Genomic DNA, 81,413 nt, shown 5'->3' with positions numbered 1-81,413 from the left:
GCCGTCGACGCCGCCGGTCGGGCCGAGCGGCGGCCCGCCGGCCCCGCCGAGGAGCACGACGCCGACCGGGGGCTGCAGGTCCGCGACCTCGGCGTGCGCGTCGACCGCAAGACCCTGGTCGCCGACGTCTCGTTCCGCGCCCGCCCCGGCACGCTGACCGCGGTGATCGGCCCCTCGGGTGCGGGCAAGACCACCCTGGTCAAGCTGCTCAGCGGCATCGTCGGACCGACGAGCGGCACGGTGTGCTTCGACGGTCACTGCGTGCACGGCAACTACCCGACCATGCGGTCCGCGATCGGCCTGGTGCCCCAGGAGGACGTGGTCCACCAGCAGCTCACCGTCGAGCAGGCGTTGACCTTCGCCGCGGAATTGCGCCTGCCGACCACGGCCACCCTCGCGCAGCGGCGCGACGCCGTCGCCCGGGTGCTCGACGAACTCGAACTCACCGAGCACCGCCACCAGCGCGTCGACCGCCTGTCCGGCGGTCAGCGCAAGCGCGCGTCGATCGCGATGGAACTGCTCACCGGTCCGTCGCTGCTCATCCTCGACGAGCCCACGTCCGGCCTGGATCCCGCCCTGGACCGCCACGTCATGGGCCTGCTGCGCAGGTTGGCCGACGCGGGCCGCGTGGTCGTGGTGGTCACCCACTCGCTGTCGAACCTGAGCATGTGCGACCAGGCGGTACTGCTGACGCCGGGGGGCCGGACGGCGTTCGTCGGCTCCCCGGATCGCATCGGACCCACCCTCGGCATCACCGACTGGGCCGACATCTTCGCGTGGGTGACGGCCAATCCCGTGGGCGCCCACCGCGCCTACCGCCAGCGGCACGCGGTGCCCCAGCCCGCCGACCCGGCGCCTGCCCGGACGCCGCCCGCGCCGTCGCGGCGCCGCGCCCGGCGCCGCCAGTTCCACACGCTGGTCCGCCGCCAGTTCCGGCTCATCGCGTCCGACCGGGGGTACGCGGCCTACCTGGTCGCCATGCCGTTCGTGCTGGGAGCCCTCTCCCTGGTGGTACCCGGCGACGTCGGCCTCGGTCGCCCGGACGTCGGCGACACCACGCCCAACGAGCCGAATCAGATCTTGATCCTGCTGAACATCGCCGCGGTGTTCCTCGGCACCGCGCTCACGATCCGAGACCTGGTCGGGGAGCGCATGATCTTCCATCGCGAGCGGGCCGTGTGCCTGTCGGCGTCGGCGTACCTCGCGGCCAAGGCCGCCGTCTACGGCGTCATCGTCTGCGTCCAGATGGCCCTGGTGACCGCCATCGTCGTCGTCGGCAGGGGTGGACCGACCCAAGGCTTCGTGATGCTGGGCCAACCGGTCCTCGAGCTCTACCTCACCCTGGCCGTCACGGCGGTGGCCTCGATGCTGATCGGGTTGGTGCTGTCGTCACTGGCGAAGTCGAACGAGCAGATCCTGCCCATGCTCGTCGTGGCGATCATGGTGTCGATCGTCTTCTCCGGCGGCATGATCCCCATCACGGGCAGGGTCGGCTTCGATCAGCTGTCATGGCTGCTGCCCGCGCGGTGGGGGTTCGCCGCGTCGGCATCGGTCGTCGACCTGAACTCGATCGACGCCCTCGCCCCCGCGGTGGATCTCCTCTGGACCCACTCCGCCTTCTGGTGGGGATTCGACATGGCGAGCCTGCTGGTGGTCGGCGCCGCGGCGATCGTGCTGCTGCGCTGGCTGCTGCGGCTGCGCTGCGGCATCAAGGTGGGACGGCGGTGACCGCGATGACGGCGCTGACCCCGCCGTCGCGCTAGCCGTGCCCGATGCGCAACAGCTCGGCCACGCTGGTCAGTTTCACCCTGGGCCGCCCCGAACCCTCGCCGGTGGTGCGCTCGTGTTCGTCGATGAGCCGCCAGTGCTCGCCGGTGACGACCTTGGGTTGCCGCTCGAGCAGCCATGCGGCGATCTGCTGGTCGTGGTCGGGGCCGAAGTCGGCGGGCTCGGCCGCCGCGAGGTCGGCCACGAGGGTGTCGACGGTGTCCTGCGAGTCCTTCTTGTTGCTGCCGATCACCCCCGACGGGCCGCGCTTGATCCAGCCGACGACGTAGGCGTTGCGCGTGCCGTCGATGCGCCCGCCGGTGTGCGGGATCGTGCCCGAGCGTTCGTCGAACGGCAGCCCCGGCGTGGGCACCCCCCGGTAGCCGACGGCGCGCACCACGAGCTGCGCGGGCAGTTCCTCGCGCGCACCGGTGTCCTTGGCGACGACGCGGCCGCCCTCGGCGACGAGTTCGTTGCGGCCCAGCACGATCGACGACACCCGATCGTCGCCCTTGATCTCGATGGGGGAGGTGTGGAAGCGGAACACGATGCGCCGCTTGGCATTGCGTGAACCGCGTTCGGCGTACCCGCGCAACACCTTGACGTTCTGCCGCACGGTCTTGGTAGCGGCCTCCAGGTCGGCGTCGGTGATGTCGGCGAAGTCGGCGGGGTCCACCACCACGTCGACGTCGGCCATCGCCTCGAGGTCACCGAGTTCGCGCAGTTCCAGCGTGGTGAAGGGCGCCTGCAGCGGCCCGCGCCTGCCGACCACCACCACCTCCTCCACGCCGCGAGTGCGCAGCGAGTCGAGCGCGTGATCGGCGATGTCGGTGGCGGCCAACAGGTCTGGATCGCTGACCAGGATGCGCGCGACGTCCAGCGCCACGTTGCCGTTGCCGATCACGACGGCGCGGCCCGACGACACGTCGGGCATCATCTGCTCGAAGTGCGGATGCGCGTTGTACCAGCCGACGAAGTCGACGGCGGCCACGCTGCCCGGCAACTCCTCGCCGGGAATGCCGAGGGCGCGGTCGGCCTGCGCCCCGATGGCGTAGATCACCGCGTCGTAGCGCTGCGCGAGTTCGTCGGCCTGGACGTGGTTTCCCACCTCGACGTTGCCGAAGAACCGGAAGCGCGGATCCGCCGAGGTCTTCTCGAACTGGGCGCTGATCGACTTGATCTTCGGATGGTCGGGGGCCACCCCCGACCGCACCAGACCCCACGGCGTCGGCAGCATCTCGATCATGTCGACGCGGACGTCGCGCGCGGGCTGCCCGCCGGCTGCGGCGGCGTCGGCGTACTTGAACAACGCGGCCGCCGCGAAGTAACCCGAGGGTCCCGAACCGACGATCGCCACGTGAAGAGGGCGCATATTCCAGCTTTCTCCAAAGCCTTGCCCACGGCCCGCAGCATCGGGTCGAGGGCTTGCCGTATCCCCGTGCCCGGCGGCGCGCAAAGGGGGCTGTCGCGTCGCAGCCGAGCTGGTTACACGGCCGACTCTAACGCGATGGCGGGTGTCGCGGGCGGAACGAGCGAAGCGAATGCCGGAACGGTCCGGGACCGTCCATGACCGTGCGGGACTGTCGGTACGCTGATTCTCCGTGGATCCCGACCGTCAAGCAGACATCGCCGCCCTCGACACCACGCTCACCACCGTGGAGCGGGTGCTCGACGTCGACGGGCTGCGCGGCCGCATCGAGAAGCTCGAGCAGGAGGCCTCCGACCCCAAGCTCTGGGACGATCAGTCGCGCGCCCAGAAGGTGACCAGCGAGCTGTCACACGCGCAGGGCGAGCTGCGCAAGGTCGAGGAGCTGCGCCAGCGCGTCGACGATCTGCCCGTGCTGTTCGAACTCGCCGCCGAAGAGGAGGGTGCCGCCGGTGAGGCGGCCTTCGCCGAGGCCGACGCCGAACGCGAGAAGCTGCGCGAGGACATCGAGCAGATGGAGGTGCGCACGCTGCTGTCGGGCGAGTACGACGAGCGCGAAGCGGTGGTCACCATCCGTTCGGGCGCCGGCGGTGTCGACGCCGCCGACTGGGCCGAGATGCTGATGCGGATGTACATCCGGTGGGCCGAGAAGCACGACTACCCGGTGGAGGTGTTCGACACGTCCTACGCCGAGGAGGCGGGCATCAAGAGCGCGACGTTCGCGGTGCACGCGCCGTTCGCCTACGGCACGCTGTCGGTCGAGCAGGGCACCCACCGGCTGGTGCGCATCAGCCCGTTCGACAACCAGAGCCGGCGCCAGACGTCGTTCGCCGACGTCGAGGTGCTGCCGGTGGTGGAGACCACCGACCACATCGAGATCCCCGAGGGCGACCTGCGCGTCGACGTCTACCGGTCCAGCGGGCCCGGCGGCCAGTCGGTGAACACCACGGACTCGGCCGTCCGGCTCACCCACATCCCGACCGGCATCGTCGTCACCTGCCAGAACGAGAAGTCGCAGCTCCAGAACAAGGTGGCGGCGATGCGCGTGCTGCAGGCCAGGCTGCTGGAACGCAAACGCCAGGAGGAGCGCGCCGAGATGGACGCCCTCAAGGGGGACGGCGGAAGTTCCTGGGGCAACCAGATGCGGTCGTACGTGCTGCAGCCGTACCAGATGGTGAAGGACCTGCGTACCGAGTACGAGACCGGCAACCCGTCCGCCGTCCTCGACGGCGACATCGACGGGCTCATCGAGGCCGGCATCCGCTGGCGCAATAGGAAAGATGACGACGACTAGCCTTCTGGCCTTCGACTGGAGCCAGCGCTGGCACGACTTCTGGCGCGGCGAGATCGGTGAATGGATCATCACGCGCGGCCTGCGGATCGTGCTGCTGATCATCACCGCTCTGCTCATCGCGCGGTTCATCAACTGGGTGGCGCGCAAGGTGACGCGTCGCATCGACGCCGAGTACCAGGCCAGCGATCAACTGGTCCGCAGTGAGAGCGCCAAGCACCGGCAGGCCGTGGCATCGGTGATCTCGTGGGTGTCCATCGTCATCGTGTTCGTCATGGTCGCCGTCGAGATCACCGACGTCATCGACATTCCGGTGGGCTCACTGGTGGCGCCGGCGGCGGTCCTCGGTGCGGCGTTGGGCTTCGGCGCGCAGAAACTCGTCCAGGACCTGCTGGCGGGGTTCTTCATCATCACCGAGCGCCAGTACGGCTTCGGCGACCTCGTGCAGCTGAGCATGATCGGCGCCACCGACCCCGCCGAGGGCACGGTCGAAGAGGTGACGTTGCGGGTCACGAAGCTGCGGACCAGTGAGGGCGAGGTGTTCACGGTCCCCAACGGCAACATCGTCCGGTCACTGAACATGTCGAAGGACTGGGCCCGCGCCGTCGTCGACATCCCGGTGCCCGCGAGCGCCGACCTCAACCGCGTCAACGAGGTGCTCCACGAGGTGGGCCAGCACGCCATGGAGGACAAGCACCTCAGTGCGCTGCTGCTCGACACACCGCAGCTGATGGGCGTGGAGTCGATCGAGCTGGACACCGTGAACCTGCGGATGGTGGCCCGCACCCTGCCGGGCAAGCAGTTCGAGGTGGGTCGGCGGCTGCGGATCCGCATCATCGCCGCGCTCACCACGGCAGGCATCGCCACCAACCACAAGGAGGGGCCGAAGGTCGAGACCATCTCGCATCCGCTCTCCTCGGTGCGCCCCGACCCGACGCCGCAGGGACGGGAGCAGCAGTCGTGAAGAAGTTCACCCTGCGCCGCGAAGGTGACGACCGGGGCTGGCCGAACTACATCTTTTGGGGCCGGATGCGGACGTCGACGTTCGGCCTGATCGTGGCCTTCTGTGTGACGTCGTGGCTGTATCAGACCTACCAGCCGCCGCCGGCGCCGCCGCTGCCGCCCGAGACGGCCGTGGTGCCCCCCGGGTTCGTCCCGGATCCGGAGTACACCTGGGTGCCGCGCACCAACGTCGCCGAGCCGACGCGCACGGCGCGGCCCACCGAGACCACGACCACGACGACCACGACGACACCCACGACCACCGAGCCGTCGACGACGCCGGAGACGCCGACCAGTGCGACGTCGGTGGGACCCGACCAGGTGCCGACGACGGTCGTCGACCCCGACGGGCCGGGTCCGCTGCCGCCGACGACCATCACGGGTACGCCGACCACCACGGCGCCGCCGCTGCTGCCGGGCCTGCCGTTCCCGCTGCCCACGCTGCCGGGCCTTCCCGCACCGACGCCTGCACCGGCGCCTGCGCCGCAGCGGTAGGTCGGCTCGCGCGCCGCACCCGGCTACACTGGCGTGCCGTGATGATCACCCTCGACCACGTGAGCAAGCAGTACAAGTCCTCGGCCCGCCCAGCCCTGGACAACGTGTCGCTCAAGATCGACAAGGGTGAGTTCGTGTTCCTCATCGGTCCTTCGGGATCGGGCAAGTCGACGTTCATGCGCCTGCTGCTGGCCGAGGAACACCCGACCCACGGCGACATCCGGGTGTCGAAGTTCCACGTCAACAAGCTGGCCAACCGGCACATCCCGAGCCTGCGGCAGGTGTTGGGCTGCGTGTTCCAGGACTTCCGCCTGCTCCAGCAGAAGACGGTGTTCGAGAACGTGGCGTTCGCCCTCGAGGTCATCGGCAAGCGGTCCGACGTGATCAACCGCGTCGTCCCCGACGTGCTCGAGATGGTCGGGCTGTCGGGCAAGGCCAACCGGCTCCCCAACGAGCTGTCCGGTGGCGAGCAGCAGCGCGTCGCCATCGCCAGGGCCTTCGTCAACCGGCCACTGGTGCTGCTGGCCGACGAGCCCACGGGCAATTTGGACCCGGAGACGAGCAAGGACATCATGGACCTCCTGGAGCGGATCAACCGCACGGGAACCACGGTCCTGATGGCGACGCACGACCATCACATCGTCGACTCGATGCGCCAGCGGGTGATCGAACTCGAACTCGGACGTCTGATCCGCGACGAACAGCGCGGTGTCTACGGAATGGATCGCTAGGTGCGCTTCGGCTTTCTCATCAACGAGGTCCTCACGGGATTTCGTCGCAACGTCACGATGACGGTCGCCATGATCTTGACGACCGCCATCTCGATCGGCCTGTTCGGCGGTGGTCTGCTGGTCGTGCGGCTCGCCGACAGCTCCAAGGCGATCTACCTGGACCGGGTGGAGAGCCAGGTGTTCCTCACCAACGACGTGTCGGCCAACGACCCGACGTGCGATGCCAATCCGTGCAAGGCGCTGCGCACGCAGATCGAGGAACGCGACGACGTGCGCTCGGTGCGGTTCCTCAACCGCGACCAGGCCTACGACGATGCGATCACGAAGTTCCCGCAGTACAAGGACGTCGCGGGTCGCGATGCCTTCCCGGCGTCGTTCATCGTCAAGCTCGACGACCCGGAGAAGCACGCCGGCTTCGACGAGGCCATGGTGGGCCAGCCCGGCGTCCTCAACGTGCTCAACCAGAAGGATCTGGTGGACCGGTTGTTCGCGGTGCTCGACGGGTTGAGCAACGCGGCGTTCGCGGTGGCGCTGGTGCAGGCGATCGGTGCGATCCTGCTGATCGCCAACATGGTCCAAGTCGCGGCGTACACCCGGCGGACGGAGGTGGGGATCATGCGCCTGGTGGGCGCCAGCCGGTGGTACACGCAGCTGCCGTTCCTGGTCGAGGCGATGCTCGCGGCGTTCATCGGCGTGGTGATCGCCATCCTCGGGCTCGTCACCGTGCGGGCGCTGTTCCTGGAGAACGCGCTCAACCAGTTCTACGACGCGAACCTCATCGCCCGCATCGACTACGCCGACATCCTCTACATCTCGCCGATCCTGCTGTTCGTGGGCGTGGTGATGGCCGGCATCACGGCGTACGCCACGCTGCGGCTGTACGTGCGGCGATAGCCATGTCGAAGAACAAGTCGCCCGCGGCGGCCAAGGCGGACGAGAAGGCGAACAACAAGGTCGTCGCGACCAATCGCAAGGCCCGGCACGACTACGCCATCCTCGAGACCTTCGAGGCCGGCGTCGCGCTGATGGGCACCGAGGTGAAGAGTCTGCGCGACGGCACGGCGTCGCTGGCGGACGCCTTCGCCACCGTCGACGACGGCGAGATCTGGCTGCGCAACCTGCACATCCCGGAGTACTCGCACGGCACGTGGACCAACCACGCGACGCGCCGCAACCGCAAACTGCTGTTGCACCGCAAGCAGATCGACAACCTCACCGGCAAGATCCGCGACGGCAACCTGACGCTGGTCCCGCTGTCGCTGTACTTCACGGGCGGCAAGGTCAAGGTGGAGTTGGCGCTCGCCCGCGGCAAGCAGGCGCACGACAAGCGGCAGGACATCGCCAAGCGCGATGCGACGCGCGAGATCACCCGGGAGCTGGGCCGCCGGGCCAAGGGGATGCGCTGACCGCTGGCGGTCGCTGACGGTGCCGGGGTGCGCGTACCCGCCGGTGGGCGACGCAGGCGTCCGGTGAGCCGACCGTGCACGCAGCGTTACCGTCTACCAGGTAAAGTGCCGCGCCATGGGCCGTCGCCTGGTCGCGAGGGTCGCGACCGTTCCGGGTTCTTACTTACGCCTCGGTCTATTTGCGGTGGTCACGGCCCTCGGCGTCGTGAATGCGTTGGAACTCGTCGGGGATCCCGCCTTCTGGCGATACATGGAGGCCGGGCTTCAGGCCGTCGTCTGCGTGGGAGCCATCGCCTGCGCGGTGGTGTCGGCCTGGCGGCTCTCGGGTCCGCCGCGCACGTGGCGGCTGCTCGCGGCGGCGGCCATCTGCAGTTGGCTGACGGGACAGGCCATCTGGTGGCAGCACGCGGGTGGCGGGATCACCGAGCCCGCCCCGGCGGCGGCGGTCTGGCACTACGCGTTCCTGATCTTCGCGTTGGCGGCGCTGCTGGTGCTGGTGTGGGACGGCTATGGCCGCGCGCAGTCCGAGACCCCGGCGACGTGGAGCCCGCACTCGGTGCTCGTGCTGCTGGTCGACGCCCTCGTCGCGGCGGCGTCGTTCGCGGTGTTGGTGTGGTCGTCGGAGTTGAGTTCCCGCCGGGACGCGGTGGTGCCGGTCCCGGGCGGGCGGCCGGAGTCCCCGGCGTACGCCGCGCTCGGCCTGGTCGTCGTGGTGGTGGCCGCGGCGTTCGGCATCGCCTACGGGGCGGGCCGCCGCCATCGGCTGAGCTTCCTGCTGTTCGCCGGGGGCGTCGTCACGCTGATCACGTCGGATCGGCTCGTCGCCTATCTCAGCGCCATCGGGGTCGACGACGCCCGGGCGTGGGCGCGCATCGGTTTCGTCGTGGCGCCCTTGATGGTGGCGTTCGCCGTGCTGCCGCTGCGGCCCGGGCCGCCGGGGTCGGACTTCCGCAGCGGCCGCATCATGACGTGGTCGCAGCTGCTGCTGCCCTACGTCGGGGCGCTGGGCATCGGCGTGCTGATGTGCTTCCACGTGTGGGCGGGCGAACGCGTCGACTTGGTTCAGACGTTGTTGAGCGTCACGATCGTGGCCCTGCTGGTGCTGCGGCAGATCGCCACCGTCCAGGAGAACCGCGCGCTGCTGGGGCGGGTTCTCGCCGGTCAGCGCCGGCTGGTCTACCAGATCAGCCACGACTCGCTCACCGGGCTGCCGAATCGCATGACGTTCGCCCAGCGACTGGATGCCGCCTTGGACGGCGGCCGCCCGTTCGTGGTGATCTACCTGGACCTCGACGACTTCAAGGACGTCAACGACCAGTACGGTCACGCCGCGGGTGACGGCCTGCTGCAGACGGTGGCGCAGCGGCTGACGGGGTGCGCCCGCGAGACCGACACCGTGGCGCGGATCGGGGGCGACGAGTTCGGCATCCTGGTCGAGGGCGGTCTCGAGGGCGGTCTCGAGGGCGGCTCCGGCGACGGGGTGGAGCCGCCCGAGTCGTACGCCGACCGGTACCGCGCCGCGCTGCGGGCGCCGATCGCCGTGCACGGCCAGACGGTGCGGGTGCACGCCAGCATGGGGCTGGTCACGCTCGACCCCGACGATCCGCCGCTGTCGTCGGACGAACTGCTGCGCCGCGCCGACAACGCGATGTACGCGGGCAAGCGCCAGGGCAAGGATTCGGCGGTGCGGTACCGGCAGTCCGCCGTGGCGGGCATGGACTTCCCGACCGCGCTGCGCCGGGCCCGCGGTGGCGCGCCCGCGGGCTTCCACGTGGTCTACCAGCCCGTGGTCAGACTGCCCGAGGTGGCGCCGGCGGCCGTGGAGGCCCTGGCCAGGTGGACCGCACCCAACGGCACCGTGGTCTCGCCCGAGACGTTCGTGGCCGACGCCGAGGCGGCGGGCCTGGGCGCCGAGTTCGACGAGCTGGTCCTGGACACGGTGTGCGGGGAGATCGTGGCGGCGGGCATCACGTTGCCGTTCCACGTGAACGTGGGTGCCGCGCGCCTCGGCAGCCGGGAGTTCGAGGCGGCGGTCGGGGAGGTGCTCGCGCGGCACGGGGTGCGCCCGGAGCAGCTGGTGCTCGAGATCACCGAGTCGGTTCCCATCGTGGACCTGGCGGCCGGTGCCGCGGCGATCCGCCGACTGCAGGCGACGGGCGTGCGGGTGGCCCTCGACGACTTCGGCGCCGGGTACTCGTCGTTGACCTATCTGCACGCGCTGCCCGTCGACCTGGTCAAGCTCGACCGGTCGCTGACCGTCGGCATTGAACCGCACCGCGATGCCGCGCTGTACCGGTCGGTCATCGGGTTGTGCGAGGACCTGCGCGTCGACGTGATCGTGGAGGGCATCGAGACCACGTCGCAGGCGGCCACCATCTTCGCCGCGGGCGCGCGGCTGGCGCAGGGGTATCGCTTCGGCAGGCCGGCGCCGATGGTGGACGGGATGCGCTCGCCCCGCCCCGGCACCGGGCGCCACCCGGACGGGGAATGAAAACCGGCTGGCGATTGCTGAACCGACCGCTACAATGAGTGGTCCTGCCGATGGTCGGCGGGGATGCGAGGGGCCGAACGGTTTCGACATCGCGCATCGAATCAAGGGAAGCGTGCCGGTGCAGGCAACCGACCACCGTGAGCGTCGTTGCAACCAATTAAGCGCCGATTCCAATCAGCGCGACTACGCCCTCGCTGCCTAAGCGACGGTGTGTCTGTCAGACCGGGAGCGCCCTCGGCCCGGACCCTGGCATCAGCTAGAGGGACCCACCCACGGGTTCGGTCGCGGAACCCGTGGGGACATCAAACAGCGACTGGGATCGTCATCTCGACTCGTTCGCGTGATCGGGAGATCCGAGTAGAGGCATAGCGAACTGCGCACGGAGAAGCCTCGAGGGAATGCCGTTGGACCCGGGTTCGATTCCCGGCGGCTCCACGAGAAACACCAGGGAGAAGCCCCCAGAAATGGGGGCTTCTTTTTTTCGGCGCGAGGGACAAATGACATGGGCTCTGACCTCGATACGCGCTCGCCGCTTTTCTGAAGGAAAGTGGTCCAAATTCTGCGTCTTCGCTGCGGAGTTGCTGATTACACTCCAGCGAATGGGGAGAACTTCAAAACTAATCATGGGGGTTGTGGCGTCGGCCGCAACTGTTGCGGCTTGTTCCAGCCCGGCGGCGCCGCCGGCGCAGACCGTCACGGTCACGCAGCCGACCAGCGCTATCGCGGGTCCTGCTCCGGGTTCGTCGGCCCCCGCAGCGGCCGTGCCGGAGTCGACGTCGTGGACGATGCCGAATTTGATTGGCCGTGATCTGCAGGCTGCCCAAGACGCGGTTCAGTCCGTGACGCAAAATCCGGCGTTCTACAGCACATCGACTGACCTCACTGGTCAGGGCAGGGCGCAGGTAATGGATCGTAATTGGCAGGTCTGCACATCGAACCCGCCTCCCGGCGCCACGTTTTCGTCCGGCACTCCAGTTGAATTCGGTGTCGTACGGATCGAGACGGAGCAGTGCCCGTAGGAGTGAATGAGGCCCCTGGGAGATGGGGGCTACCGTCGTGTCGGGGTGAACCGTCGTGTCGGGGTGGACTCCCGAACTCATGCGAATGACGTCAATCGGCTGCCAGGAACCTGCGCGCGCGTTAGTTTTCGCACGCGGGTGAGCGAGAGGGGTCGACATGGGCGGTGCGGCAGCGGTGGGCCGCGTCGGAGCGTTGGCGGTGGCCCTGGGTGTCGGCATCGGCGCGGGGATGTCACTGGCCACGGGGGTCGCCTACGCGGACCCCAACGACGATTCGCCGTCGTCGTCCGCCTCTTCTGACGGCACCGGGTCCGACGGCACCGGGTCCCCGAAACGGCCAGCGTCGTCGAAGCCCACCAGCAGCGCGACGGGCATCACCGGTCGGGAGCGTGCGGCGAACGCGCGTTCGGCGCCGAAGCCGGTCGGCCGCCTCAAGACTCACACCGCCGACCCGTCCGACGCCGACCCGTCCGATACCGACCCGTCCGACACCGAGCCGTCCGATACCGAGCCGACCACCCCGGCCGCGAACGACTCCGCAGCGCCGCAGACCTCGCCGAGCCGGAGCAAGACCACCGCCGAGACCCGCGCCCAGTCCACCGCATGGCCCGCCACCCCGCCCACCGCACGGCCCACCATCCCGCCCACCGCACGGCCCGCCATCCCACCCACCACGCCGCGGGCAACCGACCCGGAGCCGACCAATCCGGACACGGCCTCGTCGACCGCCGCGGTCACCCCGCCCGAACCCGCACCGGCCGCGACGGGTCCGGCCGCCATCCCCTCCATCCGGACGGCCGCGGTGGGGGAGCGGGCGCCGCGCACCAGCACGCTCGCGGCCGCCGCCGTCACGTCGCCACCCCCGACCCCCAAGACCCTGGTGGGCCTCGTCACCGATTTCGTGGCCGCCGTGCTGCACCCGATCCTCCATCCCGCACCCGGATCACCGCTCCAATTTCCCATCCTGACGGCCGTACTCTCCGCAGTACGCACCGAGTTCGAGCGAATCCTGTTCCCGCGCACGACCGTTGCCGCCGCACGCCCGGTCGCCGCGCTGGTGCCGCCGCCCCAAGACGTCGACCCGACCACCCAGCGCGTGCTGGTGATCGGCATCGACGGCACCAACCTCGGCCGCATCCTCGCCGACGACTACAACCAGAACTTCTTCACGCTGCTGAACACCAGCACCACCGCGGCGGCGAGCATCGTCGGGCACACCACGATCTCCAACCCGTCCTGGTCGACGATCCTCACCGGCGTCTGGGGAGAGCGCACCGGCGTGATCAACAACGTGTTCACACCGTGGACCTACGACCGGTGGCCCACGGTGTTCAACCAGCTCGAGACCATGAACCCCGACATCGAGACCATGACCGTCGCCAACTGGGACGTCATCAACGCGATCGCGGCCGCCGGCTCGAAACCCGTGGACCGCAACGTGTTCGTCCCGCAGGTGGCGGGGGACACCAACTGGCTGGCCACCGACGACGCCGTCGCGCAGTCGACGGTCGCCGCCATCGGCTCCGGTGCGCAGACCCCCAACTTCCTGTTCTCCTACTTCGTCGGCGTCGACGAGAACGGGCACATGTACGGCGGCAGCTCGCAGCAGTACCGGGATGCCATCCGCAACATGGACGACAACCTCGGCGACATCATGGCGGCGGTGCGGACTCGCGAGGAGCAGTTCGACGAGGACTGGACCATCCTGGTGGTCACCGACCACGGTCACCAACCGCAGCAGGGGTTCGGGCACGGCTTTCAATCGCCCGACGAGACCGCGACGTTCGTCATCGCCGACGGGCCGGGCTTCAAGGACGGCTACGTCAACCAGCGCTACCAGATCGTCGACACCACGCCGACCGTGATGCAGCTGTTCGGCGGGACACCCCGCGCGGGATCCGACGGCGTCTCGTTGACCACGCTGGGGGCCGGGGACGTGCTACCCGACGACCTGGTGCAGGCCCTGCGGACGGCGATCGCGCAGAACGGCTACCCCGACATCGGCACGCAGGTGGCATTGGGTGCGCGCACCATCTTCGCCTCCATCCCGTACTACGTGTTCACGTTCGGCAACGACCTGATGGCGGGTCTGCCGACGCTGCTGGCGTTGCCCGCACAGATCGTGTTCGGCGGGCTCTACGCGGCGACCAACGTGCCCGCCCAGCTGGTGGCGTTGCTGACCGGTGTCAGCGGTGCCCGGCTGGTCCCGCTGCTGCCGCCCGACGCGCCCCGCTTTCGGCCAGGTGAACAGCCGTCGAACTCTGATGCGTCGCAGCCGTCCTGCGTTGCGGTGACGGAGTTTTCGGCGTCGTCGTGCAAGGTGGCGAGTGTCGCGTGACCGGATAGGATCTGGCCTCATGCCGGTACGCCCCCGCACCATCACCGAACCCAGTCGCCAGATCGACGTCATCCACGAGACCGACGTGGTGGTGGTCGGGTCCGGTCCGGGCGGCCTGGCCGCCGCGCTGGCCGCCGCGCGGTCGGGGGTGCGCGTGGCGCTGGTGGAGCGGTTCGGGTGCTTCGGCGGCAACATCACCGCCGTCGGCGTCGAGGGCTTCGCCTGGTACCGGCACGAGCAGACCGTCGAGGCGGGTGGGATCGGCTGGGAGTTCGAGCAGCGTGCCAAGGAGATGGGCGCCGCGGTGCCCGAAAGCCAGTCACTGTCTTACGAATTGGATTCCGAGGGCTTCAAGCTCGTCGCCGACGAACTGGTGGAGAAAGCGGGTGTCCACGCGATGCTGCACCGGCAGTTCGTGGCGCCCCTGATGGACGGTGACACGATCATCGGCATCGTCACCGAGTCGAAGGCGGGCCGTGAGGCCATCCTGGCCGACCGGGTCGTCGACGCGACCGGTGACGCCGACGTCGCCACCCGCGCCGGGGCGCCCGTGCACCGCACCCCGGTCGAGGACATGATGGCCGCGTCGGTGATGTTCCACCTCGCCGGCGTCGACAAGGCCGCGTTCCTCAAGGGGGTCGCCGAGGACCCGCAGACCTATCGTGATTGGGCGGCGGGGGAATTCGCGGCGGAGGAGACCGCCGAGAAGGACGCCGACATGTTCTCGCCGTACCTCGGCAAGCCCTTCGCCAAGGCCATCGCCGACGGGTTGCTGCCGGCGCACCTCAACACCATCGGCGGCACCTGGGGCGCCATGCACGACACCGGCGAGCTGACGTACATGAACCTGGTCCACCTGTCGGGGTGCGACGGCACCGATCCCGACAGCCTGACACGCTACGAGATCGAGGGTCGTCGCCAGGCGATGCTGGCGATCGAGGCCTTGCGGCGCTACACCCCCGGGTGCGAGTCGGCGCGGCTGCGCAACTTCGGCATGACGATCGGCATCCGCGACACCCGCAAGATCGACGCCGTCTACAACCTCACCGAAGCCGACGTGCGCGAGCAGGGGCGGTTCGACGACAGCATCGGCATCTACCCGGAGTTCATCGACGGCTACGGCGTGCTGGTCCTGCCGACCACCGGTCGCTACATGCAGATCCCGTACCGCTCGCTGCTGCCGAAGGCGGTGCGCAACCTCGTCGTCGCGGGGCGCGCCACCGGCGGCGACCGCATCGCGCACGCCGCGACGCGCAACATGTCGTGTTGCGCCGTCACCGGCCAGGGGGCCGGCGTCGCGGCTGCGCTGTCGGTGCGCACCGGCCGTGCACTGGACGACGTCGCCGTCGACGCAGTGCAGGCCGAGCTGACCGCTCAGGGTGTCCGGATCAGCTGATCACCTTCGACCAGTTGGCGCCGAGGTACTCGGCCATCGCCTTGCTCTGGGCGTCGGTGGGCACCACCGGCGTGCCCGTGACCTTGGGCAGCGCCGCGAGCGCGTCCTTGTCGACGGTGCCCGCCTGCTCCATGGCGTCGGCGCGCACGGGTCGCGCCAGACCCTTCAGGTAGAGGTTCTGTCCTTCGTCGCTGTAGAGGAACTCCTGCCACAACCGCGCTGCCGCGGGGTGCGGGCCCTCCTTGTTGATCGCCTGGAAGTAGTAGCCACCGACGAGGGCGTTCTGGGGAACGAACACCTTCCACGTCGGGATCTTCTTGGTCTCGGCGGAGTTGAGGTAGTCCCAGTCGATGACGACGGGGGTCTGACCGGACTCGATGGTGGCCGGCGTCGGGTCGACGGGCAGGAAGTTGCCCGCCTGCTTGAGTCGGACGAAGAAGTCGACGCCGGGGGCGATGTCGTCGACGGATCCGCCGTTGGCGATCGACGCCATCAGCACGCCGTTGGCCGCGGCGCTGGCGGTCGTGGGATCGCCGTTGAGGGCCACCTTGCCCTGGAACTCGGGCTTGAGCAGATCGTTGAAGGCGGTGATCTCCGGAACCTTGGCCGAGTCGTAACCGATGGAGCTGTAGCCGCCGTAGTCGTTGACCCAGGTGCCGTTGGGGTCCTTGAACTGGGCCGGGATGCTGTCGAACGTGGCGACCTTGTACGGCGCGAACATGGCGGTGTTGGCCAGCGCGATGGCCTGCCCGAGGTCGAAGACGTCGGGTGCGGTGCTCTTGCCCTTCTGCTGGTTGGCCGCGTTGATCTCGTCCTGACTGTTGGCGTCGGGTTGGGCGGAGTTGACCTTGATGCCGTACTTGTCGGAGAACGTGTCGATGATCGCCTTGTAGTTCGCCCAATCCGGCGGCAACGCAATGACATTGAGTTCGCCCTCGGCCTTGGCGGCCTCGACCAGGCCGTCCATGCCGCCGAAGTCGGCGGCCGAGGTGGCCTCCCTGGCGTTCACACCGGACTGAGTTTGCCCGCCGGAGTCCTTCTTCTCGGGAGGGGCGCACCCGGCCATGCCGAGGATGACGAGAGCCGACGCGGCGACGGCGAGGAGCCTGGAGTTCGTCCGAGAGCTGGTCACTGCCAGACACTATCGCGGCAGGACCGGGTGCGAAACCGAAACGGCCTCGTTGCCGCCGAGAGGAGCCGCCCGCGGGAGGCGCTGCCGGACGCCCCCGTTTGTCGTCTGCGGCGGCGGCGTCGTGGAAGACGTTGTCCGGCAGAGATATTGGCGAAGGTCGGAGACATCGGCGATGCGCATGGGGCGTCACCGTCTGGTCGGCTCGCAGCCCCTGCTCACCATGCTGGTGCCGTCGACGGGGCGACACTACGATGCTGGGGGCCGAGATGCTGGGCCGAGATGCTGGGGCACACGACGAGAGGGCCAGTGGTGACCGACGAATCGCCGACGACGTACCGGATGCCGAGTGAGACGGGCCCGCAGGACAGGGTCTGGATGGCGTTTCCCGTGACCGGCTACTCCCTGGGGGACACCGAGGCCGACGCGCACGAGGCGCGGACGACGTGGGCGGCCGTGGCGCACGCGGTCGCGGAGTTCCAGCCGGTCACCGTCGTGGTGGACCCCCAGGAGCGGGATGCCGCGGCGCGTTACCTGTCGGCGGACGTCGACGTGGTGGAGGCGCCGTTGAACGATGCGTGGATGCGCGACATGGGTCCGACGTTCGTGCATGCGGCGGACGGCTCGGTGGCTGCGGTCGACTGGGTGTTCAACGGCTGGGGTGCCCAGGACTGGGCGAGGTGGGATCACGACGAGAAGATCGGGGCCGCCGTGGCCGGCTTCGCCGGGGTTCCCGTCGTGGCGTCGGCGATGGTCAACGAGGGCGGTGGCATCCAGGTCGACGGTGAGGGCACCGTGCTGGTGACCGAGACCGTGCAACTGGATCCCGGGCGCAATCCGAGCCTGACGCACGCCGACGTGGAGGCCGAGCTGGCCAGGACCATCGGCGCCACGCACGTCATCTGGCTGCCCCGCGGCCTGACGCGCGACTCGCAGCGGTACGGCACGCGCGGGCACGTCGACATCGTCGCCGCCATCACCTCGCCCGGCCGGCTGCTGCTGCATGCGCAGCAGGATGCTGCACACCCGGATCATCAGGTGTGCAAGGAGATCCGTGCCGTGCTGGAGGACAGCCACGACGCGGCCGGGCGCCCGTGGGAGATCGTCGAGATGCCGGCACCGGAGACTCTGCGTGACGACGAGGGTTTCGTCGACTACAGCTACATCAACCACGTGGTGGTCAACGGCGGCGTGATCGCGTGCGGGTTCGGCGAGCGGCGCGATGCGGAGGCCGCCGCGATCCTCGCCGAGCAGTACCCGGGCCGCACGGTCGCGACGGTCGACGCCCGCCCGCTCTTCGGACGCGGCGGCGGCATCCACTGCATCACGCAGAACCAGCCGACCGCACGCTGACGGCCCTACCGAGCCACTAACAGGCCCTACCGCTACGGGCTGGAGCTGATGGTCGAGCGGGGAACCGGTTGCGGCCCGGCCTGATCCTCGGACAGGCCGATGCAGGCGCCGCTGTCGCGACCGGTGCAGGGCACGCCGTCGATCTCGGGGATGTCGGGGTTGGCGGCGTCGGTGGTGAACCCGCCGGGCGAATTCGGCACCAGGAACGGCGTGCAGTTGGTGGTGAACACGTCCATCTCCTCGCCGGAACTGCACTCCGCGAGCGGGGCGGACGCCACGCCGTGGGCGAGTGCGGCGGGTACGCCCAGCGCCGCGAGCGCCAGTGCCCCCGCGGCGACGAGGCGTCGGAACGTGGTCTGCGTGGTCACCATGGTGGCCGAGGTTACTCTGCCGGTCGTGGTTGTCCGAGCTTCGACGCGAACACCGCGGCCTGGGTGCGGCGCTGCATTCCGAGCTTCGCCAGCACGCGGGACACGTAGTTCTTCACGGTCTTCTCGGCCAGGAACATGCGCTCGGCGATCTGCTTGTTGGTGAGGCCTTCGCCGATCAGTCCGAGCAGGACGCGTTCCTGGTCGGTGAGATCGGCGAGGGGGTCGGTGTGCTCGGCGGACTTGCGCAGCGAGGCCATCAGTGCGGCGGTGGCGCGGCTGTCGAGCAGGGAGCGGCCCGCACCGACGTCCTTGATGGCCCTGGCCAACTCCAGGCCGCGGATGTCCTTGACCACGTATCCGCTTGCGCCGGCGAGGATGGCGTCGATCATCGCCTCGTCGGAGGTGAACGACGTCAGCATCAGACACCGCAGGCCGGGCATGCGCGCCAGCAACTCCCGGCACAGCTCGATGCCGTTGCCGTCGGGGAGTCGGACGTCGAGGACGGCGACGTCCGGTGCGGCCTGCGGGATCTGCGCCAGGGCCTCGCCCACGGAGCCCGCCTCACCGACGACCTCGAGGTCGGGGTCGTCGCCGAGCAGGTCGATCAAGCCGCGCCGCACCACTTCGTGGTCGTCCACCAGGAACACCGTGACCTTCGGCACGAGTTTGGGCACGAGTGTGGGCATGAGTCCGGGCATGAGTCATTGTGGCGCGAACACGAGGACATCGGCCAGCGGCCTGCGGGGCGTCGGCGGCGGGACGTCGTCCAACACCGGGGCGAGCCCGATGCGCACCAACACCTGCGGGTGCCGCCTGCCGGTGAGCGTCCTGACGACGTCGCGGCTCGCCTCGATCTCGGTGAGGTGTGACAGCGTCCCGGTGGACAGTCCCGCGGCGGTGGCCTCGAGCAGCACGGCCGACAGCGCCTCGCCACAGGCCAGCAGGGCCTCACGGGTGTCGTCGGCCACCGACAGCACCAGCACGGCGGCGCGGTCCTCGCCGATCTGCGGGCGCCGCTCGCGGTGGCTGATCACCGGGAAGGTGCGGCCGATCGCCACGCGGTCGCTCTCGGCGGCCGACACCAGGGCGCTACGGGGGATGCCGTCGGACACCTCGAACGGCGCGGTCCACCAACTCATCTCGGCGTGGTAGGCCGAGTCGTAGAGGCGCAGCGACTCGGTGAGGGCGGAGGCCTCGACGAGCATGGGTAGGTCGTCGTCGGCCACGGTGTCGACGAGGGCCAGATCGCCCACCGCGCTGCGCAGGGCGGCCTCGAGCGCCGGCCAGTCCGGTGGCGCGGCCAACGGCAGTCGGTCGGTGCGCCTGGCCACGATGGCGTCGGCGAGCCGGAGGTCGACGGGTGCGGCGTCGCCGTGCATCGTCCACCGGACGGTGGCGACGTGCCGCGCGTCGGTCGGGTCCGGGACGTAGTCGACCGTGACCGTCGATCCGCTACTCGCCAGCGCCACGCGCACGTGGTGCAGGGCAGCGCCGCAGCTGATCAACGCCTGGCGTCCGGCATGGTCGGTGGCGACCAGGCGATCGGTGTCGACGAACAGGTGCAGCGCGCCCCCCGAGCAGACCCATCGCCACGGTTGACTGTTGTGGTACGACGGTGCGCGACAGGCGATCTGGACGGCGTCCTCGACCGCGGCCACGGGAATGCCGGTCACGGTCGGCATCAGTGGGCGGCGGTGGTGTTGGGCGCCATCGCGGCCACCAGCGGGGTGTCCACGCCGACGGGGCCCAGCGCGCGGGCGCCGCCGGGCATGCCCAGCGGTACCGTGCGGCCGGGCAGTGGGTCGCGGAAGAACGCGGCGTTGTCGGCGAGGTGTTCTGAGTCCTCGTCGGGCAGGTCGGTCTCGTAGTAGATGGCGTCGACCCGGCACGCGATGCTGCACGCACCGCAGTCGACGCACTCGTCGGGGTTGATGTACATCGAACGGGCGCCCTCGTAGATGCAGTCGGCGGGGCACTCCGCCACGCACCCCTTGTCCATGACGTCGATGCACGCAGAGCCGATCACGTAGGTCATGATCTCAAGGTAAGCGTTACCGACAGTCGCAGACACGGGCCGAAGGCCCCCCGCGGGAGGGACTTTGGTCCTTCGCGGCCGACTGCCGCCGACCCTGGTCGGCCGGGCACTTCCCGAGCATTCTCGCTGCATGAGCGGTTACGGCGAACTGAGTGAGTCCGACAGCTGGGACCGCCTCGCCGGGGGTTCACTCGGCCGGCTCGCCGTCAGCGTCGACGGGCAACCCGACGTGTTCCCGGTGAACTACGCCGTCCAGGACCGCACGATCGTGATCCGCACCGCCGAGGGTACGAAGCTCGCGAGCGTGGTGGTCAACGCCCTGGTGGCATTCGAGGCCGACGACCACGACGTCGCCAGGGGCTGGAGCGTGGTGGTGCAGGGCCGGGCCGAGGTCGTGGAGACCCAGGCGGACATCGCTCGCGCCGAGGCCGCTCACGTGCTGCCCTGGACGTCGACCCCCAAGCTGCGCTACGTCCGCATCGTTCCGACGCGAATCACCGGGCGACTGTTCGGTTTCGGTGCCGACCTCGAATACGCCGACTGAGCGCCGCGCTCAGCGCAGTGGCACCGTCCAGCGCACGCACGTGCCGGTGCCTGCCTCGGTGGCGGTCTCGGTGGCGGTCGCGTTGGTGGTCTCGGTGGCGGTGCCGACGGTGCAGCGGCCGCCGAGCAACTCGGCGCGTCGGGCCATGTTGGCCAGCCCGCTGCGCCGCACGTTGTCGGCGGGGATGCCCACGCCGTCGTCACGCACCTCCAGGACCACGTCGTCGGCGACCGTCGCCGTCACCGTCAGCCGGGTCGCATGCGCGTGGCGCAGCACGTTGCTGACGGCCTCGGTCACGACGGCCTCGGCGTGTTCGGCCACCTGATCGGTGAGCCCGTCGGTCGGCCCGGAGACGCGCACGGTCGTGGCGATGCCGTGATCGGCCACCAGGTCGGTGACCACCCGGGACAACCGGGCGCGGAGGTCCGGCCGGCCGGCCGGCGGCCGCAGGTCGAAGATCGTCGACCTGATGGTCTCGACGATCGACTGGAGATCGTCGAGGGTGCGGCTGAGCCGCTGATCGATCTCCGGCGCCTGCGATCGGGCGATGGTGCCCTGCAGGTCCAGTCCGGCCGCGAACAGCCGCTGGATCACGTGATCGTGCAGGTCGTGCGCGATGCGTTCGCGATCGGCGAGCACGGTGAGCGCGCTCTCCCGGTCACGGGCGGCGGCGAGGTCCAGGGCGAGCGCGGCGTGCTGGCCGAAGTCTGCCGCCAGGTCGAGGAGGTCGGCGCCGAACCGGCTGCCGTCGGCGGCTCGGCTGAGCACGAGGACACCGAGGCTGGCGGTGGGGGTGCGCAGGGGCAGGACGAGCGCCTGGCCGGTGTCGGTCGCGCCACCATCGGCGAAGCCGTCGGTCAGCAGCGGCGCCGTGGACTCCAGGACGTCCCTGGCCGTGGCGTCGTCGTCGAAGAGGAGGTCGATCGGGATTCGGCTGCCCACGCCGTCGCCGGCCGGGGCGCCCGCCTGGGCCGCCAGGACGACGTGCGTCGCGGGTTCACCGTCGGGAAGCAGGACCACCGCCCGGTGCGCGCCCAGCAGATCGCTGGCGCGTTCGGCCACCAGCCGCAGCGGATCGGTCACGGTTCCCGACAGCAGCGCCGTCGTCAGCTCCCTGCCGGCGTCGGCCCAGCGCGCCGAGGTCCGGACCCGTTCGAACAGCTGGGCGTTGTCGATGGCGACCGCCGCCGCCGACGCGAGCGTGCGCGCGGCAACCTCGTCGGCCTCGTCGAAGGTCACCCCCGGGCTGCCGTGGGTGAGGTACAGGCTGCCGAAGACGGTGCCCCGCACGTCGATCGGGACGCCGAGGAACGCGTGCATCGGCGGGTGCTGCGGAGGGAAGCCCGCCGCGGCCGGGTGGTCGGCGAGGTCGGCGAGCCGCAGTGCGGGCACGTGTTCGAGCGGAACGCCCAGGATGCCCTTGCCCACCGGGAGGTGACCGATGCGCGCGGCCGCCTCCGGCGCCACGCCGTGGTGGATGAACGACAGCATCACCCGGTCGACGCCGCGCACGGCCAGGGCGCCGTAGTCGGCCCCGGTCAGCTGGATGGCCGCGGTGACGATGCGGTCCAGCGTGGCGTCGAGGTCGAGATCGGAGCCGATCCCGACGATGACGTCGAGAAACGTCGACGACTCGTCGTCGGGGCGTGCCTGCTCGCGTCCTCCCACGCATCGAGTCTGCCCCGGCGTCGCCGCGTCAGCGCAACGCGGTGGACACCGAACCGTCGGTGCCGAATGCCACCGCCCGCCCGGGACCGTGCAGCGATATCGCCACCGCCCGATGCACCGCCTCGAGCAATGCGCGTAGGACGGCGTCGTCGTCGGTGCCCACCCCGTGTCGGCCCACCCGGTATCGCGTCACGCCGTGACTTCCATGTTCAGCCATGAAGGCCCCTTCCCCCCGTACGGCACAGCGTAACGGGGCGCGTTGCTATCTGCGACCCTTCGCGTACGAGAAGTCTGCGATCGGCAGCATCGGATGAGCTGGAAGCCTCGTTAGCTCCGCTCGACGAGGTTACGCGGAATCTGCGTCAAATTTGCTGCAAGCCACCTGGCCGACGGATGTGCCTCGATGTTCGCCCAGACGCGCGGTCGGGGTGGTGACTGCATCGCCGATTCACCGCCCGTTCGCCTGGATCTGGATACTGTGCGGACGTGAGGTGGGTGGCGGCGGTGACCGCGGTACTGGTGGGTGTGACGGTGGCGAGTCAGGCGGCGACGGCCGTGCCCGAGGCGCAGGCACAGGTGCCACGGGCGCTTCGGTTCGGCGGGCTGGAACGGACGTACGTCCTGCACCTACCACCCGGCCCGCCCACCGGGCTGGTGCTGAACCTGCACGGTGCCGGGATGAACGGGGGGCAGCAGCAGGCGGCCACCGGATACGACGGCGTCGCCGACCGCCTCGGCCTGGCGGTCGCCTACCCCGACGGCATCGACCTCAGCTGGGCCGACGGGCGCGGCGCGTCCACCCCGGACCGCCAAGGCGTCGACGACGTCGGATTCCTGGTGACGTTGGTGGATCAGCTCGCCACCGAATACGGCATCGACCGACGTCGGGTGTTCGCCACGGGGATGTCGGCGGGTGGGTTCATGGTGAACCGGCTGGCGTGTCAGCGGGCCGACGTGTTCTCGGCCGTGGTGCCGGTCGCGGCGACCCTCGGGACGGGTGTGCCGTGCGCGCCGTCGCAACCGGTGTCGGTGCTGCAGGTGCACGGCACCGCCGACCCCGTGGTGCCGTTCGACGGTGGGCCCATGGTCGGGCGGGGTGGGCCCAGCGTCATCGAGGCCGCACCGGCGCTGGCGCAGCGCTGGCGTGATCTCGACGGTTGCCCGCCTCCGACGACGCAGGGCGACGGGCCGGGGGTGACCCGGTTCACGTCGGCGGGCTGCGCAGGCGGCACCGAGGTCTCGTTCGTGCGGGTCGAGGGCGGTGGTCACACGTGGCCCGTGGGGGCGTTCGACCCGACGCCGGTGGGGGCGGAGTTCCTGGCGGCTCACGGCCGGTGAGCGGCAGCCGGTGACCGGCCGGTGAGCAGGAGCCGGTGAGCCGGCGCTAGAGGATGTCGGTGATCTCGTTCTTGAGCGCCTCGGCCTGGGTGCCGAACACCGCCTGCACGCTGTTGCCGACCTCGACGACGCCCGCGGCCCCCAGTGCCTTCAGCCGGGCCTGGTCGACCTTGTCCTTGTCGGCGACCTCCATTCGGAGCCTGGTGATGCACGCGTCGACGGTGACGAGGTTGGCGCGTCCGCCGAAGGCGCTGATCACCTGCTCGGCGCGGCTCTCGACGGCCACGGGCGCGGTGCTCGACCCGGTGGCCGACCCGGTGGCCGACCCCGGGGGCGCCTCGGCGGTCTCGCCCAGGTTGGCCTGCTGCTCCGCCTCGAACTCGGCTTCCGGTTCGCGCCCGGGGGTGCGCATGTTCCACTTCGTGATGGCGAATCGGAACATGACGTAGTAGACCGCGAAGAACACCACGCCCATCACCAGGAGCAGTGGGATGTTCTTCGCCGCGGGCGCCGTGCCGTACAGCAGCAGGTCGATGAGGCCCGCCGAGAACGAGAAGCCGAGATGGATGTCCAGGGCGTACGCGATCGCCAGCGACAACCCGGTGAGCACCGCGTGGACGACGTAGAGCGGGAACGCCACGAACATGAACGCGAACTCGAGCGGCTCGGTGACGCCGGTGAGGAACGCCGTCAACGCCGCTGCCGACAGGATGCCGACCGCCACCTTGCGCTGCCGCTTGTCGGCCACGTGGATCATGGCCAGCGCCGCGGCGGGCAGCCCGAACATCAGGATGGGGTAGAAGCCCGAGGTGAGATGCCCTCCGGTCGGATCGCCCGCGGCGAACCGCGTGAGTTCACCGGTGACGTTCTCGCCGCCGGGGGTCTGGTAGTCGCCGTAGAGGAACCAGATGTAGGAGTTCGGAATGTGATGCAGGCCCAGGGGAATCAGCATGCGGTTGGCGAAGCCGTAGACGAACGCCCCGAATGCGCCCGCCCCGCCGATGAACTCGCCGAGGCCCGTCAGGCCGGCGTCGAAGATCGGATAGAAGTAGCTCATCGCGAACGCCAGGAACAGACACGCCAGCGACACGATGATGGGTACGAACCGTCGTCCGCCGAAGAAGCCGAGGTACGAGGGCAATTGGACGGTGTGGTAGCGGTCGAACAGCCACGCCGTCAGCAGACCCACCACGATGCCGGCGAAGACGCTGTAGTTGATCTGTGCCTGCTCGCCGGACTTGTCGAGTTGTCCGGCGAGCACGATCGGGGACATGGTCTTGAACACGGCCTCGACCACCAGATAGCCGACGACCGCCGACAGCGCGGTGGAGCCGTCGGCCTTGCGCGCGAACCCGATCGCCACGCCGACGGCGAACAGCAGCGGAAGATTGCTGAAAAGCGCGTCCCCGGCAGCGCTCATCGCCTTGAAGAACGGTCCGATCACCGGTGATTCGATGCGTCCCAGCAGGTCGGGCTGGCCGAGCCGGAGCAGGATGCCCGCGGCGGGCAGGACCGCGATGGGCAGCATGAGGCTCTTGCCCAACCGTTGCAGCTGGGCGAATCCCGGGATGCGCAGTCCGGACTTTCGTTGCGTGCCAGACGTTTTGCCGGTGTCGCTCATGACGCGCGCCTCCCTGGGGCGGAATGTGGGGTTGCCGCAGAAGTCCTGGGAAGCTTAGACGAGTGATGGGAACTCGGACCGGACTTCACGCTCGTATGGTGGAGGCACATCGAGAAGGAGGTCCACGGTGACCACGACGACGGTCCTCGCCCCGGTCGGCGGTCGAGCGGTTGCGCTCGGCGACGTTCCCGACCCCGTGTTCAGTCAGGGCATGGTGGGTTACGGCGCCGCCGTGGACCCGCCGCGGGGGGTGGTCGACGCCGTGGCGCCGGTCGCGGGCACGGTGCTCAAGCTGATGCCGCACGCCTTCGTGGTGCTGACCTCCGATGGCGTCGGCGTGCTGGTGCACCTGGGGTTGGACACCGTCGCCCTCGACGGTGCGGGCTTCACCGCGCACGTCGCCCAGGGCGACGCCGTGGCCGCCGGTCAGCGGGTGATCACCTACGACGTGCCTGCCATCGTCGCCCGGGGTCTCAACCCGATCGTTCCCGTCGTGGTGATGGACGAGCGCGAACAGGGCAACGTGGCGCCATCGGAGGCGGTCTTCGAGGGCGCCGAGGTCGATTCGGCGACAACGCTTTTCACGGCGACCAGGTAATGGAGGTCATCGCGCTGGCGGAGGCCGCGCAGCTCGGCGGCATCGCCGCGGATGCCGTCGAAGCGCTGCTGCGGCGCAAGCCGGACGCGGTGCTCGGCCTGGCCACGGGGTCGTCGCCGCTGGCGATCTACGACGAGCTGGTGGCCCGCCACGACGCGGGTGCGCTGTCGTTCGCCTCGGCCCGTGCGTTCACGCTCGACGAGTACGTGGGATTGCCCGCCGATCATCCCGAGCGCTACCGCACCGTCATCGACACGGTGTTCGCCGGCCGCGTCGACTTCGCGCCAGGGGCGGTGTCGGGCCCGGACGGGTCCGCCGACGACATCCCCGCGGCGTGTGCGGCCTACGAGGCCGCGATCCGCGCCGCGGGTGGGGTGGACCTGCAGATCCTCGGCATCGGCACCGACGGCCACATCGCGTTCAACGAGCCGGGGTCGTCGCTGGCGTCGCGGACCCGGATCAAGACGCTGACGCGGCAGACGCGCCTGGACAACGCGCGGTTCTTCGGCGACGACGTGGACGCGGTGCCGACGCACTGTCTCACCCAGGGCCTGGCCACGATCATGGAGGCCATGCACGTGGTGTTGGTCGCGCTGGGGCGGGCGAAGGCGGAGGCGGTCCACCACTTGGTGGAGGGCCCGGTGAGCGCGATGTGGCCGGCGACGGTGCTGCAGCTGCACCCGCACGTCACGGTGCTGCTCGACGACGCGGCCGCCCGGCGGCTGCAGCTCATCGACTACTACCGCGAGACGTACCGTGCCAAGCCGGAATGGCAGGGCATCTGAGTGCTGCTCGGCGCGGACACCGTGGTGACGGGGTCGACCCTGCTGCGGCCGGGGTGGATCGACGTCACGGACGCCACGATCACCGCGGTCGGTGCGGGGCCTCCGCCGCGCACCGCCGATCACGCGCTCGGGGCGGTGACGGTGGTCCCCGGCTTCGTCGACACCCATGCGCACGGTGGTGCGGGCGTCGACTTCTCGGCCGCCACGCTCGACGACGTCGCCGCCGCCGTGGACCTGCACCGTCGGCACGGAACCACCTCGATGGTGGCCTCGCTGGTCACGGCGGCTCCCGACGACCTGCTGCGCCAGGTGCGCCTCTTGGCCGAGGCGACCTCGGCGGGCCTGGTGGACGGCATCCACCTGGAAGGTCCGTGGCTGTCCACCCTGCGGTGCGGCGCACATCAGCCCGGGTTGATGCGGGATCCGGACCCCGCCGAGATCGACCGCGTGCTGGCCGCCGGGGGTGGTGCCGTGCGCATGGTCACCGTCGCCCCCGAACGCGACGGCGCGATCGCGGCCATCCGCCGCTTCGTCGACGCCGGGGTGGTGGTCGCGGTCGGCCACACCGAGGCCACGTACCGACAGACCTGCGCCGCGATCGACGCCGGTGCCACGGTGGGTACGCACCTGTTCAACGCCATGCGGCCCATCGACCGTCGGGAACCCGGGCCGGTGACCGCCCTGCTCGAGGACGATCGCGTCACCGTCGAGGTCATCGCCGACGGCGTGCACCTCGACGCCGCCATCTACCGGTTGGTGAGCAGGGCCGCCGGGGGTGAGCGGGTGTCGCTGGTCACCGACGCCATGGCCGCCACCGGGATGGCCGACGGCAGATATCACCTTGGCCCCCTTGCGGTATCGGTGGCCGACGGCGTCGCCACGGTCTCCGGGACCGACACCATCGCCGGCAGCACCGCGACGATGGACCGGGTGTTCCGCTTCGCCGTCGAGCACGGTGCGGCCACCGGGGATTCGCTGCCGGACCCCCTGGGTGCGGCGGCGCGGCAGGCGTCGATCAACCCGGCCCGGGCGCTGGGGCTGCCCTCGGCCGGTATCGCGGCGGGCGCCCGGGCCGACCTGGTGGTCCTGGGGCCGGCGCTGGAGGTCACGGCGGTGATGCGCCGCGGGGCGTGGGCAAAGCTGGGGCCAACGCAGCACATAGCCGGCCCACAGCAACGGTGAGCATCATGGCGTCGTGTCGACCACGACGCCCGTCCCGCCACCCGCACCGCAGCCGGCTCCGCTTCCGGAGCTGCCTGCCACCAACCTGCCGTTCGCGCACCACGGCACGTCGCTGCTCGCGGGGTGGCTACCGCTGACCATCGAGGTCGTCGCCGTGGTGACGCTCGTCGCCGTCGTCGGCTGGCGCACCAGGCGGTGGCGCGCCGTGTGGATCCCGGCGTCGATCGCCGTGGGCGTCGCGGTGGCGCTCGCGGCGCGCACGTACGTGAACTCCGAGGGGCTGGCGTCGGATCCGGCACCGTTCACGCTGTGGGTGTGGACGGCGCTGTTCGGCGCGGCTGTGGCCGTGGCGGCGTTCGGCTGGCGGGGCGCGCGCTGGTGGCGCCGCGGGCTGTCCGTGGTGGCGGTGCCGTGCGCGCTGCTCGCTGCGGCCGTCTCGCTGAACCAGTGGGTGGGGTACTACCCGACGGTGCAGGCGGCGTGGGGCGCCGTGACGGCGGGCCCGCTGCCGCACCAGGTGGACGCGGCCGCGCTGGCGTCGATGCGTGACACCCATCGGGACACGGGCGCGCTGGTCGAGGTCGACATCCCCAAGGACGCCAGCGGGTTCACCCACCGCAGCGAATACGTCTACCTGCCACCGGCGTGGTTCGCAGGCCCCACTCCGCCGCAACTTCCGGTGGTCATGATGATCGCGGGGGAGTTCAACACGCCGGCGGACTGGATGCGCAGCGGCAACGCGATGCCGATCATCGACGCCTACGCCGCCGCACACGGGGGCAACGCGCCGATCTTCGTGTTCGTCGACGTCGGCGGCAGCTTCAACAACGACACCGAATGCGTGAACGGTCCGCGCGGCAATGCCGCCGACCACCTCACCGAGGACGTGCGCCCCTACGTCGTCTCGCACTACGGCGCGTCGGCCGACCCGGCGCGGTGGGCCGTCGTCGGCTGGTCGATGGGGGGCACGTGCGCCATCGATCTGACCGTCATGCATCCGGACCTGTTCCACACCTTCGAGGACATCGCCGGTGACCACGGGCCGACGGCGGGCACCAGGGAGCAGACCATCGACCGGCTCTACGGCGGTGACGAGTCCCAGTACGACCTCTTCGACCCCCGGGCCGTGATGGCAAGGCACGGGCCCTACGTCGGCGTGGCGGGGTGGTTCGAGGACACCGTGAAGCCGGCCAACGCCGACCAGGTGGCCAAGGGCTTCGGCGGGCACCGCCCGCAGTCGGACAACCCGTCGGGCTTCGGCGGCAACGACGGGGTCAAGGACGACGACGAACTGGGCGCGGCCCAGGATCTGTGCACCGCGGGGCGCGCGGTGGGCATCACGTGCGACGTCCACCAGATCATCAGCTTCCACACCTGGCAGTTCGCGGAGCGGGCCTTCTCGGACGCGCTGCCGTGGCTGGCTCAGCGGGTGGGCACGGCGGGCTCCACGCCAGGTGCCGCGCCCCTCACTGGATCGTAGGAAGCGTTGCGCCCGTGGCGAGTTGGGCATAGTCGCGCATGAGTCGCAACGCGGTCGCTCGGTCGATCGCCGGATCGCGGGCCACGATGCGGTAGCCCAGGTAGTCCTCGAGGGACATCAGCGTCATCGCGACGTCGTGCGGGGGACCGCCGAGCCGGAATGCCTTGGTGCGAGCGCCCTCGTCGAGGATGGCCGCGTACAGCCCGACCTGGCGGTGGTAGATGCCCTGCACGTCGGTGCGCTGGTCGAGTTCGAAGCCGGCGGCCAGGACGGCCCGCCAGATCGCCCGCCATTCGGCATCTTCGGGTCCGGTGGGTAGGCCCGCCGCGATGGTCAGGGCCAGCCGCACGCCGATGTCGTCGGTGCGCTCGGCGATGGCCAGGCGGGCGTCGTAGAAACGATCGTCGGAGCGCAGCGCCAACTGGGCGAGCAGGTCCCGCATGTCCTTGAAGTAGTAGCGCAGGGCGTTCGCCGTGAGCCCCAGCTCGGCAGCCACGTCGGTGATGCGCAGCGTGGCCAGGTCGTGCCGTTCGATGAGGCCGATCGCGGCGTCGAGGATCTCCTCGCGTCGTTCCCGGTGTCGGCTGGGTCTGGCCACGTGCCCCATCCTTCCCTGCCGCCCCACCCGTGCGGCACCGGCCTCGTCGATTTCCTCCGATCACTTGCGGGAAACGGATGTGACGCGCATTATTTTCCGACTAGGAAAAGAACTCGGTCACGGAGGAATGGCATGCGAGCACGCGACCTTGGGGTGGTCATCGGTCGGCACCCGACCGGCCCCGAGAATGCGATCACCGACGTCGCCGGCGTGCGCGTCGGCCACGTCACGCTGCACGCCGACGGGCCGCCCGCCGTGCACACCGGCGTCACCGTCGTGGTGCCGCACGACGACATCTGGTCCGAACCGGTATTCGCGGGCGTTCACCGGCTCAACGGCAGCGGCGAGATGACGGGCCTGGAATGGGTGCGCGAGTCGGGCGAGCTGACCACGGCCATCGGGCTGACCAACACCCACAGTGTCGGAGTGGTCCGCGACGCCCTGGTCGATGCCCAGGTGGCGGCCCGCGGCGAGGGCACCTACTGGTCGCTGCCCGTGGTCGGGGAGACGTACGACGGCCTGTTGAGCGACATCAACGGCCACCACGTGCGCGCCGACCACGTCCGCGAGGCCCTGGCCGGTGCGCGCGGCGGCGCGGTCGCCGAGGGCAACGTCGGTGGTGGGACGGGGATGATCTGCCACGAGTTCAAGGGCGGTATCGGCACCGCGTCGCGCGTGACGGCCTCCGCAGTCGGTGAGTACACCGTCGGCGTCCTGGTGCAGGCCAACCACGGGCGGCGGGAGCGATTGCGCATCAACGGCATTCCGGTGGGGGAGCGCATCGGACCCGATCGCGTGCCGCTACCGGGGACGTCGGCCCGCTACGAGCCGGGCTCGGGATCCATCATCGTGATCGTCGCGACCGATGCGCCACTGCTGCCGCATCAGTGCACCCGGCTGGCGCAGCGGGCGGCGCTCGCGGTGGCCAACGTCGGTGGCACCGGCGAGCAGTACAGCGGTGACCTGATGCTGGCGTTCTCGACCGGCAATCGAGGGATCCCGCCCTACGCGTGGGACGAGGACACGGCCGTCGCACGGCCGGAGGTGGCGCTGCGCATGGTGGTGCCGCAGCTGATGACGCGGCTGTTCGATCTCACCATCGAGGCCACCGAGGAGGCCATCGTCAACGCGATGGTCGCCGCGACCACGCTCACCGGGCGCGGCGGCATGACCGTGCACGCCCTCGATCACGACCTGCTGCGACACGCCGTCGCGGCAACCGGTTTGGCCGAATCACAGGAGGATCGATGACCGCTGACGTCGAAACCGAAGGCGCACAACGCCTGCGAGGGCATCTGGGCAGTGTGGCGGTGGTCTTCATGGTGGTGGCCGCGGCCGCCCCGTTGACGGTCATCGGCGGCAACATGCCGCTGGCGATGGGACTCGGCAACGGTGCCGGCGCGCCGGTGGGGTTCGTGCTCGCGGCGTTGGTGCTGCTGGTGTTCAGCATCGGCTTCGTCACCATGACCCCGCACGTGCCGGAGGCGGGCGCGTTCTTCTCCTACGTCACCGTGGGATTGGGCAAGCGGATGGGCACGGGAGTCGCGGCCGTCGCGCTGATCGCCTACACCGCGATCCAAGTCGGCATCTACGGCTACATCGGGTGGGCCATCGACGACACGGTGCGGTTCTACGGCGGCCCCGAAGTGCCCTGGCCCGTCTACTCGTTCGTGGTGCTGGCCGTCGTCGCGCTGCTGGGGTACCGGCACATCGACCTGTCTGCCAAGGTGCTCGGCGTCGCCCTGGTGCTGGAGATCGGCATCGTGGTGTTGCTGGACCTCGTCATCGTCGCCAAGCCGGGACCGGCGGGTATCACCATGGATTCGTTCCGGCCCGAGGTGTTCACCAACGGCACGCTGGGCATCGCCGTGCTGTTCGCGCTGACGGGTTTCATCGGGTTCGAGGCCACCGCGGTGTTCCGCGACGAGGCGCGCGACCCCGAGCGCACGATCCCGCGGGCGACGTATGCCGCGGTCCTCATCATCGGCGGGTTCTACGCGGTGACGGCGTGGGCGTTCGTGGTCGCCATCGGGCCCGACCAGGTGGCCGAGACCGCGCAGCGCACCCTGGCCGGTGACGCGAACATGCTGCTGGACACCACCGATGCCATGTTGGGCCGGGTCGGCCGCGACATCGTCAACGTGCTGCTGTTGACGAGCTTGTTCGCCTGCGTGCTGTCGTTCCACAACGTCATCGCGCGCTACCAGTTCGTGCTGTCGGGCCGTGATCTGCTGCCCGCCCGGCTGGGCACCGTGCATCCCAAGCACCGCTCACCGGCGTTCTCCTCGGTCGTGCAGACGGTCACGGCCGCGATCATCGTGGCACTACTCGCGGTGTTCGGCGTCGACCCGTTGGTGGGCGTGTTCGGTTCCATGGCCGGTGTGGCGACCGTCGGCATGGTGCTGTTGATGTTCACGACGTCGGTGGCGGTGCTGGTGTTCTTCGCCCGCCACCGTGGCCAGAGTGGTCGGCGGGTGTGGCAGACGCGCGTCGCGCCTGCCGTGGCGTGCGTGGGTCTGCTGGCGGCGCTGTGGCTGGTGCTGTCGAACTTCACGCTGGTCACCGGCGGCAGCGTCGCGTTGAGCACCGCGCTGGCGGCGGTTCCCTTCGTGGGCATGGTGATCGGCGTGGTGGTGGGCAACCGCATGCGCGTGGCGACCCCACCTAGGTGTGATGTCACCTAGTCGTCGGCGCGCGTGCCTGCCTCGGAATCCACGAAGGCGAGCAGCCGCGGGTCGTCGGACGTGAAGCGGTCGACCTCCTCGCCGCCGTCGCAGCGCAACAGCGCGACGGTGACGCCGTGCCGGGTCCGCGCGACCACCTGCCAGGTGGCGCCGGAGTCCTGCCACCGGAGGAGGTCGGCCACGCGGTCGGGCGGTGCGGCATCGGTCATGCGTCCACGATGGCATGGACTGCTGGCATAGGCTGCGGCGGTGGACGTGGCTACGCGAATCGCCGTCGGTGCGGTCTTCGTCTGGTTGGGCATGGTGGTGGCCATCTCGTTCGTCGAGGCGCCGTTGAAGTTTCGCGCGCCGGGCATCACCAGGCAGTTGGGTGTGGGCATCGGACGCTTGGTGTTTCGCGCGCTGAACTTTTGCGAACTGTTGCTGGCCGTCGTGATAGCGGCCGCCCTGTTCACGAGGGACGACTTCGTGTCGTTCGACGTGGCGGTGACGGTGGCGATCGGGACGCTGCTGGTGCAGACCGTGCTGATCCGGCCGTTCCTGGCGCGACGGACCGCCGAGGTCTTGGAAACCGACGAGCGGCGACGATCGCTGGCCCACCACGCCTACATCGGGTGCGAGGTCGTCAAGGTGATCGCCCTCGTCGTGACGGGTGCCCTGTTGCTCGGCTCCTGACGGGTTGCCCACGGGCACAGCGGTGTTCGTCGGGACCGCGATGCCCGGCGCCGTGCGCGCCGGACCCGGCCTGGGCGTGCCCGCCGGCGCGCCCGGGTGCTCCCGGCCACCCGCGGCGTCCTCTGCCCGCCAGGGCGGGGACTCACCCGCCGGTGCGTCCGGGTGCTTCCGGCCACCCGCGGCGTCCTCTGCCCGCCAGGGCGGGGACTCACCTGCCGGTGGGTCCGGGTGCTTCCGGCCACCCGCGGCGTCCTCTGCCCGCCAGGGCCGGGACTCACCAGCCGGTGTGCCCGGGTGCTCCCGCCGTCGCTTCCGGCGCACCGCGCCACGTCCAGGGTGGGGCGCCGCATCGCAACTGGCGGTGCATCGCCTCTGGCGGTGCGCCTATCCGGGGTGCGCGGGCGGTGTCAGACCGCGGTGTCGTGGGGTGGTTCGGGTCCGCCTGGGGTGGTGGGGTCGGGGGTGGCTGTTGGTGTCGGGGGGTCGGGTGCCCAGGGGTCCTCGACCCTGGGCGGGGGCGGGTTCTCCTGCCTCCGTCCCCGCTGGTCGCTGGTGGGTGCCCAGGGGTCGTCGGGTGACCAGTTCGGGCGTGGCCGTGCCGGTTCCGACACCGGGTCTGGTGGGGTGAAGGCGTTCTCGGGTGCCATCCGGATCCGGTCGGGGTGGTGGTAGTGGTTGACCCGGGCCTGCCCGTGATCCAGGTGCGGCGGCGGCAGCCACTCGGTCTGATGATCATCGGTGAGGCGGGTGCGCCACTGCCCCTCGGCGACCAACCGGTTGTCACACCCACACGCCAAACACATGTCATCGACGTTGGTGTGCCCTCCGGCGGCCCAGTCTCGGCGGGCGTGATGAGCCTGGGAGCCATACGCCCCCACGGTGCAGCCGGGTTTGGTGCAGCCGCCGTCGCGGGCGATCAACGCCCACCGCTGCGCGGTGCTCGCCGTACGCCGGGTCCGGTAGCAGTCCATGACTTCGCGCGTCGCGGCGTCGAAGATGGCCAGGCAGCCCGTGGTGTCGCTGCGGGCCGCCATCGCCAACACGTCCGGGATCGGCATCAGCGTCCCGCCGCCGGTGACCGCGATCCCGGCGCGGGCGGCCAGATCGGCCAGTGTGGTCCGCACGATCACCGTGGTCGGCATCCCGGTCAGCGTGCCGAGTTCCTTCTTCCCCAGGGCGGCGCGCAGCACGAACGCCAACGCGTCGTGACGGCGCTGACCGACCGTGCGGGCATCGGCGTCGATCTGGGCCTGCGACGGCGTCCCCGACACACACGGGACCTCCTGCTCGGGATGGCACATGCCCGGGGCGGCGTACTTGGCCAACAACACCTCCAGCAGCGCCGCCGCCTCCGGGGTCAACGTCGCCGACATGGGCACGGTGCGGTCACGCCGCTGGGAACCGATCACCACCTCCCGCCGCCGCATCCGCTCGGGTTCGACGTCGACCGGTTCGGGGCCGTCGGGGTCGATCTCGGCCAACGTCAGCGCGATCTGATCCCGCAACTCCTTGGGACCGTGCCCCACGCCGTGGCGTACCCAGTCCAGTTCGAGGCGTTCGCGCTCCGCCCGGCTCACCCAGCCGGGCACCTCGCGCAGCCCGTCGCGGATCACGGCCACGTGCTCCCCGGTGAGCAACCCGCCGGCTTGGGCGGCCGCCAACGCCGGCAACACCGGCGCCAACGCCTCCCCGGTCACCGAACGCCGCGGCCCCAACACCGCGGCCTCGGCCAGCCGGCGACTCGCCTCCCGCCCCGAGAGCCGCCACCGCACGGTCAACACTTCCCGCCAGCACTTCGCGCCGACCTCTTTGGGGGTGGTGCGGCACTGCAGTTCGGTCAGCACCCGATGCCACTGCGCGGGCAGCGCGCAGCCCAGGGTCTCCAGTTCGTCGCCCAGGGCGAACACCTCGTCGAGGGTCACGGTGTCCAGGTCGCAGTCGGCGAACGCGGCCCGCAACCCCGCCACCGCCACCCGAACCTCACCCAACCCCACGACTCGAACATACATTCGACCACCGACAAGCCCGAGGGCGCTGAAGCGTCGTCATGGAGCACGACGTTGGTCACGGTTCTGCATCAGGTCATCGGAGTGGCCTCGGTGGTGACGATTCGGCGAGGCGACTCGGCACGACGCCGTCGATGGACTCGTCGACCCGTGAGTCCGTCCGGCGATCTCGCAGTGACCCGATGACGCGCTGCGTGCACGACCCACCGATGCGAGCATCGGCAAATCCCTTGCCCGATAACACAACTCATAGCCAGGCCGCGCCGGGACCTAGTCCCCGTGGATCCCCGCCGCCGATCCGATCATGCGCCCCACAGCCATCCTCCCAGTGCAAAGCCCGCGAACGCGCCCGCCAGCCCCACCGCCAGGCTCGCGGCGGCGTAGGTCACCGCCGCGCGCGGCCGCGACCGAAGTTGGAGCATCAGCTCCAAGCCGAACGTCGAGTACGTGGTGAGCGCCCCGCAGAAGCCGACGCCGAGGACCTGGGTGACCACCGGACCGGCAGGCACGCTGGTGACCAGCGCTAGCACGAACGTCCCGGCGACGTTGACCGCGAACGTGCCCCACGGGTAGGCCCGCCCGACGTTGAAGGCGCGATCGGCCAGATAGCGCAGCGGGGCGCCGACGGCGGCGCCGAGCGCCACGAGGAGCAGGGTCGTGGTCACGCCCGTCCGCCCCGCTTCTCCATCGCCCACAGGCCGAGTCCGGCCGCCGCCACCCCGGACGCCACCTGCAGGGCCAGGTAACCGAGTCCGAGCATCGGCCGCCCCGCCGCCATCAGCTCGTGGACCTCGACGACGTGGGTCGAGAACGTGGTGTAGCCGCCCAGCACGCCCGTGCCGAGGAACGGGCGCACCAGGTGATGCGGGGTGAATCGCTCCACCCCGGCCACCAGCACGCCGATCAGGAAGCAGCCGGTGACGTTGATCGTGAAGGTCGCCCAGCCGATCGAGGTGACCGGATGCGGCCAGGCCTGCTCGATCACGGCTCGGGCGACCGCCCCGAGCACGCCGCCGAGCGACACCACGGCCAGGATTCGCAACATCGGGGCCGAGCATATGGGCTCGTCAGCTGAATTCTTCGTGACGCCCTGCATGCGGCGCGCCGGAGGGGAGCAGAATCACCCATCATGGTGGCCAATCCACGTGCCGGGCAGCCGGCGCAACCCGAGGACCTGATCGACGTGGCCCATGTGGTCACGGCCTACTACACCGTGGCGCCCGACCCGGAGGACGTCTCCCAACAGGTGACCTTCGGGACGTCGGGGCATCGTGGCTCCAGCCTCGACGCCGCGTTCAACGAGGCGCACATCCTCGCCACCACCCAGGCGATCGTGGAGTACCGCGCCGAGCAGGGCACCACGGGTCCGCTGTTCATCGGCCGCGACACCCACGCCCTGTCCGAGCCGGCGTGGGCGTCGGCGCTCGAGGTGCTCGCCGCCAACGAGGTGGTGGCGATGGTCGACTCCGCCGACCGGTACACCCCGACGCCTGCCGTCAGCCACGCGATCCTGTCGTTCAACCGCGGACGCGAGGGCGACCTCGCCGACGGCATCGTCGTCACGCCCTCGCACAACCCGCCGCGCGACGGCGGCTTCAAGTACAACCCGCCCAACGGGGGCCCCGCCGACACCGATGCCACCGGCTGGATCGCCAAGCGCGCCAACGAGATCCTGCGTGGCGGTCTGGCGGACGTGAAGCGCATCCCGCTGGCCAGGGCGTTGCGCACCGCCGAACGGCACGATTACCTCGACGCCTACGTCTCCGATCTGCCCAACGTCGTCGACGTGCACGCGATCCGGGCCGAGGGCGTCCGCATCGGCGCCGACCCCCTGGGCGGCGCCAGCGTCGACTACTGGGGGGCCATCGCCGAGCAGCACGGGCTGGACCTGACCGTGGTCAACCCGCTCGTCGACGCCACGTGGCGGTTCATGACGCTCGACACCGACGGCAAGATCCGCATGGACTGCAGTTCGCCGAACGCCATGGCGTCGTTGATCGCCAAGATCGGCGACTACCAGATCGCCACCGGCAACGACGCGGACTCCGACCGGCACGGCATCGTCACGCCGGACGGCGGGCTGATGAACCCGAACCACTTCCTGGCCGTCGCCATCGACTACCTGTACGCCAATCGCCCCGGGTGGCCCGGGTCGACGGCGGTGGGCAAGACCGCGGTCAGCAGCTCGATCATCGACCGCGTCGTCGCCGGACTGGGCCGCACGCTCGTCGAGGTGCCCGTCGGCTTCAAGTGGTTCGTCGACGGTTTGGTGAGCGGCACCATCGGATTCGGCGGCGAGGAGAGCGCGGGCGCGTCCTTCCTGCGCACCGACGGCACGGTGTGGACCACCGACAAGGACGGCATCATCCTGGCGCTGCTGGCCTCGGAGATCCTCGCCAAGACCGGCTCGACCCCGTCGCAGCGGTACGCCGAGCTGGCCGCCACCTACGGCGCGCCGACCTACGCCCGCATCGACGCCCCTGCCGACCGCGAGCAAAAGGCGCGGCTGTCGAAGTTGTCGGCCGAGCAGGTGAGCGCCACCGAGCTGGCAGGCGAGCGCATCACTGCGAAGCTGACCACCGCCCCCGGCAACGGCGCCCCGCTGGGCGGGCTCAAGGTCACCACCGAGAACGCGTGGTTCGCCGCCCGACCGTCCGGCACGGAGGACGTCTACAAGATCTACGCCGAGTCGTTCCTAGGCCCCGAGCACTTGGCGCAGGTGCAGGAAGCGGCGCGCGAGGTGGTGAATACAGTCATAGCGTGAGACCGGGCAAGACGGCGCTGCCGGGCGAAGTGTGGGTCCTGGTACTCGCCAACGCCGTGATCGCATTGGGGTACGGCGTCGTCGCGCCGGTGCTCCCGCAATACGCCCGCAACTTCGGCGTCAGCATCGGCGCCGCCACGTTCGTGATCACGGCGTTCGCGCTGATGCGGCTGCTGGCCGCACCGGCGAGCGGCATGTTGGTGCAGCGCGTGGGGGAGCGGCGCGTCTACGTGTGGGGCCTGCTGATCGTCGCGCTGTCGACGGCGGCGTGCGCGTTCGCCCAGACCTATTGGCAGCTGCTGCTGTTCCGCTCGCTCGGCGGCCTGGGATCGGCGATGTTCACCGTGTCGTCGTTCGGTTTGATGATCCGCATCTCGCCCGAGGACGCGCGGGGTCGCGTCGCGGGCATGTTCACGTCGGCGTTCCTCGTGGGATCGGTGACCGGGCCGGTGCTGGGCAGCGTCACCGCGGGCCTGGGGCTGTCCATGCCGTTCGTGATCTACGGCGCCGCGCTGCTGGTCGCCGTGGCCGTGGTGTTCATCAGCCTGCGGCATTCGTCGCTGGCCACGCCGCACGTCGAGGACGAACCCTCGATCACGCTGCGGGAGGCCCTGCGCAACCGCGCCTACCGGGCGGCGCTGACGTCGAACTTCGCCACCGGCTGGTCGGCGTTCGGGCTGCGCGTCGCGCTGGTACCGCTGTTCGTCGTCGAGGTGCTGCACCGTGGACCCGGGCTGGCGGGTCTGGCCCTGGCGACGTTCGCGGCGGGCAACGTCGCGATGGTGATCCCCAGCGGCTACCTGTCGGATCGCATCGGCCGACGGGTGCTGCTGCTGGCCGGCCTGCCCGTGGCCGCCGTGGCGACGCTGCTGGTGGGGTTCACCGGGTCGCTGCCGGTGTTCCTGGCCGCCGCGTTCGTCACCGGCGCGGCGACGGGCATCTTCGTCGCACCGCAGCAGGCCGCCGTCGCCGACGTGGTGGGCAGCAAGGCGCGCGGCGGCACGGCCGTGGCGACGTTCCAGATGACGAGCGACTTCGGCGCGATCGTCGGCTCGCTGGCGGTCGGTCAGATCGCCGAGCACCTGTCCTACGGCGCCGCGTTCGCGGTCAGTGGCGCCATCCTGCTGATCGCCGCGGTGGCGTGGCTGTTCGCGCCCGAACCTCGGGTGCGGGCCGTCGCGCACACCGATGCCAGGCCGCTGGGGCCCGAAGCCAGTGGGGAAGTGCCGTGACCAGCGATTTTGAACCACGGGTGTACGTGGTGTAACTTCGTGGAGCACGCGGGGCTATGGCGCAGTTGGTAGCGCACCACACTGGCAGTGTGGGGGTCAGGGGTTCGAATCCCCTTAGCTCCACTTGGAAACCGCATGTCAAGGGCGGTTGCGAAAATTACGCAGGATTCGACGTGGCATTGATGGCCGTGGCCAGCATCCACGCCCATTGGACGACCCGGGGAAACACCCACCGCGTGCTGTGGCGCGCCGACGGCCGCCAGCGCTCGCTGATCTTCGAAAATTTGCCCTCGGCGGAGCGGTTCAAGACGCTGCTGGAGGACCATGGTCCTGATGAGGCGCTCCGGGTCATCGACGCCGTCCCGAACAAACGTGCGGCTCGTTTCAGGATCTCATTGGCGCGCTTGAGTTCTCGGTTCTCCTGCTCAACCTTCCGGATCCGCTGGGGCGTCGGCAGTCGACACCCCGGGGAGGTCGTTCGGAGATTCTTCGTCTCGGTGTGAGCTAGTTGTACTGACCACGGAGGTTGGGTACGCGGCTGGCTGGTGGTTGGCCGCCGAGTGCGGTGTGGCCGCGGTGGTGATTGTAGGTGTGTAGCCAGCGCGGGAATTCTTCGCAGCGTTCGGCGTAGCTGCGGTACAGGCGGACGTAAGCCCATTCCTCGGCCAGGGTGCGGTGGAATCTTTCGACTTTGCCATTGGTCTGTGGTCGATACGGCCGGGTCCGGCGGTGCTCGACATCGCCGAGGGCATCGCGGAATGCGCGCGAACGGTAACAGGATCCGTTGTCGGTCAGCACTTTCCGTACCTCGAAGCCGCAGTCCCGAAACCAGGCGCGGGCGCGAAGCCAGAACGCCGCGGCGGTCTCCTTGCGCTCATCGGCGAGCAGCTCGCTATAGGCAAGTCGCGAATGCGCGTCGATGGCGGTGTGCAAGAAGTGATAGCCCCGCAACGGCTGGCAGTACTTGTTGGTCACGCCGGTCTTGTCGGCTTGAGAATTGCGGGTGCCCACCGCACGCCCCAGCATCCGCCACCCGCCGCCGGCGGGAATCTTGCCCAGCTTCTTCACATCGACGTGCACCAGGTCGCCGGGTCGCTCGGAGGTCATTCGTCGGATCACCCGCCCCGTGGGCCGATCGAGCCACCGCAGCCTGGCCAGCCCGTAGCGGGCCAGCACTCGGTGCACCGTCGAGGGGTGAATCCCAAGCAGGAACCCGATCCGCGCGGGTCCCCACCGACGCAGTACCCGCACCTTGATGATGCGCCGCTCAGTACGCGTCGGCGTGCGGTTGGGGCTGTGATGTGGTCGTGAGCTGCGATCGACCATCCCGGCGGGCCCCTGCTCGCGATACCGCAGCACCCAGCGCCGCACCGTGGTCACCGCAACCTGGAACCGTTCGGCGGCGCGCCGATACGACCAACCCTCCTCGACGACACAACGCGCCAGCCGCAACCGACCAGTCTCCGATAGCGGGGCATTACGGTGGGACATGAAGACCTCCGAGGTTGAAGAGCGTTCCTTAGACAGCTCGCACTTCACTCGGAGGTCTTCGTCATGTCACCACGCCACGCCGTACCTAACGTCCGTGGTCAGTACAGCTAGTCCGGCACGGGGGTCACGACGGTTCTGGCGATAGTCGTCACCAAAACACCTTCAACGACATTCGAACACCGAGTGGACGTCGCTGTTTCACTGGGCAAGGGCCGCCGGGTGACCCATCAATACACCCTGCGGGCGGGAGCTGCACCGGTCGTTGGGATTCGAGTGGGAGCCGGTGGACCGGCGCACCGGGATGGCTGAACTCGTCGGGTGGACCGCACGTTGATCACCGCGTGGCCGCCGCGCTCGTCTCGATCACCGGGACTGGGCGGGCACGCCACCTCCCCGCGGCCGTCGGCCCGCCGGCAGCGCTGCTCGCTGCCACGCAGAAGGCCACCCGACCCGCCAAACCCGAAGAACTCCGTGGCGAGCACCGTTGAGGAAGTGGCGGGCCGATGCGCGGGGGATGCGCCTAGATGTCGTGACCCGGCCGCATTCCAGCGGCCGCGCGCACCCGTTCGACCGAGCGGGCTGCCCGATGCCGCTGAGCGGATCGACTGCACTGACCGGCGTCCGGCTCAGTCGGCGGACTGCCGTGTCGCATCTCGAGAGCCGCAACGCAGAGCTGCATCGCGGTCTTGAACTGAAGTCCGCACCGTCATAGTGGGTCGCGGGGATCTTGCGACTGAGCGATTTGGCCAAGTTGGGGTAAGGGAAATGCGTATGCCGTCAGTGAGCGGCGTGCTCCTATCTTTGTTGCCATGGTCGACGAAACTGCGAGACGGTGTGATGGTGGCTGTAGAAGTCCGCGCTGAAGTGAGCGGACGTCCGGATGCGCCTGCCGTGGTGCTGTCCAATTCGCTTGGTTCGTCACTGGCAATGTGGGACCCGCAGATCGTGGAATTGGAGCGGCACTTCCGCGTGATCAGGTATGACATCCGAGGTCACGGTGCCTCGCCCGTGGTTGACGGTCCCTACTCGGTCGACGACCTCGTCGACGACCTCTTCGCGCTGCTGGATCGCCTGCAGGTCGGGCGCGTGCACCTGGTCGGACTGTCGCTGGGCGGAATGACGGCCATGAGGGCCGCTGTGCGCAATCCCGACCGCGTAGACCGCATGGTGTTGCTTTGCACCGCTGCGCATCTGGGCCCTGCCGACGGCTGGATCAGCCGTGCCGCCACTGTGCGGGCCGAGGGGGCCGCTGTGGTCGCGGGCGCGGCCGTAAGACGGTGGTTCACCCCGGGTTACTTGCTCGCAGACACGCGCCGCCGTGAGGCCTGGGAACGCATGGTGGCAGAGACGACGGCGGAGGGCTACGCCGCGTGCTGCGAGGCAATCGCGGCCATGGACCTGCGCGACGAGATATCTGCCATCACCGCACCTACTTTGGTGATCGGCGGCGCGAACGACCCGGCGACTCCTCCTCCAAGACAACAGGAGATCGCGGACGCGATCCAGCACTCGAGGCTGCTCGTCGTCGATGACGCAGCCCACCTGGCCAGCGCCGAGCAGCACGCCGCCGTCACTCCGGCCATCGTGCAGCACCTGCTCGCCGGTTGATCTGTTCCGGCGCCGCCGGGCACCCCTATATGTCTACCGCTGTCGAGCCAAGTACTGTTGCTGCGACCGGACGAGAGGCGGGTGGCCCGCGATGCCAAAGTTGGTCGATCACACCGAGCGCCGACGTGCGATCGTCAGCGCGGCGAGTAGGTTGATCGGCGCCCGTGGCATCGATTCGACCAACATGCGCGACTTGGCTCGTGAAGCCGGCTACACCAACGGTGCGCTCAGCCACTATTTCACCGGCAAGGACGAGATCCTTCGCGCGGCGTTCGAGTACGTCTTCGAGGCCACCAACCAGCGGATTGCCCGATCGATCGGCAGACGCAAGGGGTTGAGCGCGGTCCGCCGCCTCGCACGCGAGATCATGCCGGAGACCGAGCAGACCCGGTTGGAGGCGAGGGTGGCGGTCTCGCTCTGGCAGCGGGCGCTCAACGATCCCTACCTCGCCGCGGCGAACAACGCGCAGCTGGTGGCCTGGCGGGCGGAGATCACCAAGTATTTGACGCAGGCGCGCGACCTCGGCGAGATCGCCGACGTGGACCTCGACGTGCTGGCCAACCTCCTCATGACGACGATGGTCGGGATGCAGGTCACCGGGGTACTGGATCCGGATTCGGCGACGGCCGCGCAGCAGGAGGCGATGATCGAGCAGATCCTCACCGGAGTTCGCGTGCCGGCACCGAACGGAGCCGCGCGAAGTAGGCGGCGCTCCGGAGACTGAGCCAACCCGCTGCCCGAGCCGGTCAACGGTCAGTACCGTCGAGGAGAAAGGAGGCGGACGTGTCCGAACTCGTGCACGATGACTACGAACGGCTCGTCCAAGGCCTCAGGTACTGCGTGCTGGTTCACGACGCCGCGACCAAGGACATCCTCTGGGCCAACAACGCGGCGTCGGAGCTCCTCGAGTTCACCGTCGACGAACTCAAGCCGCTCAAAGCGCCCGATATGAGTGCACAGGAGCAGCGGTATCGGCGGTCCATCGGTCGTGCGTGGCTCCAGGACGCCGCGACCAACGGAATCGCGATCACCGAGTGGGCGTACCGCGCCAAGAGCGGGCGCGTAGTCCTCACCGAGGCCATCGCCGTGCGCGTCGAACTGACTGAGCGCACCGTCGTGATGGTGCAGTTTCGCGATATCGAGCGAGAAACCCACCTGCGCGGCGATTTACAACGAACCGAGGCCCGTCTCGCCGCATTCCTGCGCAACATGGCGGAGGGCATCTTGGTGCTCGACGACACCCATACGATCACCTACGCCAGCGAGGCCGCCGCCACCCATCTGACCTCCACGGTCGACGACCTCCTCGGCGCCCGGTTCACCGATTTCTGCCTGCCCGGTGTCTCACGCCGAGGCGTCGAGTCGGCGCTCGAGAGGACCGGCATCGATGGCGAAGCCGAGAGCCTACGCTACGAGGTCGAGCTGGCAGGCGGCGAACACCGTTGGCACGCGGGCAGTGTCCAGCACATCGAGATCGAGGATGACCTCGAGGGGTCGTTGCTGCTGTTCCATGACGTCACGGCGCACGTTCACACCGAGCAGGAGCATCTGCGCGACGCGGAGTATCTCAATTACCTCGCGCGGTTCAACGCGATGGGTGACATGGCAATGGCGATCGCACACGAACTGGGGCAGCCACTGGCGGCCGCGACCAACTTCATCGCCGCGACACAGCATCGCCTCAGCCAGCCGAACACCGACCGTGACGATCTGTCGTTGGGATTGGTGAACGCACGCAAGCAACTCGACAGAGCCAACCAGATCGTGCGAGCGCTGCGCGACTACGTCACCCAGCTCGAGCATCCGGAGCAACGCGTCGACCTCAACGAGATCGTCGCCGACTGTGCGTATTTCATCGATCTTCGCGCGAAGGAGTCGGGTGTGTCGGTGGTCTACGACTATGCGGAGAACCCGGTCGTCATCGTCTGTGAAAAGGTGCTGACCGGTCAGGTGGTGCTCAATCTGTGTTTCAACGCGATCGACGAGATGGCGAACTGGCCCGACAGCGAACACCCCGTGTGGATCAGTACGCGCCTTGCCGACGGTGCGGGCGCCTTCCGGGTGGCCGATACCGGGAAGGGATTGGCGCACATGCCCGACGCGCGGGTCTTCGACGGGGCGTTCACCGACAAGGCCACCGGGCACGGAATCGGCCTGGCCCTGAGCCACCGGATCATCACGAGGCAGGGCGGCACGATCACCGCCAGCGAGAATTCACCGCGCGGAGCGGTGTTCGAGTTCGCCCTGCCGTTGGTGAAGTAGCCTCAACCCGCCCGGAAGTCGTTGATCAACCCGCGGGCCGCCTTGATGCCCATCTCGATGGCACCGTCGACGACCACGCCGTTCCACCCGCTCGCGTAATCCGCACCCGCGAACCGCAGACGGGTATCGGACTCCTGGAACAGGCTCCAACCGTGGAAGAACTGGCCGGACTTCAACGTAGCCCAGGTCTGCCCCGACCACTTGTCCGCGACCCAGTCGTGTCCGCCGCAGTCGATGACCTTGAGGTCCGGACGCCACACGTCGATCGCCCGTTGCGCTGACTCGACGTCCTCGAGGTCGATGGCCTCGTGATTCGATCCGAAGCCGACGAGGATGGTGGCGTCTTCGTCGTCAAGGAACTTCTCGCTGCGCATCAGCGAGATGGGGTGCCTCCCCGGTGCTCCGGCGATGACCGAGTGATGGCCCTCGACCTTGATCCAAATCTTGAATCCGACCGAGTTGGAACCTTCACGGATGACGTCCTGCTGGCTCTCGGGCAAGGCGGGGGAGAATTCGACGTGGCGCAGGGCGCCGATCGGCACGGTCACGATGACGGCGTCGGCCGCGTCCTCGGTGCCGTCCTCCAGCGTGATCCGGGCACCGTCGGCGTCGTAGGAGACGTGCTTGACCGGCGAGTCGAGCTGCACCGGATTGCGGAGGTCCTCGGACATGGCGGTGTAGAGCCCGCGCATCCCCTTGACGAGCTTGAAGCGCAGCGTCTGCTCGTCCATGAGCGAACTGCGGTGGTCGCTCAGCGACGCCCAGTGCTTCGCCATCAGCGGTGAGGCGCTCGCGGTGGGTCCTTGGTACGCCGCCGACCAGTAGCTGTCGGCGAGATCGATCTGCTCCTGACTGAACTCGCCGTTGCGCAGGCAGTCGAGCACGCTACCGGTGTCCGCCTTGAGGAAGTTCTCCTTCACCTCGGTCGACGTCGCCTCGTCGCGCAGGATCCACATCGGGTCGTGCGGATAGGGGAAGAAGTCTCGCGAGCCCTCGAAGATCCTGTCCTGCAGCGGCGTCAGCGCCACGTCCAGGTCGTGTTCGGTGCCCTCGACGACCGTGTCGCCGCTCACCCAGTACGCCTTCTCGATGTCCGGGCTGGGATAGATCTCCTGGCCGTAACGTGTGATCTCCGTCCACACGAACGGCTGCATCCAGTGCACCCAGGTCGCGCCCATCTCCAGGGCGTGTCCGCCGAGTCGCTCGTGCGTCCAGGCGCGGCCGCCGATGCGGTCACGGGCTTCGTAGACGGTGACGTCGACGCCGGCGGATTCGAGTTCGCGGGCTGCGGTCAAGCCGGCGAAACCGCCGCCGATGACGATCACCTTGCGACGTGGGGAGGCGGGGGAGGCGGTCATGTCGTTCACCTGACGGTCGTGAGTGGGTTGACTTTTGTATCTACGTTCGTAGAACAACCTGTGATGCACACTACAACGCCGATCGCATGTGGGCTAGGTGGGAAACCTTTAGCTGGTTCGGTGTGGAGGCGGCTACAGAACGATGGTGACGGTCTTGGTCTCGGTGAACGCGTGGATGCCCTCGGAGCCCAGTTCTCGGCCGATCCCGCTGGACTTGACTCCGCCCCAGGGCAGCTGCGGCGCCAACGGCGACCAGCCGTTCACGCCGATGGCTCCGGCCTCGATGCGTCCCGCGATCGAGTGCGCACGCCCGACGTCGCGGGTCCAGACCGTGGCCGACAGGCCGTAGGCGTTGTCGTTGGCCAATGCCAGTGCCTCGTCATCGGTGTCGAAGGGGATCACGATGCCGACCGGACCGAAGATCTCTTCGCGGGCCACGCGCATGTCGTTGGTGCCGGCGAACACGGTGGGCTCCACGAAGTACCCGGGGCGATCCGGGGCGAAACCGCCGGTCACCACGGTCGCGCCCTCGTCGGCGCCCACGCCCAGGTACTGCACGACCCGGTCGCGCTGCTTGGCGTTCACCAGCGGTCCCATCGTGGTGTCGGCGTCGAACGGATCTCCGATCACCTGCGCCTCGGCTGCGGCCTTGAGGCCCTCGAGGACGGTGTCGTAGACCTTGCGATGCGCGAGCACGCGGGTTCCCGCGGCACACACCTCACCCTGGTTGAAGAACATTCCCATCGCGCAACCCTGCAGCGCGGCATCGAGATCGGCGTCGTGGAAGACGATCTGGGGCGCCTTCCCGCCCAGTTCGAGGGCGGTCCGCTTGAAGGTCGCAGCCGAGCTGCGCAGGATCGAGCGACCCACTTCGGTGGACCCGGTGAACGAGATCTTCTTCACGCCGGGGTGCGCGACGAGGGCTTCACCCGTGACGGTGCCGAGGCCGGTCACCACATTGACGGTGCCCGCCGGGAAGCCGGCCTCCTCGACGAGTGCGGCCAGGTGCAGGATCGAAAGGGCCGCGTCCTCGGCCGGTTTGATCACCACGGTGTTGCCGCAGGCCAGCGCCGGTGCGAGCTTCCAACCCAGGATCATCAGGGGTGCGTTCCAGGGGACGATGGCACCGACGACGCCGAGGGGCGCGCGCACCGTGTAGGCGTGCGTCGGGATGGGCGCGCCCATGTAGCCGTCATTGGCGATCTGCTCGCCGTTGATCTTGTCGGCCCACCCCGCGTAGTAACGCAGCGTCGCAACGAGGTTGGGGATCATCAACTGGACGCTCATGCCGTAGGGACGGCCCATGTCGAGGGACTCGAGACGACCGAGGATCTCGGCGTCCCGTTCGACGAGGCCTGCGAGCGCGTGTAGCAGCAGGCCCTTGCGGGACGGGGCAAGTGCACCCCATTCTCCGCGGAAGGCCGCGTCGGCAGCCGACACGGCCGCGTCGACGTCGGCGGCGGACGCCGCTGCGAGGTCCGGAAGCGGCTCACCCGTGGCGGGGTTATGGGTCGTGTATCTTTCGGCGGCGGGCGTCCACGCACCTCCGATGTACAACTCGGTGTTGATCTGCGACAGATCGGTCATGGAAACGCTCCCTCGAATGATCCCCGTGGCACCGCCAACGCGAGTGAGGCGGTGTAGCCAACCTATCCACGGGCTCGTCGCGTCTCCACTGGATCTTGCCAACCGTCCCGTACAGATTCCCTTACTCGGAAGCGGGCAACGGCAGCAGGATTCGCACCTAGGTACCCTGTGGCGAGTTCGGTGCGTGGACGAGTGTCGCGCACTCATCGGTGAGGAAATCGCGACCGTTCCTCGACCGGTACTTTCACTGCCGCCGGCTCTGTCCCGTCACGACCGCAGACTGCAACCGGGAATTGCCCAACTCACGGCGGTACCGACATTCCTGTGAGCTCGTGTGACGAGCCGTGACCGGGCGCAGTTCGGCTACCGAGCCGAACATGCGGCACACCGCCGGATTGGCCCACAGCACGTTCTTACTGGCCGCGTCGTGGACGAGGATGCCCGTCGCCGCCTGCTCCACGATGTCCGCGAGATCGCTGCTGGCAGGGAACATGGTCACCACCTCCGACTCGACACGGACACCGTCGACGCCCGGATGACACTTCGGCTATAGGTGAATGCCTTACCCCGCGGGAGGGAACTCCGCATACCCCCGGCGCGTCGCCGCCCATAGTGTCGTTTCCGTCAGTCCAATGATGAACGGAGACAGCCATGCTGATCGAGAGCACAGTCCGCAGGGTGGCGGCGGAACCAGCTGGCCCTGATCGAGTGCGCGCTTTCGACGAGGCGCTGGCGGTCCTGCGCGATCGGCGTGACGAGTTCAACGAACAGCGTTTCGTTCCCGCGGACTTCATCGATCTGCTGAAGAAAGCAGGCATGTACCGGGCCTCCACCCCGGCGGCCTTCGGAGGCGAGCCGCTGCCGCCGTCGACGTTCATGAAGATGGTCGAGCGCATCTCGGCGGTCGATCCGGCTACGGGTTGGGTGGCCAGCTTCGGATCCTCGCTGGTGTACCTTGCCGCGCTACCCGTCGAGTCGCAGCGCGAGATCTTCGCCGCGGGACCTGATGTCGCCTATGCAGGCGGGCTCTTCCCGATGCAGGAGGCGGAGAAGGTCGACGGCGGCTATCGGTGCACCGGCACGTGGCAGTTCGCGAGCGGCTGCCGCGGTGCCGATGTCCTCGGAATCGGCCTGGTCGGCGGCCCGGAGACCAACGGGCGGCCGTTGACTGCCATCGTGTCGCCCGCCGACGTCGAGATCGTCGAGAACTGGAACGTGGCCGGAATGAAGGCGACCGGCTCGCACGCCATCCGGGCCGACGGGCTGTTCGTGCCCGAGGAGATGACCTTCATCCGCGGCGGTGAGCCGCGCGTCGACGAGCCGTTGACCCGCTACCCCTCTCTGCCTTACGCCGCGCAGGTCCTCGCGGTCGTCGCGCTGGGGGCCGCTCGGGGAGCGCTGGACTTCTCCGTCGACGTCGGCTCGGCCAACGCCTCGATCACCGGCGGTGCCGCGAAGGGCAATCGGCCGGCGTACAAGACGACACTCGCCCAAGCCGAGGCCGAGTTGCGTTCCGCGCGTGCCTTCTTCTACGAAGTCACCGACGAGGTGTGGGACAAGGCCGTGCGGGGTGACCGGATCGGCGACCTGGACAAGGCCGCGCTGCGACTGGGCGCGACCCACGCCGCCCACGTCGGGCGCGCCGTCGTCTTGAAGGCCTTCGATCTCGCCGGCACGGGTGCCATTTACGCGACCCACCCGCTGCAGCGCTACCTGCGCGACGCGCTCGTGCCCGCTCAGCACGCAATGCTGCAGACCAACACCTACGAGGCCGCGGGTGCGGTGATGCTCGGCCTCGACGCCGGCATCCCGAGCTTTCCGTGACCTACCGCATCTCAGCCCGGATCACATCACGTGAAGGAGACCGCAAGTGAGCACTGAATCGCTTCGCACGCTGTTCTGTATCGGCAACAACCAAAATTTCTTCGACCTTCCCAAAGCGGACATCGGGCCCGTCTGGGAGGCCATCTCGTCGATGCTGGCGACGCTGAAGAACACGGACGGCGTCGACGTCATCGGCACCTTCGACGACGACTCGCACATGGTGGGGCCGTCCGACAGCTGGCCGTGGACGTGCTACGTGTTGGCCGACGTGCGCGACCAGCCCACCGTCAAGGCGGTCTGCAATCTGTTGCGCACCATCATGATCGGCGAATACGCACTGTGGAAGTACTTCAAGATCGAAGCGCGGATGGGCCGGGAACTCGTTATCCGCGACGACGTCCAGATCCAGGGGAGCTGACACATGACCACCGTAGAGCGCCGAACCGCACCGCGATTCTCGGAGCTGGCGAGCACCGACCGCGTTGCCGGCCAGCTGTACACCGACCCCGCCATCTTCGACGAAGAGATGAAGAAGATCTTCTACCGCACGTGGGTCTGGGTGGCCCACGAGAGCGAGATTCCGGAGTCGGGCTCGTTCAAGACGACCCAGGTCGGTGACCAGGCGGTGATCGTCACGCGCGATCGCAAGGGCAACTTCAACACCCTTCTCAACCGCTGCCGGCACCGCGGCGCGACGGTGTGCGATCAGCGCAAGGGCAAGGCCAACGGCTTCACCTGCCCGTACCACAACTGGTCGTACGCCCTCGACGGACGCTTGCGCGGCATCCCATACCCCGACGGCTACGAAGGCGTGATCGACAAGGCGGACTACCCTCTGCAGACGCTGCGCACGGAGCACTACCTGGGCATGATCTTCGCGACGTTCAACGCCGACGCCGAACCGCTCGAGGACTTCCTCGGCGACGCCAAGGTGTGGATGGAGCGCTTCTTCAAGCAGAGCAACGGTTTTCCGACCAAGGTGCTCGGAGCGCACAAATTCCGGTTCCGGGGCAACTGGAAGATCCAGCTGGAGAACACCACCGACGGTTACCACTTCCCGATGGTGCACAAGTCGTGGATGGCCTCGGTGGACGCCGAAACCGCCAACATGATGTCGTTCATGGACGACCCGGAGGCTGTCACGCACGCACTCGGCAACGGGCACAGCGTCGCGATCATGGCGGCCGCCCACGCCGACCTCGACGTCGACCACGGTGACGAAGAGATCCAGCCGCGGTTCCAGCACCTCGTCGACGAACTCCGCGAAGCGGGGGAGAGCCCGGAGCGGATCCGCCGTTACATGCGATCGATGCACGGGTGCGGCTTCAACCTCAACATGTTCCCCAATGTCGCCATGTCGTCGTCGTTCTTCCGCGTGCTGGTTCCGATCAGCGTCGACGAGACCGAGGTGTGGCACATGGCCCTGGGCATGGAGGGCGGGCCGGAGAACGTCAACCGCGAGCGGTTGCGCATCCACGAGCACTTCCAAGGCCCGTTCGGCTTCGGTAGCCCCGACGACGCCGAGGGCTGGGATCGCGTCCAGATCGGCGCGGGCGGGGATCCGACCATGCCGATCCTGGTCAACCGCGGCGAGAACCGTGAGCGCCTCACCGAAGAGGGCTGGCCCACCTCGCACGTCACCGACGAAACCGGTATGCGCGAGTCCTACGCGATGTGGAAGAAGATGATGACCGATGACTGAGCTGCTGACATTCGCCGATCCGACGGTGCTGCGCGCCATCCAGCTGATCTGGACGGAAGCCACGCTGCTGGACGCGAAGGACTACAAGGCGTGGGAGTCGATGTACACCGACGACGCCCACTACGTCATCCCCATCGACCCGGACACCGAGGACTTCGAGGCGTCGCTCAACATGGTCTACGACGACCGCCGGATGCGCCGCCTGCGGGTAGAACGGCTGCTGCAGGGCTACTCGCCCTCGGCCGTGGCCGCCGCGCGCACGGTGCGCATCGTCTCACGTTTCACCGTCGATCACGTCGGCGACGAAACGGTGACCGTGCGCTCCGCGCAGATCCTCAACGCGTTCAAGCGGGACAGGTTCTCGACGATTGGCGCCGAGTTGACCCACCAGATCGTCCTGGGCTCCGACGGCGACGACAAGATCGCGCTCAAGGTGGTCCGTCTGATCGACAGCGAGGACGCCGTCAGCGCCTCGGGCTTCCTCCTGTGACCGGCGGCGTCGCCGTCGTCACGGGGGCCGCCGGCGGCATGGGGGCCCACATCGCACGACGTCTTCACGGCGACGGGCACCGAGTCCTGGTCACCGACGTCGACGTCGACGCGGCGGGTTCCCTCGCCGGTGAACTCAGCGCGGACGGTTCGACCGCGAAGGCGGTGCGGCTAGACGTGTCCGATCGCGCCGACTTCGAGGCGAGTGTGGCCGAGTGCCAACGGCATTGGGGAACCCCCACCATCCTGGTGAACAACGCGGCCGTCACGAAGGCCGCCGACCTGATGACCCTGCCCGCCGACGAGTTCAACCGGGTGCTCACGACCAACGTCGACAGCGCCTTCTTCGGCTGCCAGGTGATCGGCGCGGCGATGGCGCAGGCGGGCTTCGGCAGGATCGTCAACATGGCGTCCCTGGCGGGACAGAACGGCGGCACCGCCACCGGCGGTCACTATGCGGCCTCCAAGGGCGCGATCCTGACGGTCACCAAGATCTTCGCCCGTGAGTTGGCAGCCAAGGGCGTCACCGTGAACGCCATCGCGCCCGGACCGCACGATCTTCCCGTCGTCCGAGCCACGGTGCCGCCCGCCAAACTGGACGCCGTGATAGCGGGCATTCCCGTGGGCCGCATGGGCAGCGCCTCGTTCGTCGCCGACATGGTCGCGCTGCTCGCGGCCGACGACGCCTATTTCGTCACCGGCGCATGCTGGGACGTCAACGGCGGGCTGTACGTCCGCTGACTGCTCGGACCGACTATCCAGCACCATGATCCGGAAGGGAGTGAGACCGTGGCACTGATCGACGTCATCGTCACCGACATCGTGCAGGAAACGCCGACCGTCAAGTCCTTCGTGCTGTCGCGTGCCGACGGCACCCCGCTGGGCAGCTATCTCCCCGGCGCGCACATCGACGTCGTCGGGCCCACCTCGGTCACCCGGCAGTACTCGCTGTGCAGCCGACCGGACGCCGAGGACTCCTACGTCGTCGCCGTGAAGCGTGAGGAGAATTCCCGCGGCGGGTCCACGGCGCTGCACGAGCTCGCCGTCGGTGACACCCTCAAGATCAGCGAGCCGCGCAACCTGCTCATGATCGCCGACGACGCGGCGCACCACGTCCTGGTGGCCGCGGGCATCGGTATCACCCCGATGCTCAGCATGGGCCGGTACATGGACGTGCACGGGATCAGCTTCGAACTGCACTACTTCGCACGCACCGAGGAGGACGCGGCGTTCCTGCCGCTGCTGCGGGAGCGGTGCCCGGACAAGCTGCACGCCCATGTCGGCCTCGGCCGCGACAGCCAAGAGCAGGTGCTGGGTGCCGCACTCGGCAAGGCCACGGCGGGTACGCACGTCTACGTCTGTGGGCCAGAGGGTTTCATGAGCAAGGTCGTCGATCTCGCGGGTCGCCACGTGTCCGCCGACCACGTGCACTACGAGCACTTTCACGCCACCGAGCAGCCGGGTGCCGACGGAAACGCCGCGTTCGACGTCGAACTGGAGGGCCAGACCTATCACGTACCCGCCGACCGCAGCATCGTCGAGGTGCTCGAGGAGAACGGGTGCGACGTCGACACGTCGTGCCAAGAGGGGATCTGCGGGACGTGCATCATGCAGGTGCTGTCCGGTGAACCCGAGCACCGCGACAACGTGCTGACCGCGGCCGAACGCGCCGGGGGCGAGGTGATGGCGGTGTGCGTCTCGCGCACCCGCGGAGACCGTCTCGTCCTGGACTACTACTGACGCGTCACTGTTCGAGCGGAACCTCGACGCCATAGCGGAGGATGTCGCGGACGAGCGTGCTGATGCTGTCGGCGTCGGTCTTGCTCTTGATGCGAGTCCGATGCACGTCGACGGTCTTGACGCTCATCCCGAGCCGACGGGCGATGTTCTGACTGGGAAGCCCTTCGACGACGAGAGCGAGGATCTCCCGCTCGCGAGGGGTGAGCGAGTCGACCTTGCCCTGCACCGCCCCACGGGCGTCGGACTGGTGGAAGCGCGTTCTCGCCTCCTGCACTCCGGCCTGCACCGCGTCCAGCAGACGCTGCGGCTCGTAGGGTTTCTCGAGGAAGTCCAGTGCACCGGCCTGAAGGGTCGACACCGACATCCGGATGTCGCCGTGCGCGGAGACGAAGATGATCGCGACGTGCGAGGCGAATTCGTTGAGCTTCTCCTGCAGTCGCGTTCCGCTCATGTGCGGCATGCGCACGTCGAGCACGATGCACGCGGGGTGCTTGCCGTCGTACACGGCCAGGAACTCATCGGCGCTGTGACAGATCACCGGTTTGATGCCGATACTCTCCAGCAACCAGTCCACCGATTCGCACAACTCGGGATCGTCGTCCACGACGTACACGACGGTGACGGACTTCGGCTCGTTCATGATTGCACGATTATGACTCGCATCCCAAGGGCCTACCTGCGCCGACCCAGCCGAATCATTCCTCGACGGTGTCGTCCCACGCCGCGTCCGCGGTCCAGTAGTTCGCGCCGACGGCGCTGACGTGGTGTTGCCACGGCGTGGTGCGCAGCAGCCAGGGTTCCTCCCGGCGGATCGACGCGTCGGCGGCCTCGGGCCCGTCGGCTTCTACGGCCCAGTGCACCCAGTTCACCTCGCGTCCCAGCTCGTCGTGAACGAACAGGTCGACGTGGTGCCAGCCGTAGTTGAATGTGTCCTCGTAGCAGGTGAGGAACAGCCGGTGGTGGTTGACCGGGCGCGGCGGGGTCGGGTGCGGTGTGGTCACGAGATCAACTCCCCAGAGGAGAGGCCGAGCGACTGGTCTGATCGCAGTGCGCCTTCCAGGCGTTCACCCAGGTCGAGCATGTCGTACTCGCGGCCGGGCAACCCCACGATCTGCAGGCCGAGGGGGAGACCCGACTCGGTGACCGCTCCTGGGACCACGACGACCGGTAGGCCGAGCAGCTGCCAGGGACGGCTGAGGATCGGCGAACCGGTCGCGGTCAGGCCGGCCGGTGCCGGGCCGAGAGCGGCGGGGCCGATGATGAGGCCGCCGTCGCCCAGTGCGGCGTTGAGTAGGTCGCGCGAACGGTCGCGGCGCGCGAGTGCGGCGTGGACGTCGGCAGAGGAGACCTGGGCACCGCTTTCGAGCAACTGCCGCAACGGGGTGCTGAGCTGATCTGCTGATCGGCGCAGTTCGTCGGCCCGCGTGGCGGCGGCCTCGTAGCCCATCACGGTGGCGTGGTCGATTGCCAGGGTGCGCACGTGATCGTCCCACTGCAGGGGTCGGCTCTCGACGTCGAGGGCGGCGGCGAGTTCGGGGAGCCTGCTCAGCAGGTGATTCATCGACGCTGCCGTGTCATCGAGTGCGCTGCCGTGCCAGACGTGCACGGTCGGTCGTGCGGTTCCCCTTGCGACGGTGTCGGTGGTGCCGGTGAACGCGGAGTAGACGGTGCGCATGTCGGCGACCGAACGTGTGAGCAGGCCGAGGGTGTCCAAGGAGTGGCTGAGGCCCACGATGCCCGCCATGCCGGTGGTGCCGTGCGCGAGGACCATCCCCGCGGCACCGCAGAAGGACGCCGGTCGGGTGAGTGACCCCGCGGTCTGGGTGCCGAGCGCCAACGGTAGGACTCCGGCGCCGACGGCGGCGGCTGATCCGCTCGACGAACCTCCGGGGGTGTGTTGGCCGCCGTGTGGATTGCGGGTCGGGCCCGGAGCGAAGTAACCGAATTCGGTGGTGACGGTCTTGCCCTGGATGACGGCGCCCAGGGACCGGAGCCGCCGTACACATTCGGCGTCGTCGTCGACGGGACCTGCGGGAGTCACCGAAGAGCCGGCCCGCGTGGGCAGTCCCGCGACGTCGATCAGATCCTTGACGCCCACCGAGAGGCCGCGCAGGGGCAGTGCTGCGGCGTTGCCGTCCACTGCGGCCGCCTGCTCGTCGAGGTCCATACTGAACGTCACCCAGGCTCTCAGTTCATCCTCGCGTGCCTCGATCCGACGGCGCGTGCCATGGGCCAGTTCGGTCGCCGACACCCGGCGGGACGACGCATCGGCGAGCTGATCTGCGATGGACTGGTTCCACCGGTGAGTGTGCACCCGTTGACTCCTTCGACTTCGACTCGTCCAGTGTGGCGGTCACGGTCGGGTGAGAACAGTAAAGATTTCCCTGCTACCGGCGTAGGCATCGGCGAAATAGCTTGGCGGAGGCCCAACAACTCCCCATCTATGGAGCAGGAGTCCGCGAATGTCCGAAGCCGCGACGACGAATGTCGATCAGAAGCTCTTCCGCGAGGTGACCGGTCACTATCCGACCGGTGTCGCGGTGGTGACGGGACGCGCCGCCGACGGTGAGCTGCTCGCCCTGGTGGTCGGCACCTTCAGCTCGGTGTCGCTGGACCCGCCCCTGGTCTCGTTCATGCCGATGAAGACATCGAGGACGTTCGACCGCTTACGCGAATGTGAGACGTTGTGCATCAACATCGTTGGCGGTGAGCAGGAGAACGCGGTGATGATCATCGCGCAGCGGTGGGAGAACAAGTTCGACGGCATCGACTGGTTTCCTTCGCCGTCGGGCGACCCAGTGCTCGCCGACTCGGTCGCCTGGATCGACACCCGGCCCTACCGCACCGTGGAGGCCGGTGATCACTGGATCGCACTGTGCGAGGTGACCGACCTGGCCGTGACCAATCCGGTCTCGCCGCTGATCTTCTTCCAGGGCGGCTATGGAAGCTTCGTCTGCACCTCACTGCTGGCGCGGATGGATCACGAAATCCTGCCCGCGATCCACACGGCGCATGCGGCGCGTGCCGACGTCGAGCGTCTGGCGACCGGAATTGGTTGCGAAGCGTCGGTTCTCACGGCCATCAGTCCCGACGAGATGGCCGTGGTCCTGTCGGCAACCGCGCCCGGCCTGAACCGGGAGAACAGCCTGGCGCAGCGGGTTCCGATCGTGCCGCCGATCGGTGACACCTACGTCTTCGATCAGTCCCCCGACGAGCAGGACCGCTGGCTCGCGAAATTGCACGACTGCAGTGAGGAGCAGCGCCTCGTCTTCCTGGATCGGCTGAAGTTCGTGCGAGAGCACGGGTACCTGGCCGCCTTCCTGCCGTCCGACGGTCAGGCGGCGTACGAGGACATGCGGCAGGCCTCACGAACGTTCGAGTCCGGTCGCATGACCCCGGCGCAGGAGCGTCAGCTGCGCGAGTCCATCCGGCAGAGCCGCATCGACTACCGCACGTGTGTGATCGGCGACGAGCAGGTCTACGACGTCGGATCACTCGTGCTGCCCGCGCGGGACCGCAGCGGGAACTACACGCTCACCGTGCGACTGGCCCACCTTCCGCAACGGGCGACGGGCGCCACGATCAAACAGTGGTTGAGAGACGCGCGCGACGTCGTTGCCGCCCTCGAACGAGAGGTGGTGGCGGGGTGACCGACGTCGAGTCCGCGGTGGCGGAACTGACCGCCAGGGTGCGTGTGCTGGAGGCCGAGTCGGCCGTCCGCCGACTCCTGGGCCGGTACATGTTCCTTTGCGATGCACCACTTCCCGCGCCGGGCATGTCAGAGGGGGAGCGCGCCATGGCGATCGGCGCTCTGTTCACCGACGACGGGGTGTGGGAGGGCGTCGGCGGCGCACACGGTGCCCAATTTGGCCGCAAGGTCGGACCGCGGGCCATTGGCGACCACATGGCGACGTTCTTCTCCGAGACGCCGAAGCCGACCTTCAACACGCACTACCTGTGCACGGAGAGCTTGGTTGCCGAGGCGGACGGCGCCGAGGGCACCTGGGTCCAGTTTCAACCGTGGGTCCACGACGACGGTCGCTCGGTGCTGCGTTCCAGCCGGCTGCATGTCACGTTCGCCGCGACCGCCGACGGCTGGCGCATTGCACGGTATCGCACCGAGAACCTCTTCGTCGCCGACCTTCCCGCGAACTGGTGGACCTCGCTCATCGAGGATTCCGCCCTGCTGGACGGCCCGCCACCCGCGGTGTAGCGCCGGTCAGAACTGGGCGCGCACCCGGCCGATGACCTCGTCGCAGAGCAGCGCGATGCCGCGGTCCGGGGTCAGGCCAAACGGGGTGTCGAATTCGACTCTGCGCGCTCCCGCGTCCAGGATCGACGCGGCGTGGCGGGCGACGTCCTCGGGGGTCCCGGCGAAGGCGAACAGACCCAGCAGGTCGTCGGGAATGAGACGCCCCGCCTGCTCGAAATCACCTGCGCTGCAGAGTGTCGCGACGCGGTCCAGGACCTCGGGGTCCACCGAGATCGTGCGGTCGAAACGAGCGATCACGTCGAAGTAGGGTGCCACCGCGGTGCGTGCCGCCGCACGGGCTGCTGTGCGGTCCTCGTCGACCACGGCCACCGCGTTGAGACACACCCCCGGCCGGCCGCCGTCGACCCCGGCCATCTCGGCCAGCACGCGGACCATCGCCGGATTCGCACAGCCGCCGGCCTGGAACTCGTCGGCCAGACGACCGGCGATGCGCGCCAGTCGAGGACTCCACGAGCCGATGAGCAGCGGCACGCGGGATCGATACGGCGCAAAGTGCAGACGCGTATTCGGTTGCATCCGGTAGACCTTGCCGTCGTGCCCACTGAGATCGCCTGCCATCAAGGCGGTGACGATGGCCACTGTGTCCTCGACTGCGGCCAACGCGTTCGACTGATCGAACGAGAGCTGATCCATCCACGCGCCGCGAACCACGCCGTAGAACGCGCGGCCCTGCGACAGGAGATCCAGGTAGGCGATCTGACCGGCGATCTCCACGGGGTGCTGCGTCCACGGCGTGTACGCGGCGACACCGAGGCGCACCGAATGCGTTACGGCCGCCATGGTGTGCAGCACGAGTGCGGGCGGACTGAACATCAGGTCACCGAAGACCGTGATGGCGTCGAATCCGGCGGCTTCGGCGCGCTGGGCGATCGTCCGATAGTCCTGCGGCAGCAGTGATCCGGCGAGCCCGATGCCGATTTCGTGGTCAGGCACCGACGAGCGCCTCGGAGCGATAGCCGGCGCTGCGCAGGATGGGCAGTACCCGCTTGCCGAGTATTTCGACGCCCCCGGCGGCGGTGAGGCCGAAGGGGGAGTCGAACTCGATGCGCGAGGCCCCGGCGTCGTACACCGCCGCGGCGTGTTCGGCGACCTCCTCCGGCGTGCCGGTGAAGGTGAACTTGTCGAGCAGGTCGTCGGGTATCAACCGGCCGGCCTCTTCGTAGCGGTGCGAGCGCAGGAGGACGTCCATGCGGCTGAGCAATTCCGGGTCGACGTCGAGCGTCCGATCGAGGCCGGCGATCACCTGGAAGGGCAATGCGACCTCAGTGCGGGCGCGGGCGCGTGCGGCGTCGCCGTCCTCGTCGACCACGGTGACCGCGGTGAGGACGACGTCGACGGTGCCGCGGGTGCGGCCCGCCGCCTGCTCGCCGGCCGCTACGAATTCCTGCACCAACGGCACCATGGCGGCGTTCGCGCAGCCCCCGACCTGCACCTGATCGGCATGCTGTCCGGCGTATTCGGCGAGTCGCGGGCTCCACGTGCCGACCATCAGCGGGATGGCATGCCGAAGCACGGGATAGAACGGCTTGGTACCTGGGGCAACGCTGTACACCCGGCCTTGGTGGCCCGCCTCGGACCCGGACAGCAATTGGCGGACGATCGTGACCGTGTCGGTCACCGCCGACAGGGATCGACCGGTGTTCAGCTTGAGCTGGTCCAGCCAGGCTCCGCGGACGATGCCCATGAACGCGCGTCCGTGCGAAAGGTGGTCGAGATAAGCCAACTGGCCGGCGATTTCGACGGGGTGCAGCGTCCAGGGGGTGTAGCAGCCCACACCCAGTTGAATCCGATTGGTCGCCTCCGCCATGGACGCGAGCACCATTGCGGGCGGTTGCATCATGAGGTCGCCGAAGACCGTCGCGACGTCGAAGCCAAGGTCCTCCAGGCGGGCGGCCAGCGTCGGATACTCGGCGGGTGACAGGGTCCCGCCGAACCCGACGCCGAACTGGACGGCGCGTCTCACGTGAGGTCCGAGGTCTTCAAGGTGACCGTGCCGGTCCGGGTGATCTTCATCGACAGGCCTTCCTCGGGGTCCGGGCAGCACGCGATCGAGTCCTGTTCGAGCCAGTCGCCGGCGGGCAGTTGGCGCATCTTGGCGGGTAGCAGGGGCAGGACCGACTGAATGGCCCAGTAGCAGAACGGTTGTCCATCGGGCAGGGTGAGCTGGTCGCTGTTGCGCACCTCGAAGAAGTCGCCGACCTTCATCCCGCAGACCGATCGGCCCTTGATCTCGCAGACTTCGACCCGCAGGTTGAACAGTGTCATCTCGTCGTTCACGGTGGGGTTGCCTTTCGTGGTCACAACAGGTGGCTGGACAGGGACGGCTCGCCTTCCAGAGTTGCCGTGTGGGCGTGCAGTTCCGGCAGGCGGTGCTTGCGCACCAGGCCGTGGTAGCACCCCCAGGCGAGGCCCACTGCCAAGAGTGCCAGGGCGGCGAAGATGCCGTAGCGGGACTGATCTTCGGGCAGCGGGTAGAGCGAGCCGATGATGCCGGCGCCGACGGTGACGAGGGCGAGGACGACGGCGATCCAGCCCGCCGGGCCCCACTTGCCGGCGACCAGGAGCTTGCCCGCGGCCAGGATCAGGACCAGGTAGGCGACCATCACGAGCAGGCCACCGAACGTCGCGCCGATCGCGAACCCGACGTAGGGGTCCATTCCCGTCGTGGCAGTGAGGATCACGATGGGGAGGATCAGTAGGACGGTGAGCGCGGAGAAGACGGCGATGCCGACGTGCGGTGTCTTCCACTTGCTGGTGGCGCCGAGGGGCTTGGGCAGCAGGCCGCCGCGTGAGAGGGCGAACATTCCGCGGGTGGACGCCGCCATGAAGCCGATCGCCACGGCGACCATGTCGAGTACCAGGCCCAGCTGAAGCAGCGGCGAGATCCACGATCCGACGTAGAGGCTGCCCAGCGTCGACAGTCCCAGCGGATCGGAGGCCCAGGTGTCGGCCACGTGGTCGAGTCCGAAGCCGATGGTGCCGGCGTACTGGGTCAGGAAGCAGAACCCGGCGACGATGAGAATGGTCAGGATGATGGCGCGCGGCACCGATTTGGAGGGTTCGCGCGCTTCCTCGCCGAGAGAGGCCGACGACTCGACGCCGACGAACAGCAGGGCGCAGAACATGAACGTCGGCAGGAATGCGCCGGCGGTGGGAGCCGACGGATCGAACACCTGGGTGGTGTTGCCCGCAACGCCGCCCTTGGCAATGACGACGATCGCCGTCGCGAGATAGGGCACCACCGACAGGACGAAGATGATCAGCTGCGCACGGACCGACAGCTGCACACCGCGCAGGTTGATCGCCGCGACGACGATCAGGATGCCGAGCGCGATCAGCCAGAACGGCACGTTCACATGGAGATAGGAGCTGCACAGGTCCGAGCCGAGGACACCGGCACCGATCAGCATCGTCGGTCCGCCGAGAATGATGTACGCGAGGTAGTAGAACCCCGCGGTCGAGATGCCGGCGGTGGGTCCGAGTGTCCTGCCGACGTATTCGTACATCACGCCGGCGTGGGTGTAGCGGCGCGCGAACATCACCAGGATCGCGCCGAGCCCGAGAATGCCGACCACCACGATCAGGAGGTACAGCGGTCCGGCGCTGCCGCCCTTGACGGCGACGACGCCGCCCAGGAGCGCCGCCGACGTGATCGGTCCGACTGCCAGCGATTGCGCCAACAGGTCGGTGGTGCCGAGTTCGCCCTGGGTTAGCTCGCCGCGCCGCGGCGAAGTAACGGCGGGAATGGTCTCGCTCATGAGTGTTCCTTCAGGGCTGGCTTGTCTCTACATGTGTGGGCTGAAACGCGGAGCCGTGCGGTGAGTGTGGGCTCTGTCACCCTCGTGGTTCAAGGTGTCAGGTGCTAAAGGTTCCCGTACCGGCGATGGTCTTCACGGCAATGCGCGACGTTTATACGGTGGACAGGCATGGTTCAACGAACGTAGATGCACAAGCTCGGCCGCGCAGCGCGGAGCCGATCTTGTAACAAGCGCGAAATGAGGGCTCAGCGGTGAAGATCACCGACGTCGAGGCGATTCCGTTCGCCATCCCGTACGTGAAGCCGCTCAAGTTCGCGTCCGGCGAGGTTCACGTCGCCAGTCACGTCCTGGTTCGCGTCCGCACCGACGACGGAGTGGTGGGCGCCGCCGAGGCGCCGCCGCGGCCGTTCACCTACGGGGAGACGCAAGCCGGGATCGTCGCGGTGATCAAGGAGATCTTCGCGCCGCAGGTCATCGGATGTGCACTGACCGAGCGCGAGGTGATCGCCGACCGGCTGGCGCGCACCGTGGGCAATCCGACGGCCAAAGCCGCCGTCGACATGGCGATCTGGGATGCGCTCGGACGCACCATCGGCCTTCCGGTCACCGAACTGCTCGGCGCCTTCACCGACCGCCTGCGGGTGTCGCACATGCTGGGTTTCGCCGATCCGGCCGCCATGGTCGCCGAAGCGGAGAAGATGCGCGACACCTACGGCATCCGCACCTTCAAGGTGAAGGTCGGCAGGCGACCGGTCGCACTGGACACCGCGGTCGTGCGCGCGCTTCGGGAACGCTTCGGCAACGAGATCGACCTCTACGTCGACGGCAACCGCGGCTGGACGGCCGCGGAGTCGTTGCGGGCCATGAACGACATGGCCGACCTGAACCTGCTCTTCGCCGAGGAACTCTGTCCCGCCGACGACGTCCTGGGCAGGCGCTGGCTGGTGGAGAAGCTCGACGTGCCGTTCATCGCCGACGAATCCGTGCCCACGGCCGCCGACGTCACCCGCGAGATCCTCGCCGGCGCCGCGACCGCCGTCAGCATCAAGACCGCCAGGACCGGCTTCAGCGGATCTCAGCGCATCAAGCATCTGGCCGAGGGTCTCGGAGTGGAGACCGTGATCGGCAATCAGATCGACGGCCAGCTCGGCACCGCGTGCGCCGTGACGTTCGGCGCCGCGCACGCGTCCACCAGTCGGCACGCGGGTGAACTGTCGAACTTCCTCGACATGTCCGACGACCTGTTGACCGAAAACCTTCGAATCAGCGACGGAGTCCTGCACGTACCCACCGGCCACGGGCTCGGCGTCGAGGTGGACCCCGACAAACTCTCGCGCTACCGCACCGACAACTGAACAGCCTCAATGTCATTCAGCCAACGAAGAAGGATCATCCCGTCATGACCACTACCGAACACGCCAGCGCCGCAGCATCCGGCGCCTCGGCCACCGAACGCTTCCACGCGGACAAGTCCCCCTTCGACGCGGTCAAGGACACGCCTCCCGCGCGCGTCGACATGCTGGCGCGCGAGATTCTCGAGGCCGTGCACGAGACGATCCGCAAACACGAAGTCAGCTACGACGAGTACAACGCGCTCAAGGCGTGGATGATCAACGTCGGGCAGGACGGCGAATGGCCACTGTTCCTCGACGTCTGGGTCGAGCACGTCGTGGAGGACGTCGCGAACGCTCACCGCGTGGGCAACAAGGGCAGCATCGAGGGCCCGTACTACGTGCCCGACGCCCCCGAATGCGGTGCCACGGGCACCATCCCGATGCGCGACGGCGAAGCAGGCACCCCACTGGTGTGGCGCGGGAAGATCACCTCGACGGATGGCTCGCCGCTGGCCGGCAAGGTCGAACTGTGGCACGCCGACGCCGACGGCTTCTACTCGCAGTTCGCACCCGGCCTGCCCGAGTGGAACCTGCGCGGTTCGTTCACCACCGGACCCGACGGTGAATTCGTGATCACGACCATCCGGCCCGCGCCCTACCAGATCCCGACCGACGGATCGTGCGGCAAGCTGATCAGCGCCGCCGGGTGGCACGCCTGGCGTCCTGCGCATCTGCACGTGAAGGTGTCGGCTCCAGGTCACGAACTACTCACTGCGCAGCTCTACTTCCCCGGCGATCCCCACAACGACGACGACATCGCGACCGCGGTGAAGCCCGAGCTCATGCTCGAGCCGACGGCGTTATCCGACGGAACCGACGAGATCGTCTACGGTTTCGTGCTGGATCCGGTGTCCGCCTGATGCTTTACCACGTACGGATGGACGTTCATTTGCCCGTCGATCTCGACCCCCAGGAGCGCGACGACATCGTCGGTCGGGAGAAGGCTTACTCGCAGGAGTTGCAGCGTGCGGGCAAGTGGCCCCACATCTGGCGGGTGGTCGGCGAATACGCGAACTACTCGATCTTCGACGTCGAGTCGAACGACGAGCTGCACCGTATTCTCAGTGGGCTACCGCTGTTCGCGTACATGGACATCGAGGTCACGCCATTGGCCGTGCACCCGTCAGACATCGATCACGCCTGAAGGTTTCGCGACTCACCGGAATGCGACCACGGCCCGGACTCCTGTAGTCCGGGCCGTGGTCGTATCAACACTTGGCTAGTGAACTGCGGTTACCTTTCTGCTTTCCAAGTAGGCGGTGGCCATCGCGCACGCGCGCTCGGTCAGCATCGGACCCAGTGACTTCGCGGTCTCGGTCTCCGGCCGTGAGCCGATCCAGCCGAGATACGTGGTGCCGCGCAGGAAGAGGAACATCGGCAGCAAAGCCACGTGGTCGACGGGCAGGGATCGGACGCTGCGGTATCCCGCGATCAGCGACTCCTCGATCGCGGAATACTGCGGGTCACCGATGTTGAAGTACAGCGCGGTGGCCAGTTCGAACATGTACCACCCATAGCCGGCGTCGTCGAAGTCGATCAGGCGCAGCGCCTTGCCGTCGTGCAGCAGGTTCTCCGGCACGAAGTCGGCGTGGATGAGGCCGTACTTGTCGTCGGCCTTGCCGAATCGTCGCAGGTCCTCGAGGCTGGCCGCGCGGGCTTGCGAGAGCAGCGTGCGAGCGGAGTCGCTCAGGTCGGCGTTGTTCCAGAAACGCCCCCAGAGTGGGTCGGCGCCCACCAGGCCGTCCTCGTCCCATGCGTGGCGGGTGAACCCGTCGCACAGCGGCATCGCTGCGGATACCTGGTGCAGATGGGCGGCGAGTACTCCGGCGTCGAAATACACCCGACGGGCCGTCTCGCCCGTCGCTTCGGTACCCGTTTCCGAAGTGCCCACGGGGGCGCCTTGGAGCCAGCCCAGGATCGACACCCGACGACATTCCGGAACGGCGTCGTGGGTGACGAGGGCGACCAGATCGCCACCGGAGGTCGGTATCACCTTCGGAACCCGAACGACACCGCTGGTCCCGATCTGATGCATCCAGTGCAGCTCGGACCGTAGCGCCGCGTCGGAGTGGTAGCCGTGGCGGTGAACACGCACCGCCACCCGCGTCCCGTCCGGCCGAACAGCCGAAAAGACGGCGTTTTCACGATATTTCACCAGTTCGACGTCGTCGAAGCCACCATCCCATGCAATGGCCGCGGCCTGGACGAGCAGCGTGAGCCGCGCGACCTGTTCGTCATCGGGCAAGGCATAGAAGTCGCCCGTGACGTTCACGATGCGCCCAACGCGTCGTCGAGCACCGACAGCAGGAAGTCGGCGTTCTGAACGTCGAATACCAGGGGCGGTCGCATCTTCAGGACGTTGTCGTGGCGGCCGATTCGACTCAGCAACACGCCGCGGTCGCGCATCATGTTGACCAGCCGCTTGGTGACGTCTGGCGCGGGCGAGCCGTTCTCGTCCACCAGTTCGATTCCGAAGAACAGTCCGCGTCCGCGGACGCCACCGATGACGGGATACTTGTCTTGGAGCCGATGCAAGCCCGAGCGGACGTGCTGACCGACGGTGCGCGCGTTCTCGCGCAGCTGCTGGCGTTCCAGCACGTCCAGCACCGCCATACCAGCTGCTGCCGCAACCGGATTGCCACCGAAGGTGTTGAAATAGGTCGAGGCGGACTGGAAGCTCGACATGAGATCGTTCGACGAGATGGCTCCGGCGAGCGGATACCCGTTACCCATCGGCTTGCCGAGTGTCACGATGTCGGGTGCGACACGGCTGAGCTGGTGACCCCACATCGCGTCGCCGGTTCGTCCGAAGCCGGCCTGCACCTCATCGCAGATGAACAAGCCGCCGGCCGCCCGCACGGTGTCCACCGCGGCGGTGACGTAGCCGTCCACGGGGTCGGGCAGTCCCTCGTTGGCGAAGAAGCTGTCGATCAGGATGGCGGCGACGCCGTAACCTTCGGACTGCAGCGACCGCACGGCGTCTGCCACCTGGGCGGCGTAGCGCGCGGCGAGTTCACGATCGGACTGACCGTGTCGATCGCGCCTCGGATCCGGCACGACGACCGTTCGGGCCCATTGCGGAAATGCCTCTGCCACGGGGAACGCTGTGGTCAATGAGGCCAGGGTGGCGGAGTTGCCGTGGTAGCTGAAGTCGCTGACGATGACGCCGTCGTGGCCTGTGGCGAAACGTGCCATTCGCAGTGCGAGTTCGTTGGCTTCGGTGCCCGAGCACGTGAACATCGCGGTGTCCAGCGGTCCGGCGAACGTGGCGGTGAGCCGCTCCGCGTACTCGACGACTGTTTCGTGCAGGTAGCGGCTGTGCAGGTTGAGAGCGGCCGACTGTCGGGCAATCGCTCCGACGACGTGGGGATGGCAGTGGCCGACGTGCGGCACGTTGTTGTAGGCGTCAAGGTAGCGGCGTCCCGCAGCGTCCTCGACCCACACACCCTCACCCTTCACGAGGTGCACTGGTTCGTCGTAGAAGAGTGGGGTGTTGCGGCCAAGCACGTCGAACCGTCGTTTCAACAGGAACGAGTCATCCTTCATGCGAATGCCTTTCGCCTATGCGGGCAGGTTGGTCTGGTCAGTGACGACGTCTTCTGACGGCTGTGCGTGAATGGCTCTGGCGCGCCGGACATGCACGATGCGGCCCGCGACGATTCCGCCGACGAAGACGAACGCCGCGGCGGCGAGGAAGGTGATCCCGACCGTCCAGGAGCCGCCCATCAGTGTGTCGAAGTTCTCAATGACGAGAACGGTGATCGCGATGAGGCCAAGGCTCCCCAGAATCGGGGCGACGCGCGTGTGCCACCAGCGGTTGTCGACGCTCGACCGGTAGAAATAGGCGATGATGGCGAAGCTGGTCAGCACCATGAGCGCGAGGATCGCGACGATCGCGATGCCCGCCATCCACGTGAACAACTGAAGGATGGGATCGGCGCCGACCAGAGCGAAGATGCCCACCAGCACGACGGCGGACGCTGTTTGAATCAGTGAGCCGACGTGGGGCGATCCGTGCTTGTCGTGCACGGCGGCCAATACTTGAGGGGCGTAGCCGCGCCGAGCCAGCGCGAAAAGATAGCGTGAGATCGCGCTGTGAAAGGCGAGGAGAGTCGCGAACAGGCTGGTCACCAGCATGATGGCCATGACGCTCGCGGCCCACGGCGCCAGGTACTGCGCGGTGGCGTTGAACGTCAGGTTCGCCGTGTCCTCGGCTGCGGCCGCGCTCACCTCATCGCTGCCGAAGGCGATGACGACGGCCCAGCTCCCTACTGCGTAGAGGACGCCGATCACGATGATGGCGGTGTAGGTGGCGACCGGTACGGTCCGCTTGGGGTTCTTAGCCTCCTCGCTGTAGATCGCGGTGGCCTCGAACCCGACGAACGAGCCGATGGCGAACATCATCGCGATGCCCGGTGACCCGGAGAAGAACGTGCCCGGCGTGAAGGAGGCGAAGTCGATGCCGTGTGCGCCGCCCTTCGCGAAGACCGCCACGGAGAGGGCGGCGATGGCGACGACCTCGAGGACCAGCAAGACTCCGAGCACCTTGGCGCCGACGTCGATGTTGCGGTACCCCACTATCCCGACGAGTGCCATCAGCACGAAAGCCCACACCCACCAGGGCAGATCGGGGCCACCATAGCTGACGACCAGTCCCTGGATCGTGTTGGCCGCCAGACCGTAGACACCGGCCTGGATGGTTGCGTAGGCGAAGATCGCCAGACCCGCCGCGCCGACGCCGAGATCGCTGCCAAGCCCCTTGGTCACGTAGGCGTAGAAGGCGCCGGTATCGGTGACGGCGCTACTCATGGCGGCGTAGCCCACGCTGAACACCAGGAGTACCAGTCCGGCGACGAGATAGGCCAGCGGCGCGCCCGCACCGTTGCCCAGCGCGACCATCACGGGTAAGGATCCGGCGATGGTGGTCAAGGGTGACGCTGCCGCCACCACCAGGAACACGATTCCGGCGACGCCGATCGATCCACGTAGTTGACGGTCGCTGACGGACATGTGCTGCCTCCTCTTGCGGCCGTCTCCGGCCCGACGGGCTGTCGGCGGGAGTACGGTCTACCGACGTAGAACCATGGCCGTGACGTACGTTACGGCCGCCCGCCGGCTCCGGCCATAGTCACTTCCTTTAGCGGTCGGGAGCGCCGGAATTCGGCATGGCTGATCATCACGTCCAGTCGAGCTCGTGCCGGCCTTGCGAAGAATGTTCTTCTGGACGAATTTCTCATACGAGGCAGTCACTTTCGCCACGATGCGACCCATGAGGCAGTAGGTGAAGTTCGAGTACGCGAATGGCTTGTTGGGGACGATGAGCTGCCAGCTGGCGCGGCTGATCTCGTCGATGGTCACGTGCTGGATGGCGGCGAGTTCGGCAGGCCGCCTCTGCGGCTCGTCGTCGTGGTAGACGAGGTCGTACAGCGTGTCCTCGAGGCGCAATCGCCCTTGCTCGACGAGCAGAAGTACCGCGGCAGACGTGATGGGCTTGGAGATGCTGGCTATCCGGAAGCGCGTGTCGAGATCGGTCGCAGGCGCTTTCGTGGGAGGCCGGGTCAGCGCGAGCCCGGTGACGTATCGGCCATCGAGTGACAACGCGGACTGGATGGCCAAACCGCCAGAAGGTGGTGCGCCTTCGGTGGGCCAATCCCGGTGTATCGCACCGAGGATGTCGTCGATGCGCTGGTCGTAACTCACGGTGCCCCCATCGAATCCGTCTCTTGACTCTCGAATACCGCATCTCTGGCGCTGCTCAGGGGAGATTGGATCGGGCGCGCCGTCGCGGTGCGCGAACCTGGGTGACCGCACCGCCCTCGATCCACAGCTGGCTCCCAGCCGGGGCCGGACACTCTTGCAGACCGGCCGGCTACGTTGAGGAGAACCCGGCGCGCGACGAAAGGTGTGGGGCCCTGACCCATCTCAGCTATCTCGAGGCCCTGGTGGTGGGTGCCTTGCAAGGGGTCACCGAGTTGTTCCCGGTGTCGAGCCTCGGGCACTCGGTGCTCCTCCCCGCGCTCGTCGGCGGACGGTGGGCCCGCGATCTCGACGTCTCCGCGCCGGAGTCGCCCTACCTGGCCTTCATCGTCGGTCTGCACGTCGCGACCGCGGCGGCGCTGCTGCTGTTCTTCTGGCGCGACTGGGTCGCCATCGTCGGCGGATTCGTCAGCTCGGTGCGCTACCGGCGGGTGCGGACACCCGCCGAACGGCTCGCCTGGCTGATCGTGGTGGCGACGATCCCCGTCTGCGTGGCGGGCCTGGCGCTCGAGCACCTGTTCCGCACGACGCTGGGCAGACCGATCCCGGCGGCCGTCTTCCTCACTGCCAACGGGTTGGTGATGGCTGCCGGTGAGCGCCTCCGCCGCCGTGCGGGCCGCACACAAGGGGCGAGTGCGGGCCGCACGCAGGGGGCGAGTGCGGGCCGCACACAAGGGGCGAGTGCGGGCCGCACACAGGGGGCGAATGCGGACCGCACGCAAGTGGCGAGTGCGGGCGGCACGCCCGAACCGGTGTCCTCGGCGCCCGTAGGCGCCGGGTTGACGGCCTCGGATCAGCGCATCGCCCGGCTCACCATGGCACGCGGCGTCACCATCGGGGCGGCGCAGGTGCTCGCGCTACTTCCCGGCATCAGCCGATCCGGTGTGACGATGGTCGCCGGACTGTTACGCGGCCTGCCTCACGAGGACGCTGCCCGGTTCGCGTTCCTGCTGGCGACCCCGGTCATCCTCGCCGCAGGCGTCCTGAAGGTCCCCGACCTGTTCGGGCCGCTCGGCCAGGGAATCGGCGGCCAGGTCCTTCTCGGCAGCCTGGCGTCGTTCGTCAGCGCCTACCTGGCGGTGCGCTTCCTCACCCGCTATTTCGAGACGCGGACCCTGACCCCGTTCGCGGTCTACTGCGTGGTCGCCGGGCTGGGCAGCCTGGCCTGGCTGACGGTGCGGTGACCGTCGAGCCGATGACCTCGACCGGGTTGATCCGGCTGACGCGAACCGGGTGGCCGTGCGCCGAGCGCGCCGATGTGGCGGCACCCCCCGCTTTTGCCGCTTCGCCGGAATCGGTCGCCCTCAGCGGCACGAAACGCCCCGGCACCGTGCATTTGTCCAGTCGGGGGCGCATCGCTGTGAACATTGGATAAATTCGCTGACATTCCGTGCGTTCGCATGGAGGGCGCCAGGGCCCGATGCTAGGTTTACCGCGCCGTCAAAAGTCGGTGAGTTCGAGCGAAGGCACACCACTGGCCATGACGTTCAGCGATCTCCCGGTCGGCCGGTCGTGGACCGTCCGCGGGGGACCACGGTGACCGACGAGACCGTCACGGGCGTGCCGGCCGATCCCTCGGTCTGTGGCGCGGCCACCATCCTCATCGGCCAGCGCGTCAAGGCCGGCCGGGAGGACGACTACGTCGAGTGGCAGACCCGGCTCGGCGCCGCGGCTGCGCGCTACCCCGGGTTCCGCGGGGTGGACCTGCGCCGCCCCACCGAACCCGGCGGCGACTGGGTGGTGACCTACACGTTCGATTCGGTGGCCAACATGGCGCGTTGGCTCAACAGCGCGACACGGCAGCGGTTCCTGGACCGCGGGGCCGACCTGTTCGACGGCCCCGGCACCCAGCAGGTGGTCGCCCAGGACACCAGGGTCGACGACACACTGGTCACCGTCGTCGTCAGCCATCGCGTGGACCCCGCACGGGTCGACGAGTTCCTGGCATGGCAGGCCGACGTGTGCCGGGCCGAGAGCGGCTTCCCGGGCTTCTGCGGCTCGGAGATCTTCCGGCCCGTCGACGGCGTGCAGGACGACTGGACCATCACCTACAAGTTCGACACCGCCGAGCACCTCGACGCGTGGCTCACCTCCGACGCTCGGCGAGAGCTGCTGGCCGACAACCGATTCTCCGAATTCACGCTGCGCCGCATCGACCACTCGTTCGGCACCTGGTTCGACTACGGCGCTACCGACGCACCCCCGCCGTCGGACTTCAAGACCGCCATTGCGGTGTGGATGGGCCTCTATCCCACGGTGGTGGTGCTGACGCTGCTCACCGCCCCGCTGCACATGCCGCTGTGGTTGGGCATGCTGGTGGGCAACCTGCTGTCGAGCCTGGTGATGAGCTTCGTCACGATGCCCTACTACGGCACCCGGATCCTGCGCTTCTGGCTCGCCCCGGCGAAGGGTGCCAGGCAGCCCGCCACCAACGTCAAGGGCATCGCCCTCGTCCTGGCGATCAACGCACTGTGGGCCGTCGTGTTCTACGTGGTGACGCAACGCATCTGGACGCTGCCGTGACCAGGGGAGTCCTGCGGTGGACCTGAACGCCGTCGCCCAGATCGTGCTGCCGACCAGCCGCGCCGAGATGCCCGCCTGGCAGCCCGGGGACGCCCTCCTGGCCGGCGGCACGTGGCTGTTCTCCGAACCTCAGCAGCACGTGCGGCGGCTGATCGACCTCACCGCGCTCGGCTGGCCCGCCGTCGAGATCTCCGCGCACGGCCTCGATCTCGCAGCCACCTGCACCGTGGAACGCGTCGCCGCCCTGTCTGCCGACCTGCCCGCCGAATGGGCCGCGGCGCCACTGTTCCGACAATGCGCGACAGCGCTTCTCGCATCGTTCAAGGTGTGGAAGACCGCGACCATCGGAGGCAACCTCAGCCTGTCGTTTCCGGCGGGGGCCATGATCTCGCTGACGGCCGCGCTCGATGCGACCGTGACGGTGTGGCGCGACGACGGCACCGACTTCACCGTCGCCGTCGAGGATTTCGTGACCGGCGCGGCGGCCAACGTCATGGCGCCGGGCGATGTGCTGCGCGCGGTGCACCTGCCCGCCGCGGCCCTGCGGGGGAGGACGGCCCTGCGCAAGATCGCCCTGTCGCCACTGGGCCGTTCCGGCGCGGTGCTCGTCGGCCGGCGCGACGCCGCCGCCGACGGCGGTCGCTTCACGCTGGTGCTCACCGGCTCGACCGTCAAGCCGGTCCGGCTGGTCTTCGACGGCGTCCCCGACGCCGCGACCCTCGCCGCGGCCGTCGCCGATGTGCCGCCCGCGACGTGGCACGCCGACGCCCACGGTGCGCCCGACTGGCGGAGGGCCGTCTCCGGCGTCCTGGCGGCCGAGATTCGCGAGGAGCTGGCATGAGGTTTCGGGTCAACGGCGGCGACGTCGAGACGCAGCCCCGCGCGGGGCAATGTCTGCGCACGCTGCTGCGCGAGCACGGACGCTTCGACGTGAAGAAGGGCTGCGACTCCGGCGATTGCGGCGCGTGCTCGGTCCTGCTGGACGGCGAACCCGTGCACTCCTGCCTGATCCCCGCCCACCGCGTCGCCGGTCGTGACGTCACGACGGTGTCCGGGTTGGGCACGCAGGATCGGCCGCACGAGATGCAGCGCCGGTTCGTCGACGCCGCGGCGTTCCAATGCGGCTTCTGCACGGCGGGCATGATCGTCACCGCCGCTGCGCTCGACGCGGAGCAGCGCGCCGACCTCGGGCAGTCCCTGAAGGGCAACCTGTGCCGGTGCTCGGGGTACCGCGGTATCCGCGACGCACTCGCCGGTGTCGTCAACGTCGACCACGCCGCCGCCGACGACGCCGAGAAGGTGTTCGGCCGCAGCCTGCCCGCCCCCGCCGGGCCCCGGATCGTCACGGGCACCGAGAGTTACACCCTCGACGTCACCGTCCCCGGGATGCTGCACCTGGCCGTGCTGCCCAGTCCCCACGCCCACGCGCGCATCGTGGCGATCGACACCGCAGCCGCGGAGGCCATTCCGGGCGTCGTCGCCGTGCTCACCCATCGCGACAGCCCCGCGGTGCGGTTCTCCACCGGCAGGCACCTGCAACGCCTCGACGACCCCGACGACACCGTGATCCTCGACGACGTGATGCGCTTCCGCGGTCAGCGTGTCGCGGCCGTGGTCGCCGAGAGCCGGCAGATCGCCGAGCAGGCGTGCCTGGCCATCGACGTCACCTACGAGCAGCTGCCCGCGGTGTTCGACCCGGAGCTGGCCGACTCCGCCGATGCCCCACTCGTCCACGGCGACAAGGATTCCGGTGCCAGCCGGATCGCGGACCCGTGCCGCAACCTGGTCAGCGAACTGCACGGCGGGGTGGGTGACGTCGAGGCCGCGGCGGCTGCCGCGGAGTCCTCCGGTGGCGCCGTGGTCCGCGGGCGCTGGCGCACCCAGCGCGTGCAGCACGTGCACCTGGAGACGCACGCCAGCATCGGCTGGGTCGACGACGACGGTCGCCTGGTGGTGCGCAGCAGTTCTCAGGTGCCGTTCCTGGTCCGCGACGAACTGGCCCGAATCTTCGAACTGGATCCGTCGGACGTGCGGGTGTTCACCGCGCGCGTCGGCGGTGGGTTCGGCGGCAAGCAGGAGATGCTCACCGAAGACGTCGTGGCGCTGGCCGTGCGCGCCACCGGCCGACCCGTGCAGTACGAGTTCACCCGCAGCGACCAGTTCACCGTCGCCCCGTGCCGGCATCCCTTCCGGGTGGACGTCACCGCGGCGGCGGCGGCCGACGGCACCCTCACCGCGCTGGGCATCGACGTGCTCTCCGACACCGGGGCCTACGGCAACCACGGGCCCGGGGTGATGTTCCACTCGTGCGGCGAATCGATGGCCATCTACCGGTGCGCCAACAAACGCGTGGATGCCCGTGCGGTGTACACCAACAACGTCCCCTCCGGCGCGTTCCGCGGCTACGGCCTCGGACAGGTGGCGTGGGCGATCGAGAGCGCCCTGGACGACCTGGCCGCCTCGCTGGGCATCGACCCCTTCGACTTCCGCAGGCGCAACGTCGTGGTTCCCGGCGATCCGCTGGTGGCCGCCCACGAGGAGGGTGACGACCTCCGCCTCGACGCGAGCTACGGCCTGCAGCAGTGTCTGGACCTGGTCGCCGACGCCCTGGCGCGGGACGGGGCCGGTACCGCCGCGCCCGACGGATCGCACTGGAAGGTCGGCGAGGGCATGGCGATCGCCATGATCGCGACCATCCCGCCGCGCGGTCACGCGTCGACCGCGACGGTTCGGCTGCACCCCGACGCCACGTACGAACTCGGCATCGGCAGCGCCGAGTTCGGCAATGGCACCACCACCGCCTACCAGCAGATCGCCTGCGACATCCTGGCGACGTCACCCGCGCGACTGCGGATGCAGATGTCGGACACCGATCGCGCCGCCTTCGACACCGGTGCCTTCGGATCCACCGGCACCACCGTCACCGGCAACGCGCTGGCGATCGCCGCGCGTCGTCTTCGCGACGAGGTGGTGCGCATCGGCGCCGGCTTGCTGGGCGCGGCCGCCGCCGACTGCGAGCTGGGGCCCGATGGCGTCGCCTGCGGTGCTGCCACGGTGACCTTGGCGGACGTGGTCGCCGCGGGCGGGGGCGCGCTGTGCGCCGAGGCGACGTACGACGGCATGGTGCGGTCGGTGGCGTTCAACGTGCACGCCGCCCGCGTGGCGGTCGACGAGCGCACCGGCGAGGTGCGGATCCTGCGCTCGGTGCACGCCTGCGACGCCGGCCGGGTGATCAACCCCGAACAGCTGCGCGGACAGGTGGAAGGCGGTGTGGCACAAGCCATCGGGACCGCGCTGTACGAGGAGATGCTCACCGACGGGGCGGGCGCCATCACCACCGACGCGCTGCGCAATTACCACGTCCCCCAGATCGCCGACGTCCCGGTGACCGAGGTGTACTTCGCCGACACCGCCGACGCCCTGGGACCTCTCGGTGCCAAGTCCATGAGCGAGGCGCCCTACAACCCGGTGGCACCCGCGCTCGGCAACGCCATCGCCCGCGCCGTCGGAGCGCGGGTGCGCGAGCTGCCCATGACCCCGGTGCGCGTCTGGCGCGAGCTGAACCGGCGCGGCGCGTGACGCCACCCGCAGCCGCACGGCCGCCGCGGGTGGCTGCGGCGTGCGGTGTCCCCATCCGATCCACTCACTCAGGGAGAGACATCCATGACGCAGGTTCATCTCGGTCACGTGTTCCACGTCGCCGGTACCCCGACGGTGACCGAGGCCGCCGCCGCGCTCGTCGCCATCCCCGACGGTGCCCTGGTGATCGGCGAGGACGGCACGATCGCCTACTGCGGCGAACGTGACTCGCTGCCCGAGGAATTCGCGTCCGCCCCGGTGCACGACCACCGGGGCGGCTACCTGCTGCCCGGCTTCGTCGACACCCACGTGCACTTCCCGCAGACCTATGCCGGTGACTCCTACGGCGGCGGGCAGCTGCTGGAATGGTTGACCCAGTGCATCTTCCCGTCGGAATCGCAGTTCGCCGACCCGGATTTCGCGGCGCGGGCCGCCGTCGAGTTCTGCAACCGCCGCATCGCGGCGGGCACCACGGCCGCCATGGTCTTCGGCTCGGCGTTCCCGCACGCGCAGGACGCCCTCTTCGAGCGGACCCGGGAGGCGGGGCTGCGGATCGTCAGCGGGCGGGGCATCCAGACGCGCGGACCCGAGACGGCGCTGCCGCTGATCACCTCCGAGGAGGATGCGATCCGGCTGACCCGCGAGGAGATCGACACGTGGCACGCCGCCGACACCGGCGACGTGAACACCGCCCTGCTGCACGTCGCGATCGTGCCGCGGTTCTCACTGTCGGTGACCACCGAGACGCTGAAGAATCTCGGTGACCTGTACGACGAGGTTCGCGACCGCGGCGTCTACGTGCACAGCCACCTCAACGAGAACGACCGGCCGGGAACCGGGGAGGTCGATTCGACCAAGCAGGACTACCAGGTGGACACCTACCTCGACACCTACGACGGCAAGTTCCTGCCCGGGTCCCGGGTGGGCGGCAAGAGCCTGCTGGGCCGCCGCACCATTCTGGCGCACTGCGTGCACTGCCAGGACGTCGAGCTGGCCCGGATGGCCGAGACCGGCACCTCGATCTCGCACTGCCCCATCTCGCAGCTCTTCCTGGGGTCGGGCACCATGCCGTGGAAGCGCACCGTCGCCTCGGGCGTCAACATCTCCGCGGGCACCGACTTCGGCGGCGGCGACGAATGGCTCATCCCCCGGGTACTGGGCGACGCCTTCAAACAGCACATCACCGAGCCCGGCGAGGACGGCGTGTCGATGCACCCCGCCGAGATGCTGTTCGTCGGCACGCTCGCGGGCGCACGGGCACTCGACATGGAAGAGCGCTTCGGCAACTTCGACACCGGCAAGGAGGCCGACTTCGTGGTGGTCCGGCCGGCCGACGCGCTGGCGGCCCTGCTCGAAAACGCCCACCGCGCCGCCGATCCCGACCTGGCGCGCGATCAGACGTTGTTCGCCCTGTTGATGGGTCTGCGCGAGAGTTCGATCGCCGAGGTCTACGTGCGGGGTCGGCGGCTGCGGTCACTGTAGTCGCGCGGCGTTGCTCCGATCGCCGTCCGGTGTCGAATTCGTTGACGTAACCCCTGGTGAATGACGGTGTGATGCGGTAGGCACCCACCCGCGGTGATGATTGCTGACGTATTGGTGACGTGGGTCGCGGCCGCGTTTGTCGGATTCGTCGTGCCGGGAACAGGAAGGTGCCCGGCGCAGGCACCGCACCAGGGTGTGTCGCGGATTACATCGAGGACGACATTCGGAATCGGCACGGGCGCACGACCTATCACGCACAACGTCCGTGACAACAGGAGGAAAGACATGACGTCCACTTCGGCACCCGCCACCGCAGCCAACGGCGCCAACGGTCCGCTGGCCACCAGCCACGGCACCACCACCATCGCCGACGTCGTGGTCTCGAAGATCGCCGGCCTGGCCGCGCGCGAGGTCTACGGCGTCCATGACCTGGGTGGCAACACGAGTCGCGCCGTCGGCGCGTTGCGGGAGCGCATCCCCGGTGCCTCCACGAACTACTCGCAGGGGGTCTCGGTGGAGGTCGGCGAGAAGCAGTCCGCCGTCGACATCGACATCGTCGCCGAGTACGGCGTCTCGATCTCGGATCTGGCCGCCGGCATCCGGCGCAACGTCATCGGTGCGATCGAGCGCATGACGGGCCTGGAGGTCGTCGAGGTCAACATCACCGTGCACGACGTCCACGTGCCGGCCGACGACGAGCAGTCCGACGGACACTCGGCGCGGGTGCAGTGAGCGAGTTCGCCGCGGGCGGCGACACCGCCGCTCGCGGCGACGCCGACACGGTCGCGGACATCGCCCGTGCCGTGGCCGGTGTCGCCGACGTCCACCCGGGACCCTTCGGCGAGGTGGGCACCCACCTTCCCGGGCGCCGCGTCCCCGGTGTCCGAATCAGCAACGGCCACATCGCCGTTCACCTGGCCGTGACCATGGGCGCCCCGATCGGCACCACCGCGGCCGCGGTCCGTGACGCCATCGTCGCGCGCTTCCCCGGCCGCGCCGTCGACGTCACGGTCGAAGACGTGACCAGAACCGCGTCCCCGCCGTCGCAGCCCGCGCCACCACACACTCACACCACGGCTGCCACGGCGCAGCTCGAATCAGGAGGAATGCCATGACCACCGCTACTGCCGGCATGCTGGCCGGAGTGCTGCTCGGTGTCGCCGCCGCTGCAGGCGGATTCACCGGCTTCCTCGTCGCGCTCGTCCTCGGCGTCATCGGTTACGTCGTCGGCGGGCAGCGCGACGGGGAATGGGACGTCAGCGATTGGGTGCGGAGCAGGACCCGTGGCTGACCAGTCCACCCCGGTGCTCGACGAGCCGGCCATCGGCGTCGCGCTGCCCGACGCGCCGGTGAACGACGGTGAGCGCGGACGGCTGCACGTGCTGGACCGTGCCGTCGAGAGCATCGTCACCGCTGCCGTGCAGTCGGTACCCGACGTCCACCGGCAGGCGAGCACGCTGGGCCAGGTGACGGGTCGCGCCCTGCCCCACGTGGACGTCGAGGTCGCCGGCGATCGTGTGAGCGCCCACGTCGACATCGCCGTGTCGTGGGGAATCCCGTTGGCGCAAAAGATGACTGACGTTCGGCGCAGCGTCGAGGACGCGCTCACCGGCCAGGCCGGCCTGAACCTGGACCGGTTGACGGTCCACGTGGCCAAGATCGTCGTCGCCGAGCGACCCAGGATCCAGTGAGGAGTACCGACATGACGACATCTCGTACCGTGCTCCCGCACGACACGGCGCTGGCCACCGGCGACGTGCGCACCGCACCGGCCCCCTTGGCCGCGTCGGCCGCCAGCAAGCTCGCCGTCGTCGTGGCACTGTTGCTGGCCGCCGCGGGCGTGGTGCTGGTGCGCGACACCGTGATCGCGCTGGGATGGGCGAGCGGGACGGCGCTCACGCCGCCCGTCGCGAACGCCCTGGGGCGTGTGACGCCCCAGCCGTGGTGGCTCGTCGCCGGGGCAGCCGCAGCCGTCGTCGGCATCGCATTGATGATCGCGGCCGTGGCGCCGCGGCGGCGGACCGCCGTGCCATTGGCCGCGGGTGACGGGCTCTACCTGCACCGCGCCGACGTCGCCACGCTGGCCGACACCAGTGCGTCGGCCGTGCCCGGCGTCCTGAACGCCCGGGTCACCGTGAAGCGCTCACGCGTGCTCGTCGACTGCCGGGTGACCGGAGACGACCACGCGGTGGTGCGCACCGCCGTGACCGACGCCGTGACCACCGCCCTGAGTGCACTGGCCGAACCACCGCGCGTGGCCGTGCGGACCCGAGGAGGGGATAGCCGATGACCCGCTTCGCCGTAGGCGTCGATCGCCTCGTCGTGTTCTTGACCGGACTGATCCTGGTCGCCGGTGGTGTGCTGGCGGTCGCCTGGCAGCGTGGGCTGCTGGTCGGCGGCAGGGACGTGACGACGGCCGCACCGCAGTGGGCGGCCAGCTCGTGGTGGTACTGGGCCACCGGCGCGGCCGGTGTGCTCCTGCTGCTGCTCAGCCTCCGATGGCTCGCCGCGCATCACCGCGCCAGGCGGGCGCGCCACCTCTGGCTGGACACCGGCGATGCCACCGCCGGCGCCGGCTCCACGGCCGACGCCGCCGCAGTGGCCGCCGCTGCCGCCGACGTGCTGAGCCAGGACGCGGCCGTCACCAAGGCCCACGGCACCGCCGTCCTCGAACGGGGTCGACCGACCCTGGTGCTCACCGCACACGTGCCCGTCCGACACGGCCTGCAGGCAGGCGTGACGGCCGCGCATCACGTCGCCCGGACCGCGGCGGCCATGCTCGACGGCGCGGTAGCCGTCAGGACCGTCCTGAAGGTGGACGAGAAGGCCCCCACGGTGGTTCGCTGAGCCGGGCCAGCCGGCACCAGACCTCGGCATTCACCCGAATGCCGTTGCGCAACAACGAAGAATGATGAGGAGATGGATCATGGGTATCGTCGACAAGGCCAAGAACGCCGCCGAGGACGCCATCGGCAAGGTCAAGGAAACCGTCGGCGAGGTCACCGGCAACGACGACCTCAAGGCCGAGGGCCAGAAGGACCAGGGCGTCTCGGGCGTCAAGAAGGTGGGCGAGAACATCAAGGACAAGCTGAGCTAGTCCCTACCCACCGTCACATGCGGGCTGTGCCACGAGGAGTGGCACAGCCCGCATGTCGTCGTCCGGTCAGCGCTCGGCAGGCAGTGGCGCCCCCGTGGGCGCCTGCGGCGCTTGGCCGTTGGGCGCCTGCGGCGCGGGCCCACGGCCGGGCGGCGGCGGGGGAGCCTGACCACTGCCAGGAGGTGGCGGCGGGGCCTGACCGTCGCCTGGGGGCGGGGGCACCTGGCCGCCAGGCGGGGGAGGAGGCGGCTGGCCGTCGGCGGGGCCACCCGGACGCGGCCCGAATCCCGGCCCGGGACCCCCGCCGGGACCGGCACCCCACCCGGGACCCGCGCCCCCTCCGGGACCGCCGTCGGGACCGCGACCCGGTCCGCCGTCGGGTCCGCGACCCGGTCCACCGTCGGGTCCGCGACCCGGTCCGCCGTCGGGACCGTGACCCGGACCGTGACCCGGGCCCATTCCCCCTGGGGGCGGCGGCATCCGGACGTCGCCCGGGCCCGCGGGCCAGACGCCCGGACCAGGAGGCGGCGGCGGTCCCGCGGGATTGGGTGCGAGAGCCTGGCCTGCGGCGGTGCTGCCCACCGAGAACGACAGCATCGGGTGGGCGTCGAGTGCCGTCCCACCCACCAGGCCGACCAGCAGGCCGCCCACCGCGGCGGCCACCGGAAGGCCGGCACGACCCAGCGGGCGTCGCGGCGCGCGCTCGGGTTCCCGCGCCGGTGCCGCGGAGCCCTCGACGCCGCGCGGGGTCTCGAAGCGGTGCGTGTCGGCGTCGTCTCCAGCCGGGTCGCCGGGCAGGTGCGCGGCGGCCGGATCGCCTCCGGCCTGCGGCGCACCCGGCGCGTGTGCTCCGGGATGTTCCGGCTCGTACGGGCGGTCCGTACGGTCCTGATCGGGATCGTTGCCCATGTCTGCTCCTTCGCGTCGTTCGTCGTTGGACTGCTGAAGGCGACGCTAGAACCGGTGCATGAAGCCAACCTGAAGCCGACGCGATGACCGCGCATCTTCAGCTCGGCTTCAGACAACCCGGATGGTTACCACCACAATGGGGGGATGTCGACGACCGCAGCGCAGCAGCCGGTGGCGCGCATCCTGGTCGTCGAAGACTCCGAGGCCATTCGAGAGATGGTCGTCGAGGCGCTGCAGACCGCGGGATACGCCGCGCAGGGCCGCGTCGACGGCGAGGGGTTCGAAGAGGTGCTCGACGGCTACCGCCCGGACTTGGTGATCCTCGACGTCATGGTCCCCGGCCGCGACGGCTTCGCGCTGATCGACGTCGCCCGCTCCTGGGGCGAGGTCGGCGTGATCATGCTGACGGCGCGTGATGGCCTGTCGGATCGGCTGCGCGGTCTCGACGGTGGCGCCGACGACTACGTGGTCAAACCCTTCGAACTGTCCGAGCTGGTCTCGCGCGTCGGGGCGGTGCTGCGGCGTCAGGGCCGCATCGCCACCACGGTGACCATCGGCGACCTGCTCGTCGACCGGACGGCGGGCATCGCGACTCGCGCCGGTCGGCGGCTCGAACTGACCGCCACCGAGCTGAAGGTGCTGGACTTCCTGGTCGACCAGCGCGGCCGCATCGTCAGCGCCACCCAGATCCTTTCTGCGGTATGGGGATACGACGCCTATGACGACAACCTGGTGCACGTGCACATCAGCGGTCTGCGGCGCAAGCTGGAAGCGAACGGTCCCCGCATGATCCACACGGTGCGCGGCATCGGGTATCGATTGCGCGCCGCGGAATGACCCCCCACCCAGGCACACCCGCTGGCACGCCCACCCCGTCGCTGCGCCGTCGCGTGGTGCTCGCCGTGCTGGGGTGGATGGCGCTGCTGCTGGTGCTGCTCGGGGTGTCGGTCGACGTCGTCGTGGGAGCGCAGGCGCGCCGCGACCTGCACGACCGGCTCGACGCCACGGCTGCCCGCGCCGACGCGCTGTCCCAGGCGGGTGCGGACCCGCGCGAGCTGGTGGCTCAATTGAGTGGGGGCGGGATCGCGGTACGGCTGGTCACGCCCGATGGCACCAGCTACGGCGATCTCACCGTTCCGGTGGACGCGCCGGGCC

80 protein-coding genes, 1 tRNA gene, 1 other RNA gene and 1 pseudogene are annotated in these 81,413 nt (G+C 69.0%); 53 read left to right on the top strand and 30 right to left on the bottom strand.

Annotation, left to right across the window (positions count from 1 at the left end):
• Positions 1 to 1,728: ABC transporter ATP-binding protein/permease (locus tag AC30CM_RS14215; RefSeq protein ID WP_490117528.1), on the top strand; the 1,728-nt coding region annotated here is incomplete at its 5' end.
• A 31-nt stretch (positions 1,729 to 1,759) separates the two neighbouring features.
• Here AC30CM_RS14215 and AC30CM_RS14210 read toward each other — a convergent pair.
• Complete coding sequence (locus AC30CM_RS14210; RefSeq protein WP_490117527.1) at positions 1,760 to 3,139, bottom strand: FAD-dependent oxidoreductase; 1,380 nt, start codon at positions 3,137 to 3,139, stop codon at positions 1,760 to 1,762.
• A gap of 229 nt (positions 3,140 to 3,368) precedes the next feature.
• On the opposite strand from AC30CM_RS14210, the gene prfB reads away from it, so the two are divergent.
• From prfB to AC30CM_RS14160, 10 genes are all read left to right on the top strand, one after another.
• Entirely contained in the window at positions 3,369 to 4,487 is a 1,119-nt protein-coding gene (prfB, locus tag AC30CM_RS14205) for a peptide chain release factor 2 (protein ID WP_490117526.1), read from the top strand.
• A complete protein-coding gene (locus tag AC30CM_RS14200; RefSeq protein ID WP_490117525.1) occupies positions 4,474 to 5,448 on the top strand; it encodes a mechanosensitive ion channel family protein in 975 nt (324 codons plus the stop codon). The genes prfB and AC30CM_RS14200 overlap by 14 nt, the downstream gene beginning before the upstream one ends.
• Positions 5,445 to 5,981 (top strand): Rv3103c family proline-rich protein, encoded by a 537-nt coding sequence (locus AC30CM_RS14195; RefSeq protein ID WP_490117524.1) that lies wholly within the window; start codon positions 5,445 to 5,447, stop codon positions 5,979 to 5,981. The genes AC30CM_RS14200 and AC30CM_RS14195 overlap by 4 nt, the downstream gene beginning before the upstream one ends.
• A gap of 41 nt (positions 5,982 to 6,022) precedes the next feature.
• A complete protein-coding gene (ftsE, locus tag AC30CM_RS14190) occupies positions 6,023 to 6,712 on the top strand; it encodes a cell division ATP-binding protein FtsE (RefSeq protein ID WP_490117533.1) in 690 nt (229 codons plus the stop codon).
• Positions 6,713 to 7,606, top strand: coding sequence for a permease-like cell division protein FtsX (gene ftsX, locus AC30CM_RS14185; RefSeq protein ID WP_490117523.1), 894 nt, complete (start codon positions 6,713 to 6,715; stop codon positions 7,604 to 7,606).
• A gap of 2 nt (positions 7,607 to 7,608) precedes the next feature.
• Positions 7,609 to 8,118 (top strand): SsrA-binding protein SmpB, encoded by a 510-nt coding sequence (gene smpB / locus AC30CM_RS14180; RefSeq protein WP_490117522.1) that lies wholly within the window; start codon positions 7,609 to 7,611, stop codon positions 8,116 to 8,118.
• 184 nt (positions 8,119 to 8,302) lie between these two features.
• Positions 8,303 to 10,609 carry a putative bifunctional diguanylate cyclase/phosphodiesterase gene (locus tag AC30CM_RS14175; RefSeq protein ID WP_490117521.1) on the top strand — a complete coding sequence of 769 codons (2,307 nt, stop codon included), beginning with the start codon at positions 8,303 to 8,305 and terminating at the stop codon, positions 10,607 to 10,609.
• 69 nt (positions 10,610 to 10,678) lie between these two features.
• Positions 10,679 to 11,047: a transfer-messenger RNA gene (gene ssrA, locus AC30CM_RS14170) on the top strand.
• A gap of 738 nt (positions 11,048 to 11,785) precedes the next feature.
• Positions 11,786 to 13,966: an alkaline phosphatase family protein gene (locus tag AC30CM_RS14165; RefSeq protein ID WP_490117520.1), complete on the top strand. Its 2,181-nt coding sequence runs from the start codon at positions 11,786 to 11,788 to the stop codon at positions 13,964 to 13,966.
• A gap of 19 nt (positions 13,967 to 13,985) precedes the next feature.
• A complete protein-coding gene (locus AC30CM_RS14160; RefSeq protein WP_490117519.1) occupies positions 13,986 to 15,362 on the top strand; it encodes an FAD-dependent oxidoreductase in 1,377 nt (458 codons plus the stop codon).
• Here the strand turns inward: AC30CM_RS14160 and AC30CM_RS14155 are convergent.
• Positions 15,355 to 16,428: an ABC transporter substrate-binding protein gene (locus tag AC30CM_RS14155; protein ID WP_490117532.1), complete on the bottom strand. Its 1,074-nt coding sequence runs from the start codon at positions 16,426 to 16,428 to the stop codon at positions 15,355 to 15,357. The two genes, AC30CM_RS14160 and AC30CM_RS14155, sit on opposite strands and share 8 nt — an antisense overlap.
• A 405-nt stretch (positions 16,429 to 16,833) precedes the next feature.
• On the opposite strand from AC30CM_RS14155, the gene AC30CM_RS14150 reads away from it, so the two are divergent.
• Positions 16,834 to 17,844, top strand: a complete 1,011-nt coding sequence (locus AC30CM_RS14150; protein ID WP_490117531.1) for an agmatine deiminase family protein — start codon at positions 16,834 to 16,836, stop codon at positions 17,842 to 17,844.
• Between the two features lie 32 nt (positions 17,845 to 17,876).
• On the opposite strand, the gene AC30CM_RS14145 is transcribed toward AC30CM_RS14150, so the two are convergent.
• Genes AC30CM_RS14145 through fdxA form a run of 4 tightly spaced genes read right to left on the bottom strand, consistent with a single transcriptional unit; the run spans position 17,877 to position 20,250 of the window.
• On the bottom strand, positions 17,877 to 18,215 hold the full coding sequence (locus AC30CM_RS14145) for an intersectin-EH binding protein Ibp1 (RefSeq protein ID WP_490117518.1): 339 nt from the start codon (positions 18,213 to 18,215) through the stop codon (positions 17,877 to 17,879).
• An 11-nt stretch (positions 18,216 to 18,226) separates the two neighbouring features.
• Complete coding sequence (locus AC30CM_RS14140; protein WP_490117517.1) at positions 18,227 to 18,901, bottom strand: response regulator; 675 nt, start codon at positions 18,899 to 18,901, stop codon at positions 18,227 to 18,229.
• 15 nt (positions 18,902 to 18,916) lie between these two features.
• A complete protein-coding gene (locus AC30CM_RS14135; RefSeq protein WP_490117516.1) occupies positions 18,917 to 19,897 on the bottom strand; it encodes an Acg family FMN-binding oxidoreductase in 981 nt (326 codons plus the stop codon).
• On the bottom strand, positions 19,897 to 20,250 hold the full coding sequence (gene fdxA, locus AC30CM_RS14130) for a ferredoxin (protein WP_490117515.1): 354 nt from the start codon (positions 20,248 to 20,250) through the stop codon (positions 19,897 to 19,899). The genes AC30CM_RS14135 and fdxA overlap by 1 nt, the downstream gene beginning before the upstream one ends.
• A gap of 130 nt (positions 20,251 to 20,380) precedes the next feature.
• On the opposite strand from fdxA, the gene AC30CM_RS14125 reads away from it, so the two are divergent.
• Positions 20,381 to 20,794: a pyridoxamine 5'-phosphate oxidase family protein gene (locus AC30CM_RS14125; RefSeq protein ID WP_490117514.1), complete on the top strand. Its 414-nt coding sequence runs from the start codon at positions 20,381 to 20,383 to the stop codon at positions 20,792 to 20,794.
• A 9-nt stretch (positions 20,795 to 20,803) separates the two neighbouring features.
• Here the strand turns inward: AC30CM_RS14125 and AC30CM_RS14120 are convergent, their stop codons facing one another.
• Complete coding sequence (locus AC30CM_RS14120) at positions 20,804 to 22,462, bottom strand: sensor histidine kinase (RefSeq protein WP_490117513.1); 1,659 nt, start codon at positions 22,460 to 22,462, stop codon at positions 20,804 to 20,806.
• Between the two features lie 28 nt (positions 22,463 to 22,490).
• The gene (locus AC30CM_RS14115; protein WP_490117512.1) at positions 22,491 to 22,679 is read right to left on the bottom strand and encodes a hypothetical protein; all 189 of its coding nucleotides are present in this window, start codon (positions 22,677 to 22,679) and stop codon (positions 22,491 to 22,493) included.
• A gap of 269 nt (positions 22,680 to 22,948) precedes the next feature.
• Here AC30CM_RS14115 and AC30CM_RS14110 point away from each other — a divergent pair, with 269 nt between their 5' ends.
• Complete coding sequence (locus AC30CM_RS14110; RefSeq protein WP_490117511.1) at positions 22,949 to 23,800, top strand: extracellular catalytic domain type 1 short-chain-length polyhydroxyalkanoate depolymerase; 852 nt, start codon at positions 22,949 to 22,951, stop codon at positions 23,798 to 23,800.
• 46 nt (positions 23,801 to 23,846) lie between these two features.
• On the opposite strand, the gene AC30CM_RS14105 is transcribed toward AC30CM_RS14110, so the two are convergent.
• Positions 23,847 to 25,421, bottom strand: a complete 1,575-nt coding sequence (locus AC30CM_RS14105) for a PTS transporter subunit EIIC (protein ID WP_490117510.1) — start codon at positions 25,419 to 25,421, stop codon at positions 23,847 to 23,849.
• A gap of 127 nt (positions 25,422 to 25,548) precedes the next feature.
• Here AC30CM_RS14105 and AC30CM_RS14100 point away from each other — a divergent pair, with 127 nt between their 5' ends.
• From AC30CM_RS14100 to AC30CM_RS14085, 4 genes are read left to right on the top strand one after another with little or no spacing between them, the layout of a single operon-like run.
• Positions 25,549 to 26,019, top strand: coding sequence for a PTS sugar transporter subunit IIA (locus AC30CM_RS14100; protein WP_490117509.1), 471 nt, complete (start codon positions 25,549 to 25,551; stop codon positions 26,017 to 26,019).
• The gene (gene nagB / locus AC30CM_RS14095; RefSeq protein ID WP_490117508.1) at positions 26,019 to 26,804 is read left to right on the top strand and encodes a glucosamine-6-phosphate deaminase; all 786 of its coding nucleotides are present in this window, start codon (positions 26,019 to 26,021) and stop codon (positions 26,802 to 26,804) included. The genes AC30CM_RS14100 and nagB overlap by 1 nt, the downstream gene beginning before the upstream one ends.
• Positions 26,805 to 27,986 (top strand): N-acetylglucosamine-6-phosphate deacetylase, encoded by a 1,182-nt coding sequence (gene nagA / locus AC30CM_RS14090; protein ID WP_490117507.1) that lies wholly within the window; start codon positions 26,805 to 26,807, stop codon positions 27,984 to 27,986.
• A 13-nt stretch (positions 27,987 to 27,999) separates the two neighbouring features.
• Entirely contained in the window at positions 28,000 to 29,466 is a 1,467-nt protein-coding gene (locus tag AC30CM_RS14085) for an alpha/beta hydrolase (RefSeq protein ID WP_490117506.1), read from the top strand.
• Here AC30CM_RS14085 and AC30CM_RS14080 read toward each other — a convergent pair.
• Positions 29,453 to 30,073 carry a TetR/AcrR family transcriptional regulator gene (locus AC30CM_RS14080; protein WP_490117505.1) on the bottom strand — a complete coding sequence of 207 codons (621 nt, stop codon included), beginning with the start codon at positions 30,071 to 30,073 and terminating at the stop codon, positions 29,453 to 29,455. The two genes, AC30CM_RS14085 and AC30CM_RS14080, sit on opposite strands and share 14 nt — an antisense overlap.
• Positions 30,074 to 30,196: 123 nt before the next feature.
• Between AC30CM_RS14080 and AC30CM_RS14075 the strand changes: the two genes are divergently transcribed.
• The gene (locus tag AC30CM_RS14075; RefSeq protein WP_490117504.1) at positions 30,197 to 31,315 is read left to right on the top strand and encodes a DmpA family aminopeptidase; all 1,119 of its coding nucleotides are present in this window, start codon (positions 30,197 to 30,199) and stop codon (positions 31,313 to 31,315) included.
• Positions 31,312 to 32,748, top strand: coding sequence for an APC family permease (locus AC30CM_RS14070; RefSeq protein WP_490117503.1), 1,437 nt, complete (start codon positions 31,312 to 31,314; stop codon positions 32,746 to 32,748). The genes AC30CM_RS14075 and AC30CM_RS14070 overlap by 4 nt, the downstream gene beginning before the upstream one ends.
• Here the strand turns inward: AC30CM_RS14070 and AC30CM_RS14065 are convergent.
• Positions 32,745 to 32,957, bottom strand: coding sequence for a hypothetical protein (locus AC30CM_RS14065; protein WP_490117502.1), 213 nt, complete (start codon positions 32,955 to 32,957; stop codon positions 32,745 to 32,747). The genes AC30CM_RS14070 and AC30CM_RS14065 overlap by 4 nt on opposite strands.
• A gap of 40 nt (positions 32,958 to 32,997) precedes the next feature.
• Here AC30CM_RS14065 and AC30CM_RS14060 point away from each other — a divergent pair, with 40 nt between their 5' ends.
• Positions 32,998 to 33,423, top strand: a complete 426-nt coding sequence (locus AC30CM_RS14060) for a DUF4149 domain-containing protein (protein WP_490117501.1) — start codon at positions 32,998 to 33,000, stop codon at positions 33,421 to 33,423.
• A gap of 407 nt (positions 33,424 to 33,830) precedes the next feature.
• Here the strand turns inward: AC30CM_RS14060 and AC30CM_RS14055 are convergent, their stop codons facing one another.
• The 3 genes from AC30CM_RS14055 to AC30CM_RS14045 all read right to left on the bottom strand — a co-directional run bounded on the left by AC30CM_RS14055 (position 33,831) and on the right by AC30CM_RS14045 (position 36,474).
• Positions 33,831 to 35,432, bottom strand: a complete 1,602-nt coding sequence (locus AC30CM_RS14055) for an HNH endonuclease signature motif containing protein (RefSeq protein WP_490117500.1) — start codon at positions 35,430 to 35,432, stop codon at positions 33,831 to 33,833.
• Positions 35,433 to 35,731: 299 nt separating this feature from the next.
• Entirely contained in the window at positions 35,732 to 36,094 is a 363-nt protein-coding gene (locus AC30CM_RS14050; protein ID WP_490117499.1) for a fluoride efflux transporter FluC, read from the bottom strand.
• A complete protein-coding gene (locus AC30CM_RS14045; protein WP_490117498.1) occupies positions 36,091 to 36,474 on the bottom strand; it encodes a fluoride efflux transporter FluC in 384 nt (127 codons plus the stop codon). Before AC30CM_RS14045 ends, AC30CM_RS14050 begins: the two co-directional genes overlap by 4 nt.
• A gap of 84 nt (positions 36,475 to 36,558) precedes the next feature.
• Between AC30CM_RS14045 and pgm the strand changes: the two genes are divergently transcribed.
• The 4 genes from pgm to AC30CM_RS14025 all read left to right on the top strand — a co-directional run bounded on the left by pgm (position 36,559) and on the right by AC30CM_RS14025 (position 39,928).
• On the top strand, positions 36,559 to 38,193 hold the full coding sequence (gene pgm, locus AC30CM_RS14040) for a phosphoglucomutase (alpha-D-glucose-1,6-bisphosphate-dependent) (RefSeq protein ID WP_490117497.1): 1,635 nt from the start codon (positions 36,559 to 36,561) through the stop codon (positions 38,191 to 38,193).
• The gene (locus AC30CM_RS14035; protein ID WP_490117496.1) at positions 38,190 to 39,425 is read left to right on the top strand and encodes an MFS transporter; all 1,236 of its coding nucleotides are present in this window, start codon (positions 38,190 to 38,192) and stop codon (positions 39,423 to 39,425) included. Before pgm ends, AC30CM_RS14035 begins: the two co-directional genes overlap by 4 nt.
• 50 nt (positions 39,426 to 39,475) lie before the next feature.
• Positions 39,476 to 39,548: transfer RNA gene (locus tag AC30CM_RS14030), tRNA-Ala, on the top strand.
• Positions 39,549 to 39,598: 50 nt separating this feature from the next.
• A complete protein-coding gene (locus AC30CM_RS14025) occupies positions 39,599 to 39,928 on the top strand; it encodes a hypothetical protein (protein WP_490117495.1) in 330 nt (109 codons plus the stop codon).
• A gap of 1 nt (position 39,929) precedes the next feature.
• Here the strand turns inward: AC30CM_RS14025 and AC30CM_RS14020 are convergent, their stop codons facing one another.
• Positions 39,930 to 40,916 (bottom strand): IS481 family transposase, encoded by a 987-nt coding sequence (locus AC30CM_RS14020; RefSeq protein WP_490117530.1) that lies wholly within the window; start codon positions 40,914 to 40,916, stop codon positions 39,930 to 39,932.
• Positions 40,917 to 41,753: 837 nt separating this feature from the next.
• On the opposite strand from AC30CM_RS14020, the gene pcaD reads away from it, so the two are divergent.
• From pcaD to AC30CM_RS14005, 3 genes are all read left to right on the top strand, one after another.
• On the top strand, positions 41,754 to 42,524 hold the full coding sequence (gene pcaD / locus AC30CM_RS14015; protein ID WP_490117529.1) for a 3-oxoadipate enol-lactonase: 771 nt from the start codon (positions 41,754 to 41,756) through the stop codon (positions 42,522 to 42,524).
• A 91-nt stretch (positions 42,525 to 42,615) separates the two neighbouring features.
• Positions 42,616 to 43,248: a TetR/AcrR family transcriptional regulator gene (locus AC30CM_RS14010; protein WP_490117494.1), complete on the top strand. Its 633-nt coding sequence runs from the start codon at positions 42,616 to 42,618 to the stop codon at positions 43,246 to 43,248.
• A 59-nt stretch (positions 43,249 to 43,307) separates the two neighbouring features.
• Complete coding sequence (locus AC30CM_RS14005; RefSeq protein ID WP_490117493.1) at positions 43,308 to 44,786, top strand: sensor histidine kinase; 1,479 nt, start codon at positions 43,308 to 43,310, stop codon at positions 44,784 to 44,786.
• A 2-nt stretch (positions 44,787 to 44,788) separates the two neighbouring features.
• On the opposite strand, the gene AC30CM_RS14000 is transcribed toward AC30CM_RS14005, so the two are convergent.
• The 3 genes from AC30CM_RS14000 to AC30CM_RS13990 all read right to left on the bottom strand — a co-directional run bounded on the left by AC30CM_RS14000 (position 44,789) and on the right by AC30CM_RS13990 (position 48,224).
• Entirely contained in the window at positions 44,789 to 46,144 is a 1,356-nt protein-coding gene (locus AC30CM_RS14000; RefSeq protein ID WP_490117492.1) for a flavin monoamine oxidase family protein, read from the bottom strand.
• Between the two features lie 132 nt (positions 46,145 to 46,276).
• Entirely contained in the window at positions 46,277 to 47,731 is a 1,455-nt protein-coding gene (locus AC30CM_RS13995; RefSeq protein WP_490117491.1) for an aldehyde dehydrogenase family protein, read from the bottom strand.
• A gap of 244 nt (positions 47,732 to 47,975) precedes the next feature.
• The gene (locus AC30CM_RS13990; protein WP_490117490.1) at positions 47,976 to 48,224 is read right to left on the bottom strand and encodes a PAS domain-containing protein; all 249 of its coding nucleotides are present in this window, start codon (positions 48,222 to 48,224) and stop codon (positions 47,976 to 47,978) included.
• A 158-nt stretch (positions 48,225 to 48,382) separates the two neighbouring features.
• On the opposite strand from AC30CM_RS13990, the gene AC30CM_RS13985 reads away from it, so the two are divergent.
• The 6 genes from AC30CM_RS13985 to AC30CM_RS13960 are packed head-to-tail and all read left to right on the top strand — an operon-like array spanning position 48,383 to position 53,486.
• A complete protein-coding gene (locus tag AC30CM_RS13985) occupies positions 48,383 to 49,555 on the top strand; it encodes an acyl-CoA dehydrogenase family protein (protein WP_490117489.1) in 1,173 nt (390 codons plus the stop codon).
• A gap of 46 nt (positions 49,556 to 49,601) precedes the next feature.
• Positions 49,602 to 49,973: a hypothetical protein gene (locus AC30CM_RS13980; RefSeq protein WP_490117488.1), complete on the top strand. Its 372-nt coding sequence runs from the start codon at positions 49,602 to 49,604 to the stop codon at positions 49,971 to 49,973.
• A 3-nt stretch (positions 49,974 to 49,976) separates the two neighbouring features.
• Positions 49,977 to 51,257, top strand: a complete 1,281-nt coding sequence (locus AC30CM_RS13975) for an aromatic ring-hydroxylating oxygenase subunit alpha (protein WP_490117487.1) — start codon at positions 49,977 to 49,979, stop codon at positions 51,255 to 51,257.
• Complete coding sequence (locus AC30CM_RS13970; protein WP_490117486.1) at positions 51,250 to 51,747, top strand: aromatic-ring-hydroxylating dioxygenase subunit beta; 498 nt, start codon at positions 51,250 to 51,252, stop codon at positions 51,745 to 51,747. Before AC30CM_RS13975 ends, AC30CM_RS13970 begins: the two co-directional genes overlap by 8 nt.
• Positions 51,744 to 52,487: an SDR family NAD(P)-dependent oxidoreductase gene (locus tag AC30CM_RS13965; protein ID WP_490117485.1), complete on the top strand. Its 744-nt coding sequence runs from the start codon at positions 51,744 to 51,746 to the stop codon at positions 52,485 to 52,487. The genes AC30CM_RS13970 and AC30CM_RS13965 overlap by 4 nt, the downstream gene beginning before the upstream one ends.
• 48 nt (positions 52,488 to 52,535) lie before the next feature.
• Positions 52,536 to 53,486, top strand: a complete 951-nt coding sequence (locus AC30CM_RS13960; RefSeq protein WP_490117484.1) for a PDR/VanB family oxidoreductase — start codon at positions 52,536 to 52,538, stop codon at positions 53,484 to 53,486.
• Positions 53,487 to 53,490: 4 nt separating this feature from the next.
• Here the strand turns inward: AC30CM_RS13960 and AC30CM_RS13955 are convergent, their stop codons facing one another.
• Genes AC30CM_RS13955 through AC30CM_RS13945 form a run of 3 tightly spaced genes read right to left on the bottom strand, consistent with a single transcriptional unit; the run spans position 53,491 to position 55,800 of the window.
• Positions 53,491 to 54,126, bottom strand: coding sequence for a response regulator transcription factor (locus AC30CM_RS13955; protein ID WP_490117483.1), 636 nt, complete (start codon positions 54,124 to 54,126; stop codon positions 53,491 to 53,493).
• A gap of 55 nt (positions 54,127 to 54,181) precedes the next feature.
• Complete coding sequence (locus tag AC30CM_RS13950) at positions 54,182 to 54,487, bottom strand: hypothetical protein (protein WP_490117482.1); 306 nt, start codon at positions 54,485 to 54,487, stop codon at positions 54,182 to 54,184.
• On the bottom strand, positions 54,484 to 55,800 hold the full coding sequence (locus tag AC30CM_RS13945; RefSeq protein WP_490117481.1) for an amidase: 1,317 nt from the start codon (positions 55,798 to 55,800) through the stop codon (positions 54,484 to 54,486). The genes AC30CM_RS13950 and AC30CM_RS13945 overlap by 4 nt, the downstream gene beginning before the upstream one ends.
• 148 nt (positions 55,801 to 55,948) lie before the next feature.
• Between AC30CM_RS13945 and AC30CM_RS13940 the strand changes: the two genes are divergently transcribed.
• Entirely contained in the window at positions 55,949 to 57,136 is a 1,188-nt protein-coding gene (locus AC30CM_RS13940) for a flavin reductase family protein (RefSeq protein WP_490117480.1), read from the top strand.
• Positions 57,133 to 57,699 (top strand): nuclear transport factor 2 family protein, encoded by a 567-nt coding sequence (locus tag AC30CM_RS13935; RefSeq protein ID WP_490117479.1) that lies wholly within the window; start codon positions 57,133 to 57,135, stop codon positions 57,697 to 57,699. The genes AC30CM_RS13940 and AC30CM_RS13935 overlap by 4 nt, the downstream gene beginning before the upstream one ends.
• Before the next feature lie 6 nt (positions 57,700 to 57,705).
• Here the strand turns inward: AC30CM_RS13935 and AC30CM_RS13930 are convergent, their stop codons facing one another.
• From AC30CM_RS13930 to AC30CM_RS13915, 4 genes are read right to left on the bottom strand one after another with little or no spacing between them, the layout of a single operon-like run.
• Positions 57,706 to 58,692, bottom strand: a complete 987-nt coding sequence (locus AC30CM_RS13930; protein ID WP_490117478.1) for an LLM class flavin-dependent oxidoreductase — start codon at positions 58,690 to 58,692, stop codon at positions 57,706 to 57,708.
• Positions 58,685 to 59,722 (bottom strand): LLM class flavin-dependent oxidoreductase, encoded by a 1,038-nt coding sequence (locus tag AC30CM_RS13925; RefSeq protein WP_490117477.1) that lies wholly within the window; start codon positions 59,720 to 59,722, stop codon positions 58,685 to 58,687. Before AC30CM_RS13925 ends, AC30CM_RS13930 begins: the two co-directional genes overlap by 8 nt.
• Positions 59,719 to 60,060, bottom strand: a complete 342-nt coding sequence (locus tag AC30CM_RS13920) for a TIGR04076 family protein (RefSeq protein ID WP_490117476.1) — start codon at positions 60,058 to 60,060, stop codon at positions 59,719 to 59,721. The genes AC30CM_RS13925 and AC30CM_RS13920 overlap by 4 nt, the downstream gene beginning before the upstream one ends.
• The gene (locus tag AC30CM_RS13915; RefSeq protein WP_490117475.1) at positions 60,057 to 61,517 is read right to left on the bottom strand and encodes an APC family permease; all 1,461 of its coding nucleotides are present in this window, start codon (positions 61,515 to 61,517) and stop codon (positions 60,057 to 60,059) included. The genes AC30CM_RS13920 and AC30CM_RS13915 overlap by 4 nt, the downstream gene beginning before the upstream one ends.
• A 251-nt stretch (positions 61,518 to 61,768) precedes the next feature.
• Here AC30CM_RS13915 and AC30CM_RS13910 point away from each other — a divergent pair, with 251 nt between their 5' ends.
• From AC30CM_RS13910 to catC, 3 genes are read left to right on the top strand one after another with little or no spacing between them, the layout of a single operon-like run.
• Positions 61,769 to 62,872 (top strand): mandelate racemase/muconate lactonizing enzyme family protein, encoded by a 1,104-nt coding sequence (locus AC30CM_RS13910; RefSeq protein WP_490117474.1) that lies wholly within the window; start codon positions 61,769 to 61,771, stop codon positions 62,870 to 62,872.
• Between the two features lie 44 nt (positions 62,873 to 62,916).
• A complete protein-coding gene (gene catA, locus AC30CM_RS13905; protein WP_490117473.1) occupies positions 62,917 to 63,771 on the top strand; it encodes a catechol 1,2-dioxygenase in 855 nt (284 codons plus the stop codon).
• On the top strand, positions 63,771 to 64,055 hold the full coding sequence (gene catC, locus AC30CM_RS13900; protein ID WP_490117472.1) for a muconolactone Delta-isomerase: 285 nt from the start codon (positions 63,771 to 63,773) through the stop codon (positions 64,053 to 64,055). The genes catA and catC overlap by 1 nt, the downstream gene beginning before the upstream one ends.
• Positions 64,056 to 64,130: 75 nt before the next feature.
• On the opposite strand, the gene AC30CM_RS13895 is transcribed toward catC, so the two are convergent.
• From AC30CM_RS13895 to AC30CM_RS13880, 4 genes are read right to left on the bottom strand one after another with little or no spacing between them, the layout of a single operon-like run.
• Positions 64,131 to 65,183, bottom strand: coding sequence for a phosphotransferase enzyme family protein (locus AC30CM_RS13895; protein WP_490117471.1), 1,053 nt, complete (start codon positions 65,181 to 65,183; stop codon positions 64,131 to 64,133).
• Positions 65,180 to 66,457 carry an aspartate aminotransferase family protein gene (locus AC30CM_RS13890; protein WP_490117470.1) on the bottom strand — a complete coding sequence of 426 codons (1,278 nt, stop codon included), beginning with the start codon at positions 66,455 to 66,457 and terminating at the stop codon, positions 65,180 to 65,182. The genes AC30CM_RS13895 and AC30CM_RS13890 overlap by 4 nt, the downstream gene beginning before the upstream one ends.
• A 15-nt stretch (positions 66,458 to 66,472) precedes the next feature.
• Positions 66,473 to 67,921, bottom strand: coding sequence for an APC family permease (locus AC30CM_RS13885; RefSeq protein ID WP_490117469.1), 1,449 nt, complete (start codon positions 67,919 to 67,921; stop codon positions 66,473 to 66,475).
• 57 nt (positions 67,922 to 67,978) lie between these two features.
• Complete coding sequence (locus AC30CM_RS13880; protein WP_490117468.1) at positions 67,979 to 68,611, bottom strand: serine hydrolase domain-containing protein; 633 nt, start codon at positions 68,609 to 68,611, stop codon at positions 67,979 to 67,981.
• On the opposite strand from AC30CM_RS13880, the gene AC30CM_RS13875 reads away from it, so the two are divergent.
• From AC30CM_RS13875 to AC30CM_RS13820, 12 genes are all read left to right on the top strand, one after another.
• On the top strand, positions 68,503 to 69,852 hold the full coding sequence (locus AC30CM_RS13875; protein ID WP_490117467.1) for an undecaprenyl-diphosphate phosphatase: 1,350 nt from the start codon (positions 68,503 to 68,505) through the stop codon (positions 69,850 to 69,852). The genes AC30CM_RS13880 and AC30CM_RS13875 overlap by 109 nt on opposite strands.
• A gap of 352 nt (positions 69,853 to 70,204) precedes the next feature.
• Positions 70,205 to 71,191: an antibiotic biosynthesis monooxygenase gene (locus tag AC30CM_RS13870; protein WP_490117466.1), complete on the top strand. Its 987-nt coding sequence runs from the start codon at positions 70,205 to 70,207 to the stop codon at positions 71,189 to 71,191.
• Positions 71,192 to 71,207: 16 nt separating this feature from the next.
• Positions 71,208 to 72,032, top strand: coding sequence for an FAD binding domain-containing protein (locus AC30CM_RS13865; protein ID WP_490117465.1), 825 nt, complete (start codon positions 71,208 to 71,210; stop codon positions 72,030 to 72,032).
• Positions 72,029 to 74,770 carry a molybdopterin-dependent oxidoreductase gene (locus AC30CM_RS13860; protein WP_490117464.1) on the top strand — a complete coding sequence of 914 codons (2,742 nt, stop codon included), beginning with the start codon at positions 72,029 to 72,031 and terminating at the stop codon, positions 74,768 to 74,770. Before AC30CM_RS13865 ends, AC30CM_RS13860 begins: the two co-directional genes overlap by 4 nt.
• 84 nt (positions 74,771 to 74,854) lie before the next feature.
• Complete coding sequence (locus AC30CM_RS13855) at positions 74,855 to 76,252, top strand: amidohydrolase family protein (protein ID WP_490117463.1); 1,398 nt, start codon at positions 74,855 to 74,857, stop codon at positions 76,250 to 76,252.
• Between the two features lie 285 nt (positions 76,253 to 76,537).
• A complete protein-coding gene (locus AC30CM_RS13850; protein WP_490117462.1) occupies positions 76,538 to 76,984 on the top strand; it encodes an Asp23/Gls24 family envelope stress response protein in 447 nt (148 codons plus the stop codon).
• Positions 76,981 to 77,367 carry an Asp23/Gls24 family envelope stress response protein gene (locus AC30CM_RS13845; RefSeq protein ID WP_490117461.1) on the top strand — a complete coding sequence of 129 codons (387 nt, stop codon included), beginning with the start codon at positions 76,981 to 76,983 and terminating at the stop codon, positions 77,365 to 77,367. The genes AC30CM_RS13850 and AC30CM_RS13845 overlap by 4 nt, the downstream gene beginning before the upstream one ends.
• Positions 77,364 to 77,543, top strand: coding sequence for a hypothetical protein (locus AC30CM_RS13840; RefSeq protein WP_490117460.1), 180 nt, complete (start codon positions 77,364 to 77,366; stop codon positions 77,541 to 77,543). Before AC30CM_RS13845 ends, AC30CM_RS13840 begins: the two co-directional genes overlap by 4 nt.
• On the top strand, positions 77,536 to 77,943 hold the full coding sequence (locus AC30CM_RS13835; RefSeq protein WP_490117459.1) for an Asp23/Gls24 family envelope stress response protein: 408 nt from the start codon (positions 77,536 to 77,538) through the stop codon (positions 77,941 to 77,943). The genes AC30CM_RS13840 and AC30CM_RS13835 overlap by 8 nt, the downstream gene beginning before the upstream one ends.
• Positions 77,944 to 77,954: 11 nt before the next feature.
• Positions 77,955 to 78,542 carry a DUF6286 domain-containing protein gene (locus AC30CM_RS13830; RefSeq protein ID WP_490117458.1) on the top strand — a complete coding sequence of 196 codons (588 nt, stop codon included), beginning with the start codon at positions 77,955 to 77,957 and terminating at the stop codon, positions 78,540 to 78,542.
• Positions 78,539 to 79,099, top strand: a complete 561-nt coding sequence (locus AC30CM_RS13825) for a hypothetical protein (RefSeq protein ID WP_490117457.1) — start codon at positions 78,539 to 78,541, stop codon at positions 79,097 to 79,099. The genes AC30CM_RS13830 and AC30CM_RS13825 overlap by 4 nt, the downstream gene beginning before the upstream one ends.
• 79 nt (positions 79,100 to 79,178) lie before the next feature.
• Positions 79,179 to 79,349 carry a CsbD family protein gene (locus AC30CM_RS13820; protein WP_490117456.1) on the top strand — a complete coding sequence of 57 codons (171 nt, stop codon included), beginning with the start codon at positions 79,179 to 79,181 and terminating at the stop codon, positions 79,347 to 79,349.
• A gap of 66 nt (positions 79,350 to 79,415) precedes the next feature.
• On the opposite strand, the gene AC30CM_RS13815 is transcribed toward AC30CM_RS13820, so the two are convergent.
• Positions 79,416 to 80,258: a hypothetical protein gene (locus tag AC30CM_RS13815; protein WP_490117455.1), complete on the bottom strand. Its 843-nt coding sequence runs from the start codon at positions 80,256 to 80,258 to the stop codon at positions 79,416 to 79,418.
• Between the two features lie 144 nt (positions 80,259 to 80,402).
• Here AC30CM_RS13815 and AC30CM_RS13810 point away from each other — a divergent pair, with 144 nt between their 5' ends.
• Together AC30CM_RS13810 and AC30CM_RS13805 are read left to right on the top strand one after the other, a co-directional pair.
• Positions 80,403 to 81,095, top strand: a complete 693-nt coding sequence (locus tag AC30CM_RS13810; RefSeq protein WP_490117454.1) for a response regulator transcription factor — start codon at positions 80,403 to 80,405, stop codon at positions 81,093 to 81,095.
• Positions 81,092 to 81,413: pseudogene (locus AC30CM_RS13805) on the top strand (two-component sensor histidine kinase); the annotation flags it as partial. The gene AC30CM_RS13810 and the pseudogene AC30CM_RS13805, both read left to right, overlap by 4 nt.

The organism is Mycobacterium sp. DHQP2018-32-09, assembly GCF_058148405.1.
Note: the sequence above shows the minus strand (reverse complement) of the source record. Positions and strands in the feature narration are given on the sequence as shown.

What these genes read in the sequence shown, in the direction of transcription:
- ftsE (WP_490117533.1), top strand. Translation starts at nt 6,023, where the DNA reads ATGATCACCCTCGACCACGTGAGCAAGCAGTACAAGTCCTCGGCCCGC.
- AC30CM_RS13850 (WP_490117462.1), top strand. Translation starts at nt 76,538, where the DNA reads ATGACGTCCACTTCGGCACCCGCCACCGCAGCCAACGGCGCCAACGGT.
- AC30CM_RS14080 (WP_490117505.1), bottom strand. Translation starts at nt 30,073, where the DNA reads ATGGGGCACGTGGCCAGACCCAGCCGACACCGGGAACGACGCGAGGAG.
- AC30CM_RS13990 (WP_490117490.1), bottom strand. Translation starts at nt 48,224, where the DNA reads ATGTTCCCTGCCAGCAGCGATCTCGCGGACATCGTGGAGCAGGCGGCG.
- smpB (WP_490117522.1), top strand. Translation starts at nt 7,609, where the DNA reads ATGTCGAAGAACAAGTCGCCCGCGGCGGCCAAGGCGGACGAGAAGGCG.
- AC30CM_RS14200 (WP_490117525.1), top strand. Translation starts at nt 4,474, where the DNA reads ATGACGACGACTAGCCTTCTGGCCTTCGACTGGAGCCAGCGCTGGCAC.
- AC30CM_RS13890 (WP_490117470.1), bottom strand. Translation starts at nt 66,457, where the DNA reads ATGAAGGATGACTCGTTCCTGTTGAAACGACGGTTCGACGTGCTTGGC.
- AC30CM_RS14150 (WP_490117531.1), top strand. Translation starts at nt 16,834, where the DNA reads ATGCCGAGTGAGACGGGCCCGCAGGACAGGGTCTGGATGGCGTTTCCC.
- AC30CM_RS14145 (WP_490117518.1), bottom strand. Translation starts at nt 18,215, where the DNA reads ATGGTGACCACGCAGACCACGTTCCGACGCCTCGTCGCCGCGGGGGCA.
- AC30CM_RS13885 (WP_490117469.1), bottom strand. Translation starts at nt 67,921, where the DNA reads ATGTCCGTCAGCGACCGTCAACTACGTGGATCGATCGGCGTCGCCGGA.
- pgm (WP_490117497.1), top strand. Translation starts at nt 36,559, where the DNA reads ATGGTGGCCAATCCACGTGCCGGGCAGCCGGCGCAACCCGAGGACCTG.
- nagB (WP_490117508.1), top strand. Translation starts at nt 26,019, where the DNA reads ATGGAGGTCATCGCGCTGGCGGAGGCCGCGCAGCTCGGCGGCATCGCC.
- AC30CM_RS13915 (WP_490117475.1), bottom strand. Translation starts at nt 61,517, where the DNA reads ATGAGCGAGACCATTCCCGCCGTTACTTCGCCGCGGCGCGGCGAGCTA.
- AC30CM_RS13995 (WP_490117491.1), bottom strand. Translation starts at nt 47,731, where the DNA reads ATGACCGATCTGTCGCAGATCAACACCGAGTTGTACATCGGAGGTGCG.
- AC30CM_RS13810 (WP_490117454.1), top strand. Translation starts at nt 80,403, where the DNA reads ATGTCGACGACCGCAGCGCAGCAGCCGGTGGCGCGCATCCTGGTCGTC.
- AC30CM_RS14070 (WP_490117503.1), top strand. Translation starts at nt 31,312, where the DNA reads ATGACCGCTGACGTCGAAACCGAAGGCGCACAACGCCTGCGAGGGCAT.
- AC30CM_RS13820 (WP_490117456.1), top strand. Translation starts at nt 79,179, where the DNA reads ATGGGTATCGTCGACAAGGCCAAGAACGCCGCCGAGGACGCCATCGGC.
- AC30CM_RS14055 (WP_490117500.1), bottom strand. Translation starts at nt 35,432, where the DNA reads ATGTATGTTCGAGTCGTGGGGTTGGGTGAGGTTCGGGTGGCGGTGGCG.
- AC30CM_RS13985 (WP_490117489.1), top strand. Translation starts at nt 48,383, where the DNA reads ATGCTGATCGAGAGCACAGTCCGCAGGGTGGCGGCGGAACCAGCTGGC.
- AC30CM_RS14160 (WP_490117519.1), top strand. Translation starts at nt 13,986, where the DNA reads ATGCCGGTACGCCCCCGCACCATCACCGAACCCAGTCGCCAGATCGAC.
- AC30CM_RS14000 (WP_490117492.1), bottom strand. Translation starts at nt 46,144, where the DNA reads ATGACCGCCTCCCCCGCCTCCCCACGTCGCAAGGTGATCGTCATCGGC.
- AC30CM_RS14020 (WP_490117530.1), bottom strand. Translation starts at nt 40,916, where the DNA reads ATGTCCCACCGTAATGCCCCGCTATCGGAGACTGGTCGGTTGCGGCTG.
- AC30CM_RS14105 (WP_490117510.1), bottom strand. Translation starts at nt 25,421, where the DNA reads ATGAGCGACACCGGCAAAACGTCTGGCACGCAACGAAAGTCCGGACTG.
- AC30CM_RS14065 (WP_490117502.1), bottom strand. Translation starts at nt 32,957, where the DNA reads ATGACCGATGCCGCACCGCCCGACCGCGTGGCCGACCTCCTCCGGTGG.
- AC30CM_RS14045 (WP_490117498.1), bottom strand. Translation starts at nt 36,474, where the DNA reads ATGTTGCGAATCCTGGCCGTGGTGTCGCTCGGCGGCGTGCTCGGGGCG.
- AC30CM_RS14155 (WP_490117532.1), bottom strand. Translation starts at nt 16,428, where the DNA reads ATGGCCGGGTGCGCCCCTCCCGAGAAGAAGGACTCCGGCGGGCAAACT.
- AC30CM_RS14210 (WP_490117527.1), bottom strand. Translation starts at nt 3,139, where the DNA reads ATGCGCCCTCTTCACGTGGCGATCGTCGGTTCGGGACCCTCGGGTTAC.
- AC30CM_RS13825 (WP_490117457.1), top strand. Translation starts at nt 78,539, where the DNA reads ATGACCCGCTTCGCCGTAGGCGTCGATCGCCTCGTCGTGTTCTTGACC.
- AC30CM_RS13840 (WP_490117460.1), top strand. Translation starts at nt 77,364, where the DNA reads ATGACCACCGCTACTGCCGGCATGCTGGCCGGAGTGCTGCTCGGTGTC.
- pcaD (WP_490117529.1), top strand. Translation starts at nt 41,754, where the DNA reads ATGGTGGCTGTAGAAGTCCGCGCTGAAGTGAGCGGACGTCCGGATGCG.
- AC30CM_RS13940 (WP_490117480.1), top strand. Translation starts at nt 55,949, where the DNA reads ATGTCCGAAGCCGCGACGACGAATGTCGATCAGAAGCTCTTCCGCGAG.
- AC30CM_RS14125 (WP_490117514.1), top strand. Translation starts at nt 20,381, where the DNA reads ATGAGCGGTTACGGCGAACTGAGTGAGTCCGACAGCTGGGACCGCCTC.
- AC30CM_RS14010 (WP_490117494.1), top strand. Translation starts at nt 42,616, where the DNA reads ATGCCAAAGTTGGTCGATCACACCGAGCGCCGACGTGCGATCGTCAGC.
- AC30CM_RS13975 (WP_490117487.1), top strand. Translation starts at nt 49,977, where the DNA reads ATGACCACCGTAGAGCGCCGAACCGCACCGCGATTCTCGGAGCTGGCG.
- AC30CM_RS13955 (WP_490117483.1), bottom strand. Translation starts at nt 54,126, where the DNA reads ATGAACGAGCCGAAGTCCGTCACCGTCGTGTACGTCGTGGACGACGAT.
- fdxA (WP_490117515.1), bottom strand. Translation starts at nt 20,250, where the DNA reads ATGACCTACGTGATCGGCTCTGCGTGCATCGACGTCATGGACAAGGGG.
- AC30CM_RS13860 (WP_490117464.1), top strand. Translation starts at nt 72,029, where the DNA reads ATGAGGTTTCGGGTCAACGGCGGCGACGTCGAGACGCAGCCCCGCGCG.
- AC30CM_RS14165 (WP_490117520.1), top strand. Translation starts at nt 11,786, where the DNA reads ATGGGCGGTGCGGCAGCGGTGGGCCGCGTCGGAGCGTTGGCGGTGGCC.
- AC30CM_RS14140 (WP_490117517.1), bottom strand. Translation starts at nt 18,901, where the DNA reads ATGCCCACACTCGTGCCCAAACTCGTGCCGAAGGTCACGGTGTTCCTG.
- catA (WP_490117473.1), top strand. Translation starts at nt 62,917, where the DNA reads ATGACCACTACCGAACACGCCAGCGCCGCAGCATCCGGCGCCTCGGCC.
- AC30CM_RS13970 (WP_490117486.1), top strand. Translation starts at nt 51,250, where the DNA reads ATGACTGAGCTGCTGACATTCGCCGATCCGACGGTGCTGCGCGCCATC.
- AC30CM_RS13855 (WP_490117463.1), top strand. Translation starts at nt 74,855, where the DNA reads ATGACGCAGGTTCATCTCGGTCACGTGTTCCACGTCGCCGGTACCCCG.
- AC30CM_RS13815 (WP_490117455.1), bottom strand. Translation starts at nt 80,258, where the DNA reads ATGGGCAACGATCCCGATCAGGACCGTACGGACCGCCCGTACGAGCCG.
- AC30CM_RS13830 (WP_490117458.1), top strand. Translation starts at nt 77,955, where the DNA reads ATGACGACATCTCGTACCGTGCTCCCGCACGACACGGCGCTGGCCACC.
- AC30CM_RS14075 (WP_490117504.1), top strand. Translation starts at nt 30,197, where the DNA reads ATGCGAGCACGCGACCTTGGGGTGGTCATCGGTCGGCACCCGACCGGC.
- AC30CM_RS14135 (WP_490117516.1), bottom strand. Translation starts at nt 19,897, where the DNA reads ATGCCGACCGTGACCGGCATTCCCGTGGCCGCGGTCGAGGACGCCGTC.
- catC (WP_490117472.1), top strand. Translation starts at nt 63,771, where the DNA reads ATGCTTTACCACGTACGGATGGACGTTCATTTGCCCGTCGATCTCGAC.
- AC30CM_RS14115 (WP_490117512.1), bottom strand. Translation starts at nt 22,679, where the DNA reads ATGGCTGAACATGGAAGTCACGGCGTGACGCGATACCGGGTGGGCCGA.